109 protein-coding genes and 1 riboswitch (1 of these 110 cut by a window edge) are annotated in these 113,080 nt (G+C 68.4%); of the genes, 56 read left to right on the top strand and 53 right to left on the bottom strand.

The annotated features are described in order from the left end of the window. On the bottom strand, positions 1–30 hold the 5' portion of the coding sequence (locus ABZ345_RS21120; protein ID WP_359851102.1) for a DUF5753 domain-containing protein. 825 nt of this gene lie to the left of the window's left edge; the window shows 30 of its 855 coding nt (coding positions 1–30); it begins with the start codon at positions 28–30; its stop codon lies beyond the left edge, outside the window. Positions 31–98: 68 nt separating this feature from the next. On the opposite strand from ABZ345_RS21120, the gene ABZ345_RS21115 reads away from it, so the two are divergent. After that, on the top strand, positions 99–488 hold the full coding sequence (locus tag ABZ345_RS21115; RefSeq protein WP_359851099.1) for a hypothetical protein: 390 nt from the start codon (positions 99–101) through the stop codon (positions 486–488). A gap of 21 nt (positions 489–509) precedes the next feature. Then, a complete protein-coding gene (locus ABZ345_RS21110; protein WP_359851096.1) occupies positions 510–2,540 on the top strand; it encodes a hypothetical protein in 2,031 nt (676 codons plus the stop codon). A 191-nt stretch (positions 2,541–2,731) separates the two neighbouring features. On the opposite strand, the gene ABZ345_RS21105 is transcribed toward ABZ345_RS21110, so the two are convergent. Beyond that, positions 2,732–3,700 (bottom strand): hypothetical protein, encoded by a 969-nt coding sequence (locus tag ABZ345_RS21105; RefSeq protein ID WP_359851093.1) that lies wholly within the window; start codon positions 3,698–3,700, stop codon positions 2,732–2,734. 145 nt (positions 3,701–3,845) lie between these two features. On the opposite strand from ABZ345_RS21105, the gene ABZ345_RS21100 reads away from it, so the two are divergent. The 5 genes from ABZ345_RS21100 to ABZ345_RS21080 all read left to right on the top strand — a co-directional run bounded on the left by ABZ345_RS21100 (position 3,846) and on the right by ABZ345_RS21080 (position 9,764). Then, positions 3,846–4,490 carry a dTMP kinase gene (locus tag ABZ345_RS21100; protein WP_359851090.1) on the top strand — a complete coding sequence of 215 codons (645 nt, stop codon included), beginning with the start codon at positions 3,846–3,848 and terminating at the stop codon, positions 4,488–4,490. Between the two features lie 76 nt (positions 4,491–4,566). Beyond that, positions 4,567–5,397 (top strand): SAM-dependent methyltransferase, encoded by an 831-nt coding sequence (locus ABZ345_RS21095; RefSeq protein WP_359851087.1) that lies wholly within the window; start codon positions 4,567–4,569, stop codon positions 5,395–5,397. A gap of 197 nt (positions 5,398–5,594) precedes the next feature. After that, positions 5,595–6,272, top strand: a complete 678-nt coding sequence (gene mtrA, locus ABZ345_RS21090; protein ID WP_030471262.1) for an MtrAB system response regulator MtrA — start codon at positions 5,595–5,597, stop codon at positions 6,270–6,272. 10 nt (positions 6,273–6,282) lie between these two features. Beyond that, entirely contained in the window at positions 6,283–8,031 is a 1,749-nt protein-coding gene (gene mtrB, locus ABZ345_RS21085) for an MtrAB system histidine kinase MtrB (protein ID WP_359851083.1), read from the top strand. Further along, positions 8,028–9,764 carry an LpqB family beta-propeller domain-containing protein gene (locus ABZ345_RS21080; RefSeq protein ID WP_359851080.1) on the top strand — a complete coding sequence of 579 codons (1,737 nt, stop codon included), beginning with the start codon at positions 8,028–8,030 and terminating at the stop codon, positions 9,762–9,764. The genes mtrB and ABZ345_RS21080 overlap by 4 nt, the downstream gene beginning before the upstream one ends. 429 nt (positions 9,765–10,193) lie before the next feature. Here the strand turns inward: ABZ345_RS21080 and ABZ345_RS21075 are convergent, their stop codons facing one another. Next, entirely contained in the window at positions 10,194–10,808 is a 615-nt protein-coding gene (locus tag ABZ345_RS21075; protein ID WP_359851077.1) for a phosphoribosyltransferase, read from the bottom strand. A 966-nt stretch (positions 10,809–11,774) separates the two neighbouring features. Here ABZ345_RS21075 and raiA point away from each other — a divergent pair. Both raiA and secA read left to right on the top strand, forming a co-directional pair. Then, positions 11,775–12,443: a ribosome-associated translation inhibitor RaiA gene (raiA, locus tag ABZ345_RS21070; RefSeq protein WP_359851074.1), complete on the top strand. Its 669-nt coding sequence runs from the start codon at positions 11,775–11,777 to the stop codon at positions 12,441–12,443. 355 nt (positions 12,444–12,798) lie between these two features. Further along, positions 12,799–15,741, top strand: a complete 2,943-nt coding sequence (gene secA, locus ABZ345_RS21065) for a preprotein translocase subunit SecA (RefSeq protein ID WP_359851071.1) — start codon at positions 12,799–12,801, stop codon at positions 15,739–15,741. A 67-nt stretch (positions 15,742–15,808) separates the two neighbouring features. Here secA and ABZ345_RS21060 read toward each other — a convergent pair whose 3' ends face one another. After that, complete coding sequence (locus ABZ345_RS21060; protein ID WP_359851068.1) at positions 15,809–16,081, bottom strand: Rv3235 family protein; 273 nt, start codon at positions 16,079–16,081, stop codon at positions 15,809–15,811. A gap of 207 nt (positions 16,082–16,288) precedes the next feature. Here ABZ345_RS21060 and ABZ345_RS21055 point away from each other — a divergent pair, with 207 nt between their 5' ends. Together ABZ345_RS21055 and ABZ345_RS21050 are read left to right on the top strand one after the other, a co-directional pair. Further along, positions 16,289–16,699, top strand: coding sequence for an HAD-IA family hydrolase (locus ABZ345_RS21055; RefSeq protein WP_359851065.1), 411 nt, complete (start codon positions 16,289–16,291; stop codon positions 16,697–16,699). Between the two features lie 84 nt (positions 16,700–16,783). After that, positions 16,784–17,089 (top strand): hypothetical protein, encoded by a 306-nt coding sequence (locus tag ABZ345_RS21050; protein ID WP_359851062.1) that lies wholly within the window; start codon positions 16,784–16,786, stop codon positions 17,087–17,089. Here the strand turns inward: ABZ345_RS21050 and ABZ345_RS21045 are convergent. Continuing rightward, positions 17,071–17,841, bottom strand: a complete 771-nt coding sequence (locus ABZ345_RS21045) for an RNA methyltransferase (protein WP_359851060.1) — start codon at positions 17,839–17,841, stop codon at positions 17,071–17,073. The genes ABZ345_RS21050 and ABZ345_RS21045 overlap by 19 nt on opposite strands. Positions 17,842–17,947: 106 nt before the next feature. Between ABZ345_RS21045 and ABZ345_RS21040 the strand changes: the two genes are divergently transcribed. From ABZ345_RS21040 to ABZ345_RS21025, 4 genes are read left to right on the top strand one after another with little or no spacing between them, the layout of a single operon-like run. Then, complete coding sequence (locus ABZ345_RS21040; RefSeq protein ID WP_359851057.1) at positions 17,948–18,613, top strand: phosphotransferase; 666 nt, start codon at positions 17,948–17,950, stop codon at positions 18,611–18,613. 10 nt (positions 18,614–18,623) lie between these two features. Next, positions 18,624–20,015 (top strand): wax ester/triacylglycerol synthase family O-acyltransferase, encoded by a 1,392-nt coding sequence (locus ABZ345_RS21035; RefSeq protein WP_359851055.1) that lies wholly within the window; start codon positions 18,624–18,626, stop codon positions 20,013–20,015. Then, entirely contained in the window at positions 20,015–20,506 is a 492-nt protein-coding gene (locus tag ABZ345_RS21030) for a hypothetical protein (RefSeq protein ID WP_359851053.1), read from the top strand. The genes ABZ345_RS21035 and ABZ345_RS21030 overlap by 1 nt, the downstream gene beginning before the upstream one ends. Beyond that, the gene (locus ABZ345_RS21025; protein WP_359851050.1) at positions 20,503–20,922 is read left to right on the top strand and encodes a nitroreductase family deazaflavin-dependent oxidoreductase; all 420 of its coding nucleotides are present in this window, start codon (positions 20,503–20,505) and stop codon (positions 20,920–20,922) included. The genes ABZ345_RS21030 and ABZ345_RS21025 overlap by 4 nt, the downstream gene beginning before the upstream one ends. Before the next feature lie 85 nt (positions 20,923–21,007). Here ABZ345_RS21025 and ABZ345_RS21020 read toward each other — a convergent pair whose 3' ends face one another. Both ABZ345_RS21020 and ABZ345_RS21015 read right to left on the bottom strand, forming a co-directional pair. After that, positions 21,008–21,835 (bottom strand): GNAT family N-acetyltransferase, encoded by an 828-nt coding sequence (locus ABZ345_RS21020; RefSeq protein WP_359851049.1) that lies wholly within the window; start codon positions 21,833–21,835, stop codon positions 21,008–21,010. Positions 21,836–21,837: 2 nt separating this feature from the next. Next, positions 21,838–22,224 carry a VOC family protein gene (locus tag ABZ345_RS21015; protein ID WP_359851046.1) on the bottom strand — a complete coding sequence of 129 codons (387 nt, stop codon included), beginning with the start codon at positions 22,222–22,224 and terminating at the stop codon, positions 21,838–21,840. A 36-nt stretch (positions 22,225–22,260) separates the two neighbouring features. Here ABZ345_RS21015 and pruA point away from each other — a divergent pair, with 36 nt between their 5' ends. Continuing rightward, a complete protein-coding gene (gene pruA / locus ABZ345_RS21010; RefSeq protein WP_359851043.1) occupies positions 22,261–23,889 on the top strand; it encodes an L-glutamate gamma-semialdehyde dehydrogenase in 1,629 nt (542 codons plus the stop codon). On the opposite strand, the gene ABZ345_RS21005 is transcribed toward pruA, so the two are convergent. The 6 genes from ABZ345_RS21005 to aroA are packed head-to-tail and all read right to left on the bottom strand — an operon-like array spanning position 23,886 to position 28,357. Further along, positions 23,886–24,608, bottom strand: a complete 723-nt coding sequence (locus ABZ345_RS21005) for an NAD(P)-dependent oxidoreductase (RefSeq protein ID WP_359851040.1) — start codon at positions 24,606–24,608, stop codon at positions 23,886–23,888. The genes pruA and ABZ345_RS21005 overlap by 4 nt on opposite strands. 22 nt (positions 24,609–24,630) lie before the next feature. Continuing rightward, the gene (locus ABZ345_RS21000) at positions 24,631–25,137 is read right to left on the bottom strand and encodes a hypothetical protein (RefSeq protein ID WP_359851037.1); all 507 of its coding nucleotides are present in this window, start codon (positions 25,135–25,137) and stop codon (positions 24,631–24,633) included. Continuing rightward, entirely contained in the window at positions 25,134–25,571 is a 438-nt protein-coding gene (locus ABZ345_RS20995; RefSeq protein ID WP_359851035.1) for a hypothetical protein, read from the bottom strand. Before ABZ345_RS20995 ends, ABZ345_RS21000 begins: the two co-directional genes overlap by 4 nt. Then, the gene (locus ABZ345_RS20990; RefSeq protein WP_359851032.1) at positions 25,568–26,062 is read right to left on the bottom strand and encodes a hypothetical protein; all 495 of its coding nucleotides are present in this window, start codon (positions 26,060–26,062) and stop codon (positions 25,568–25,570) included. Before ABZ345_RS20990 ends, ABZ345_RS20995 begins: the two co-directional genes overlap by 4 nt. 28 nt (positions 26,063–26,090) lie before the next feature. Beyond that, the gene (gene rsgA, locus ABZ345_RS20985; RefSeq protein WP_359851029.1) at positions 26,091–27,089 is read right to left on the bottom strand and encodes a ribosome small subunit-dependent GTPase A; all 999 of its coding nucleotides are present in this window, start codon (positions 27,087–27,089) and stop codon (positions 26,091–26,093) included. 2 nt (positions 27,090–27,091) lie between these two features. Continuing rightward, positions 27,092–28,357 carry a 3-phosphoshikimate 1-carboxyvinyltransferase gene (gene aroA / locus ABZ345_RS20980; RefSeq protein WP_359851026.1) on the bottom strand — a complete coding sequence of 422 codons (1,266 nt, stop codon included), beginning with the start codon at positions 28,355–28,357 and terminating at the stop codon, positions 27,092–27,094. A gap of 85 nt (positions 28,358–28,442) precedes the next feature. Between aroA and ABZ345_RS20975 the strand changes: the two genes are divergently transcribed. Next, positions 28,443–29,183 carry an SOS response-associated peptidase gene (locus ABZ345_RS20975; RefSeq protein ID WP_359851024.1) on the top strand — a complete coding sequence of 247 codons (741 nt, stop codon included), beginning with the start codon at positions 28,443–28,445 and terminating at the stop codon, positions 29,181–29,183. Then, the gene (locus tag ABZ345_RS20970; protein WP_359851021.1) at positions 29,180–29,791 is read left to right on the top strand and encodes an alpha/beta family hydrolase; all 612 of its coding nucleotides are present in this window, start codon (positions 29,180–29,182) and stop codon (positions 29,789–29,791) included. Before ABZ345_RS20975 ends, ABZ345_RS20970 begins: the two co-directional genes overlap by 4 nt. On the opposite strand, the gene ABZ345_RS20965 is transcribed toward ABZ345_RS20970, so the two are convergent. Further along, on the bottom strand, positions 29,788–30,645 hold the full coding sequence (locus ABZ345_RS20965) for a hypothetical protein (protein ID WP_359851018.1): 858 nt from the start codon (positions 30,643–30,645) through the stop codon (positions 29,788–29,790). The genes ABZ345_RS20970 and ABZ345_RS20965 overlap by 4 nt on opposite strands. Positions 30,646–30,710: 65 nt before the next feature. On the opposite strand from ABZ345_RS20965, the gene ABZ345_RS20960 reads away from it, so the two are divergent. After that, complete coding sequence (locus tag ABZ345_RS20960) at positions 30,711–31,253, top strand: DinB family protein (protein WP_359851016.1); 543 nt, start codon at positions 30,711–30,713, stop codon at positions 31,251–31,253. Positions 31,254–31,351: 98 nt separating this feature from the next. Then, complete coding sequence (locus ABZ345_RS20955; RefSeq protein ID WP_359851013.1) at positions 31,352–31,840, top strand: hypothetical protein; 489 nt, start codon at positions 31,352–31,354, stop codon at positions 31,838–31,840. On the opposite strand, the gene ybaK is transcribed toward ABZ345_RS20955, so the two are convergent. After that, a complete protein-coding gene (ybaK, locus tag ABZ345_RS20950) occupies positions 31,837–32,313 on the bottom strand; it encodes a Cys-tRNA(Pro) deacylase (RefSeq protein ID WP_359851011.1) in 477 nt (158 codons plus the stop codon). The two genes, ABZ345_RS20955 and ybaK, sit on opposite strands and share 4 nt — an antisense overlap. A gap of 50 nt (positions 32,314–32,363) precedes the next feature. Here ybaK and ABZ345_RS20945 point away from each other — a divergent pair, with 50 nt between their 5' ends. The 3 genes from ABZ345_RS20945 (at position 32,364) to ABZ345_RS20935 (ending at position 34,958) form a co-directional block, all read left to right on the top strand. Further along, on the top strand, positions 32,364–33,029 hold the full coding sequence (locus ABZ345_RS20945; protein WP_359851008.1) for a sigma-70 family RNA polymerase sigma factor: 666 nt from the start codon (positions 32,364–32,366) through the stop codon (positions 33,027–33,029). Beyond that, a complete protein-coding gene (gene rsrA / locus ABZ345_RS20940; RefSeq protein WP_359851005.1) occupies positions 33,026–33,286 on the top strand; it encodes a mycothiol system anti-sigma-R factor in 261 nt (86 codons plus the stop codon). The genes ABZ345_RS20945 and rsrA overlap by 4 nt, the downstream gene beginning before the upstream one ends. A gap of 193 nt (positions 33,287–33,479) precedes the next feature. Beyond that, the gene (locus ABZ345_RS20935) at positions 33,480–34,958 is read left to right on the top strand and encodes a PAS domain-containing sensor histidine kinase (protein WP_359851406.1); all 1,479 of its coding nucleotides are present in this window, start codon (positions 33,480–33,482) and stop codon (positions 34,956–34,958) included. Between the two features lie 141 nt (positions 34,959–35,099). Here the strand turns inward: ABZ345_RS20935 and ABZ345_RS20930 are convergent, their stop codons facing one another. Both ABZ345_RS20930 and ABZ345_RS20925 read right to left on the bottom strand, forming a co-directional pair. Further along, positions 35,100–35,354 carry a WhiB family transcriptional regulator gene (locus ABZ345_RS20930; RefSeq protein WP_015104912.1) on the bottom strand — a complete coding sequence of 85 codons (255 nt, stop codon included), beginning with the start codon at positions 35,352–35,354 and terminating at the stop codon, positions 35,100–35,102. Between the two features lie 244 nt (positions 35,355–35,598). After that, the gene (locus tag ABZ345_RS20925) at positions 35,599–36,534 is read right to left on the bottom strand and encodes a diacylglycerol kinase family protein (RefSeq protein WP_359851001.1); all 936 of its coding nucleotides are present in this window, start codon (positions 36,532–36,534) and stop codon (positions 35,599–35,601) included. A 251-nt stretch (positions 36,535–36,785) separates the two neighbouring features. On the opposite strand from ABZ345_RS20925, the gene ABZ345_RS20920 reads away from it, so the two are divergent. The 3 genes from ABZ345_RS20920 to ABZ345_RS20910 all read left to right on the top strand — a co-directional run bounded on the left by ABZ345_RS20920 (position 36,786) and on the right by ABZ345_RS20910 (position 38,964). Further along, a complete protein-coding gene (locus ABZ345_RS20920; RefSeq protein WP_359850998.1) occupies positions 36,786–37,205 on the top strand; it encodes a hypothetical protein in 420 nt (139 codons plus the stop codon). A gap of 82 nt (positions 37,206–37,287) precedes the next feature. Then, entirely contained in the window at positions 37,288–37,998 is a 711-nt protein-coding gene (locus ABZ345_RS20915) for a trypsin-like serine protease (protein WP_359850995.1), read from the top strand. 147 nt (positions 37,999–38,145) lie between these two features. Continuing rightward, entirely contained in the window at positions 38,146–38,964 is an 819-nt protein-coding gene (locus tag ABZ345_RS20910) for an SAM-dependent methyltransferase (RefSeq protein ID WP_359850992.1), read from the top strand. Between the two features lie 354 nt (positions 38,965–39,318). Here the strand turns inward: ABZ345_RS20910 and ABZ345_RS20905 are convergent, their stop codons facing one another. From ABZ345_RS20905 to ABZ345_RS20890, 4 genes are all read right to left on the bottom strand, one after another. Beyond that, the gene (locus ABZ345_RS20905) at positions 39,319–40,791 is read right to left on the bottom strand and encodes a glycosyl hydrolase family 28 protein (RefSeq protein ID WP_359850989.1); all 1,473 of its coding nucleotides are present in this window, start codon (positions 40,789–40,791) and stop codon (positions 39,319–39,321) included. Positions 40,792–40,942: 151 nt separating this feature from the next. After that, a complete protein-coding gene (locus tag ABZ345_RS20900) occupies positions 40,943–41,347 on the bottom strand; it encodes a DUF5684 domain-containing protein (protein ID WP_359850986.1) in 405 nt (134 codons plus the stop codon). A gap of 129 nt (positions 41,348–41,476) precedes the next feature. After that, positions 41,477–41,950, bottom strand: a complete 474-nt coding sequence (locus ABZ345_RS20895) for a GNAT family N-acetyltransferase (RefSeq protein ID WP_359850983.1) — start codon at positions 41,948–41,950, stop codon at positions 41,477–41,479. After that, on the bottom strand, positions 41,950–42,546 hold the full coding sequence (locus tag ABZ345_RS20890) for a histidine phosphatase family protein (RefSeq protein ID WP_359850980.1): 597 nt from the start codon (positions 42,544–42,546) through the stop codon (positions 41,950–41,952). The genes ABZ345_RS20895 and ABZ345_RS20890 overlap by 1 nt, the downstream gene beginning before the upstream one ends. Before the next feature lie 68 nt (positions 42,547–42,614). Between ABZ345_RS20890 and ABZ345_RS20885 the strand changes: the two genes are divergently transcribed. Both ABZ345_RS20885 and ABZ345_RS20880 read left to right on the top strand, forming a co-directional pair. Beyond that, positions 42,615–42,776: a hypothetical protein gene (locus ABZ345_RS20885; RefSeq protein WP_359850977.1), complete on the top strand. Its 162-nt coding sequence runs from the start codon at positions 42,615–42,617 to the stop codon at positions 42,774–42,776. A gap of 212 nt (positions 42,777–42,988) precedes the next feature. Beyond that, positions 42,989–45,616, top strand: a complete 2,628-nt coding sequence (locus tag ABZ345_RS20880; protein WP_359850975.1) for a hypothetical protein — start codon at positions 42,989–42,991, stop codon at positions 45,614–45,616. Positions 45,617–45,654: 38 nt separating this feature from the next. Here ABZ345_RS20880 and ABZ345_RS20875 read toward each other — a convergent pair whose 3' ends face one another. The 3 genes from ABZ345_RS20875 to ABZ345_RS20865 are packed head-to-tail and all read right to left on the bottom strand — an operon-like array spanning position 45,655 to position 47,104. After that, complete coding sequence (locus ABZ345_RS20875; RefSeq protein ID WP_359851403.1) at positions 45,655–46,008, bottom strand: arsenate reductase ArsC; 354 nt, start codon at positions 46,006–46,008, stop codon at positions 45,655–45,657. Between the two features lie 50 nt (positions 46,009–46,058). Beyond that, a complete protein-coding gene (locus ABZ345_RS20870) occupies positions 46,059–46,751 on the bottom strand; it encodes an aquaporin (protein WP_359850973.1) in 693 nt (230 codons plus the stop codon). Continuing rightward, positions 46,748–47,104, bottom strand: a complete 357-nt coding sequence (locus ABZ345_RS20865; protein ID WP_359850970.1) for a metalloregulator ArsR/SmtB family transcription factor — start codon at positions 47,102–47,104, stop codon at positions 46,748–46,750. Before ABZ345_RS20865 ends, ABZ345_RS20870 begins: the two co-directional genes overlap by 4 nt. A gap of 78 nt (positions 47,105–47,182) precedes the next feature. Here ABZ345_RS20865 and arsM point away from each other — a divergent pair, with 78 nt between their 5' ends. After that, positions 47,183–47,929 (top strand): arsenite methyltransferase, encoded by a 747-nt coding sequence (arsM, locus tag ABZ345_RS20860; protein ID WP_359850967.1) that lies wholly within the window; start codon positions 47,183–47,185, stop codon positions 47,927–47,929. A gap of 63 nt (positions 47,930–47,992) precedes the next feature. Here arsM and sodN read toward each other — a convergent pair whose 3' ends face one another. Beyond that, positions 47,993–48,400: a superoxide dismutase, Ni gene (gene sodN, locus ABZ345_RS20855; protein WP_359850964.1), complete on the bottom strand. Its 408-nt coding sequence runs from the start codon at positions 48,398–48,400 to the stop codon at positions 47,993–47,995. A 76-nt stretch (positions 48,401–48,476) separates the two neighbouring features. On the opposite strand from sodN, the gene ABZ345_RS20850 reads away from it, so the two are divergent. Next, positions 48,477–48,779: a S24/S26 family peptidase gene (locus ABZ345_RS20850; RefSeq protein ID WP_359850961.1), complete on the top strand. Its 303-nt coding sequence runs from the start codon at positions 48,477–48,479 to the stop codon at positions 48,777–48,779. Here the strand turns inward: ABZ345_RS20850 and rfbC are convergent. Next, positions 48,769–49,368: a dTDP-4-dehydrorhamnose 3,5-epimerase gene (rfbC, locus tag ABZ345_RS20845; protein ID WP_359850958.1), complete on the bottom strand. Its 600-nt coding sequence runs from the start codon at positions 49,366–49,368 to the stop codon at positions 48,769–48,771. The genes ABZ345_RS20850 and rfbC overlap by 11 nt on opposite strands. A gap of 380 nt (positions 49,369–49,748) precedes the next feature. Between rfbC and ABZ345_RS20840 the strand changes: the two genes are divergently transcribed. The 3 genes from ABZ345_RS20840 (at position 49,749) to ABZ345_RS20830 (ending at position 55,467) form a co-directional block, all read left to right on the top strand. Beyond that, complete coding sequence (locus tag ABZ345_RS20840; protein ID WP_359851400.1) at positions 49,749–50,897, top strand: malic enzyme-like NAD(P)-binding protein; 1,149 nt, start codon at positions 49,749–49,751, stop codon at positions 50,895–50,897. Positions 50,898–51,122: 225 nt separating this feature from the next. After that, on the top strand, positions 51,123–54,299 hold the full coding sequence (locus tag ABZ345_RS20835; RefSeq protein WP_359850956.1) for an EAL domain-containing protein: 3,177 nt from the start codon (positions 51,123–51,125) through the stop codon (positions 54,297–54,299). Next, the gene (locus ABZ345_RS20830; RefSeq protein WP_359850953.1) at positions 54,190–55,467 is read left to right on the top strand and encodes a pentapeptide repeat-containing protein; all 1,278 of its coding nucleotides are present in this window, start codon (positions 54,190–54,192) and stop codon (positions 55,465–55,467) included. The genes ABZ345_RS20835 and ABZ345_RS20830 overlap by 110 nt, the downstream gene beginning before the upstream one ends. Here the strand turns inward: ABZ345_RS20830 and ABZ345_RS20825 are convergent. Beyond that, positions 55,464–57,011 carry a bis-aminopropyl spermidine synthase family protein gene (locus tag ABZ345_RS20825; RefSeq protein WP_359850950.1) on the bottom strand — a complete coding sequence of 516 codons (1,548 nt, stop codon included), beginning with the start codon at positions 57,009–57,011 and terminating at the stop codon, positions 55,464–55,466. The two genes, ABZ345_RS20830 and ABZ345_RS20825, sit on opposite strands and share 4 nt — an antisense overlap. A gap of 132 nt (positions 57,012–57,143) precedes the next feature. Here ABZ345_RS20825 and ABZ345_RS20820 point away from each other — a divergent pair, with 132 nt between their 5' ends. The 4 genes from ABZ345_RS20820 to ABZ345_RS20805 are packed head-to-tail and all read left to right on the top strand — an operon-like array spanning position 57,144 to position 60,425. Next, the gene (locus ABZ345_RS20820) at positions 57,144–58,226 is read left to right on the top strand and encodes an ATP-binding cassette domain-containing protein (RefSeq protein ID WP_359850947.1); all 1,083 of its coding nucleotides are present in this window, start codon (positions 57,144–57,146) and stop codon (positions 58,224–58,226) included. Further along, a complete protein-coding gene (locus ABZ345_RS20815; protein ID WP_359850944.1) occupies positions 58,223–58,861 on the top strand; it encodes an ABC transporter permease in 639 nt (212 codons plus the stop codon). The genes ABZ345_RS20820 and ABZ345_RS20815 overlap by 4 nt, the downstream gene beginning before the upstream one ends. A gap of 5 nt (positions 58,862–58,866) precedes the next feature. Continuing rightward, positions 58,867–59,532: an ABC transporter permease gene (locus ABZ345_RS20810; RefSeq protein WP_359850941.1), complete on the top strand. Its 666-nt coding sequence runs from the start codon at positions 58,867–58,869 to the stop codon at positions 59,530–59,532. Further along, positions 59,529–60,425: an ABC transporter substrate-binding protein gene (locus ABZ345_RS20805; protein WP_359850938.1), complete on the top strand. Its 897-nt coding sequence runs from the start codon at positions 59,529–59,531 to the stop codon at positions 60,423–60,425. Before ABZ345_RS20810 ends, ABZ345_RS20805 begins: the two co-directional genes overlap by 4 nt. Before the next feature lie 54 nt (positions 60,426–60,479). Here the strand turns inward: ABZ345_RS20805 and ABZ345_RS20800 are convergent, their stop codons facing one another. Genes ABZ345_RS20800 through ABZ345_RS20785 form a run of 4 tightly spaced genes read right to left on the bottom strand, consistent with a single transcriptional unit; the run spans position 60,480 to position 63,543 of the window. Next, positions 60,480–61,451 carry a GNAT family N-acetyltransferase gene (locus ABZ345_RS20800; protein ID WP_359850935.1) on the bottom strand — a complete coding sequence of 324 codons (972 nt, stop codon included), beginning with the start codon at positions 61,449–61,451 and terminating at the stop codon, positions 60,480–60,482. Positions 61,452–61,456: 5 nt separating this feature from the next. Then, positions 61,457–62,287 carry a haloalkane dehalogenase gene (locus ABZ345_RS20795; protein ID WP_359850932.1) on the bottom strand — a complete coding sequence of 277 codons (831 nt, stop codon included), beginning with the start codon at positions 62,285–62,287 and terminating at the stop codon, positions 61,457–61,459. An 11-nt stretch (positions 62,288–62,298) separates the two neighbouring features. Then, on the bottom strand, positions 62,299–62,721 hold the full coding sequence (locus ABZ345_RS20790; RefSeq protein ID WP_359850929.1) for a MarR family transcriptional regulator: 423 nt from the start codon (positions 62,719–62,721) through the stop codon (positions 62,299–62,301). Between the two features lie 36 nt (positions 62,722–62,757). Continuing rightward, entirely contained in the window at positions 62,758–63,543 is a 786-nt protein-coding gene (locus ABZ345_RS20785; RefSeq protein ID WP_359850926.1) for an IclR family transcriptional regulator, read from the bottom strand. 113 nt (positions 63,544–63,656) lie between these two features. Here ABZ345_RS20785 and ABZ345_RS20780 point away from each other — a divergent pair, with 113 nt between their 5' ends. The 8 genes from ABZ345_RS20780 to ABZ345_RS20745 all read left to right on the top strand — a co-directional run bounded on the left by ABZ345_RS20780 (position 63,657) and on the right by ABZ345_RS20745 (position 72,865). Continuing rightward, entirely contained in the window at positions 63,657–64,184 is a 528-nt protein-coding gene (locus ABZ345_RS20780) for a SigE family RNA polymerase sigma factor (protein WP_359850923.1), read from the top strand. Further along, the gene (locus ABZ345_RS20775; RefSeq protein ID WP_359850920.1) at positions 64,181–65,122 is read left to right on the top strand and encodes a hypothetical protein; all 942 of its coding nucleotides are present in this window, start codon (positions 64,181–64,183) and stop codon (positions 65,120–65,122) included. The genes ABZ345_RS20780 and ABZ345_RS20775 overlap by 4 nt, the downstream gene beginning before the upstream one ends. A 78-nt stretch (positions 65,123–65,200) precedes the next feature. Next, on the top strand, positions 65,201–66,706 hold the full coding sequence (gene hutH, locus ABZ345_RS20770) for a histidine ammonia-lyase (RefSeq protein ID WP_359850917.1): 1,506 nt from the start codon (positions 65,201–65,203) through the stop codon (positions 66,704–66,706). After that, complete coding sequence (hutU, locus tag ABZ345_RS20765) at positions 66,706–68,346, top strand: urocanate hydratase (RefSeq protein ID WP_359850914.1); 1,641 nt, start codon at positions 66,706–66,708, stop codon at positions 68,344–68,346. The genes hutH and hutU overlap by 1 nt, the downstream gene beginning before the upstream one ends. Then, a complete protein-coding gene (locus ABZ345_RS20760; protein ID WP_359850911.1) occupies positions 68,346–69,515 on the top strand; it encodes an allantoate amidohydrolase in 1,170 nt (389 codons plus the stop codon). The genes hutU and ABZ345_RS20760 overlap by 1 nt, the downstream gene beginning before the upstream one ends. Then, entirely contained in the window at positions 69,512–70,786 is a 1,275-nt protein-coding gene (locus ABZ345_RS20755; protein WP_359850908.1) for a formimidoylglutamate deiminase, read from the top strand. Before ABZ345_RS20760 ends, ABZ345_RS20755 begins: the two co-directional genes overlap by 4 nt. Beyond that, complete coding sequence (gene hutI, locus ABZ345_RS20750; RefSeq protein WP_359850905.1) at positions 70,783–71,916, top strand: imidazolonepropionase; 1,134 nt, start codon at positions 70,783–70,785, stop codon at positions 71,914–71,916. Before ABZ345_RS20755 ends, hutI begins: the two co-directional genes overlap by 4 nt. Before the next feature lie 67 nt (positions 71,917–71,983). Next, complete coding sequence (locus ABZ345_RS20745) at positions 71,984–72,865, top strand: hypothetical protein (RefSeq protein WP_359850902.1); 882 nt, start codon at positions 71,984–71,986, stop codon at positions 72,863–72,865. 122 nt (positions 72,866–72,987) lie between these two features. Here ABZ345_RS20745 and ABZ345_RS20740 read toward each other — a convergent pair whose 3' ends face one another. Then, a complete protein-coding gene (locus ABZ345_RS20740; RefSeq protein WP_359850900.1) occupies positions 72,988–74,163 on the bottom strand; it encodes a S8 family peptidase in 1,176 nt (391 codons plus the stop codon). Between the two features lie 294 nt (positions 74,164–74,457). Continuing rightward, positions 74,458–74,898 carry a hypothetical protein gene (locus ABZ345_RS20735; RefSeq protein WP_359850897.1) on the bottom strand — a complete coding sequence of 147 codons (441 nt, stop codon included), beginning with the start codon at positions 74,896–74,898 and terminating at the stop codon, positions 74,458–74,460. Here ABZ345_RS20735 and ABZ345_RS20730 point away from each other — a divergent pair. After that, on the top strand, positions 74,878–75,225 hold the full coding sequence (locus ABZ345_RS20730; RefSeq protein ID WP_359850894.1) for a hypothetical protein: 348 nt from the start codon (positions 74,878–74,880) through the stop codon (positions 75,223–75,225). The genes ABZ345_RS20735 and ABZ345_RS20730 overlap by 21 nt on opposite strands. Positions 75,226–75,268: 43 nt before the next feature. Here the strand turns inward: ABZ345_RS20730 and ABZ345_RS20725 are convergent, their stop codons facing one another. Beyond that, positions 75,269–76,435 carry a S8 family peptidase gene (locus ABZ345_RS20725; RefSeq protein WP_359850891.1) on the bottom strand — a complete coding sequence of 389 codons (1,167 nt, stop codon included), beginning with the start codon at positions 76,433–76,435 and terminating at the stop codon, positions 75,269–75,271. 157 nt (positions 76,436–76,592) lie between these two features. On the opposite strand from ABZ345_RS20725, the gene ABZ345_RS20720 reads away from it, so the two are divergent. After that, positions 76,593–77,585 (top strand): aldo/keto reductase, encoded by a 993-nt coding sequence (locus ABZ345_RS20720; protein ID WP_359850889.1) that lies wholly within the window; start codon positions 76,593–76,595, stop codon positions 77,583–77,585. Positions 77,586–77,809: 224 nt separating this feature from the next. Further along, positions 77,810–78,898, top strand: a complete 1,089-nt coding sequence (locus tag ABZ345_RS20715; RefSeq protein WP_359850887.1) for an RICIN domain-containing protein — start codon at positions 77,810–77,812, stop codon at positions 78,896–78,898. A gap of 25 nt (positions 78,899–78,923) precedes the next feature. Here ABZ345_RS20715 and ABZ345_RS20710 read toward each other — a convergent pair whose 3' ends face one another. The 9 genes from ABZ345_RS20710 to ABZ345_RS20670 form a co-directional block, all read right to left on the bottom strand. Next, positions 78,924–79,106, bottom strand: coding sequence for a DUF6104 family protein (locus tag ABZ345_RS20710; RefSeq protein WP_086668397.1), 183 nt, complete (start codon positions 79,104–79,106; stop codon positions 78,924–78,926). Between the two features lie 81 nt (positions 79,107–79,187). Next, on the bottom strand, positions 79,188–82,871 hold the full coding sequence (locus ABZ345_RS20705; RefSeq protein WP_359850884.1) for a multifunctional oxoglutarate decarboxylase/oxoglutarate dehydrogenase thiamine pyrophosphate-binding subunit/dihydrolipoyllysine-residue succinyltransferase subunit: 3,684 nt from the start codon (positions 82,869–82,871) through the stop codon (positions 79,188–79,190). Between the two features lie 294 nt (positions 82,872–83,165). Further along, positions 83,166–83,993, bottom strand: coding sequence for a hypothetical protein (locus ABZ345_RS20700; protein WP_359850881.1), 828 nt, complete (start codon positions 83,991–83,993; stop codon positions 83,166–83,168). Between the two features lie 175 nt (positions 83,994–84,168). Then, a complete protein-coding gene (locus tag ABZ345_RS20695; protein ID WP_359850878.1) occupies positions 84,169–85,086 on the bottom strand; it encodes a hypothetical protein in 918 nt (305 codons plus the stop codon). Positions 85,087–85,097: 11 nt separating this feature from the next. Beyond that, complete coding sequence (locus ABZ345_RS20690; protein WP_359850875.1) at positions 85,098–88,802, bottom strand: ABC transporter ATP-binding protein; 3,705 nt, start codon at positions 88,800–88,802, stop codon at positions 85,098–85,100. A 56-nt stretch (positions 88,803–88,858) separates the two neighbouring features. Beyond that, the gene (locus ABZ345_RS20685) at positions 88,859–89,731 is read right to left on the bottom strand and encodes a hypothetical protein (protein ID WP_359850872.1); all 873 of its coding nucleotides are present in this window, start codon (positions 89,729–89,731) and stop codon (positions 88,859–88,861) included. Next, positions 89,731–90,687 carry an ABC transporter ATP-binding protein gene (locus ABZ345_RS20680; protein ID WP_359850870.1) on the bottom strand — a complete coding sequence of 319 codons (957 nt, stop codon included), beginning with the start codon at positions 90,685–90,687 and terminating at the stop codon, positions 89,731–89,733. Before ABZ345_RS20680 ends, ABZ345_RS20685 begins: the two co-directional genes overlap by 1 nt. Positions 90,688–90,709: 22 nt before the next feature. Further along, positions 90,710–91,156: a hypothetical protein gene (locus ABZ345_RS20675; protein WP_359850867.1), complete on the bottom strand. Its 447-nt coding sequence runs from the start codon at positions 91,154–91,156 to the stop codon at positions 90,710–90,712. Beyond that, positions 91,156–91,281, bottom strand: a complete 126-nt coding sequence (locus ABZ345_RS20670) for a hypothetical protein (protein ID WP_281248831.1) — start codon at positions 91,279–91,281, stop codon at positions 91,156–91,158. The genes ABZ345_RS20675 and ABZ345_RS20670 overlap by 1 nt, the downstream gene beginning before the upstream one ends. 496 nt (positions 91,282–91,777) lie before the next feature. On the opposite strand from ABZ345_RS20670, the gene ABZ345_RS20665 reads away from it, so the two are divergent. Both ABZ345_RS20665 and ABZ345_RS20660 read left to right on the top strand, forming a co-directional pair. Further along, positions 91,778–93,226, top strand: coding sequence for an MFS transporter (locus ABZ345_RS20665; protein ID WP_359850864.1), 1,449 nt, complete (start codon positions 91,778–91,780; stop codon positions 93,224–93,226). 10 nt (positions 93,227–93,236) lie between these two features. Continuing rightward, complete coding sequence (locus ABZ345_RS20660) at positions 93,237–93,917, top strand: TetR/AcrR family transcriptional regulator C-terminal domain-containing protein (protein WP_359850861.1); 681 nt, start codon at positions 93,237–93,239, stop codon at positions 93,915–93,917. A gap of 54 nt (positions 93,918–93,971) precedes the next feature. On the opposite strand, the gene ald is transcribed toward ABZ345_RS20660, so the two are convergent. Continuing rightward, positions 93,972–95,084 (bottom strand): alanine dehydrogenase, encoded by a 1,113-nt coding sequence (gene ald / locus ABZ345_RS20655; RefSeq protein ID WP_359850858.1) that lies wholly within the window; start codon positions 95,082–95,084, stop codon positions 93,972–93,974. A 104-nt stretch (positions 95,085–95,188) separates the two neighbouring features. After that, the gene (locus ABZ345_RS20650) at positions 95,189–97,432 is read right to left on the bottom strand and encodes an alpha-L-fucosidase (RefSeq protein WP_359850856.1); all 2,244 of its coding nucleotides are present in this window, start codon (positions 97,430–97,432) and stop codon (positions 95,189–95,191) included. A gap of 164 nt (positions 97,433–97,596) precedes the next feature. After that, positions 97,597–97,689, top strand: a riboswitch (glycine riboswitch). Positions 97,690–97,751: 62 nt separating this feature from the next. On the opposite strand from ABZ345_RS20650, the gene gcvH reads away from it, so the two are divergent. From gcvH to ABZ345_RS20635, 3 genes are all read left to right on the top strand, one after another. Further along, positions 97,752–98,132 (top strand): glycine cleavage system protein GcvH, encoded by a 381-nt coding sequence (gene gcvH, locus ABZ345_RS20645; protein ID WP_359850853.1) that lies wholly within the window; start codon positions 97,752–97,754, stop codon positions 98,130–98,132. Positions 98,133–98,163: 31 nt separating this feature from the next. After that, on the top strand, positions 98,164–99,528 hold the full coding sequence (locus tag ABZ345_RS20640; RefSeq protein WP_359850852.1) for an L-serine ammonia-lyase: 1,365 nt from the start codon (positions 98,164–98,166) through the stop codon (positions 99,526–99,528). A gap of 73 nt (positions 99,529–99,601) precedes the next feature. Then, positions 99,602–100,492, top strand: coding sequence for a cytochrome P450 (locus ABZ345_RS20635; RefSeq protein ID WP_359850850.1), 891 nt, complete (start codon positions 99,602–99,604; stop codon positions 100,490–100,492). A 3-nt stretch (positions 100,493–100,495) separates the two neighbouring features. Here ABZ345_RS20635 and ABZ345_RS20630 read toward each other — a convergent pair whose 3' ends face one another. From ABZ345_RS20630 to ABZ345_RS20620, 3 genes are all read right to left on the bottom strand, one after another. Beyond that, entirely contained in the window at positions 100,496–100,852 is a 357-nt protein-coding gene (locus tag ABZ345_RS20630) for a helix-turn-helix domain-containing protein (RefSeq protein WP_359850847.1), read from the bottom strand. Between the two features lie 87 nt (positions 100,853–100,939). After that, a complete protein-coding gene (locus ABZ345_RS20625; protein WP_359850845.1) occupies positions 100,940–102,529 on the bottom strand; it encodes a TROVE domain-containing protein in 1,590 nt (529 codons plus the stop codon). A 502-nt stretch (positions 102,530–103,031) separates the two neighbouring features. Further along, positions 103,032–103,682: a VTT domain-containing protein gene (locus tag ABZ345_RS20620; protein ID WP_359850842.1), complete on the bottom strand. Its 651-nt coding sequence runs from the start codon at positions 103,680–103,682 to the stop codon at positions 103,032–103,034. A 71-nt stretch (positions 103,683–103,753) separates the two neighbouring features. On the opposite strand from ABZ345_RS20620, the gene ABZ345_RS20615 reads away from it, so the two are divergent. After that, positions 103,754–104,158, top strand: coding sequence for a hypothetical protein (locus ABZ345_RS20615; protein ID WP_359850839.1), 405 nt, complete (start codon positions 103,754–103,756; stop codon positions 104,156–104,158). A gap of 48 nt (positions 104,159–104,206) precedes the next feature. Here ABZ345_RS20615 and ABZ345_RS20610 read toward each other — a convergent pair whose 3' ends face one another. Further along, positions 104,207–106,084 carry an AarF/UbiB family protein gene (locus ABZ345_RS20610; protein ID WP_359850836.1) on the bottom strand — a complete coding sequence of 626 codons (1,878 nt, stop codon included), beginning with the start codon at positions 106,082–106,084 and terminating at the stop codon, positions 104,207–104,209. A gap of 107 nt (positions 106,085–106,191) precedes the next feature. On the opposite strand from ABZ345_RS20610, the gene ABZ345_RS20605 reads away from it, so the two are divergent. Next, a complete protein-coding gene (locus ABZ345_RS20605; protein WP_359850833.1) occupies positions 106,192–108,459 on the top strand; it encodes a Tat pathway signal sequence domain protein in 2,268 nt (755 codons plus the stop codon). A gap of 59 nt (positions 108,460–108,518) precedes the next feature. Here ABZ345_RS20605 and ABZ345_RS20600 read toward each other — a convergent pair whose 3' ends face one another. Continuing rightward, complete coding sequence (locus ABZ345_RS20600) at positions 108,519–108,902, bottom strand: SSI family serine proteinase inhibitor (protein WP_359850831.1); 384 nt, start codon at positions 108,900–108,902, stop codon at positions 108,519–108,521. A gap of 88 nt (positions 108,903–108,990) precedes the next feature. Continuing rightward, complete coding sequence (locus tag ABZ345_RS20595) at positions 108,991–109,860, bottom strand: SGNH/GDSL hydrolase family protein (protein ID WP_359850828.1); 870 nt, start codon at positions 109,858–109,860, stop codon at positions 108,991–108,993. Positions 109,861–109,947: 87 nt separating this feature from the next. On the opposite strand from ABZ345_RS20595, the gene ABZ345_RS20590 reads away from it, so the two are divergent. Further along, positions 109,948–111,225 carry an MFS transporter gene (locus tag ABZ345_RS20590; RefSeq protein ID WP_359850825.1) on the top strand — a complete coding sequence of 426 codons (1,278 nt, stop codon included), beginning with the start codon at positions 109,948–109,950 and terminating at the stop codon, positions 111,223–111,225. Here ABZ345_RS20590 and ABZ345_RS20585 read toward each other — a convergent pair. Then, entirely contained in the window at positions 111,157–112,008 is an 852-nt protein-coding gene (locus ABZ345_RS20585; protein ID WP_359850823.1) for a hypothetical protein, read from the bottom strand. The two genes, ABZ345_RS20590 and ABZ345_RS20585, sit on opposite strands and share 69 nt — an antisense overlap. Continuing rightward, positions 112,005–112,952: an SPFH domain-containing protein gene (locus tag ABZ345_RS20580; RefSeq protein ID WP_359850820.1), complete on the bottom strand. Its 948-nt coding sequence runs from the start codon at positions 112,950–112,952 to the stop codon at positions 112,005–112,007. The genes ABZ345_RS20585 and ABZ345_RS20580 overlap by 4 nt, the downstream gene beginning before the upstream one ends. Between the last annotated feature and the right edge of the window lie 128 nt (positions 112,953–113,080).

Here is a 113,080-nt window from a genome sequence, read left to right as displayed (position 1 = left end):
GCTGTACGGAGTGGACGGATCGCCGTTCATGGAACTCGACGTTAGGTGATGGAGGAAAAACAACACCGTGCCCAAACGGGTGGACTTACGCTGCCACCGTGAACGAGTTCGGCTTCACGACGGAAAGGCACGAGGTCTGGGGTGAGGACGCGGTCGTGCCGCTGATCGACGGCACGCCCCTCGTCGAGTGGGTCGACATCTTCGAGACGCTCGAGGACATGCGGCCCGCCGGTGAGATGTACGGCGGTTTCCTCAAGTCCGAGCTGGGGGACAAGCCGTTCCGGCCCGGCGGGGACGTCCTGGTGCTCGGCTGTTCGTGCGGCCACGCGGACTGCTGGCCGCTCTACGCGCGCATCACCGCCGACGAGCACACGGTCGTCTGGGACGAGTTCCGCCATCCACGCCGCAAAGATCGCGATTACAGCGGCTTCGGGCCGTATCGGTTCGACCGCGCGCAGTACGGGAAAGTGGTCGCGGAACTCGGTTGACGTGCGGGTTTTACTGGCAAGGTGCGGACGACCATCATCAAGAAGACCCTGCGCGTGCCTCTGTCGGACGGCGCGCGGGGTGATGGCGGCACGACCGCCAGACAGCTCGACGCCGCGCTGATCAAGGTCGGCTTCAAGGCCTCGCGCGAGCTGATCGAACACATCTCCGGCGTCACCAACGCCGAGGAGTACGCGCAGGACGTCATCCGCGCGGTCAAGGAACTGGTCGGCGCGCAGGCCCAGCACAACCCGTACTTCAAGGACTTCCCGCACAACGTGCCGGACACGTTCGAGTTCTGGGCGGCGTGCATCGAGGACGTCGCCGAGTTCAACGGCAACCTGCTCGACCTGCCCAAGTACGGCCGCGTCCAGCACACGTACGAGGAAATGCTCGCCCGGCACGACGAGCTGATCCCGTCGCTCAAGGACCGCATGACGGTCCTGCACCTCGGCGGCACCCTCGACGAGGAGATCACCCGCCTGTACCTGGAGCTCGCGGCGAGTCCGATCCCGCTCGGCGAGGACGACCGCACGCTGCTCGGCGAACTGGCGACGCAGCGCCTCGACGTCGTGCCGGAAGCCGTTCCCACGAGGGAGAACCGCGCGATCCTCAACGCCGCCCGCCTCGTCGCGCAGCGGCCGCTGACCGGCATCGACACGGTCACCGACGTCCTGCGCCTGGCCGCGGAGGCGTCCGGTGGCGACGTCACGCTGCGCGAAGCCGCCCGCTTCCGTTCGTTCCGCAGGCCTGAACGCCGCGCGCTGCTCGCCGCGCTGGACGAGGTGGAGCCGAGCAAGTTCGGCGACGTCAACCAGCACCGCGAGGCCTGGAAGCGGCTCGGCGAGCGCCTGCACCCGCACGAGCACCCGTTCGAGCGCGCTCAGGACGTGTTCGCGGTGGCGCGCAGGGAGAAGACCGCCCGATCGTTCGCGGGCCAGGTCGAGATGGCGTTCGCGGACAACGACCCGGACCTGGCGCTGCGCATCCTCTCGAAAGCGCCAGGCATGCTCCTGCGCAGCGTCGACCGGCTGGTCAGGAGCGGTGCGTCGAACGTCGCCGAAGCAGTGGCGACCGCGGTGCCCGACGTGTCCGGACGGGTGCTGGTGTCGGTGCTGGAACACCTCTCGAACCGTGAAAAGCCCGACACCGCAAGGGTGTTCGCGAACCGCAGCCGCAAGGTGTGGATCGCCGACGACGCTCGTCCTGCGATCGATGCCGCGGCGATCGTCGAGGTCGTCGAGGCCGAGCTCGTGCGCAGGCTGCCGGACTACTCGTCGCTGACCGTCGACCCGGAGGTGCTCGACGTCGTCGTGCCGATGTCCGGCACGGCCACCGAGGACGGCTTCGGCGTGCTGCCGCGCGGCTCGAAGCTGTGGCTCGAAGGTGATGCGCTGCGGTTCTTCGTGCACTGGCGCCAGAAGTCCAAGCGCACCGACTACGACCTGTCCGCGGTGCTGCTCAACGAGAAGTTCGAGTTCAAGGGGCAGGTGTCGTGGACGAACCTCAAGGAGGAAGGGGCCTTTCACTCCGGTGACCTCACCGATGCGACGCACGGTGCGACGGAGTTCCTCGACCTGCACCGGGACGCGTTCGGCGCGAAGTACGTCGTGCCGCAGGTGAACGTCTACGCGGGTGAGGGATTCGACGATGTCGCCGAGTCGACGTTCGGGTTCATGAGCCGTGACCTCGACCAGATGGGTCAGCCGTTCGAGCCGAGCACGGTTCGCGCGCGGTCGTCCATGCGCGGCAAGGGAAAGGTCGCGCTGCCGGTGATGTTCGAACGGCAGGGCGACCTCTGGTTCGGCACCTGGCTGCACCTCTACCTGCGCGGCAACCCGTGGGGCAACCGGGTCGAGCAGAACCGCGACCTGGTCAAGCTGATCGCTTCGGCGGCGTTGCACCGCAGGTACTTCACCGTACGCAGGATCGAAGAACTGTTCGAGCGCAAGGGTTCCACTTCGGACAGTACAGCGATCCACATTGGACTCGCGCGCTCGGAGTCCGGCGGCGTGACCACCGTGGCCGATCTCGGAAACATGCTGTCGGACTGAGGGCCCCGCTGCTACCGTGGCACAAGCGAGGCCATGAGGGGGCTTCCTTCTAACTCCGGAACCGGAAGGGTCTTCGGACCGCCGGTCTTTAGCCCTCTCGCTTTCCTCGCCTCACTCAGGGGACGTGTGTCCGCAGAACGCGCGGACCCCGTCGTTCGAAGTGTCTTCTGGGGACACCCCAGACCCCGGGCCTAACTCCACTCGACGGCGATGCCCGCGATACCGGGGCCAACGTCGCCGAAGTACGCGCTGACGACGCCGCCGAGCCCGCACACCAGCTCCTCGACGTCGACCGGCGTGGCGTCGGCCGAGGCCCGGAACTGCTTGAGGCAGCGCGCGGGCATCGCGCGCCGGTGGAACGACAGCTGCACCAGGTACGAACCGCTGGTCTCGCGGAACGTCCGGTGGTGCCCAGGAGACGCGCCGCCGGTGTCGTCGACGATCGTGAAGCTGAACACGTGCTCCTCGCCGGCCGAGAGCCGCCGGTCGAACAGCATCTCCACGGCCAGGTGGCGAGAAGCGCTCTCCCTGCGCAGACGGCCCTGACGGCAGCCTTCACCGGCTCTCACCATGGCGTTCTCGATCAGCGAACCGTCGTCGCCGAGGTGCAGCGCCAGGTATCTGTCGGGGCCTTGCCGCACCGCCCGCACGACCAGCCGCGTCGTGATCGAGCGCTGTTCGCGGTGCATGCCCAGCTGCACGGTGTCGTGCACGGACAGCACCTCGAGATCGGCGTTGCCCCGCGCCGCTTCCGGCACCGAGTCGAACGTCGCGAGCAGCGGCGCGGGCTCCGGCCAGGTCGCGACAGGTCGCGGCAGGTAGGTGTTCGCGTTGCGCGGGCCGATCAGGTCGAGGAGCGACGACGGCGGTAGACGAAGCACGGACTCCAGCGCGCGCACCGTGCTGATGGCGCGGGGGACCTCGGGGTGGCGCAGGCCGCGTTGCCAGTACGAGAGCGTCGACTGGCCTACCTGGACGCCGAGTTGTTCGAGGTGGGCGCGCAGCCGGGCGAGCGAGAGGCCTCGGTGGGCGATCGCCTCGCGCAGGGCGCGGTGGAACGGCCCGTAGCGCAGCGTCTCGGCGAGCGGGGTCGGCAGACTCCCGGTCGGGTGACCGATCGGTTCGTTGACCGACTCGGCGTGCCCGGATTCCGCGGCCACCGCGGCACCTACCCTTCACCACACGCGCCGTGTGACTGTTCACCGTAGTCACTCGTTCTGGTGATCGAAAGATCGGATTTCGCCCGTGTGGGGGATGTGCTGCGGCCGTGTGAGTGGCGGGGTGCGATCCCGTTAGGGTTCGGCCGTGGGAAAGCTCGTAGTGATCGAAGGTCTTGACGGTGCCGGCAAGCGGACTCTCGCCAGCGGTTTGACCGAGGCGCTGCACGCCCAGGGCAGGACCGTGACCAGCCACGCGTTCCCGCGCTACGGCCAGAGCGTGCACGCTGACCTGGTCCGCGACGCCCTCTACGGCACCATCGGCGACCTCAGCGACTCCGTCTACGGCATGGCCGTGCTGTACGCGCTGGACCGGCGCGGCGCGGCCGACCAGATCCGCGCGGACCTGGAGAAGTACGACGTCGTGCTGCTCGACCGCTACGTGGCGTCCAGTGCCGCGTACAGCGCCGCGCGCCTGCACCAGGACGAGCACGGCGAGTTCGTCCGGTGGGTCCACGCGCTGGAGATCGAGCGCTTCGGGCTGCCCGTTCCCGATCTTCAGCTGCTGCTCCGCGTGCCCGTCGAGGTCGCGGCCGAACGTGCCGCCCAGCGCGAGCAGGACGACGACACCCGTGCCCGGGACCTCTACGAGTCCGACGGCGGGCTGCAGGCCAGGTGCGGTGTCGTCTACGACGGATTGGCGAACATCAACTGGCTGTCCCCGTGGCAAGTGGTCGACGGGCGGTCAAACGTGAAGTTTTCTTCGCTTTTGGAACCACTCTTCACTCCTTGAGTGGTCGCTCACGTGCGTACCGGTTGACACGATCGTGAATCCGGCACGTTACTGTGAGTGAATAGGAGATTACAATTTGAAGCGTGTTCTGCAGCGCCCCCCGGTCGGAGTCGCCCGTACGGCTGTTCTGATCGCTGCCGCCCGCGCCAATGAGCAACGTCATCTCCGCCGCCTCTTCGAAGATCCACTGGCCGCAGGACTCGTGGAGGCCGCCGGCTCCGCGAACGACCTGAACGGCGTCCGAACCCTCGCGGGAGAGCACTTCGTCCTGCGCACCCGGTACTTCGACGACCAGCTCCTCAGCTCGGCCCAGCCCCAGGTCGTGATCATGGCGGCGGGCCTCGACACCAGAGCGTTCCGGCTGCCGTGGCCGCCCGGCACAACACTCTTCGAGCTCGACCTGCCCGAGATGGTCGAGTTCAAGGAGGACGCTCTGGACGATCTCGGCGCCCACCCCGTCTGCGAACGAGTCGTCGTCCCCTGCGACTTGCGCGAGGACTGGGCCACAGCGCTCATCCACGCCGGACTCGACCCGAACAGGCCCACAGCGTGGTTGCTGGAGGGCCTGTTCATGTTCCTGCCGCCGGACGCCGGCGAGCAGATCATGTACTGGGTGAGCGCGCTGTCCGCCCGTGGCAGCACGCTCGCGCTCGAACACGTCAACCGCGAGTTCCGCGAGTTGCCGCAGATGAGACCCGTGCAGGAGCGGTTCGACGCGCTGGACGCCCGCTGGCAGTCCGACGTGGACGACCCGATCGAGTGGTTGGGCGGGTACGGCTGGCACGCCGCCGTGACGCACCAGGTCGACCTCGCCGCGCGGCACCACCGCCCGGTGCCGGCGATCACCGACCCGCGGAAGGTGGGTGATGCGCGCATCTGGCTGGCCTCGGCCATCCGCACGGTCTGACAACACCAGGTAACGAAAGGTGAGCGTCGCGCGGATACTCCGGCAACGGCAGGCGCGGCGAGCAGGCCAAATCGGGTTAGGTGGGGTACGTGGAGCGACAGTTCCGGCCGGTTACCGAACGAACGCACATCGCCACCAGCGGCAACGGAACGTGGGTGGTGCGCGAACGCGCAACCGGGAGTGCGACGATGTTGAGTATGAAGGCACGCGTGCTCGTCGTCGATGACGACCCCGCCCTGGCGGAGATGCTGACGATCGTGTTGCGCGGGGAGGGCTTCGACACCGCGGTGGTCGCCGACGGTGCTCGTGCCCTGCCCGCGCTGCGCGAGCTCAAGCCCGACCTGGTGCTGCTCGACCTGATGCTGCCGGGAATGAACGGCATCGACGTCTGCAAGGCGATCAGGTCCGAGTCGGGCGTGCCGATCGTGATGCTCACCGCGAAGAGCGACACGGTCGACGTGGTGCTGGGCCTCGAGTCCGGCGCGGACGACTACGTGGTCAAGCCGTTCAAGCCCAAGGAGCTGGTGGCCCGCATCCGGGCGCGCCTGCGCCGCACGGAGGCCGAGCCGTCCGAGGTGCTGCAGATCGGCGACCTCACGATCGACGTCCCCGGCCACGAGGTGCTGCGCGAGGGCAGGCCGATCCAGCTCACGCCGCTGGAGTTCGACCTCCTCGTCGCGCTGGCCCGCAAGCCGCGCCAGGTGTTCACCCGCGAGGTGCTGCTCGAGCAGGTGTGGGGCTACCGCCACGCCGCAGACACGCGCCTGGTGAACGTCCACGTGCAGCGGCTGCGTTCCAAGGTCGAACGGGACCCGGAGCACCCTGAGGTGGTGTTGACTGTTCGCGGTGTCGGGTACAAGGCCGGCCCTCCGTGACAGGTGGCGTATGAAGTTCGTTCGGCCGGTCGTCGCGAAGGCGCAGTTCCTCGTCGAGGAAGCGCGTAAGCGATGGGCCGCGTTTGGGGATCTGTGGCGTCGTTCGCTGCAGCTGCGCGTTGTGGTGTCCACGCTCGCGTTGTCGTCGGCCGTGGTGTTCGTGCTGGGCATGGTCCTGCAGATGCAGATCACCAACCAGCTGCTGAACACCAAGGACGAGGCCGCGGTGCGCCAGGCGATGGCCTCGCGCAACCTGATCCAGGCCGACCTGGTCGGTCTGAACCCCGGCCCGGACAGCGTGCAGACGCGGTTCACCAGCGCCATCAACAAGCTCGCCGTCGGTGGCGCCGGCACGGACGCCACGACGGCGGGTGCCGGCGCGTTCGAGCCCGTGCTGGCCGACGGGCAGGGTGCGAACAGCGCGGGGCGTGTGCCGTCCGTCGGGCCTCTCGAGGACGTTCCGCGCGGTCTGCGCGACATGGTCGAGCTCGGTGGCGAGGCCACGCAGATCCACACTGTGCAGCGCGGTGGCAAGGCGACCACGCTCTTCGTCGTGGGTCTGCCGATGAGCACGTCCGCGCGCTCGATGCAGCTGTACCTGATCTTCCCGCTGACCGCCGAGCAGCGGACCGCCGAGGTCGTCCAGTCCACTTTGGCCGTCGGTGGCATCGTGCTGCTGATCCTGCTGGCTCTCATCGCGAACCTGGTGACGCGCCAGGTGGTCCGGCCGGTGCGGCAGGCCGCCGAGGTCGCGGAACGGTTCGCGGATGGCGTTCTGCACGAACGCATGCACGTCGTCGGCGAGGACGACGTGGCGCGTCTCGCCGAGTCGTTCAACGAGATGGCCGAGTCGATCCAGGCCCAGTTCAAGCAGCTGGAGGAGTTCGGCCAGCTGCAGCGCCGCTTCACCTCGGACGTCTCGCACGAGCTGCGCACGCCGTTGACGACGGTCCGCATGGCCGCGGACGTCCTGCACGCCTCTCGTGAACAGTTCCCCGCCGGACTCGCCCGCTCGACCGAGCTGCTGGTCGACGAGCTGGACCGGTTCGAGTCGCTTTTGGGTGATCTGCTGGAGATTTCCCGCTTGGACGCCGGTGTCGAGGAACTCACCGCCGAACAGGTCGACATCCGCGTGCTGGCCCGCCGTGCGCACGACTCGGTGCGCGCGATCTCGACCAGCGCCGGTTCGCCGGTGGTGCTGGACCTGCCGGACTTCGAGCTCATCGCCGAGCTCGACTCCCGGCGCGTGGAGCGGATCCTGCGCAACCTGCTCGCCAACGCCATCGACCACGGCGAGGGTCAGCCGGTCGAGCTCACCATGCGCGGCAACGACGACGCCGTCGCGATCACCGTGCGGGACCACGGGGTCGGTCTGCGCCAGGGTGAGGCAGAGCTGGTGTTCAGTCGCTTCTGGCGCGCCGACCCGTCGCGCAACCGCCGCACCGGCGGCACGGGCCTGGGCCTGTCGATCTCGCTGGAGGACGCGCGGTTGCACGGCGGCTGGCTGGAGGCGTGGGGCGAACCCGGCCACGGCGCCGTGTTCCGGCTGACGCTGCCGCGCAGGCACGGCGAGGAAGTGCGCCAGAGCCCACTGCCCCTCGCACCCGCGATCGCGCTCGCACCCGTTGCGCTGGTGGAGGAACCGGCCGTGGCGGAGACCCCGGAAGAGGTCGAGCTGACCGAGGCGGAGATCACCTGGCAGCCCGCGGAGCCGGTGGACGGCGTTCCCGCGTCTGAGGTTTCGGAGGAAGTGCGGTGAAAAGGCTGGCGTTGCTCGTGCTCGTCCTCGTGACTCTCGCGGGGTGCGCGGCGATCCCGACGAACACCCAGCCGAAGCCGATCGGGCCGAAGGACAACAAGGCCAGCAACACCGCCACCGCGCCCGAACCGCGGCAGGGCATCGACCCGTACACGCTCGTGCGCGAATTCATCGACGCGGCCTCGAACCCGGACGGCGACTACGGGGCGGCCCGCGCGTACATGACGCCGGAAGCCAGCAAGAACTGGAACGCCAAGAGCCCGGTCATCATCGAGTCGGCCTTCTCGACGGTGCCGACCTCGCCGGCGCCGCAGGACAAGACGCAGATCGTGCTGCTGCAGGGAAAGCGAGTCGGCCGGCTGGGCGGCGACAACGCGTTCGTGCCGGAGATCGGCGACCTCCGCGAGCCGGTGAAGGTGGAGCGCAACAGCGAGAACCAGTGGCGCATCTCGGAAGCGCCGTCGGCCGTCTACCTGCCGCTGAACATCTTCAACAACAACTACCGCAGGGTGACGCTGTACTTCTACAACCCGGAGTTCAGCGTGCTGGCGCCGGATCCGCGGTACGTCGTGATCCCGCCGGCCCTGAGCATCCCCACGCGCGTCACGGAGCTGCTGATCAAGGGCCCCGGCGACACCGTGCGGGACACGCTGAAGAGCGCGATCAGCCCGGACGCCAGCACGGTCTCGGACACGAGAGAAGCCGACGACGGCGCGCTCGAGGTAAACCTCACCAAGGTGGGCAAGGACCTCACGCCGGAGAAGAGCAAGCAGATCGTCGCGCAGGTCGTGAAGTCGCTGTCCGGCGTCACGACCTCGCGGGTGCGCGTGCTCGTGGACGGCCAGCAGATCCTGCCGGACCAGCGCGACTACCGGCCGTCCGACGTCTCGGCGATCGCGGGCGAATCCTTGCTGGCGCTGAACGCGAACCTCCAGGGCATGCTCGTGGTGGACGGCGCGATCAAGTCGCTGACCGACGGCAACCCGATCAAGGGCCCCGCGGGCAACGGCTCGTACAGCGCGGTCTCGGCTGCGCAGTCACTCGACGGTTCTCGCCTGGCCGTGGTCTCCCGAGCCGGCGGCGGGATGCGGCTGCGCGTGGGGGAGCTGGAGCAGGAACTGTCCGAAGTGGACTTCCGCGCGAACACCCTGAGCCGCCCCACATGGCTCTTGTCGAGCGGCCCCAAGGAACCGGGCAGCGAACTCTGGACCGTGGTGGACGGCACCTCGGTCGCCCGCGTGACCCGAGCCGACAACGGCGGCTGGACGGCCAAGGGCGTCAACATCACCGAACTGCAGCAGTTCGGCCCGATCAGCGACCTGCGCCTGTCCCGCGACGGCACCCGCGCGGCCCTGGTGATCAGCGGCAAGCTCTACCTCGCATCCGTGGTGCGCAACGACCAGGACGTGGCGCTGCGCACGCCCCGCCAGATCCAGCAGTCCACGCTGGGCTCGGCCGTGCAGTCCATCGACTGGCTCTCCCAGGACGTGCTGGTCGTCTCCTCCTCCCTGCCCTCGTTGCCGGTGACGAAGGTCTACACCGACGGCTTCAAGCTCGACCGCTACAGCCAGTCCAACCTCAACGTGCCGGTGGGCTCGGTGGCGGCGGCCCCTGCGCGCCAGGTGCAGGTGATCGACCCGTCGGGGTTGTGGTCGGCGTCGGACATCACCGATGTGTGGAAGTCGAGCTCGATCCGGGTGTCGGCGGGCGCGATGGTGTTCTACCCAGGCTGAGCGCGCCGGGCAGTGGTTGGGCGCGGAGTGGGTGCGGCGCCCCAAGTCCGCGGGCGGTGTTGTTGGCGCCCCAAGCCTGCGGGCGGCGTCGTTGGTGTGGCGCGTCGAGCCTGTGGGCGGCGTGGGCGCGTCGGCTCGAGTCCGCGCATGGTGGGGTGCGGCGGATTGAGCCCGCGCATGGTGCGGGTGCGGCGTACGTGCGAACTCCTGCCCGACACAACGCACCGAAGCAGGCTGAGGCGGTCGCACTCGCGAGGGTCACATCCCACGACCCCGCAATGCGTCACATCCCGCGGCCCCGCAGTGGACTCATCCCACGGACCCGCGGCGGGTCACATCCCGCAGCCTCGCCGCGGTCCCGTCCCGCACGCCCCGCCGTGGCCCCATCCCGCGAACGAATGCCCACCGAGCGATCGTCGCGCCGACCCCCTACCCCGGCGGAGCGGGCCGCGCCGACGTCAGCACAAGCACCGCATCCGTGCGCACCCCCACACCCCGCAACGCCCGAACGCAAGCCGCAGCCGTAGCCCCCGTGGTGATCACATCGTCCAGCACCACCGTGGTCCCCGGCGGCGGTCTGCCGTGGACCAGAACCCGGCCCTCCAGGTTCCGCCTCCGCTCCCCAACTCCAAGCCCGACCGAGTCGCGCACACCATCCGCAAGCCTCAGCACCGGCCCCACCCGAGCGATCTCAACGGCCCGAGCGATGCGGAGCATGTGATCGCCACCCCTCTCGCGCGCCGCACTTCGCCGTGACGGTGCGGGGATGAGCGTCCACGGTCGAGGCCCCACGCCGACCAGTGCCGCCGCCACCATGGCGCCGAACCAGGCCACGAGCGCCCGTGCGCCGCGTTCCTTGAAGGCGAGCACCAGTTCCCTTGCGGCGCCGTGATAGGCGGCCAGCGCCCACACTGGAGGCCCGACACCGGACACCTGGATTCGGCGTGGTGGCCCGAAGTCGTCGAGACACGTGGCGCAGCAGGCGGTGCCGGGGCGGTCGCAGCCGGCGCAGGAGGGCGGCAGGAGCAGGTCGAGTGCGGTCATGGGGACAAGGATGGTGACGGGGTCTGACAAAAAACGGGTGGGGACTTTCGGCACCGCCCACAAGGGTGAAGTTCCTGTTTCGTTGTCGATCTCCCTTGGGTCCAGGTTGGACGCATAAGCCCAGCTCGGTACGACTGCTGTGACGAAGCCCCAAGATCCGGAAACTCGTTTCGACCCGTTCGTCCCAACGACAACGAGCCAATGTTTCAGAACTGAGGCGTCCGCAGGTTCGACGTCTCAGCACGCCTCGAACACACCCCGGCCACACACCACGCGCGGGCCACGCGAGACCGAGATCAACCGCCGCGCCACGACCCCCCGAGTTAACGATTATTCACATGTGGAGCTGACCAGCGGTTATTACTGGAAATACCGGGTATGCCCGACGTCGGCGGTGATCAACGCCTTGTCCGTGATTGGGCGAAATCCCCCGTTCAGCCGGGCGTGACTGGCTCGTGATCGGTCATCGGCACCGATCAGTTCAGTTGCAAGAAGTGCCGTCAGCCGCCGCTAAGCGCTTCGGAATCGATCTCTTCGAGGTTTCGGGAACATGACGCGGGGGTCACCCGTTGGCTGGGTATGAGGCCGCGACTGGACCCGTTCGACGCAGCGAGACTGCCGTCGAGTGCCGGGTCGGGTCTGCGCCGGACGGGTGAGCGAGATGCCGGTGAGCAGGGTTCGTGGCACGCTCGGGACACGACTGGCAACGCGCTGTCGTCGCGCTGCGTAGTCAACAAAAAATCTCGTCGTTCCCCCGGCAAGGGGGCTTACGCGACGGTGAATCCCAAGCTAACGTGCACCGCTATCAGCGTTCCCGGCCCGCGGGGAGGAGGCGAACAGCCCATGACCCTGGCGCCGTGAGACCTGCGGAGGACGACCCTCTGCGACACAACGCGATCTGAAGATCGCCACGGCGCTCTGAATGCAGTCCAGCCAAAGCTCGCAGCAAAGCGAGGGAGGTCGTGTATGGACATCGTCGTTAAGGGCCGCAACGTCGAGGTGCCCGATCACTACAGGGTGCACGTCGCCGAAAAGCTGGCTCGGCTTGAGCGCTACGACCGCAAGGTCATCCGCTTCGACGTGGAGCTTTTCCACGAGCCGAACCGCCGACAGTCGAAGAACTGCCAGCGAGTCGAAATCACCGGCAAGGGACGTGGACCCGTGGTCCGTTCCGAAGCCTGTGCGGGTGACTTCTACGCCGCGCTCGATTCTGCGGTCGCGAAGCTCGAGAACCGCCTGCGTCGGTCGCACGACCGCAGGCGAGTCCACCACGGGGCCAGGGCCCCGATCTCGGTGGCGGAAGCGACAAGCGGGCTGGTCGATGGCCCGTCTGCCGGCGAAAGCATGACGTCACGCCGCGCGAAGACCGCGGTGCTCGACGCACCCGAGGCCGACTACGAGGGCATGGCGGAAGTGCCCGCGCAGCGTTGGGACGACGGCCTCGATGACAAGTTGCCCGGACGCGTCGTACGCGAAAAGGAGCACGCCGCCAAACCGATGACCGTCGACCAGGCCCTCTACGAGATGGAACTGGTCGGACACGACTTCTACCTGTTCGCAGACACCGAATGCGGGCGCCCGAGCGTCGTCTACCGCCGGAAGGGATTCGACTACGGCGTGATCAGGCTGGCCTGACCCGGTAACCACACACCCTTCGACCGCCGCCGCCCCGCACCCCTCGTGTGCGGGGCGGCGGCGCGCGTCTGCGCAGGCTCGAACGACCTGCGGCGTTCACCGTGAAGGTGAATCTGAGCCGACCAGGAACCTTTACGCGGCCCTCATGCGTTCACCACACCAGTAGCCGAGCTCGGGGGCACGGCGGCAGGCGGGCCGGGAAAGATCGAAGAAATGGCTCGTGACCTGGGCATACCACGTCACGGGGACCAATCCGCCTGTGTCTGTGCGCACATCTTGGCGACTTGCCTACGATGGGCAGGGGAAAGGCGTCCGACGTGGGCGCGCCGCGATACAGGTGATGAGGTCTATCCAGATGGTGCTGTCCCGACTGCTCCGCTCCGGCGAGGGCAAGATGCTCAAGCGCCTCCGCAACATCGCACACGCCATCAACGGCCTCGAAGATGACGTGGTCGACCTCAGCGACGCCGAGTTGCGCGCCAAAACCGAGGAGTTCCGCAAGCGCTACGCCGAGGGCGAGTCGCTGGACGAGTTGCTGCCCGAGGCGTTCGCCGTGGCCCGCGAGGCCGCGAAGCGCACGCTGGGTCAACGCCCCTACGACGTCCAGCTCATGGGTGGCGCGGCGCTGCACCTCGGGCAGATCGCCGAGATGCGCACCGGTGAGGGCAAGACCCTGACCTCGGTCATGCCGGTCTACCTCAACGCCATCGCGGGCAAGGGCGTCCACGTCATCACGACGAACGACTACCTCGCCAAGCGCGACGCGGACTGGATGGGCCGCGTTCACCGCTTCCTCGGCATGACCGTCGGCGCGATCCTGTCCGAGATGACGCCGGACCAGCGTCGCGTCGCGTACAACTCGGACATCACCTACGGCACGAACAACGAGTTCGGCTTCGACTACCTGCGCGACAACATGGCGTGGAGCCTGGACGAGTGCGTGCAGCGCGGCCACCACTACGCGATCGTCGACGAGGTCGACTCGATCCTCATCGACGAGGCCCGCACGCCACTGATCATCTCCGGCCCCGCCGAGCAGTCGGCGCGCTGGTACACGGAGTTCGCGCGGCTGGCCCCTCGCATGCGCGGCATCGATGTCACGCAGCTCTCCCAGAAGGACCGCATCGAGGTCATCGAGGAGAAGTCGAAGTCGTTCCACTACCAGTACGACGAGAAGAAGCGCACGGTCGCCGTCACCGAGCTCGGTGTGGAGTTCATCGAGGACCAGCTCGGCATCGACAACCTGTACGAGGCGGCGAACACGCCGTTGGTGGGCTACCTGAACAACGCCCTCAAGGCGAAGGAGCTCTACAACCGCGACAAGGACTACATCCTCCGCAACGGTGAAGTCATGATCGTCGACGAGTTCACCGGTCGTGTGCTCTCCGGTCGCCGCTACAACGAGGGCATGCACCAGGCGATCGAGGCCAAGGAGGGCGTGGAGATCAAGGCGGAGAACCAGACTCTCGCCACGATCACGCTGCAGAACTACTTCCGCCTCTACGAGAAGCTCGGCGGCATGACCGGTACCGCCGAGACCGAGGCGGCCGAGTTCCACCAGACCTACAAGCTGGGCGTCGTCCCGATCCCGACGAACCGCCCGCCGCAGCGCACCGACCAGCCCGACCTCGTCTACAAGAGCGAGGAGGCGAAGTTCGACGCCGTCGCGGACGACATCGCCGAGAAGCACGAGAAGGGCCAGCCGGTCCTGATCGGCACCACGAGCGTCGAGCGCTCCGAGTACCTGTCGAAGCTGTTGGTGCGCAGGGGAATCCCGCACGAGGTCCTGAACGCGAAGCACCACGACCGCGAGGCGCTGATCATCGCGAAGGCGGGCCGCAAGGGCGCCGTCACCGTCGCGACGAACATGGCCGGCCGCGGTACCGACATCGTGCTGGGCGGCAACCCGGACATCATCGCCGACCACGAGCTGCGCGAGCGCGGCCTCGACCCGGTGGAGACGCCGGAGGAGTACGAGGCCGAGTGGGCCAAGGTCGTCGAGGAGCTCACGACCCTGGGCAAGGCCGAGGCCGACGAGGTCCGCGAGGCCGGCGGCCTCTACGTCCTGGGCACCGAGCGCCACGAGTCGCGCCGCATCGACAACCAGCTCCGCGGCCGCACCGGCCGTCAGGGCGACCCCGGTGAGTCGCGCTTCTACCTGTCCCTGCAGGACGAGCTGATGCGCCGCTTCAACGCGTCCATGGTCGAGATGGTCATGACGCGCCTGAACGTGCCGGACGACGTGCCGATCGAGCACAAGATGGTCACCCGCGCCATCCGCAGCGCGCAGACCCAGGTCGAGCAGCAGAACTTCGAGATCCGCAAGAACGTCCTCAAGTACGACGAGGTCATGAACCGCCAGCGCACGGTGATCTACGCCGAGCGCCACCGCGTTCTCGCGGGCGAGGACCTGAAGGAACAGGTCCAGCACATGATCATCAGCGTCGTCGAGGAGTACGTCAACGGCGCCACCGCCGACGGCTACGCCGAGGACTGGGACTTCGAGAAGCTGTGGACTGCGCTCAAGACCCTGTACCCGGTCAAGCTGGACGCCAAGGAACTGCTCGAGTCCGATGAGGACATCACCCGCGAGTACCTGCGCGAGCTCCTCGTCACCGACGCCCTCGACGCCTACCAGGCCCGCGAGGACGACATCGACAGCCGCGTCGGCGAAGGCGCCACCCGCGAACTGGAGCGCCGCGTCCTGCTGTCCGTCCTGGACCGCAAGTGGCGCGAGCACCTGTACGAAATGGACTACTTGAAGGAGGGCATCGGCCTGCGCGCCATGGCGCAGCGCGACCCCCTCATCGAGTACCAGCGCGAGGGCTTCGAGATGTTCAACGCGATGCTCGACGCCCTGAAGGAGGAGACCGTCGGCTTCCTCTTCAACCTCCAGGTCGAAGCGGCCGAGCCGGAACCGGCGGCAGAGCCCGAGGTCCCCGTGACCCTGGGCGCGGCCCCGCAGACCCTCCCGCAGGTCTCCGGCAACGGTGGTGGTGGCGGTGCCCGAGCTCGTGCCCGCGCCGCGGCGGCCGCCCAGCAGCAGGCCCAGCAGCAGGCCCAGGCCCCCGCGGGCCCGGCCATGGCCCAGCTGTCCAGCGGCAACGCCATCCCGCCCGCCCTGCGCGGCAAGGGCCTCGGCGGCCCCGGCCAGCAGCACCTGAGCTACAGCGGCCCGGCGGAGGACGGCGGCGTGGAGCAGCACGCCGACTCGAACGACGCCGGTCAGCAGGGCGCCACCCGCAGGGAGCGCCGTGAGGCCGCTCGCCAGGAGGCGAAGAACCGCAAGCGCCGCTGACGCTTGGATCCGCACCACCACGTGGGCCGCGTTCCTCCGGGAGCGCGGCCCACGCGGCGTTTCGGCCTCACTCGAGCACCGCGAACGTGGTCAACCACCACCGCCCGCCCTGGTGCTCAGCCCGAGCGGCAACAGCCAGCACCCGTCCCTCCCTCCGCACGGTCACCGAGATCTCGGCAGCCAACCGCGACGGATGACAGACCCGAGGCGCCCGAACCATTCGGGTGGTCCGCACCCGGACCAGCGCTGCCAACCGAGCCGCCACCCCGGGCACCGCGACCTCGCGCAACACCCGAGCAGGCCGCCGCCCGTCCAGCACCTCCAGCACCACCCAGATCAACCGGGCAGCATCCAGATCCGGCGGTGGAACCTCCGGCGGAGCAACCCAGACGGGCCGAGGCCGCGGTCGTGGGATGGAGTCCAGCGCCGAGGAACCGACCGGAGGCTCGTACGCGGGCAATCGGCGAACGACTGGGGGCATGCCGAACCAGGCGACGCGCCGCCGGCGTCAGGACGCGAACCACACGAAAGTGGGTACCGTCCCAAGGTGCTCAAAGCCCTGGTCCTCGATTATGGCGGCGTCCTCACCGACCCAGGCGAGGACAACGCGAAGGAACCGCCGCTCCTCACGGCCCTGCGCAAGGCCAAGCAGTCCGGCCTCAAAACCGCCCTGCTGTCCAACGCGGACGGCTGGTGGCACCCGCCGAGCCAGTGGAATGGCCTGTTCGACGCCACGATCATCTCCGGTGAGGTCGGCCTGGCGAAGCCGCAACACGAGATCTATCTGCTGACGGCCGAGCAGCTGGACCTCCAGCCGAGCGAGTGCGTCTTCGTCGACGACCTCGCGATCAACGTCAGAGGCGCGGCCGAAGCAGGGATGGTCGGCGTCCACCATCGGTCGACCGAGTCCACCCTCGAGGAGCTGGAGATCCTGCTAGCGATCGCACTCCGCGATTAGAGGTTCACCCCGCAGCGTAATTGCCCGCCATTCAGCCCCGCACTACTGTCGATTAGGAAAGCAGTCGATTGCATAGGGGCGAAAATGCGAAGAATTGTCGCTTGTGTTGCAGGAGCGATTGCAGCCACGGCAATTGCATCACCCGCGCAGGCGCAGGGGCCGCGCGATTGTTACGACGAGTACCAGCGCAACGGGCGCAGCGTCGAGGTCTTCTGCGACTACGGCGGTCCCGGCAGGTTCCAGGCCGTCGCGCACTGCTCCAACGGGCTGGGGTTCTACTGGGACCAGTACGGCACGGTCGGCCGGGTCAGGGGCTCGTCGTCGTTCGCCGAGTGCACGTCACTGCTCGGAAACCCTCAGATCAACGACTATCACGTCCGCTGGCTCTGAGTCCGGCTCTGGTCGCGGCGCACGAGCTCGAAGCAGAGCACGGCCGCCGCTGAGGCGACGTTGAGGGATTCCACGCCCGCCGCCATCGGAATCGAGATCCACGACGTGATGTGCGGACGCACGTCGTCGGTGATTCCGGAGGTTTCACTGCCCAGCACAAAAGCAGCGCGCCCGCCAAATGACGCGGAATAAAGCGTGTCGGAGGCGTGGGAGTCCAGCGCGTAAAGCGGGAAACTGGACGCGCGCAACAAAGCGGAGGCCTCCGCCGCGGTGCCGCAGCGCAAAACCGGCGCTCGGAAAGCCACCCCGGCGGAGGCCTTCACCACCAGAGGATCAATCGACGCGACACCTCGGCGCGGCACCACGATGCCGTCGATTCCGGCGGCGGTCGCGGTGCGCAGGATCATGCCGACGTTCGCGGGCGTGGTGATGCCGTCCAGCACCAGCACCGACCGCAGCGAGCCCTCCTCCAACGCCAGCGCCAGGGGCTTCATGCGGGGCGCCACCACGTCGGCGAGCACGCCCTGGTCCTGCTTTCCGTTGCCCGCCAGCACCTTCACGCGCTGGGCGGTCGCGCGCTGCACCGCGACGCCACGGGAGCGGGCCGCGTCCAGGATCTCGCGCGCCGCCGGGCCGCGGGCCGTGTCGGCGAGCACCACCTTGTCCACCGACAGCGCCGGGTCGTCCAGCGCTTCCAGCACTGGCTTGCGGCCGTAAACGGTGACAAAGCGGTCCTTGGGCGAGATCTCCACGGAGAAGAGGGTGACAGAGGCGGGCACAGCAGGCTCAAACGGGTGATGAGCTCGACTAGAGCCGTTCGGCCCTTGTGCTTTGGATCATATGCATGATGATCGTCACATGACGGCAGGTATGCGCAGCGTCGCGCAACGTCAACATCTCGCGAGCGGCCAGGACTCGGACGTGTTCATCCGGTCCGACGGCTTGCTCGTCAAACGCACGCGCACCGGCCGTGACCTGCGGTGCGAGGCCGAGATGATGGTGTATCTGAGCGGCCACGGCATCCCCGTCCCGCGCGTGTACGAGGCCACGGCGGACGAGCTCGTCATGCAGTACGTGCCCGGCCCGCGGATGTCCGAGGAGATCGGCCGCAAGCCCTGGCTCGCCGGCAGTCTCGGCAAGGACCTCGCGGACCTGCACCACCGCCTCGACGTCATCCAGGCCCCCGATTTCCTCACCGGTGAGGGCGACCTCCTGCACCTAGACCTGCACCCCGGCAACGTGGTCCTCGGTCCGGAAGGCCCGGTGGTCCTGGACTGGGCGAGTGCCACGAAGGGCGACCGCAGGCTCGACGTCGCGCTCAGCTGGGTCTCGCTCGCCGTCGCCCGCCTCGCGCCGGTCAGGAAGCTCACGCGGTGGCGGTTCCTCAGGTCGTTCATGGCCAACGTGGACCCCAAGGCGATCGAGGCGATCCCGGAGGCCGCGCGCATCCGTCTCGAGCGTCACGACCGCGATCCGCAAGAACGCGCGGCACTTCAGAAACTGATGGACCGCAAACGCCACTAGGCTGGCGGGCATGCCGGACCGTCTGTCAGCGCTGGACGCCTCGTTCCTGTACCTGGAGGACTCCACGACGCCGATGCACGTCGGCGGAGTGGCCGTGTTCCGACGGCCCAAGGCGGGCTTCGACTACGACAAGCTCGTCGACCTCATCGAGCAACGCCTGAGCCTCGTGCCGCGCTACCGGCAGAAGGTCGTGCACGTCCCGGGCCGCATCGCGCGCCCGGTCTGGGTCGACGACCCGGACTTCGACGTGACCTACCACGTGCGCCGGTCCGCCCTGCCCAAACCGGGCAACGACACCCAGCTGCACGACCTGGTCGCGCGCCTGATGTCGCGGCCGTTGGACCACTCCCGCCCGTTGTGGGAGATCTACCTGGTCGAAGGCCTCGCGAAGAACCAGACCGCGGTCATCACCAAGACCCACCAGGCCATGATCGACGGCATCGCGTCGCTGGAGATCGGCCAGGTCATGCTGGACGTGTCGCCGTCGCCGCGCACGAACGTCGAGAACCTCTGGATGCCGCAGCCCGAGCCCAGCTCGTTGCAGCTCGTGGCCGACGCCGTCACCGACATCGTGCAGCGCCCCGGCGAGCTCGTGGAGAACGTCCGCAGCGCCGCTCTGGACACCGTCGCCACCGTCGAGAAGGTCTTCAACGCCTTCGGTGCCGTGGCCGCCGCCATCCACACCGCCGCGACCCCGGCGCCCGGCACCCCGCTGAACGTCCGCATCACGTCGCCGCAGCGCCGTTTCGCCGTCGCGCGCGCCCAGCTCGACGACCTGCGCGCCATCCGCAAGACCCACGGCGGCACCGTCAACGACGTGGTGCTCGCGGCGTTGTCCGGTGCCCTGCGCAACTGGCTGCTCAGCCGCGGCGAGAACGTGACGGGCAGCACCACGATCCGTGCGATGGCGCCTCTCTCGGTGCGCGAGGCAGACCCGGACTCGGGCAACAACGTGTCTGCCTACCTCGTCGATCTGCCGGTCGGCGAGCCGAACCCGGTCGTCCGCCTGCACCACGTCTCGCACGCTATGCGCGCGCACAAGGAGTCCGGCCAGTCCGTCGCCGCCGACGCGCTCGTGAAGGTCTCCGGCTTCGCACCGCCGACGTTGCACGCACTGGGCGCGCGGGCGGCTTCGTCGTTCTCGCGCCGGCTGTTCAACGTGATCGTCACGAACGTTCCCGGCCCGCAGGTGCCGCTGTACGCGGCGGGCGCGAGAATGACCGAGATCTTCCCGGTCGTCCCGCTGGCCAAGAACCAGGCGCTGGCCATCGGGGTGACGTCGTACGACGGCGGTGTTTACTTCGGCTTGAACGGCGACCGCGACGCCATGTCCGATGTGGACGTTCTCGCGACCATGGTCGAGGAGTCGGTGGAGGAACTGATGGGAACGGCGAGCGCCTGATGAGGGTTTACATCCCGGCCACGGTGTCGATGCTGCGCACGTTCGTCGACAGCGGCGAGCTGACTCCGATCGGCGGCACGGCTTTCGCGCTGACGCCCGCACTGCGCGAGTCCTACGCGGCGGGCGACACCGAGGAGCTCGAGTACGCCGCGATGCTGGACGCCGCCCGCGCCTCTCTGCGCCTGCTGGCAGGTGACGAGAAGGCCGAGCCGCGCCGCGCGGTGATCGCAGTCGACATGGAGGACGTGACCCTGCGCCCGGACCTCGACTACTCGGTGGTGAAGGTCGCCGGCTCGGCCACGATGAAGGACGTCGCGTCCGTGCACCTGGACACCTCCGAAGCCGAAGAGGACGTGCGCGCGGCCGCGGAAGTCGTGGACGCCGCCGACATGGGCGACCCGGACGCCGAATTCACGCTCGGAAGCGCCGAGGACCACGAGCTGGCCTGGTACGCGCCGCAGGAACTTCCCTTCGTACTGGAGCTGATGTGAGCGACTTCAACACCAACGTGATCGAGGAATTCCGGACGAACGAAGGCCGCGTCGGCGGCCCCTTCGCCGGAGCGCCGATCGTGCTGGTCCACCACCGCGGCCGCAAGACGGGCAAGGAAAGCGTCGCCCCGATGATGTACCTGCCGCACGAGAGCGACTCCGATGTCGTCTACGTCTTCGCTTCGAAGGGCGGTGCGCCGGAGAACCCGGCCTGGTACCACAACCTCGTCGCGGCTGGTCATGCCACTGTTGAGCGCGGTACCGAGACCTACGACGTCAACGTTCGTGAGCTCACCGGTGCGGAACGCGATCAGCGCTACGCCGAGCAAGCCGGGTTGTACCCCGGGTTCGCTGACTACGCGGTGAAGACCGCTGGTATCCGGACCATCCCGGTTCTGGAGCTCACCCGTAGCTAGCCGGATGGGCGTGCACCACACACACGGGGCCAGCCGGGTTCCCCCAATTTCAAGACTAGTGGGCGCCACCGACAGTGCTGCGGCACTAGTCGCGGCGCTGGTCGTAGACCTCGGGCAGCTGCGCGAAACCAGCTGCCCGATAGGTCGCGACGGCCCCGACGTTCGAACTCGGGGTGCAGACGAGGGCGCTCGACGAGCCGAGTTCCCGCAAGACACGAGCCGCGGCGAGCGTGATCGCCTTGCCGTACCCACGACCCCGGTGGTCCCGGTGCACACCCATCGGCTCGAGCAGCCCAGGCTTGCCGGGACCCGCTGACCACACCGTCACCGCGGCAGCCGCAGCGTCCCCGTCATACGCGACCAGGCAACGAGCGTCGGCGTACGGGATGCCGCTCGCCATCGCGTGCCAGCGCTCGTCGGTGAACGTGGACCTCTCGAACGAAGCCCGGATCACCGCCGCGTGCTCATGCGCGAGCGATGGCCCGACCACCTCGATCCGCACACCGGGGTCCGGCACCGGCCCAGTGAGATCGCGGCGCAGCGGCGTCCACGGTTCATCGAGCTGCCAGCCGCTCTCGAACATCAGCTCCTTGAACCGCGTGCCCACAGGAGATTCGACGTACACCTTCCCGGCAGGCAGCACGCCGCGCGCAGGGTCTGCGATGTCCTCGACCAGCTGACGTGCCAGCGATTCGTCCTGCCTGGCGTCCGGCGCGATCGTCAACCGCAGCAGGTCGGCACAGTCGAGCAGCCCGACAGCGACAACGCGCCCGTCACGGCGCCAGACACGCAGGGCCGCGGCCAGAGCTTCGTCGCCGAATCGCCAGAACCAGCCCACATCGCCGGGATGGAGCTGGAACGGCTCACCGTCGCGTTGCCACTCCCGCAACGCACCAACTGCCTCGGACGGCACGGTCACATCCCCTCGGCGGGCTCCCAGAGCTCGATCCGGTTCCCCTCCGGATCCACGCACCACCCGAACCGCCCGAACTCCGAGTCCTCGGTGTCCGGCAGCACCTCGACCCCGCGTGCCTTGAGCTTCGCCATCAGCGACGGCAGGTCGTCCACGCGCAGGTTCAGCATCGCGCGCTGGTGTGGTTCGCCGATGTACTCGGTGTCCTGCGCGAACAACGCCACCGTCGTCGTGCCGGGATGATCGGACGTGGCCGTGTCGAGCCAGTGGAACGTGACGGTGCCCTTTTCGCTCATCGGCACGCCGAGGTTGTCGCGGTACCAGGCGGCCAAGCGCACGGGGTCTCGTGAACGCAGGAAAACCCCGCCGATGCCAGTCACCCGCGCCACCCGACGGACCCTACTACCGCGTGCCACGATGGGGGAATGGACGCCGTAACGTCTGCACCCGAACCGGTCAACGAGCCCGTGCACACCTACGCTCCTGGTAGTGCCGAACGCGCGAGTCTCGAACAACGCATCGCGCAACTCGAGGGCACCACCCATGATCTGACCATGACCATCGGCGGTCGGCAGCGCATGGGCGGTGGCGAGAGCATCGACGTGGTGCAGCCCCACGATCACAGGCACGTTCTCGGCGTCACCAACCAGGCGACCAACGCCGACGTCGCGGAAGCCATGCGAGCCGCCCAGCACGCCGCGCCCGGCTGGCAGGAGCTGCCGTTCGACGAACGCGCCGCGGTCCTGCTCAGGGCCGCCGACCTGCTCGCGGGGCCGTGGCGCGACACCCTCAACGCCGCCACGATCCTCGGGCAGTCGAAGTCCGTGCAGCAGGCCGAGATCGACGCGGCGTGCGAGCTGATCGACTTCCTCCGGTTCAACGTCCACTTCGGCCGCCGGATCCTCGAGGAGCAGCCGGTCAGCAGCCCCGGCGTGTGGAACCGGATGGACCACCGGCCGCTCGACGGGTTCGTCGTGGCGATCACGCCGTTCAACTTCACCGCGATCGCCGGCAACCTGCCGCTCGCGCCCGCGCTGATGGGCAACACCGTGGTGTGGAAGCCGTCGCCGACGCAGCAGCTCGCCGCGCACTTCACCATGCGGCTGCTGGAAGAAGCAGGTCTGCCGCCGGGCGTGATCAACCTCGTCACCGGCGACGGCCGGGCCGTGAGCGAAGTGGCCCTGAGGGACAGGTTCTTCGCCGGGCTGCACTTCACCGGGTCCACGAAGACGTTCAAGGCGCTGTGGCAGACCATGGCGAGCAACCTCGACAACTACCGCGCCTACCCGCGGATCGTCGGCGAAACGGGCGGCAAGGACTTCGTGATCGCCCACGCGTCCGCCGACCCGAAGACACTCGTCACGGGGCTGGTGAGAGGCGCTTTCGAGTACCAGGGCCAGAAGTGCAGTGCTGCCTCACGTGCCTACGTCGCGCGGTCGTTGTGGGAAAGCGAAGTGGGAGAACGCCTGCTCGACGTCACGAAGTCGTTGTCCTACGGCGATGTCACGGACCTGTCGGCGTTCGGCGGCGCGGTGATCGACCACCGCGCGTTCGCCAAGCACAAGGACGCGCTGCTGATGGCCTCCGCGTCCACATCGGTCGAGGTGCTGGCCGGTGGCACGTGCGACGACTCGGTGGGCTACTTCGTCGACCCGACAGTGCTGCTGGGCACCGACCCGCACCACGACATCTTCACGACCGAGTACTTCGGCCCGATCCTCGCCGTGCACGTCTACGAGGACGCGGACTTCCCGAACATCATGGAGACCATCGACAACTCCACGCCGTACGCGCTGACCGGTGCCGTCTTCGCGCGCGACCGCACGGCCGTCGCCCAGGCGCACAAGGCTTTGCGGTTCGCGGCAGGCAACTTCTACGTCAACGACAAGCCGACCGGCGCGGTCGTCGGGCAGCAGCCGTTCGGTGGTTCGCGCGGCTCCGGCACCAACGACAAGGCGGGCTCGATCTACAACCTGCAGCGCTGGACGAGCCCGCGCGCCATCAAGGAAACCCTCGTGCCGCCGACGGATCACACCTACCCGCACATGGGTTAGCGCGGTGTCCAGCCGGTCGCCTCGGTCAGCTTCGTGCTCACGACCCGCTGCGACCGGCCGAACACCTCGAACGACGCCGCGAGCCTGCCCATGACCTTGGGCAGCCGCGTGATCCCCAGCTCCCGCTTCAACACGGGCGACCCGACGTTGTAGATGCCAGGAGGCGCGTCCAGCACCGCCACGGCGGCCGCGGCCGCGTCACCGGGGTGCACCACGGACATCCACCCGTCGCCCACGAGCACCGGCGGCGACATCGCCTCGCCGCCCATCAGCATCCCGATGCGCAGGAACACACCGCCGGGGTGCCTGAGCGCGTTCTCCTGCGCCACCACCGAGCTGGCGATGTGCCCGACAGGCTTCAACGGCGCGCTCTCGTCGAGCTCGCGGTCACCGCCGTCCGCGTAGACGAACGAGATGCCCTCCTGCACGACCCGCTCGACACCGGCCCGCAGAGCTGCCTCGACGACAGCGGCGCTGCCCTCGGTGCGGATGCGGTTGTTCTCCGCCCAGGCGCTGGCCAGCACGGCCTTCGCGCTGAGCGGGATGCGGGTGGCGAGGTTGATGACGGCGTCGTAGCCCGTCATCGCCTCGGCGAGCTGCGAGGCGTCGAACATCGAGGTCTGGTGCCGGTCCAGGACCCCGACCTCGTGTCCCGCCCGCAGCAGCGGCAGCGCTTCCCGTCCCAGCACACCCGACGCACCGATCACGAATACCTTCATGACCGGTGGACGAGACAGCGCGTCAGGACGTGACAGGCGGCTCGTTCAGCAGCCTCCGCGCGATCTCCACCGTGACCTGGCCCAGCGCCTCCGACGAGTCGGGAGACCTCTTCACCACCAGGGTCAGGGTCTTCTCGTCCCCGATCTCGACGAACCCCTCGCAGCGCACGGATCCGGACGTGTCGGCGCAGGTGTGCATGATGGACAGGCCCTTGAAATCCGTGAACCGGGTGCCGATCGCGCAACCGTCGCCGATCACGCAGTACGCCCGCGCCGCAGTCTGGAACGGCTGCGGCGACAGCGTCACCTCGACCGTCAACGACCCCTTGTCCTTGCCGTACGCGAACCGGCACCCTCGCTCGCCCGTCGCCGTGGCGCTGGTGAGCTTTTGCCATTCCACGTCGCCGTCCTTCATCAGCGTGCACACGTCGACGTCGGCGAACGTCGGCTTCCGGGGCTCCTCGGCCACGACAACAGTCGGAGCGCACGCCGTCAGCGCGAGAAGCAACAGGGGTGACCAGAGCTTCACTTCGGCAACCTCTCCAGGGCCCTGGCCGCGAGCCCCTGCGTGACCTGACCGACCAGATTGACGTCGTGGTTGCGCTGAACCACCTTCAGCCCGACCAGCTGACCGTCCCGCACCTCCACCACGGCGTCGCACGTCACAACCCCGGACGCGTCGGTGCACCGGCGGGTCATCGGGTGGGTCTCCACCACCGCGCCGTAGCTGTCGGGCCCCAACGAGGCTGCCGCGTCCGCGTACTTCTCGGTCCGCAGCGTCAGGCGAGCCGTCAGCGAGTCGAAGGTGTAGTCGCACGTCGCGGAACTCTTCGTGGGCATACCGGACAGGTTTCCCGCGTCACCGGACTGCAACAGGGCACAGGCGTCGGCGTCGGTGAACTGCGGAGGTTGCGGGGCCGAGCACGCGGCCAGGACTACGACGGGCCAGAGATACCTGATCACGACACCAACTTTTGCAGAATCGCGACGGTCCTGGTGCGCGCGACCGAGCCGATGTCGTACCGGGGCGGGGTTCGCTCGGCACTCACCACCAGCACCTTGCCGGCCTCCAGTTCGGTCACCACGACCCCCGTGCTCGTCTGCGGCTCGGCCTGGTAGTCGGACGTGACGCCCCACCAGGCCTTGCGGCCCTCGACCGGCAGTTCGGAGCCGTCGTTCACGCGCGACTTCGCTTCCTCCAGCGACTCGTTCTCGATGCTCATCCAGACGGAGTTGTCCTCGGTCGTCCACCGGCAGGACAACGGGCTGTTGAGCGGCTCGGGTGCCTTCGTGAACGGCTTGGCGAAGTCCGACTGGACCAGCAGCGTGCAGGCGTCCACCTTGGCCAGGTCACGCAGCTTCGGCGTGATCGTCGCCGGGGCCGGCGCGGGAGCGGGGCCGCTGCACGCGGCCAGCGCGGCCATCAGTGTCAGAACCCCCAGGTGTCTGTTCACGCCGGAAGTGTGCCCGATGGCCGCGAGATCAATCCGCGTGTTCGTCCAACCCGGCCTTCGACGCCAGCAACCTGCGCAACGAGGTGAGCCGGCCGGGCGCGTCCGGCACCAGTTCGTCCAGCATGCAGCCGGGGTCCTCGGGCGCTCCGAGGTGGCCGCAGCCGGGCGGGCACTCCTCGGCGGCCTCGGCGAAGTCCGGGAACGCCTTCACGATGTCGTCCGGCGTGATGTGCGCGAGGCCGAACGAGCGGATGCCCGGCGTGTCCACGACCCAGCCGCCCTCGGGCAGCCGCAGCGCCACGGCCTGGGTCGAGGTGTGGCGGCCCTTGCCGACGCCGGACACCACGCCCACCGCGCGGTTCGCGTCCGGCACGAGCCGGTTGACCAAAGTGGACTTGCCGACGCCGGAGTGCCCGATCAGGCACGACACCGTGTCCTTCAAACGTTCGCGCAGCACCGCCGGTTCCTCGTCGAACCGCGTCACGATCACCGGCACGTCGAGCTCGGTGTACAGCGCCAGCAACGAGTCCGCGGACGCGAGGTCCGACTTCGTCAGGCACAGCACCGGTTCCAGACCGCCGGCGTACGCGGCGACCAGGCAGCGGTCGATGAAACCCGTGCGCGGCGGCGGATCGGCCAGCGCCACGACCATGATGAGCTGGGAGGCGTTCGCGACGACGACTCGTTCGAACGGGTCGGTGTCGTCCGCGGTCCGGCGCAGCACCGACGTCCGCTCCTCGACGCGCACGATGCGGGCCAGCGTGTCCGGCTGGCCCGACGTGTCACCGACGATGCCGACCTGGTCGCCCACCACCACGGGCGTGCGGCCCAGTTCACGCGCGCGCATCGCGGTGACGACCGCACCGGACTCCATCGCGCACGTCCAGCGGCCCCGGTCGACGCCGATCACCATCGCGGTCTCGGCGTCGGCGTGTTCGGGCCGCCTCTTGCTGCGCGGCCGCGTCCCCTTGCCGGGGCGCACGCGCACGTCGGACTCGTCGAGCTTGCGCCAGTCCTGCTTGCTCACTTCTACGCGCCCCCGCCGAGCATGGCGTCCCACATCCCCGGGAAGTCGGGGATCGTCTTGGTGGTGCTGCCGATGTCGTCGACCTCGACCCCCGGCACCACCAGCCCGATGATCGCGCCCGCGGTCGCCATCCGGTGGTCCGCGTAGGCCTTCCACACGCCACCGTGCAGCGGCGCGGGGGTGATGACCAGGCCGTCCTCGGTCTCGGTCGCGTTGCCGCCCAGCGCGTTGATTTCGTTGACCAGTGCCGCGATCCGGTCCGTCTCGTGGCCGCGGATGTGCGCGACACCGCGGATGATCGTCTGCCCCTCGGCCAGCGACGCCAGCGCGGCCACCGTCGGCGTCAGTTCGCTCTCGTCGTGCAGGTCGATGTCCAAACCGGACAGTTTCGCCGGCCCGCGCACGGTCAGGCCCCGGTCCGACACCTCGACCGCACAGCCCATGCGCTCGAGGATGCCGCGCACCGCGTCGCCGGGCTGGGTGGTCTTCGCGGGCCAGTGCGGAATCGTCACCTCGCCACCGGTCACCGCGGCCGCAGCCAGGAACACCGTCGCGTTCGACAGGTCCGGCTCCACGTGCCACGTGCGGGCCGCGATCTGACCGGGCTCGACGTGCCACACGTTCGCGTCGGTCTCCACCCGGACACCGACCGACCGCAGCGTCTCGACCGTCATGTCGATGTGCGGCAACGAAGGCACGGGCTTGCCGTCGTGCCGGATCGTCACACCCTTGTCGTAACGCGCGGCGGACAGCAGCAGCCCCGACACGAACTGCGACGAGCCGGACGCGTCGATCGTCACCTCACCACCGGGCACCGATCCGGTGCCGCGCAACGTGAACGGCAGCGAGTCGCCCTCGACCTCGGCACCCAGCGAACGCAGGGCACCCAGCACGGTCGCCATCGGCCGCGTGCGGGCGTGCGGGTCGCCGTCGAACCGGATCTCGCCCTCGGCCAGCGCGGCGGCCGGCGGGAGGAAGCGCATGACCGTGCCCGCGAGACCGCAGTCGACGTCGGCCGGGCCGCGCAGCAGACCGGGCATCACGTCCCAGCCGCTGTCCTCGCGATCGGTGAAGCCGACACCGAGAGAGGAGAGCGCGGCAGCCATCAACACGGTGTCCCGGCTGCGCAACGGCGCGTGCACGGTGGAGGGCCCGTCGGCCAGTGCCGCGAGCACCAGAACGCGGTTGGTGATCGACTTCGAGCCGGGCACCGGCACCGTCGAGTGGACTGGGCCGGGCGCGCTGGGGGCTGACCAGTGCTGAGTCATGCCGCAATGATCCCGCACCCGCACTGGGGCGGCTCGCACAGGTGTTCCCGACGTGCGACGATGACGACTTCGGAGGTGATCGGTTTTGTGTGGTAGGTACGCCTCCACCAAGGACCCGGCGCTGCTGGCGGCCGAGTTCGACGCGGTGGACGGGACCGGCGACGAGGCGCCGGGCGCGGACTACAACATCGCTCCCACCAAGCACGTGATGGCGGTGGTCGAGCGCAAACCCGCAGAAGACGCCGACGGCGAGGAGCTGGAACGCAGCATCCGCGTGATGCGCTGGGGCCTGGTCCCGCACTGGGCGAAGGACCTCTCCGGCGCGGCCAAGATGATCAACGCGCGAGCTGAGAGCGTGCTGACCAAGCCCGCCTACAAGCAGTCCGCGATCAAGCGCCGCTGCATCATCCCCGCCGCGGGTTGGTACGAATGGCAGCCGGCCGAGGGGCGCAAACAGCCGTACTTCATGACGCTCGGAGATGACACTTCTCTGGCGATGGCGGGCATCTGGTCCGTGTGGTGGAAGGACGACGTCCCGACCGTCACGTGCGCGGTGCTCACCACGGACGCCATCGGCGCGATGACCGAGGTGCACCACCGCATGCCGTTGCTGCTGCCCAAGGACCGCTGGTCGGCGTGGCTCGACCCGACGTCGCTGGACCCGTCCGAGCTGCTGACCCCGGACCCCTCGATCGTCGACGCACTCGAACTGCGCCCGGTGTCCACGGCGGTGAACAGCGTGAAGAACAACAACCCCTCGTTGATGGACCGCGTCTCGTTGGACGAAGACGAGAAGCCTGCACCCACGTTGTTCGAGCAGTCGTGACGACGCTGTTGGTGGACACGCCGCACGGCCCCGCGAGGGCCTCACTGCACTGTGCCCACGAACCGCGCGCAGCTCTTCTGCTGGGCCACGGCGCCGGTGGTGGCGTCGAGGCCCCGGATCTGGTGGCCGCGTGCCACGCCGCGAACTCCGTCGGCGTGCACGTGGCTCTGATCGAACAGCCCTACCGGGTCGCGGGCCGTCGTGCGCCCGCACCGGCCAAGCAGCTCGACACGGCCTGGTTGTCCGTGGTCGAGGACCTCGGCGAACGCTGGTTCGACGGCCTGCCCCTGGTGTTCGGGGGCCGGTCGTCGGGCGCGCGCGTGGCCTGCCGCACGTCGGTCGAGGGCCAGGCGGTCGCGGTGCTGTGCCTGGCGTTCCCGGTGCACCCGCCGGGCAAGCCGGAGAAGTCCCGCATGGCCGAGCTGGACGGCGTCGAGGTCGCCACGCTGGTCGTGCAGGGGGAGAACGACCCGTTCGGCCAGCCCGAGCTCGCCCACCACCGTGAAGTGGTGCTGCTGAAGGGCGACCACTCGCTGAAGGCGTCCGTCGCGGATGTCGGCCGATCCGTCGGCGAATGGCTCGACCGCGTGCTCAGGCCGTTGGACTAGCGCGCCATCCGGGTCCACGTGTGCCGGCGGCCCCGGACCGCCACCGAGTAGGCGTAGAGCAGTTCGGGATCGCCCATGCCCGGCAGGAAGCAGTCGCCGATGTGGTGCGCGTCCACCCCGATCTCCTTGGCCGTGAGGGCCAGTTGGGGCACCACGTTGGTGTGCGCGCCCTCTTGTGACGTACCGATCGCGCCCATGACTACGGCACCCCTCTCGTGGACGGCGGCGACGGCTTCGGCCGCGGCTTCCCGAGTGATACCGGGCAACGTGCCGGGGATCGGCAGGATCACTCCGTCCGCGCCCGCGTCGACGAGGTTCACGAGCTTCCGCGCGGTGATCGGCTCGGGGTGCCCGGCGTGGTGCATCTTTCCGACCCACAACGCGGCCTCGGTCTTGATCTGCTCGGTCGCGCGAGCCATGCCGTCGAGCGATCCGTCCGTGCTGGGGTTGGCGGTCAGCACGATCAGCGCGGCGCCGGAGTCCGCGAGCCTCGCGGCGTTGTCCCGCGTCGCCTTGCGCAGCTCCGGAACGGTGCCGGGCTCCAGGTTGACGCCGATCGGGCGGCCGATCTTCTCGGCCAGCGCGGACAGGCTCGGCAGCTCGCCGAGGCCGGGGAAGCGGAACGTGGTGCCGTCCCAGACCCGGTCGATCATGTTCAGCACGATGACGTCGGCGCCGAACGCGGCCATCAGCTCGGCGTTGTGCACGCCGGTCAGGCCGTCGAACGACAGCGCCGCGCGGTCGGCGAACACCTCGGCGACCATCGTGCGGCCCTCTGAGGCCGCGACCGCGCGAGAGAGTTCGGGCCCGCGCAGTGCCGCCAGCCCGGTGCGGTCGAGATCGAGGATGCGCATGCCTGCCTCCGCGTGTGGTCTAGACCATGTGGTGGCACTCTACGCAATGAGCTGTGATCACGCTCATGAGCGACTTCAACAGGCGCGACAGGCCGGAACCGCCCATGGACGGCGACGAGCTCGCCACCCTCACCGGCTTCCTGGAGTTCCACCGCGCCACCCTCGCGTGGAAGACCGACGGCCTCACCGCCGAGCAGCTCGACCAGACCACGGCGAAGTCACCGATGACCCTCGGTGGCCTGCTCAAGCACCTCGCGTACGTCGAGCAGCAGTGGTTCCACACCGTGCTGCTCGACCGCGAGCCGCTGGAGCCGTGGGCGAGCGTCGACTGGAAGGCCGACAACGACTGGGACTGGCACTCGGCCGCCCAGGACACCCCTGAGCAGCTCAAGGCTCTCTGGCAGGGCGAGGTCGACCGGGCGCGCGAGGCCGTCGCGGAGGCACTCGAGACCGGTGACCTCGGTCAGCTCGCCCGGCGCGCACCGTGGCCGGACGGCAAGAAGGTGAGCCTGCGCTGGATCCTGACCCACATGGTCGAGGAGTACGCACGCCACAACGGCCACGCCGATCTGCTCCGCGAGGCGATCGACGGCCAGGTCGGCGAATAGTTAAAACGTTCCAACGTTTCGGTGCAACCGAGTGCGGATCATGGGCGTCACCTCGAGGTGTAGGGGATTGCCGATCGAGACGTACTTGGGGAGAACACGTGAACACCTTTGGCAAGACCGCGGTCGCCGTGGCCGGAGCAGCTCTCGTGGCTGCGACGGGAACCGTTGCGGCCCAAGCGGAAACCCCGTGGTGCACCGGCAGCGACCTGGTGATCAGCGCCCACCGCATGAACAAGCCGTCGGCGAACGCCACGGCGCACTGGATGAGGCTGGCGCCCGCCGAGGGTGTCTCCTGCAAGATCGGCGGCAGCCTCAGCAACGTGCGCTTCTTCGACGCCTCGGGCCGGAAGATGAACATCCAGATCGCGGGCGGCCAGACCGGGAACTACGTCGAGGTGCCGGTCGAGGGGTACCGCGAGGCCGCTGTCTACGTGGGTTCGCAGATCACCGGTCCGACCGTGACCCCCGCGTTCATCCTGTTCAACCTGCCGGGCCAGGGCAGCCTGGGTGACGAGATGCTCGTGCCCTGGCCGTCCAGCATCGGCACGACCGTCCGGATCGGCGACGTGACGGAGCCGGTCGGCTAAGCGCTGATCGACGCCACCACCGCTGAAGTCAGGCGAACCAGTTCGGCAGGCGTGATCTCGACCTCGAGCCCACGCCTGCCGGCACTGCAGAACACCGTGTCGAACTCCAGAGCGGACGAGTCGATGACGACCGGCAGGCGCTTCTTCTGCCCCAGCGGCGAAATCCCGCCCGCCACGTAGCCCGTCGCGCGTTCGGCGTCGGCGACCACGGCCATCTTCGCCTTCTTGCCCTTCAGCGCGGCCGCCAGACCCTTCAGGTCCAGCTGCGACGTCACCGGGACGACTCCGACGGCGAGCCTGCCGTCCACCTCGGCGACCAGGGTCTTGAACACGCGGCCCGGCACCAGCCCGAGAGCCTCCGCGGCCTCCAGCCCGTAGGACTCGTGGCGGGGGTCGTGCTCGTACGAGTGCAAGGTGTGCGCCACCCGCTGCTTGTCCAGCAACGCTGTGGCGGGCGTCCCACGTCCGGCCATGCGGAATTACTACCAGCACGTCCGTTGTTAGTGAGGACGTGGTGACGAACATGCTCGAGCGGCCCCGCGTATTGTCGGTCCCGACCCAGAACCAGTGGGAAGGGAGCGCGGTGCCCGCCACCGGCACGACGGAGACGACGGCGGAGCGAGCCGCGCGGTTCGAGCGCGACGCGATGCCCATGCTCGACCAGCTGTACTCGGCGGCCCTGCGCATGACGCGCAACCCGGCCGATGCCGAGGACCTGGTGCAGGAGACGTTCCTCAAGGCCTACTCGGCGTTCGCGTCCTTCTCGGAGGGCACGAACCTCAAGGCGTGGCTGTACCGGATCCTGACGAACACCTACATCAACGGCTACCGCAAGAAGCAGCGCCAGCCGATTCAGCAGCCGACCGACGAGATCACGGACTGGCAGCTGGCGCAGGCGGAGAGCCACACCTCGTCCGGGCTGCGCAGCGCCGAGGTCGAGGCACTCGACAACCTGCCCGACAGCGACGTCAAGGAAGCATTGCAGCGGTTGCCGGAGGAGTTCCGGATCGCGGTCTACCTCGCCGATGTCGAAGGCTTCGCGTACAAGGAGATCGCAGACATCATGGGCACCCCGATCGGCACGGTGATGTCCCGGTTGCACCGGGGCCGTCGCCAGCTCCGCGACATGCTGGCGGACGTCGCCCGCGAGCGCGGTTTCCTCCGAGGCAACAACGGAGACGCGTCATGAACTGCGGCGAACCTCACGACACCGACTGCTCGGAGGTCCTCTCCGAGGTCTGGCTGTTCCTGGACCAGGAGTGCGACCAGTCACGCCGCGCGGCGCTGCAGACGCACCTCGACGAGTGCCATCCGTGCCTGGAGCAGTTCGGGCTGGAGGAGCACCTCAAGGCGCTGCTCGCCCGCAAGTGTGGCGGAGACTACGCACCCGCTGATCTGAAGGCGCGCATCCGAGCGACGATCGTGGAGATCCGCACCGAGGACTGAGATCCTCCCCTGAACGACAAAAAGGCCTGGTCACCGCGTCGGTGTCCAGGCCTTTTCGCAGCACTCAGGCGTTGGGGCGCTTGCCTCGGTTGGCGCCGCCCTTTTTGCGGTCGCGGCGCTTGCGAGCACGCTTCGACATGGGAGTCTCCTAGGATCAGAACTGCTTCACCTACCAGTTTCTCATGGAGGAGTTCTGTCTACGCTCACGGACCTGCTGGCCGAGCACACCAAGCTCTCCGGCGCCGCCGCAGACCACCTGCAGCTGGTCGTCGCGGAGTGGCAACTCCTCTCCGACCTCTCGTTCGCGGACTTCAACATGTGGGTGCCGCTGGACGACAACAAGTTCCTCTGCGTCGCCCAGGCCCGCCCCACGACGGCGCCCACCGCGCACCCCGAGGACGTGGTCGGCAGCGAGGTCGACAACGAGGAACATCCGCAGCTGCGCAGGGCGATCGACGAGTCGCGGATCTGCCGCGAGGAGGACCCGCGCTGGCACCTGGGCGTGCCGGTGCGACGCGAAACCATCCCGGTGCGGCTGGGCACCCAGGTCATCGCGGTGCTGAGCCGCAGCACGAACCTGGCCGTGCCGCGCGTGCCGTCGCCGTTGGAGATCTCGTACCTCGGCAGTGCCGCCGACCTGTGCCAGATGATCGCGGACGGCACGTTCCCGGCGCCCGAACCGTCGCCGGACGTGCACACCAGCCCGCGTGTCGGCGACGGCCTGATCAGGCTCGACCCGTCCGGCGCGGTGGTGTTCGCGTCGCCGAACGCGTTGTCGGCCTATCACCGCATGGGGCACGCGTCCGACCTGGTGGGTGTGCACCTGGCGCCGTTGACCCGCAGCCTCATCGGCGACCCGTTCGACGCCACCGAGGTCGCCCAGCGCATGAGGCTGGCGCTCGACGGCAAGCCGTCGATGCGCATGGAGGCCGAGTCGCGCCGCGGCGCCGCGGTGCTGTTCCGCGCGCTGCCGCTGAGGCCGCGCGGGCAGGCGGCGGGGGCGATCGTGCTGTGCCGGGACGTCACCGAGGTGCGCCGGCGTGACCGTGCGTTGATGTCGAAGGACGCCACGATCCGCGAGATCCACCATCGGGTGAAGAACAACCTGCAGACCGTCGCGGCGCTGCTGAGGCTGCAAAGCCGCAGGTTGACCAACCCGGAGGCCAAGGAGGCGCTGGCCGAGTCGGTTCGCCGTGTGACTTCCATCGCACTGGTTCACGAGACGTTGTCGATGTCCGTGGACGAGCGAGTCGATCTCGACGACGTCGTCGACAAGGTGATCCCGATGATGAGCGATGTCGCGGTCACCGAGACCCAGGTGAGCGTGCGCCGCGAGGGTGGGTTCGGCATCGTGCCGGCCGAGATCGCGACCCCGTTGGTGATGGTGCTGACCGAGCTCGTGCAGAACGCTTTCGAGCACGCTTACGCCCCTGGCCAGCGCGGAGAGGTCGTCGTGCACTCCGAGCGGTCCGCCAAATGGCTCGACGTGACGATCTCCGACGACGGTAAGGGGCTTCCGCCCGGTTTCTCCCTGGAGCGGACGGATCGTCTCGGTCTGCAGATCGTTCGGACCCTTGTCGATTCCGAATTGAGAGGCTCGTTGAGCTTGCGGCGGCGGCCCCGAGGCGGTACAGAGGCGGTCCTGCGCGTGCCCCTCAGAGGGCGGCGCTAAACTAACGCCGTGCACACGTGACGACCAGCCTCAGCGGTCTCACGTGGTCATGCGGGAGGGTGTGCAAACAAAGAAAAAGCCCGACACCTGGCACGGTGTCGGGCTTCTTCTTATGTGTAGTGTTCGCGGCTAACTGCCTGGTCAGGCGTTGCTGCGGGCCCGCGTGCGGGCGTTGCGGCGCTTGAGTGCGCGGCGCTCGTCTTCGCTCATCCCGCCCCAGACGCCGGCGTCCTGGCCGCTCTCCAGTGCCCACGCGAGGCAGTCGGAGACGACGGGGCAGCGGCGACAGACGGTCTTCGCCTCGGCGATCTGAAGCAGCGCGGGACCACTGTTCCCAACGGGGAAGAACAGCTCGGGGTCCTCGTCGCGGCAGATCGCGCGGTGGCGCCAGTCCATTGGAACTACTCCTCAGCTAGGCGCGCACAAGGGCACGCCGGTTGTCAGCGGTCGTTTTGGGGTGCTTGTGAATGCTTTCACGAACAGCTGGGATGTCAAGGGGTTAGCACTGACCCGGTGAGTGAACTCACCCAAAAGATCGACAGCGTTCACCTGGGGTTTCACGCTCTGCTGTCACTCGACTGCAGTACATCCCGGGTGGGTACCGAGACGGTCACGAACCGATCACGGACTGTCAAGTTGCTTATACGGCAACAGTCAACGCATCGGGAACTGCTCGGAACTCCACTGCAGTCGTCCTGCCGAGGAAATCACCGTCGACCTGGAGGTTGGCGGGCTCCTCGCACTTCACTCTGACATAACCCACGTCATCACGCCGAACGAGATTCCCGCTCTTCGGATTGCCCGTCGCGAGGATCTGGGCGACATAGCGCCCGACGGTGGGCACGCGGAGGGTCTTGAGCGCGCTGAGGCCGAGACCACCGTCGAACGACGTGCTCGGGTTGAGCTGGATCGCCCTGTCACCGAAGTACGTCCACGGGTCGGTGTTGGACACGAACACCATGCCGACGTCGCTGAACGGGGCCTCGTCCGGAACTTCGACGGTGAAGTGCTGCGGCTTTCGGACGTTCTGCGCGTAAGCCCCGAGCGCGACCGCCAAATAAAGAGCAGGACTCGCGTTGCGGCCCCTGGCGCGCTTCTTCTCCACACCCGCGACAACGTCGGCGTCGAGGCCCATGCCCGCGTTGAAGGTGAACCAGCGGCCGCCTTCGATGACGTCCGCGAAGACCTGGCCGAGCCCGATCCGGCGCTTGGTGCCGTTCTCGATCGACTGAAGCAGGACGTGCGTGGCCTCGACCGGATCGCGCGGGATGCCGAGCGCGCCCGCGAAGACGTTGGCCGACCCGCCGGGCACGACGCCGAGCATCGGCTTGTCGGGGCGCGGGGCGTTTCGCAGGATGCCGTTGACCACCTCGTTGACCGTGCCGTCGCCGCCGTGGGCGATGACCAGGTCGAACCCGTCTCCGGCGGCCTTGCTCGCTGCGTCCGCGGCATGCCCTCGGTAGGAGGTCTCGATGACCTCCAGCTTCACGTCGCTGGCGAGCGCGTGCGCCAGTACGTCACGGCCCGCGGGCGTCGTTGTAGTCGCCTGCGGGTTCACCACGAGAAGAGCGCGCACTACTTGAGAGTAAGACAGTGCGTGACCGTAGGCGGCGCGCATGTCCTCCCTAAGGGTGGCTCCAGCCTCACGAAAGTGGCCCAAATCTCCCTTCCGTCAGCACTGCGTGCGCCTCGCAGTCGAGTGCACCCCGGACGACCGCCGGCTCGCTGAAGGCCCCTTGATCTTCCCGCGCCGGGCGTGCTCGCAGAGCCCTCCAACCGGGTGGCCTACGATCCGTGACCAGTACAGAACGTGAGGAAAGGTGTCCCGTGACCACTCAGGCCCCGGCGCCGCCGCGCTCGGTTCGCGTCGCCGCCGCGCTCACCTTCCTGCAGGGCCTGGGCGGCATCGCGCTGGCAGTGGCGCTCGTCGTCCGTGTGATTCAGGGCGCTCCTTCCGGCGGTCCGATCCTCGGCGCGGCCGGTGTGCTCGTGCTCTGGTTCGGCGGCGTGATCTTCGCGTCCGTCATGTTGTTCCGCGGCCACCACGGCGCGCGCACGCCCGTGATCGTCACGCAGCTGCTGCTCCTGGGCTGTGCCTGGTACGCGTACGGGCCGTCGGAACAGCAGTTGCTGGGTTCGCTGGGCGGCATCTACTGCGTCGTCGTGCTCGTGCTGCTGTTCACCAACGACGGCCGCCGGTGGGCGATGGGCCTGTCGGATGTGAACGAAGGTGACAAAGCCGACTAACGGAGGGTGGTCACCGTCACACGTCCGAGTGAAGCTGTGCGTGGTTGCTTAACCACTCCCTGCACTCACGAGGTGACCAACCATGCGTGTTCTGACCGCGATCGCGGGCGCCCTCCTGGCGGCGCTCTCCCTCGCCCCCGTCGCAACGGCTGCTCCGGAGGACCCTGAGATGTCGCCGATGATCATCGGTGGCAGCTATGCGTCGAACTTCCCCTACGCGGCGCGTTTGTTCGTGAACGGCCGCGAGAACTGTTCCGCCACGAAGATCGCACCTCAGTGGATCCTGACCGCTGAGCACTGCGTGGCCTCGTCCGGCACGTACACGTTCCGTGCGGGCAGCTTGGACCAGACGTCCGGCGGCCAGCTGGTCACCGGTACGCAGATCATCAAGCACCCGTCGGTCGACCTGGCGCTCGTGAAGGTCGGCACGTCGATGACCGCGCCGTTCTCGCCTCTGGGCACGACGTCGGACGTGGCGGTCAACCAGACCGTCAAGCTCTACGGCTGGGGCGCCACCTGCACCAACCAGCCGGAGATCAACTGCCAGTCCCGGTACCTGAAGGTCGCGAACACCCGCGTCACGTCCGTCAACGGCCAGGACTACCGCGGCGGCCGCGCCGTCTCGGTGACCCGTGTCGACGGCATCGCGGCGGGCGGTGACTCCGGCGGCCCGATGTTCAGCTCGAACGGCAAGCAGGTCGGCGTCGCCTCCACCTCGGACCGCTCGACGCGGTCCAACTACACCCACGTCGGCGCTTACCGAACCTGGATCCGCCAGTACGCGGGCGTCTGACAACCCTGCTTGACCTGCGGTAACCCTGCGATGGCCCTCGGCTCCGGCCGGGGGCCATCACCCTGCGTGTTCACTAATGGTGGATGGACACGAACGGAGTAGCCAGTTACCGTGCTGCCAGCGTTCGCGCCGCTCGGGAGCAGCAGGGTGAGGTGCGCAGTGCAGGACGGCCCGAAGCGGGTGACCACAAACGGCGATTCCGAACGCCCAAATGTGGCCCGCCTGTTCGACTACTACCTCGGTGGCGCCCACAACTTCGCGGTCGACCGCGCCCTCGCCGAGGAGAGCATCAAGCGCTTTCCGGTAGCCGAGATGGCCCGCACGATCCGCTCCTTCTCCCGCCGAGTGGTGCGCATGTGCGTCGAGGAGATGGGCATCCGCCAGTTCCTCGACCTCGGCAGCGGCATCCCGACCGCCGGCAACGTGCACGAGGTCGCCCAGTCCATCGACCCGTCGTGCAACGTCGTTTACGTCGACCACGACGCGGTGGCCGTGGCCCACGCCCGCACCATGCTGCGCGACAACTTGAGCGCCGCCATCGTGCAAGCCGACGTGTGCGACGTCGGCGCCGTGCTGCGCCACCCGGAAACGCGCCGCCTGATCGACTTCACCAAGCCGACCGCCGTGCTGATGGTCGGCATCCTCCCGTACATCCTGGACGAGCCCGCCGGAGTCGTCGCGCGCTACCGAGCCGCGTTGTGCGAGGGCAGCGTGCTGGCGTTGACGCACCTGACCAAGGACGTCGAGCCGGACATGGTGAGCCGGCTCGTCGACATGGTGGACGGGATGGAGTCCGAGCTCGTGCCGCGGTCCAAACAGGACGTGGAGGAGTTCGTGGGCGGGCTGAAGCTGCTGGAGCCCGGGCTGGTGCTCGCCGCCCACTGGAGGGCGGACGGCGAGCTGCCCGGTACGTCGGCCGCCGCTGATGCCTCTACCTATGGCGCGGTCGGCGTCATCCGAGGCTGACGAGCAGGTAGCGCTCGTCGCAGATCCTGGCGGCCGAGGCGGTTGATCGACTTCGCGCTCGGCGTTCAGACCCCGCCCTCCACGGGGGACTAACCGCCACTCGGTCAAGTCCAAATTTAGCGGCGAGATCGCGCTGTCAAGACGTCGTTGGCCGATCTGTGGACAACTCGCCGCAACAGGTGCGTCGCAGCCGAGTTGTCCACAGATCGCCGAGTGGTGGCTTGACAGGGGATTTTCGCAGCTGGAGTCCTTATTGGCCGGTCTGCCCACGAGGAAGGCGGGGCCTCTGATCGCACGTCGTTTCCGACGGTCGCGGCAAGGTCCTCCCGCGAAAGGCATCTCCGGCCATCGGGCCTAGCTGGCTTTCGCCCTCAATGCCTGCCCCGACGTCGTCGTGCTGTTCGTGACGCTCGTGCCGCTGCTCTTGCGCCACTGCAGGTCGTTCGCCCCGGTGCTGCGCTCGACCTTCACACCGTTCAGCGAGATCCCGGAAACGTCGTCGGTGGTGATCGCCGGACGACCGTCGTTCTTGTCGAACTCGAGGGTGCTGTCGACGAACTTCACGTCTGTCGCGTGCCGGATCCAGAACCCGAACGTGGGCCGCACGCCGAAGATCCGCGGCGGGTACTCACCGGACACCTCCGGCGGGTTCTTCGAGGAGTCGCCCTCGCCGTGGCCGCCGGGCACCGTCAGCTTCACGTTGTCGAACGTCACGCCGGTGATCTTCGAGTCGGTGCGGCCGGAGATGGTCGACGCGTACTCGGGGTCGCCGGGGATGTCGCGCGGTGCGGTCAGGTTCGTGCCGGTGATGTTGCGGTAGGTGATGTTGCGGATCTTGCCGGTGGGCGGGCCGCCGGGGCAGCGGCCGCGCTTGCCGATGTGGATGAAGATCGGCGAGGCGGTCTTGGTGAGCTGGATGTTGTCGTACAGCACGTCCTCGATCGTCGCGCCGTCCATGGACACCATGCCGAGGCCCGCCTTCGAGGCACCGGTGACCTTGAGGTTGCGGAACTGGATGTTCTTGAAGCTGCCGCAGGTCTCCGAGCCGAACTGGATGGCGTTGTTCTCCGTCGACTGGATGGTCGAGTCGCGGACGACGTTGTTCTCCGAGAGGAACGTCTTGCCCGTGGCGTAGTCGGACTTGAACGCCACCGCGTCGTCGCTGGCGATGACGGTCGAGTTCGACAGCTCGACGTTGGCGCTGTTGATGAAGTTGATGCCGTCGCGGTCGTCGGGGGAGTCGACGGTGATGCGGTCGAGCTTCATCCCGTTGCAGCCGTTGGTGATGATGGCGAAGTGGCCGGCCTCGCGGAACGTCACGTCGGTGATGTTGACGTTCTTGCAGAACTTGAGCGACAGCATCTTGTCGCCCTTGCCCGCCGGGATGTTCTCGCCGGTCTCGAGCTTGTTGGCGCCGTCGATCACGCCCTTGCCGGTGAAGCTGACGTTCTCGACGTTCTCGCCCCACAGCAGCGCGTTGCGGAAGTGGCTGTGGCCGAAGTCCTGGTACTTGGAGTTCGAGTTGGACTCCGGCGCGTCGATGCCGCTGCCGGACGCCACGATGCGCGCGCCCTGCTGGATGTTGATGGTGACGTTGCTCTTGAGGTGGATCGAGCGCGACAGGTACGTGCCGGGCGGGATTTCGACGACCCCGCCGACAGCCGACGACGCGGCCGCGATGGCCTTGTCGATGGCGGTCGAGTCGATCGCCTTGCCGTCGCCCTTCGCGCCGTAGTCCTTGACGTTGAAGCTGGCCGCGTTCGCCACGCCCACCGGTGCCACGACCACCGCTAGCGCGAGGAACGCGCCGGTCAGTCGACGCCTCATCGTTGAGAGGTCCTTCCTCGTCGTGCGTCGAGGGCGGCGGCAACTCGGCGTCTGAAACGTTCTGAAAACGATTTCATTTCTGACCATAGTGAAGGCCGGGCCTGAAGTACAGGGGTGACTTCTGGCCCGGCCTTGTACTAGCTCAGGGGGTTCAGCCCCGGTATGCGCCCTGCTGGCCCGCCATGGCGGCCGAGCCCTGGTACTGCGCGCTGCCGAAGCCCAGCATCGGGTAGCCGATGAAGCCGAGGATGAACAGCATGAAGAACCCGAAAGCCCCGCCCTTGCCGAACGCCTTCGCGAAGTCGATCGACACGATGATCGCCATGATGAAGTTGACGAACGGGATCAGCATCAGGATCAGCCACCAGCCCGGACGGCCGGCGACCTTCAGCCAGACGTAGATGTTGTAGAACGGGATGATGGCGGCCCAACCGGGCTGGCCGGCCTTCGAGAACGCCGCCCACATGCCGGCGATCACCAGCACGGCGAAGATGATGCTGGGAATGAAGGAACCGGCGCTGAGGCCGGTGTCCATGGTGGTGGTGTCAGTGGGCATGGTCGTTCAAGTCCTTCCAGACTCTCTGGTTTTGCCGGGGGATCGGCGAGCGGGGACGCTGCCAGGACCGGGGACCTGTCCTGTGTGGAATACCCGTTTCGTGAGCCTTTCGAGACCTTCCGTCAACCTTCAGAGTGCAGATCCGAGCTTTTGGAGCGCTTCTTCGGCCACTCGCATCACTGTCCACTCGTCCATTGGGATGGCACCCAACGACTTGTAGAAACCGATGCTCGGCTCGTTCCAGTTGAGGACCCACCACTGCAGCCGCGTGTAGCCCTGGGCGACGCACTCCTGGGCGAGTGTCTCCAGGAGCATCTTGCCCAGGCCGTTGCCGCGCTGGTCCGGCGTGACGTAGAGGTCTTCGAGGTAGATGCCGTGCACGCCGTCCCACGTCGAGAAGTTGAGGAACCACAAAGCGATCCCGACGACCTGACCGTCCACTTCGGCCACGTGGCCGAACAGCGCGGGGGTCGGGTTGAACAGTGCCGTGTGCAGTTGTTGCGCGGTGAGGTGGCATTGCTCGGGCGCTCGTTCGTACAGCGCCAGCTCGTGCACCAGTCGCACGACCGCGTCGACGTCGCGCGGTTCCACTCGCCGGATCATCACACCTCCCACGCGGGCACGTTCAGCCTGCGCACCTGCGGGTCGCCCCGCTCGTCGCCCAGCTGGCAGATGCCGGCCGGGTCCAGTCCGAAGTGGACGCCCTGGTCGGGCGCGAGGCCCAGCCACGCCGCGATCAGCACGCGGCTGAAGTGCCCGTGGCCCACCAGCACCACGTCGCCGCCGGGCAGGATCTTGCGCACCTCGCCGAGCACCTTGCGGGCCCTGTCCTGCACCTCGGCGTGCGTCTCGCCGTTCGGCATCGGGTGCGTCCACACCGTCCACCCCGGCACGCGCTCGCGGATCTGCGGCGTGGTGATGCCCTCGTAGTCGCCGTAGTCCCACTCGGCGAGGTCCTCGGTGGTCCCGCTGATCTCCAGCCCGGCGAGCTTCGCCGTTCTGGTGGCGCGTTGCCGCGGGCTCGTCAGCACGAGCGCGGGCGCCTGGTCCGTGCCCCTCAGCCGTGCGAGCGTGGCGCCCGCGCGGCGTGCCTGCTGCTCGCCCTCGGGCGTCAGCTCGATGTCAGTGCGTCCCGTGTGCCTGCCGCTCTCGGACCACTCGGTCTGGCCGTGGCGCAGCAGGTAGAGGTGGGTGCTCACCTGTTCGATCCTAGGGAGTGACGGGGAGCACGTTTGGGGGACTCCACCTTGGAGGTACCCCGCTCGCCATGACCGCCGAGCACCCCGACAACGGCGCCCCTGACGAGGTGGACGCCCAGGAGATCCGCGAGGCCTTCGGGGTCCGCGTCGCTCGCATTCGGGCCGAGCTGACCTCGACGTGGAACAAACTGCGTCAGAACGAGCGCGACACCGACACCAGGGAGCAGTGATATTTCGCTGTTTCTCGAAGAATTGAGTGAGTGAGGGAAATCCCCCGTCATTGGGCTGAACGGCGTAATACCGACGTCTGGTCATCGTATTGTTTGGCAAGTCAACCGCAGAATGACGTGCCGTGTGCTGTGCGGCGTCGCTAGAACTGAGTGGTATTCCTTTTTGAGGGGACCCACTTATGCGCCGAATAGTCGCACTTTTGATACCTGCTGTGCTGGCCGCGGTCGTACCCGCGCTGCCGGCCGCAGCCGCACCGGAACCACCGTCGACGCCGGGGTGGGCGGTCGCCGGTGACGTGATCCGGTGGACCGCTCCCACGCCGATGCCGTTGTCGGACGCGGGCGTCGAGTTCTGGGAGGGAGACCGGCTTCTCGGCACGGCCCAGGAGTCGTCCAACCTTCGTACGTTCTCGCTCAAGGCCAACCTGCGGAACCCCGGTGCACTGCAAGTGCGGTCGGCGGGCAAGCGGCTGGACGTGGCGCCTGCCACGCCGCCGGCCGGGCTGGCCGCGCCGGAGCTGCCCGCGCTGCTGCCGGAGGCGGGGGCGGACCCCGGCAAGCCCGGGAAGTACGCCACGACCAAGGGCGAGTACTCGCTCGACCCGATCAAGCTGCCCGCGTACGCGGCGCCGATCGAGATGGACGCCGTCGTCGTCGCGCCCAAGGGTGCGCCGGGCAAGCGGCCGCTGGTGCTGTTCCTGCACGGACGGCACTACACCTGCTACAGCAAGACGAACCCGAACCAGATCACCGGAAACTGGCCGTGTCCCGCCGGGCTGACCCCAGTGCCGAGCCACCGCGGCTACCTCAAGACGCAGGAACTGCTGGCGTCGCAGGGTTACGTGACGGTGTCCATCTCGGCCAACGGCATCAACGCGCAGGACGCGCTGACCGTCGACGCGGGCGCGCAGGGGCGTTCGTCGTTGGTGCGCAACCACTTGGCGAAGTGGGCGGACTGGTCTGCCGGACGTGGCAACGCTCCCGCCGTGGTGAAGTCGGCGCCGGCGGACATGTCGAAGGTGCTGCTGGTCGGCCACTCCCGCGGTGGTGAGGGCGTCAACCGCGCCGCGACCGACAGCCTCACCCCGCCGCCCGGCGACACCGGCTTCACCGGCCCGGTGCGCTGGAACATCCGCGGCGACGTGCTGATCGGCCCGACGATCTTCGGCCACAACCCGCAGCCCGACGTGCCGTCCGTGACGTTCCTGCCCGGCTGCGACGGCGACGTCTCCGACCTGCAGGGACAGATGTTCGTCGACCAGACCCGCGGCGTTTCGCGTGGCGCGGCGTTGCACAGCGCGCTGTACGTGGTCGGCGCGAACCACAACTTCTTCAACAGCGAGTGGACTCCGGGTCAGGCCGAGGCACCGGCCTCCGACGACTTCTGGCCGGGCCAGACGCCGGACCCGATCTGCGCTCCTGGTACTCCCACGCGTCTGACCGCCGACCAGCAGCAGGCCGCGGGCTCCACGTACATCGCGGCGTCGGCTCACCTGTTCCTCGCCCGTGACGAGTCGGTGCTGCCGCTGCTCGACGGCACCGGCGTCCGCGCTCCGTCGGCTGACCCGGCCCGCGTCCTCTCGCACGCCGTCGGTGGCGACCGCAAGCCGTTCGTCGTGCCGGACACCACGACGCAGGCTTCCGGCAGCGCGAGGGTGTGCGCTCAGGTGACCGCTGATCCGACTGCTTCCTGCGGTACTCGCTCGCCGCACCTCGTCCGCTTCCGCTTCGCCACGTCCCAGCCGGAACGCCAGTCCGTCGCTCTCAAGTGGACGGCCGCGGCTCAGGCGGGCGTGATCACTCCGGCCAAGCCCGTGTCGTTGCACGGTTCTCGCGAGCTCGCTTTGCGCTTGGCCGTCCCGCCGAACGCCCCGGCCACTCGGTTCGGCGTCTCGGTGATCGACCAAAGTGGACAGAAGCGCTCGCTGGGCGCGGTCTCGGTGACCGGCCTGCCGGGAAGCGACCGCCTGAGTGCGTTGTGGGCACAGGAAGTCCGCGTCCCGCTGCCCTACGGTCTGGGCCAGGTCTCCTCACTGGAACTGACGCCCGAGTCCGCGTCGGGCGAGGCACTGCTCATCGACGCCCACGGCTGGAACAAGGGCCTCGTCCCCGTCGTGCCGGCGCGTCTCGGCCGAGTCGACGCCACCGTGACGTCGGTCAAGGAGGGCGACTCCGGCACCGTGACCCAGAACGTCGCCATCACCGCCACCGGCAACGGCACCCGCACCGTCCGCGTCTTCAGCTTCGAAGGGGCGACCAGCACGCCGGTCAACAAGCTCGTGACGCTGAAGCCGGGCGAGCACCGCGTGGACGTGCCGGTCACCTACACCGCCAACACTCGCTGGAGCGCCGACACCCGGTATCCCATCGGTGTGGTGGCGATCGACAACGCCGTGGTCGGTGCCGCGTTCGGCGGACTGCTGGTGCTCAACGACGACCCGGCGCCGACGCTGACCGCGGTCCCGGTCGCCGACAGCGTCGTCGAGGGCGGCACGTTGCGCTGGAAGCTGACCCTGTCGGAGGCCGTCGACTCGGACTTCGTGCTCGTCGGCCTGCCGGTGGCGCCCGCCGGTGCCGCTGAACTGTCCACAACGGACGTCAACGCCCAGTGGTTCCTGAACAACTCCGGTGAAGAGCCGCTGCCGTCTCGGGCGCTGTCCTCGACCGGGCTGCAGCTGTGGGTGTTCATCGCGGCGGGCCAGACGACGGTCGAGGTCGGCGTGCCGACCGTGGCCGACACCGAGGCCGAGGGTGAGGAGCAGGTCCGGCTGAAGTTCGAGGGGCTCCAGCCCACGGGCTTCGGTTTCGAGGTGACCGGCAAGGTGGCGAACGCCGCGTAGTTCCCACGGTGCCGCTTCCTGACTCGGGGAGCGGCACCTCACATCGGGGTGGGCGCGATCTCGTCGACGAGGCCGCGCACACGTCGTTCGATCTCGTCACGAATGGGCCGGATCTGCTCGACCCCTTGGCCTGCCGGGTCTTCGAGCGTCCAGTCCAGGTAGCGCTTGCCGGGGAAGAACGGGCAGGTGTCGCCGCATCCCATCGTGATGACGACGTCCGAGGCCTGCACCGCGTCGGTGGTCAGCACCTTCGGCGTCTCCTGGGAGATGTCGATGCCGATTTCCTTCATGGCCTGCACGACGTGGGGGTTGACCGTGTCGGCCGGTGCCGATCCGGCGGACCGGACCTCGACGCGGTCCCCGGCGAGGTGCGCGAGGAAGGCGGCGGCCATCTGGGAACGGCCGGCGTTGTGCACGCAGACGAACAGCACGGACGGACGGCTCACGGCGTTTTCTCCTTGGACCTCAACGGAACTGGACTGCTGAAGACGACGGCGACGAGCACCAGCCCGACGACACCGCCGAGAACTTGAGCGGCGATGAACGGTGCGACCGACGAGGGCGCGATCCCGGCGAAGGTGTCCGTGAACGCCCGCCCGATCGTCACGGCCGGGTTCGCGAACGACGTCGAGGACGTGAACCAGTAGGCGGAGCCGATGAACGCCGCCACCGCCATCGGGGCCAGGTGATCCTTGCCGGACCGGAGCAGGCCGAAGATCAGCGCGACCAGTCCCGCCGTGGCCACCACCTCGCCGAGCAGCAGGTTTCCGGCGTCGCGGTGGTGCGTGGACCAGGCGACGAGCGGTTCGGCGAACATCGCGTTGGCCACGACCGCGCCGCCGATCGCACCGGCCGTCTGCGCCGCGACGTAGGCGCCGACCTCTGCGAGCGGCGGGCGGTTCACGAACCACGCGGCGAGCGTGACGACGGGGTTGAAGTGCGCCCCCGACACCGGCCCGAACAGCACGATCAGCACCCCGAGGCCGAGCACCGTGGCCAGCGAGTTGGCCAGCAGCTGCACGCCGACGTCCTGGGACAGTTCCGCGGCTTGAATCCCGGAGCCGACGACCACGGCCACGAGTGCGGCGGTGCCGAGCGCTTCCGCGGCAGCCCGGCGCTGAAGCGAGCCGGTCATGCGTTCACGGAGGTGCGCAGGAACCCGGCGAGCCGGTCGAGCGTGGCGGGCAGAGCCCAGTAGTAGACCCAGGTTCCGCGTCGTTCGCAGTCCACGAGCCCGGCCTGCCGCAGCAGTTTGAGGTGGTGCGAGATCGTTGGCTGCGCCAGCTCGAAGGCCGGTGTCAGCTCGCAGACGCAGACCTCCCCGCCTTCCCGTGACGCGATCATCGACAGCAGCCGCAGCCGCACCGGGTCGCCCAGAGCCTTGAAGACGGCGGCCAGCTCGACGGCCTGTTCGGCGTCCAGCGGCGCAGCGCTCACGGCGGCGCAGCACCCGTCCGGCTTCACGATCTCCAGCTCTTGATTCGACACTCTTCAATCTTGACGTTCTTCGAATCAAGGCGCAAGGTTGTATCGACCAACGTCGATACAACGATCTGAGGGGCAGACATGACCGAGTCCACCGACCTGCGTGAAGTCGTTCGCCAGCGCTACGCCGCAGCAGCCGTGAAGGTGACCGACGGCGGCACGGCGTGCTGTGGACCTCAGCCCATCGAGACCGACGAGAACTTCGGCTCGACCCTCTACGCCGCCGACGACCGCGACGCCCTGCCGGCCGAAGCCGTCGCCGCCTCGCTCGGATGCGGCAACCCGACCGCCGTGGCCGAACTGAACGAGGGCGAGCGCGTGCTCGACCTCGGTTCCGGCGGAGGCATCGACGTCCTGCTGTCCGCGCGTCGAGTCGGCCCCACCGGCAAGGCCTACGGCCTGGACATGACCGAGGAGATGCTGGCTCTGGCGTTGGCCAACACGGCCAAGGCGGGTGTGACCAACGTCGAGTTCCTCAAGGGCGACATCGAGGCGATCCCGTTGCCCGCCAACACCATCGACGTGGTGATCTCGAACTGCGTGATCAACCTGTCGACCGACAAGCCCGCCGTGTTCGCCGAGACCTTCCGCGTTCTCAAGCCGGGCGGCCGGATCGGTGTCTCCGACGTCGTGTCCAACGACGACCTCACGCCCGAGCAGCGAGCCGAGCGCGGCAGCTACGTCGGCTGCATCGCCGGGGCGCTCTCGTTCACCGAGTACCGGCAGGGCCTCGAGGCCGCGGGCTTCACCAGCGTGGAGATCACCTCGACCCACGAGGTCGCCGACGGGATGCACTCCGCGATCGTGCGCGCGGTCAAGCCCGCCTGAAACGCGGAACGGCGCCGCCCCCTGCCCGGGGGAGCGGCGCCGTTCACGAGACCGAAGAGGGGCTCAGCCCTGCTTGGTCTCCCAGAAGATCTTGTCGATCTGCGCGATCAGGTCCAGCAGGGCCTGACCCGACGACGGGTCCATCGACCCCTTGGTGCCGCCCGCGCCCGCGGCCTTGGTGGCGCGGTTGAAGAGGTCGTGCAGCTCGGGGTACTTCTCGAAGTGCGGCGGCTTGAAGTAGTCCGTCCACAGCACCCACAGGTGGTGCTTGACGAGCTCGCTGCGCTGCTCCTTGATCAGGATGGCGCGCTCCCGGAACTCCGGGTCCTCGTTGGCCTGGTACTTCTCCTGGACCGCCTTGATCGACTCGGCCTCGATGCGGGCCTGCGCCGGGTCGTAGACGCCACACGGCAGGTCGCAGTGCGCAGTGGCCTCGACGCGCGGGCGGAGAATGCGCGACACGAGTCGCATCGTTCCTCCCAGAAATGAAAAAACAGTGGATGCTCCGACAGGTAGGACCCTACTCCGGCTGACCGAAGGGTGATCGTTGAGATCGCGTCTCTCCACCGTGCTCGTGAAGGGCCCCTCGATGGTGCCGGCGCTCCGCAACGACGACATCGTGCTGGTCAGGTGGGGTGCGGAACCCAGGCCGAACGACGTCGTCCTGGTGCAGTGGGCCGCCCGGCCGGATCAGTTGTCGATCAAGCGGGCCTCTCACCCAGTGGACGGCGGGTGGCACGTGGTGGGAGACAACCCGTTCGCGAGCACGGACTCCGCGCACCTCGGACCTGCGGAGGTGCTCGGGGTGGTCAAAGCTCGACTATGGCCGAGGCCCAGGATCAGGCTTTGAGGGACGCGTACAGCGCCAGGCAGTCGTCGTACCGCGGCAACGTGCCGGCTTCGTAGGCCTCGGCCAGAGTCGGCGCGGCCTTGTCCTTCTCCGAGAGCAGGAACTCGAACTCGCGCGGCCAGGGCAGGTCCAGCGCCGGGTCGAGCGGCGTGAGGCCGTGCTCGCCGGACGGGTTGTAGGCCGTGGAGCACAGGTAGTTCATGGTCGTGTCGTCTTCCAGGGCGATCATCGCGTGGCCCAGGCCCTCGGCGAGGTACACCGCGTTGGCCTTCGCGGACGAGACGAGCACCGCCTCCCACTGGCCGAACGTGGGGGAGCCCACCCGGATGTCGACGATCACGTCGATGAGCGAGCCGCGCGGGCAGAAGACGTACTTCGCCTGGGACGGCGGGACGTCCGCGTAGTGGATGCCGCGGATGGTGCCCGCGCGGGAGACGCTGTGGTTCGTCTGGGCCAGGCGCAACGGGTGCCCGACGGCCTCGACGAAGGCCGCTTCTTGGTACGGAGAGGCGAACACGCCGCGGTCGTCGGGAAATGTCCTCGGAACGAACTCGAACGCGCCGTCAATTTTGAGCGAACTCGCCTGCATGCCGTCACTCTAAGGCGTCAAAGTTTCTTGACCGATCGGGTGCTTCCTGCCTGCATAAACCGACCGGTCGGTGCAGAAAACCGGACGGACGTCTTGCTACATGCCCTCTGACCTGCGGAAAAAGTGTGATCCCCGCCGCAGACAGCGAGACGCGACCCTGCCACACTTCCGTCACCCGCAGCACTCGGGCGGTTCTGCGACGCAACTCGTCGGAGGGCATCGACCGAGTTTCCAGGCCCCGTGCACCCGGCGTGACAACGCTGGGCCGGTGCGCCGTTTGGTGATGAGCCCAGTTGGGGCTACTACGCCGCCCGCACCGCAGGAGGGACGCCGTGACAGCAGTGAACGAAGCCCGTACCGAGAACTCCGATCCGACGCAGTTGACGGATGAGGAGATCTTCAACGCGCACCTGGGCGGGAAGCTCGAGGTCGGCGCGACCGCCTCGCTCGCTGACCCGAAAGCGCTGTCCATCGCGTACACCCCCGGTGTCGCGCGTGTGAGCAAGGCCATCGCGGAGGACGCCTCCCTCGCCGCGAAGTACACCTGGGCCCACCGCCTGGTCGTCGTCGTGAGCGACGGCACCGCGGTGCTCGGCCTCGGCGACATCGGCCCCAGCGCGTCGCTGCCCGTCATGGAGGGCAAGTCCGCGCTGTTCAAGACGTTCGGCGGCCTCGACTCCATCCCGCTCGTGCTGAACACGACGGACGTGGACGAGATCGTCGAGACGCTCGTCCGGCTGCGCCCGTCGTTCGGCGCGGTCAACCTCGAGGACGTCTCCGCGCCGCGCTGCTTCGAGCTGGAGCAGAAGCTGATCGAGGCGCTCGACTGCCCCGTCATGCACGACGACCAGCACGGCACGGCCGTCGTGTCGCTGGCGGCGTTGAACGGCGCGAACACGGTGCTCGGCAAGAACATCGGTGACCAGCGGGTGGTCATCTCCGGTGCGGGCGCCGCGGGTATCGCGATCGCCAAGATCCTGCTCGCCGCCGGCGTCGGCGACATCACGCTGATCGACTCGCGGGGCATCGTCCGCACGGGCCGGTCGGGCCTCAACCCGATCAAGGAAGAGATCGCGGCGGTCACGAACAAGGCCAACCTCGACGGCGGCATCGACGTGGCTCTGCGCGGCGCGGACGCCTTCATCGGCGTGTCGTCGTCGACGGTGTCCGAGGACCTCATCGCGAGCATGGCGGACGACTCGATCGTGTTCGCACTGTCCAACCCGGACCCCGAGGTGCACCCGGAGGTCGCCGCCCGGCACGCCGCGATCGTGGCGACCGGCCGCAGCGACTTCCCGAACCAGATCAACAACGTGCTCGCGTTCCCCGGCATTTTCCGCGGGGCTCTCGACGCGGGTGCGCGCCGGATCACCGAAGGCATGAAGCTCGCGGCCGCGGATGCCATTCTGGCCGTTGCGAAAGATGATTTGGGTCCAGATCGAATTGTTCCGTCCGCACTGGACCCGCGCGTCGGACCCGAGGTCGCGGCGGCTGTCGCCCTGGCCGCGAAGGCCGACGGGGTCGCCTGATCCAGCCCGGATAATCGCCCGCCTTTTGCAAGTGCACGAGTACCGGAACCACGAACGTGGTTTTTCGTTAACCCGTGCAGGGGTGGGCGATGACGCTCCGAAGCGCTACCGTCCCTCTCCTCGGGTGTTCACCCGAGGAGAGGGTTCGTGTTTGCCGCCGTTCGGGTGCCGTTGTCGTGCCCACCCGAATTGCCGCGGGCGGCGGATGCGGGAGAGGGTGGGCCGGTGCCCAAGTGGGTAGGACGCGCGACGGTGGTGAACGGCCGTGCACGGACGGCTGCGCCAACGACGGGGAAGCCTCCGGTGACGCTGGACGGGCTGACCCTGCCCGACGCGCCGTCGTTGCTCGTCGACGTCAAGGGCGTCGTCATGCAGGCGAACCCCGCCGCCGTGCAGCTGGCCGGCGCACAGGGAGCCGACGACCTCGTCGGGCACCCGCTGGGCGAGCTGCTTCTCGGCAACCAGTCTGACCTGCGGTTGTTACGAGCCGACCGCACCGAGCTGCCGGTGCGCGTGGCCAGGCACGCCGTGCCCGGAACAGGCCTGCAGGCCGTTCTGCTGATCGACGTCTCCGACCTCTCCGCCGCCGCCGACGCGTTGCGCGACGAACAGCGGCGGCTGCGCAAGGTCCAGCGGGTCGCGAACCTGGGCTCGTGGGAGTACGACCCGGAGACGGGCCTGACCGTCTGGTCCGACACCCACTACGAGCTGCTCGGCCTCGAACGCGGCGGCGTCGTGCCCGGCGCTCAGGCCGTCCTCGACGTCGTGCACCCCGACGACTACGACATGGTCGAGTCGTACTGGCAGGGCCGCGAGATCACCGGCGACCCGATAGACATCGAGTACCGGATCGTGCGCCCGGACGGCCAGCTGCGGTGGATCCGCGGTGTCGCCGAGGCGAGGCTGCTCGACGACGGCCAGCTGGACAAGATCACCGGCTACATCCGCGACATCACCGAGTCCAAGCGCGCGGCCACCGAGCTCGCGCAGGAACGGGCGCGGCTGCTCGAAGCCCAGCGCATCGCCCGCATCGGCAGCTGGGCGTACGAGACCGGCACCCGTGCGGTGCACCGCAGCGAGGTGCTGCTGGAGATGTACGCCGAGCTCGGCATGACGCCCGGCGACGACCTGCTCAGCGGCGTGCACCCGGACGACAGGGAAGTCGTCAAGAACCTGCGGCACCAGCTGCTGCACGCCCAGGACGACGACCCGGTCGAGGTCGAGGTGCGCAGCGAGACCGGCGACCGCATCTACATGTGCCGCGCCCGCGCCGAAATTTCGCCGTCGGGCCGCATAGAGCGCTTCCACGGCACCATCCAGGACGTCACGGAGGCCCGCGAGCTGGAACGCCAGATGCGCGAGGACCGCCGCAGACTGGCCGACGCTCAGCAGGCCGCGCGCCTGGGCATGTGGGAGTGGAACCCGGCGACCGGCGACGTCGTGTGGTCGGACATGCTGCGCGAGCTCTACGGCATCCCCGCCGACGTGGCGGGCAGCTACCAGCACTACCTCGACCTCGTGCACCCCGAGGACCGCGCCTGGGTCGACGACCTGTGGCGCCAGCTCGCGGTCGACGAGATCGCCGTGCAGTGCGAGCACCGCGTGGTGCGCCGCGACGGTTCCACCCGGATCTTCCGCTGCCACGGCATGATCGTTCGTGATCCGCAGGGCAAGCAGCTGGCCGTCGGCACCGCTCAGGACGTGACGGAGCAGCGTGCCGCCGAGGCTCGCATGAAGCGTTCCTCGCAGCGCTTCACGGACCTGGTGTCGGTCACGCCGGTCGGCATCGGCCTGTTCGACGAGGGCGAGCGCCTGGTCGACGCCAACGACGCACTTTGTGACTTGCTGGGCATGGAGCTGGAGCAGCTGCGCGGCATGACCGCGGAGCAGCTCACCCACCCCGAGGACACCTCGCCGGGACTGCAGTGGGCCGCCGAGCGCACGCAGAAGATCCCGCAGCGCATCCTCGTGCGTCCCGACGGCGAGAAGGTCTACTGCGAGCTGCACATCGCGTTGTCCGTGCAGGACGACGGCCGCAGGTTCTGGCTGATCGTGTTCCTGGACATCACCGAACGCCGCCGCACCGCGGAAGCCCTGCGCCACCAGGCGACGCACGACGAGCTGACCGGGCTGCCGAACCGCGCTCTGGTCAAGGAGATGCTCGGCAAGCTGCTGGACGGCCCCGGCCGGTCCAAGGTCGCCGTGTTCTTCTGCGACATCGACAACTTCAAGCGCGTCAACGACTCTCTCGGCCACGACGCGGGCGACGAGCTGCTGGTGGCCCTGGCGCGCCGGCTTGAAGGCGGGTTGCCTGATGGGTGCACCGCGGCGCGTTTGTCCGGCGACGAGTACGTGATCATCTGCGAGGACATCGACTCGGTGGGTGGCGTGGACGCTCTCGCCACTCGGGTCGCTTCCCTGTTGAGGACAGCGGTTCCGGTGCACGGGCAGCTGGTCCGGGTCTCGGCCTCGATCGGTGCGGCTGTTCCCAACGGCTCGCGAGCCAATGGCGCTGATTTGCTGAGGTTCGCTGACGCGGCCATGTTCGAGGCGAAGCGCAACGGTGCCGGGCGGGTCTCGCTGGCTTCGGCGGCGCTGATCGCTTCCGCGGACCGCCAGGTGCACCTAGAAGGCCAGCTGCGCGACGCCTTGCAGCACGACGGTCTGGCGTTGCACTTCCAGCCGGTCGTCGGTGTGGACGGTGCCGTGCTGACCGCCGAGGCCCTGGTGCGCTGGCCGCATCCGGACCGCGGCCTGCTGCCGCCGGACGTGTTCCTGCCGGTCGCCGAGCAGGGCGACCTGATGCGAGAACTCGACCGCTGGGTGCTGCGGACGGCGCTGAAGGAGGCCGCGACCTGGCCCGCGCCCGACGGCCGCCCGGTGTCGGTGGCCATCAACCTGGCGGGCCTGGTGCCGGGCGATCCGGAGTTCGTCGACATCGTGTCGACCGCGATCATGGAGTCCGGCGTCCCGTGGGAACGCGTGGTGCTGGAACTGGTCGAGACCGCGTTCGTAGACCTGCCGTCCCGCGTCCGCCAGTCGATGGACGAACTGGTGAAGCGCGGCGTGCAGTTCGCCGTCGACGACTTCGGCACCGGCTACTCGTCGCTGGCCCGCCTGAAGGACCTGCCGGCCCAGATCATCAAGGTGGACCGCCGCTTCGTTTCCGGCGTGGGCAACGACTCCTCGGACTTCGCCGTAGCCCGCGCCGTCGTGGACATGGCCCGCGCGATGGGACGCAAGTGCGTGGCCGAGGGTGTCGAGACGGCCACGCAGTTCCACGTGCTGCGCGGTGTCGGCGTGGACGCGTACCAGGGCTGGTTGTTCTCGCGTCCGGTGCCGCCGAAGGAGTTCCGGGCCATCCTGGCTCTTGGTCCGCTGCACATCCCGCGTGCCGGATAGTCGTTCGCCGCTGCCGCGCTGGACTGTTCCGGTTGTCGCGGCGGCGATTCTTCTGGTGTCGGCGGCGGCTCTTGTCGTGTTGTGGGTGTGGATCGACTCGCTGCGGTTTGCCGACGTGGATAAGCGGGCGACTGCGCACCTGGAGGCGGTGAAGGTCGCCTCGGCCATTGCGGTGGGTGGTGGCGGGCTGTTCGCGTTGTACTTGGCTGCTCGGCGGCAACGGACGCAGGAGCTTGAGCTGGAGGTTCGCCGCGAAGAACTGCACGGGCGCGACCTGGACGCGGCTGAGCGGCGAGTCACTGAGCTCTACACGAAGGCTGCGGACCAGCTGGGTTCGGACAAGGCTCCTGTCCGTCTGGCCGGCATGTACGCGCTCGACCGACTCGCGAACGACAACCCGCAACACCGCCAGGTCGTGATCGACCTGCTCTGCGCCTACCTGCGGATGCCGTATCCGGCCGCGGACTCGACGCAGGGGCAGAAGGCCGAAGAACGCGAGGTGCGGATGACAGCCCAACGACTCCTCGCGACGCGCTCTCGCCCGTTCACGGATCCTGAAAGACCCGAACAGGAGAACCCGAAGTACTGGCCCGAACTGTTCGAGTTCGACCTCACCGGCGCCACGCTGGCCGACTTCAACATGAGCGGATGCAGAGTGAGCTTGGCCAACTTCGGCAAAGCCGTGTTTGTCGGTGACGCGACTTTCGCCCGGGCTGTGTTCAGGGACGTTGCCGAGTTCAGCAGCGCAACATTCGGTGGAGTGGTCGGCTTCGAGCACGCTGTGTTCGAACATGCTGCGGAGTTCGGCGATGCCCGGTTCGAGCACCATACCGAGTTCTCCTCCGCCCAATTTCGGGCCTTCGCATACTTCGTTGATGCGAGTTTCGACGGCCGGGCCGTGTTCGCAGGCACCTTGTTCGACGGTGAGGGGGTCTTCGAGCGAGCTGAGTTCGCGAGCTACTGCACCTTCATCGGCGCGATCTTCCGCGACGGTGTTGACTTCGTAGCGGCCGGATTCGCTGGCAGCACGGAGTTCTCCGACGTGAAGTTCGGTCGCGGCAGCTCGTTCGAGAACGCGGCGTTCTCGGTGCGTCCTGACCTCGACGAGAAGATCGTGGACCTGTCCGGCCTCATGATCGGCCGCGAGTCCGTGGAGACGGCGGACTAAGCAGGCGGCTCCAGGTACTTCGCGCTGTCCGCCACCGCCCTCAACACCGCCGCGATCCGGTGCTTAGGCAGGTCGATCAGCCGCAGCTCCAAGTCGTCCTCGGCGATCGGCGCGTTGTCGACGATCTCCCGAGCCTGGTTCTTCGTCAGCAACCCGGAAGACCCGCTGATCAACGCCTCCCGCCACACGTTGCGCAGCTTCCCGTGCGCCTTCATCAGGATCTCGCGCACCACCCGGTCCGCGACCGACAGCGTGCCGGTGAGCACCTGGTCGGCGACGACGATCGTGGTCTTGCTGTCCGGGTTGTTGCGCAGGAATTTCAGCGTGAACCGGGTCCGCACCAGCTCCTGCAGCTCCGTCTGCCCCGCCGCCGACGAGACCGCGGGATGGTTGTTCGGCACCAGGCACGCCAGCCGCGCCGGCGACGAAGCCAGCAGGGTCCGCAGCAACCACGGCCCCGGATCCGCCGACAGGTCGACGGCCAGCGACGCCGCGCCCTTGCCGACGGGCTCGGCCCAGCCGGCGGCGCGGGGCTTGGGCGGCGGCGAGGACTCGGGGCGCGGCGCCAGTTCCGACAAAGCCGTGAGAGCTTCCTTCGACGGGCCCGAGGACTCCACGGACTGCGCGCCGTGCGTGTAGATCCGCGTGCCACCCGTCACCGCACGTCGCCCGGTCGGCCTGCACACGTACAGATCGGCGGCCGATCCGATGGCCTGGGCGCCGTCGAACCGGTGGAACGCGGGCAGGATCGCCTCGAACACCAACCCGAGCTTCTGCAACTCCTGCTGCACCTTCAGGCCCAGCGCGGGCGTGCGGTCGGAGAACCCGTAGGCCAGCAGCACCCGGCCGTCGGCCACGTCGGCCAGCGCCTCGACGGCACGGCCGGCGAACAGGCCCATGCCCTCCGGCGAGTAGGGCGGGTCGCTGAACACGAGGTCGACGGACTCGAGAACCGAGGCGGGCAGCCCGAAACGCATGTCGCAGTGCAACGTCCGGATGTCCAGACCGCGTGCGGAGGCGCGGGAGTCGATGAACTCCAGCAGCCGCTCGTCCAGATCCACGACCGTGATCGACACGTGGGGGTTGACCGCGGCCACGGCCAGCGAGGTCAGGTCGTGGTCGCCCAGGCACAGCAAACGCTTGCCCGCCAGGTCGTAGACGGAGTCCAGCCACACCGCGCGGTTCAGGGCCGTCTCGGCGGTGGCCTGCACGTGGTCCAACGAGGACAAAGGCGGCGGCACATCGGCGATGTCGACGAGGATCTGGCGCAGCACGTCGTTGTGGTCGCGGACGCCTGAGATGCCGAAACTGTCCCGATACGCGGCTACGGCACCGGGCGCGATGCGATAACGATCGTCTGAAGATTCGGCGTCGTCACCGAGGGCCTTGAGCAGGTCCTGGACGGTGCGGCGGGGCACGGCGGGCAGGCGCACGAGCTCGGCCAGCGGGTGCCAGTCCTCGCTGAGCAGGGACAACACTTCGCGGAGCTTGCGGGCGTGCACGCCGCGCTCCGCTACCAACTGGCGAACCTGGTCGATCGTCACAAGCCCGAAACCATACGGCCTGTCACATGGTGGAACGCTGTGCCGGGGTACGCCGAACGAGTTAAGGTCCTAGGGATCTGCATCCAGGGCGGTCCAAATCGGGTGACCGTCACGACCGGAGGGATCCGAAGGGTGATCGAGTTCCGGGCCGTCACCAAGCGGTTCGAGGACGGGACCATCGCTGTCGACGAGCTCGACCTCGCGGTCGAGGCGGGCACCATCACGGTGTTCGTCGGTCCTTCCGGCTGCGGCAAGACGACGTCGCTGCGCATGGTCAACCGCATGATCGACCCGACGTCGGGCACGATCCTGGTGGACGGCAAGGACGTCCTGTCCGTCGACCCGCCGACGCTGCGCCGCGGCATCGGCTACGTGATCCAGCAGGCGGGGCTGTTCCCGCACCGCACCGTGCTGGACAACGTCGCGACCGTGCCGCTGCTGTCCGGTTGGGACAGACGCAAGGCGCGCACCCGTGCCGCGGAGTTGCTGGAGATCGTCGGGCTCGACCCGGCGTTTGGCAAGCGCTACCCGGCTCAGCTCAGTGGCGGTCAGCAGCAACGCGTGGGCGTCGCCCGTGCGCTGGCGGCCGACCCGCCCGTGTTGTTGATGGACGAACCGTTCAGCGCGGTCGACCCCGTCGTCAGGGAAGACCTGCAGAACGAACTTCTTCGCCTGCAAGCGGAACTCGACAAGACGATCGTGTTCGTCACGCACGACATCGACGAAGCGTTGAAGCTCGGCGAGCGCGTCGCGGTGTTCCAGACGGGCGGGCACCTCGCGCAGTACGCGAAGCCGACCGAGCTGCTGGCCGCGCCCGCCAACGACTTCGTGGCGTCCTTCGTCGGCAGGGACCGCGGCTACCGCACCCTCACGTTCCTGCACGCCGACGTGCCCGTGCACCCCATCAGCACGGCCAGGCTCGGTGAGCGGATCACCGTCACGGACTGGACGCTCGTCGTCGACGACGCGAACCGGCCCAAGGGCTGGCTGTCCGGTGTGGACGGTGAGGTCGAGGTCGGTGACCACCACCTGATCTCCGGCGGCTCCCTCTACGACGGCGGCACGTTGCGCGGCGCGCTCGACGCGGCCCTCAGCTCGCCGTCCGCGCTCGGCGTGGTGGTCGACGACAAGGGCGCGGTCACCGGCGTGGTCAAGGCGGACGACGTGATCAAGGCGCTCGCGAAGGCCCGCGCGGCGGGTGAGGTCCCGAAGTGACCTGGATTTTCGAGAACTGGGAAAGGTTCTGGGAAGTCACCGAGGTGCACCTCCGGCTCTCCGTCGTGCCGGTGCTGATCGGGTTCGTGCTGTCCATCCCCCTGGGGTGGGTGGCGAGCCGGTCGTCCACGGCGCGCGCGATCCTCTTCCCGCTGGCCAACATCCTGTTCACGATCCCGTCCATCGCGCTGATCGTGATCACCCCGGTGCTGCTCGGCGTGAAGATCCTCGACGAGATCAACGTCATCGTGCCGCTGACCATCTACACGGTCGCGCTGATGGTCCGCTCGGTCGCCGACGCGCTGTCGGCGGTGCCGGGCCACGTCACCGCCGCGGCGAACGCGATGGGGTTCCGGCCGTTGCGCAGGTTCCTCACCGTCGACTTCCCGCTCGCCCTGCCGGTCACGATCGCGGGCTTGCGCGTTGCGACGGTGTCGAACATCAGCATGGTGAGCGTCGGCGCGCTCGTCGGCCTCGGCGGTTACGGCCAGCTCTTCACCGAGGGCTACCAGACCGACAACAGCGCCAAGGTCTTCGCGGGTCTCATCGGGACGGTCGTGCTCGCGGCGCTGGCGGACGGATTGCTGTTGCTGATCGGGCGAGTGCTCACGCCGTGGGCAAGGGCGGGGAGGTGAGCTGAATGGGTGGCTGGCTCTTCGACCCCGCGCACTGGTCCGGCACGACCGGGATCCCGGTGCGGCTGCTGGAACATCTCGGCTACACGTTGCTGACGCTGGTGATCGCCGCGGTGATCGCGGTCCCGCTCGGCGCGTTCGTCGGCCACACCGGCAAGGGCGGGTTCGTGATCGTCGGGCTCTCCAACGTGCTGCGCGCTCTGCCGACGACCGCGGTGCTGATCCTCGTCGTGCTGTGGGCGGGTCTCGGTGACTTCCCGGTGTACGTCGCGCTGGTGCTGCTGGCGATCCCGCCGATCATGGCGGGCACCTACGCGGGCATCCGCGCGGTCGACCCGGTGACCGTCGACGCGGCACGAGGCGTCGGCATGCGCGAGTCGGGTGTGTTGCTCCAGGTGGAGATCCCGAACGCGCTTCCGTTGATCTTCGGCGGTTTTCGCGGCGCCGCACTGCAGGTCGTCGCGACCGCCACCATCGCCGCCTACACCGGCGCCGGTGGTCTCGGCAGGTTCGTCTTCGACGGCCTCGCCCTGCAGGAGTTCGGTCAGATGCTCGCCGGCGCGGTGCTCGTGGCACTGCTCGCCGTTCTCGTCGACCTGGGGTTCGCCGGCCTGCAAAGGCTGACGGTCTCGCCAGGGCTGCGTCCAGTGGGAACCGGAGGAACGAAATGAAGCGCATCGCCACGGCTGTCGCTGCCGTGATGCTCTTGTCGGCGTGCGGCGGTGACCCGTTGCAGGGCGGCGGCAACAACCCGGCCCCGACGGACACGATCGTCGTGGGCTCCGCCAACTTCCCGGAGTCGACCGTGCTGGCCGAGATCTACGCGCAAGCGTTGGCGGCCAAGGGCGTCAAGGTCTCCAAGAAGCTGAACATCGGCAACCGCGAGCTGTACTTCAAGGGCGTGCAGGACGGCTCGATCGACCTGATCCCGGAGTACAGCGGCGTGCTTCTCAAGCACGTCAACAAGGAAGCCCAGGAGGTCAGCGCCGACGAGGTCTACACGGCGCTGAAGAAGTCGCTGCCGCAGGGCCTGACCGTGCTGGACAAGTCCTCGGCCGAGGACAAGGACGCGGTCGTCGTCACCAAGCAGATCGCCGCGCAGTACAGCCTCAAGTCGATCGACGACCTCGTGCCGTACTGCAAGGAACTGGTCTTCGGCGGCCCGGCGGAGTTCCAGAACCGCCCCGACGGCCTGCCCGGCCTGAAGGCCAAGTACGCCTGCGAGTTCAAGGAGTTCAAGGCCCTCGACGTCGGCGGACCGCTGACCGTGGCCGGCCTGAAGGACAACACGGTGCAGGCGGCCGACCTGTTCACGACCGACGCCGCCATCAAGGCCAACGAGTTCGTGGTGCTCGAGGACCCGAAGAACGTCTTCGCCGCGCAGAACGTCCTGCCGCTCGTCAACGAGAAGAAGGCGTCGCAGCAGGTCCGCGACACCCTCAACGCCATCTCGAAGAAGATCGACACGAAGACGCTGCTGGACCTGAACCAGAAGCTGTCGTCGCCGGACAAGCCGGAGCCGGAGAAGGTCGCCAAGGAGTGGCTGGCCTCCGCGGGAATCTGATCTGACGAAGGACAACGGGGCGGACACCGGCAGGTGTTCGCCCCGTTTCTCGTTTCACAGCATCAGATCGGCCACGCGGGCGCTCAGGTCGACGGTGATGAGCCGGTCGGTGAAACCGAGCGAGTGATTGATCCTGAGCATCTGCTCGTTGGTGGTGTTCGTCTCGGTCTCGATGATCTCGAAGCCGGTGAGCTGGTGCAGCAGGTGCGCCTTGACGAGCCGTCCGAGTCCCTTGCCGCGATGTGCGCGAAGCACACCGGTGTGCTGTTGATGGCCGACAGAAGGCCGCGAGAGCCTTCGGTGCAACACCGTCACCGCGGCGGCCTCGGTGCCGTGCAGCGCGAGGACGACCCACACCTCGCCACCGGCGGCGAGCAGTTCGTCCTCCGCCTGACGCACCCGTTCCCGCGTGAACGTCGCCAGCTCGTACGGGCTGTCGCCCATGGGCTGGTCGCCCGTCGTGTTGAGCGCGTCGACGTAGGCGTCGAGCAGGTCGTCCGGCGCTCGCCCGGTCCACTGCACCAACCGGTGTCCTGGCGGGACCTCGCCCACCTCCGGCAGCGGATCGGTGAGCACGAGGTCCTGCAGGGTGAGTGAGCTGACGACCGTGAAACCACGGCGGGTGGCCCACCGCGCGCCCTCGCTGTCACCAGGAATCCACGAGACTCCTGCGGTGTCGCGGTTCGCCAGGCGCAGGGCGTGCCGGAGCAGCGCGGTGCCGATGCCCCGGCGCCGCCACTGCTCGCCCACGATGGTGCTGCCCGCGACCAGGTGGGTGTTGTCCGTCGTCGGCAGGTATCCGTACGCGTATCCGACGACGTGCCCGTTCTCCCGTGCGACCAGGAACCGTGCGCGGCCCCAGTTGCCTTCGGGCGTCTGATTGCGGCGCACCCACCCGCTGAAATCCGGCAGCCGGCGTGGTGGCATCGCTTTCGTCCACCAGTCCACCTGAAGGTCGAAGAGCTCGCGCTGGTCGGCCTCGGCGGCGTTGGCGAAGTCGAGTTCCTCGATATCGATTACCCCCATGCGCGCTATGCAACCAGGCGGTGGCGCTCCGTCCACGCGGCGACCTCGGCGGCGATCTCCTTCGGCCTGTCCTCCTGCGCGTGATGTCCGGCCTCGCCAACGGAAACCACGTCCAGCGCGGCGATGTTCTGCTCGCACCAGGCGCGCAACTGCGGCCCGATCAGCAACGTCGGCGAGCCTTCGAAGGTGAGCAGCAGCTTGGGCACCTGCGACTCGGCCAGCCAGGCGTCGTAGGCCTCGACGCGCGGGATCAGTTCGGCGGGCTCGCCGTCGAACGGCATCTGCCGCGCCCACGCGAGCACCGGACGCCGGCTCGACGCGTCGGGGAACGGCGCCAGGTGCGCGGCCATGTCGGAGTCCGAGACGGGCGTGAGCACACCGCCGGTGTATGCCTGGCGCACGAACCCGTTGTCCTCCAGCACCTCGGTGGTGCGGAACCTCCGGACCCGTTCCTGCGCGGGCAACGGGAGCTCGGAGCCGGTCATCGGCTTCACGATCGTCTCGAAGAAGGCGATCCCGGCAACACGTGAGGGGTGCCGGGCCGCCCAGTCGAACGCCAGCGCGCCACCCCAGTCGTGGCCCACCAAGACCACGCGGTCCAGATCGAGGGAGTCGAACCACGCGTCGAGGTAGCGGGCGTGGTCGGCGAACGAGTAGGCGATGTCCGGCTTGCCCGAGCGGCCCATGCCGATCAGGTCGGGCGCCAGGCCACCCAACTCGGGCAGCACGTGGCGCCATGCAAAAGATGAGCCGGGGTTGCCGTGCAGGAACACGAACGGCGCGGAGCCGGACTGCTCGTAGTGCATGGTCGAGTCGAGAACGGGGACAACAGGCATGACAGAACTCCTCAGGAGAGCGGAACGGCGAGCAGGGCGACGAGCTCGCGCGAGAAGGTGTCGGCACGGTCGCCCAACGGCTCCAGCAGCCGGTCCAGCAGCGAGCTGACCAGCGCGATCGCGGGCTCCACGGTCGTGCGCCCGTGCGGAGTCAGCGACAGCCGCACGGTCCGTGTGTCGACGGCATCCCGTGTGCGCGAGATGAACCCCGACGCTTCCAAAGAGCGCGCCAGCTTCGAGACGTACAACGCTTCAAGGCCTGTGTGATAAGCCAGTTCGCGCTGCGACGGCCGGTCCAGCGCCACCAACGACGAGAGCACGACGTACTGCGCGTGCGTCAGGCCGAGAGGGTCCAACGCGCGGTCCACGGCCGTCCGCCACTTCATCGCCAGACGCCACACGAGGTGTCCAGCGGAGAACTCCGCACTGCTCATGGCAGATACGGTACATGGCTACTATGTACATGGCTACTAAGCTGGAGCCGCGTGACCACCAATGCGCGCGGTCAGTTCCTCAGCTGCCTTGCGCACCTCTTTGGCCAGCTCAGGCCACGTCTGGCCGCAGGGCGTGTCGCACACGTGCCGGAACGTCAGCGTGATGGCCGCGATCGGCCGCTCGCCGTGGTCGAACACCGGCGCCGCCACGGACGCGAACCCCACCGTCACGAACCCGTCCTCGACCGCCCAGCCCAGACGACGCTCGTTGGTCAGCAACCGGCGCAACGCGGGCAGGTTGTGCGGCCCGCGCCCGGTCCTGTCGACGAAGGAGGCGACGGACGGGAACAACGCCCTGACCTGCGCAGGAGGTACGTGCGCCAGCATCGCGCGCCCGGAGGCCGTCAGATGTGCGGGCAGCCGGACACCGACGTCGGACACGATCGTCTGCGGCTGCCGCGGCTGCTCGCGCACCAGGTACAGAGCCTCGGCACCGTGCAGAACACCCAGATGGGCGACCTTCTCCATCCGGTCGGCGAGCTTGCGCAGCAGCGGGCGGGCCAGACGTTCCAGCGGGTCGTGGCGAAGGTAGGCGGAGCCGAGTTCGAACGAGGCGACGCCCAGGCCGTACCGCTTCTCCTCGGGAAAGTGCGTCGCGAAGCCGGCCTCGGTCAGCTCCGACAGCAGGTGATAGGTCGTTGACCTGGGCAGATTCAGCTCGCGCGCCACCGACGCCGCGGAGACCGGTCCAGGTCTGCCCGCCAGCAATCGCAGCACCGCGAGTCCACGCCGCAGTGCGGGAACGTCACTGCTGCTGCCCACAACAGTGATTTTCCCACGTGATCCAGCCCACGCCGTTCCGCCATCAGTGCACACTCAACAGAACAGCCCGCACGTGCGTTGGAGTGGCGTGACGGTTTTTAAGGGGGTCGGGATTGACACCGAGTTTCGATGACTTCGTGGCAGAACAGGTGACCCCGTTGCTGCGCTACGCCACCGTGCTCACGTGTGACCCGCACCTGGCCCAGGACGTGGTCCAGGAAGTGCTGCTGCGTGCGCAGCAGAAGTGGGATCGCATCGGTTCAGTCGACCTCCCCAACGCCTACGTCAAGCGCATGGTGACCAACGAGTACCTCTCGTGGCGCCGGCGCAGGGCCGCCAAGGACGTCGCCCTCTGCATGACGACGCTGGAGTCCGTCACACCGCCCGTCGGAGACACGACGCACCACTACGACGAGCGGGAAGCAATGTTGCAGCGGATCGCCAAGCTCCCCCGCAAACAGCGGGCCGCGGTCGTGCTCCGCTACTACGAGAACTACGAGGACTCGGAGATCGCACAGATGCTCGGTTGTGCCGAGGGAACCGTGCGCAGCCACATCTCGCGTGCGCTGGCCACACTCCGCCTGGAACACACGCCGGAACCCGCTGGTGTCGGGTTGCGGCTCGGGGAGGGCCTGTCGTGAACGACACCGAACAGCTCGTCAAGGAGGCGCTCGGCAAGCTCGCCGAACGCACTCCGCATCCGGGGCCGACGCTCAACGCCCTGCGGCGCAAGCGCAAGAGGCACCGCAACGTCTTCATGATCGCCGCCGCCGGAGTCGCCGCCGTCGCCGTGCTGATCTTCGCGGGCGTCATCGCCAGCGACAGGTACGCGCCACCGAGCCCGAACGACGCGGCCGCCGCGCTCCTGCCGACCAACGGACAGGGCGTCGCGCTCAAGTACGCGCCGCACTGGCTGCCGGAGGGCTACGTCGAGAACTTCCGCATGGCGGATCGGGAGATCCACCGGGTCTGGGTGCCCTCGGGCGCCAAGGGCTACCCGTTCACCGACGGCGGCCCCCAGATCGCACTGATCGTGGGCGGCGACCAGCCGGCGGGCGGGGATTGGCAGGACACCTCGGTTCGCGGGTTGAAGGCGAAGATCGCGCTGAGACAGGGCCAGTCGCCCGGTCAGACCGCTGAGGTCGTGTGGCAGGCCCAGGACCTGCTGAAGATCAGCGTGCGCGGGTTCGCCGACGTGCGGCAGATCGCGCTGCAGGTCGCCGAGTCGGTGCGAGCCGACTCGAAGGTCGTGCACAAGAGGGTGTTCAACCTCGACGGCCGTGACGCCCAGGAGATGTGGGGCACCAGCTCTTCGGACTGGGGCGCGCTGCTGCACGTGGGATCGGTCGCGGTCGAGGTGACCACCGGTGAGCCGGCCGGCGCGGGAGTCGGCACTCCGGTCACCGTGCGCGGCAAGCAGGGCCGTGTCTTCAGCGGAGGCAGGCTCGTCGTGCAGGACGGCCCGGTGTGGATCTCCGTGCTCGACCACGACGCGAACGAGGCCAAGCTGGTCGAGCGCGCGAACGCCGTCTCGATCGCACCATCACCGGACACGTCCTGGATCGGCCAGGGCCTCTAGGCGGGCCTGTCTGGAGTCCCAGACACGCATCCGCGCTCCGGGGTCGCTGACTCGGCCCCGGAGCGCTGTGATGTCTGCATGCGACAACCGGTGGAGCTGGGTCCGAAGCCTCTGACCCTCGAGGACGTTCATGCCGTCGCCCGTGACGGCGCCCCGGTGGAGATCACCGAGGCGGCCCGTGAGGCGGTCACCACCGCCCGCGGCCACATCGAACAGCTCGCCACGGCCGAACGCCCCACCTACGGCGTCTCGACCGGGTTCGGCGCGCTGGCCGTCCGGCACATCCCGCCGGACCGCCGTGCCCAGCTGCAGCGGTCGCTGATCCGCTCGCACGCCGCCGGTTCCGGTCCCGAGGTCGAGCGGGAGGTCGTGCGGGCGCTGATGCTGCTGCGGCTGCGCACCCTCGCGACCGGCCACACCGGCGTCCGTCTGTCCACTGTGGACGCGATGGCGGGCATGCTGAACGCCGGCATCACCCCGGTGGTGCACGAGTTCGGCTCGCTGGGCTGCTCCGGCGACCTGGCGCCGCTCTCGGCGAACGCGCTGGCGTTGATGGGCGAGGGCATGGTCCGCAACTCGTGCGACGAGCTCGTCCCCGCGGCCGAGGCGCTGGCCGAAGCCGGCATCGAACCCGTGCAGCTGGCCGAGAAGGAAGGCCTCGCGCTGATCAACGGCACCGACGGCATGCTCGGCATGCTGTCGCTGGCGATCGCGGACTTCACCAGGCTGCTCGACATCGCCGACCTCACGGCCGCGATGAGCGTCGAGGCGCTGCTCGGCACCGACCGCGTCTTCGAGCCCGAACTGCACGCCCTGCGCCCGCACCCCGGCCAGAACCTCTCAGCTGCGCGGATGCTCGCGTTCCTGCGCGACTCCGAGATCGTCGCCTCGCACCGCGGCCCGGACTGCACCCGCGTGCAGGACGCGTACTCGCTGCGCTGCTCCCCGCAGGTGCACGGCGCCGCTCGCGACACCGTGGCGTACGCGGCGACGGTGGCCGACCGCGAGCTGTCGTCGGTGATCGACAACCCCGTGGTGCTGGCGGACGGCCGGGTCGAGTCGAACGGCAACTTCCACGGTGCCCCGGTCGCCTACGCGCTGGACTTCCTGGCCATCCCGCTCGCGGACGTGGCCTCCATCGCCGAGCGCCGCACCGACCGCATGCTCGACGTCTCGCGCTCGCACGGCCTGCCGCCGTTCCTCGCTGACGACCCCGGCGTCGACTCCGGCCACATGATCGCCCAGTACACCCAGGCGGCCATCGTGTCCGAGCTCAAGCGGCTCGCGGTGCCGGCGTCCGTCGACTCGATCCCGTCCTCCGCCATGCAGGAGGACCACGTGTCGATGGGCTGGTCCGCCGCACGCAAGCTGCGCAAGGCCGTGGACGGTCTCACCACCGTCCTGGCGATTGAGCTTTTGACCGCCGCGCGCGCACTGGATCTGCGCGCGCCCCTCAAGCCCGCCCCCGCGACGGCCGCCGCCGTGGCGAAGCTGCGCGAGACGGTCCAGGGACCCGGTCCCGACCGCCACCTCGCACCCGAGATCGCCGCCGCCGAGGCCCTGATTCGAAGTGGAGCTCTGTAATGGTCGTACGCGCTGACCGCGGCACCTCGCTGACCGCGAAGAACTGGTCCACCGAGGCCGCCCTGCGGATGTTCCACAACAACCTCGACCCCGACGTCGCCGAGCGCCCCGAGGACCTGGTCGTCTACGGCGGCACCGGCAAGGCCGCCCGCGACTGGCCGTCGTTCGACGCGATCTCCCGCGAGCTCAAGAACCTCGAGGCCGACGAGACGCTGCTCGTGCAGTCCGGACGTCCGGTGGGCGTCATGCGCACGAACGAGTGGGCGCCGCGCGTGCTCATCGCGAACTCGAACCTGGTGCCGGACTGGGCGAACTGGCCCGAGTTCCGCCGTCTCGAGGCCGAGGGCCTCACGATGTACGGGCAGATGACCGCCGGTTCGTGGATCTACATCGGCACCCAGGGCATCCTGCAGGGCACCTTCGAGACGTTCGCCGCCGTCGCCACCAAGCGTTTTGGTGGCACGTTGCGCGGCACTCTGACCGTGACGGCCGGTCTCGGTGGCATGGGCGGTGCGCAGCCTCTGGCCGTGACGATGAACGAGGGCGTCGCGCTCTGCATCGAGGTCGACCCGCACCGCGCGCAGCGTCGCCTGGAGACCCGCTACCTCGACGAGGTGGCTGACGACCTGGACTCGGCGATCGAGCGGGTGCTGGCCGCGAAGGCCGCCGGCGAGGCCGTTTCCGTTGGTGTGGTGGGCAACGCGGCGGAGATCCTGCCCGAGCTGCTGCGTCGCGAGGTCGCCGTCGACATCGTGACCGACCAGACCTCCGCGCACGACCCGCTGGCGTACCTGCCGGTCGGTGTCGCGCTGGAGGACTGGGCAACGTATGCCGCCGCGAAGCCGGAGGAGTTCACCGACCGGGCGCGGAAGTCGATGGCCGACCACGTCGAGGCGATGGTCGGCTTCATGGACCGCGGCGCCGAGGTGTTCGACTACGGCAACTCGATCCGCGGCGAGGCCCAGCTCGGCGGCTACGACCGCGCGTTCGCGTTCCCCGGCTTCGTGCCCGCGTACATCCGGCCGCTGTTCTGCGAGGGCAAGGGCCCGTTCCGCTGGGCCGCGCTGTCCGGCGACCCGGCCGACATCGCCAAGACCGACGCCGCCATCCTGGAGCTCTTCCCGGAGAACGAGCAGCTGCACCGGTGGATCAAGATGGCCGGTGAGCGCGTCGAGTTCCAGGGCCTGCCCGCCCGCATCTGCTGGCTGGGCTACGGCGAGCGGCACCTCGCGGGCCTCAAGTTCAACGAGATGGTGGCGTCCGGCGAGCTGTCCGCGCCGATTGTGATCGGCCGCGACCACCTCGACTGCGGCTCGGTGGCCTCCCCGTACCGCGAGACCGAGGCGATGGCCGACGGTTCCGACGCGATCGCCGACTGGCCGCTGCTCAACGCCCTGGTCAACACGGCCTCGGGTGCGACCTGGGTGTCGATCCACCACGGTGGTGGCGTGGGCATCGGGCGCTCGATCCACGCCGGTCAGGTGACGGTCGCGGACGGCACCGAGCTCGCCGCGCAGAAGATCGAGCGCGTGCTGACCAACGACCCGGGCATGGGCGTCATCCGGCACGTGGACGCCGGGTACGACGAGGCCAAGTCCGTGGCCGCGGACAAGGGCGTGCGCATCCCGATGGAGGGCTGATGCTCGACCAGATCGTGGACGTCGGGCGGGACCTCAAGCGCGGCGGCTACTCCCGCCACGGCTACGACAAGCCCGAGCTCGAGCTCCGGCACTGGTTCGTCGAGCAGGCCGTCAAACGCGGCCTGAACGTCGAGACCGACCAGAACGGCAACCTCTGGGCCTGGTGGGGCGAGCGCGGCGACAACGCGCTCGTCACCGGCAGCCACCTGGACTCCGTTCCCGGCGGCGGCGCGTTCGACGGGCCGCTCGGCGTGACCAGCTCCCTGCAGGCCGTGGATCTCCTGCAGGCCAAGGGGTTCACGCCGCACAGGCCGTTCGCCATCACCGTTTTCGCCGAGGAGGAGGGCGGCAGGTTCGGCGTCGCGTGCCTGGGCAGCAGGCTGCTCACCGGTGCCATCGACGCCGGCAAGGCGCTCAACCTCAAGGACCCGGACGGCATCACGCTCGCCGAAGCCATGAGGGCCGCGGGCTACGACCCGGACCTGGTGGGCAAGGACCGAAAAGCCCTCGGGCGCATCGGCCAGTTCGTCGAGCTGCACGTCGAGCAGGGCCGCGGCCTGACGGTCCCGGTCGGCGTCGCGAGCAGCATCCTGGCGCACGGCCGGTGGCGCTTCACGTTCAGCGGCGAAGGCAACCACGCCGGCGCCACGCTGATCGAGGACCGGAAGGACCCGATGCTCCCGGCGTCGCAACTCGTTCTGGCAGCGCGCAAAGCGGCCAGGGACGGCGGGCGCGCCACCGTGGGGAGGCTCGTCCCCAACCCCGGCGGCACCAACGTCATCGCGTCCACAGTGGACGTCTGGCTGGACGCACGCGACACCGACGACGAGCGCACCCGCGCGATGGTCGCCGAGATCTCCGAGGCGGCACACCGAGCCGCCGAGGAAGAGGGGTGTGAAGTGAGGATCACCGAGGAGTCGTACGGCGACACGGTGTACTTCGACACCGAACTGCGGGACGACATCGCGGGAGCGCTCGGCGGCGTTCCGGCACTCCCGACGGGTGCGGGCCACGACGCGGGCATCCTCGCCGCGCACGTGCCGACCGCGATGTTGTTCGTGCGCAACCCCACCGGCGTCAGCCACGCGCCGGAGGAGTTCGCCGAGCAGGCCGACGTCGACGAAGGTGTGAAGGCCCTGGCCGCGACGCTCGAACACCTCGGCTCATGAACTTCTGGTGCGAGCGGGCGTGGCTGCCCGGCGGACTCGCCGAACGCGTGCTGGTCCGGGTCGACAACGGCGTGATCAGCTCAGTGTCCGAAGTGGACACGATCCCGCTCGGCGTCAAAAGGCTGCACGGTGTCGTCGTGCCGGGCTTCGCGAACGCCCACTCGCACGCCTTCCACCGCGCCCTCCGAGGCCGCACGCACGACGGCGGCGGCACGTTCTGGACGTGGCGCGAAGGCATGTACGCGCTGGCCTCCAAACTCACCCCGCAGTCCTACTACCGCCTCGCCCGCGCGGTCTACGGCGAGATGGCGCTGGCAGGCGTCTCGACCGTCGGCGAGTTCCACTACCTCCACGACAGGTCGAACGAGTTCGGCCACTGCCTGCGCGAGGCCGCGGCCGACGCCGGCATCCGCTTGACGTTGCTGGACACCTGTTACCTCGCGGGCGGCATCGACCAGCCGCTGAACGAGGTGCAGCAACGCTTCTCCGACGGCTCTGCCGAGGCGTGGGCCAGCCGTGTCGGAGAACTCAAGTCCGATGACGTGATGCGGGTCGGTGCCGCCATCCATTCGGTGCGAGCTGTCCCGCGTGACGAACTTCCCGTTGTGACGCAAGCGTTCCCGGACGCTCCGCTGCACGTCCACCTCTCCGAGCAGCCCGCAGAGAACGAGGCCTGCCTCGCCGCGTACGGCCTCACCCCGTCCGGAATCCTCGCCGAAGCAGGTGCTCTCTCGCCGCGCACGACCGCCGTGCACGCCACGCACCTGACGCCCGAGGACATCGCGCTGCTGGGCGGGTCCGGCACCGGCGCGTGCTTCTGCCCGACTACCGAGGCCGACCTGGCCGACGGCATCGGCCCGGCCCGCGAGCTCGCCGACGCCGGCAGCCCGCTGTCGCTGGGCAGCGACCAGCACGCGGTGATCGACCCGCTGCTGGAAACCCGTGCTCTGGAACACAACGAACGTCTGCGCACGGGCCAGCGCGGCCGTTTCTCTCCGGCCGAGCTGCTTCGGGCCGCCACGCGCCACGACGCACTCGGCTGGGACGCGGGGCGAATCGAACCGGGCGCCCCCTGCGACCTCGTGGCGATCAGCTGCTCGACACCGCGCACCGCGGGTTCGTTGCCGCAGCAGGTGTTCATGTCAGCCACCGCGTCCGATGTGGACACCGTGGTGGTCGGCGGCCGGGTGGTCGCGTCCAATGGCGTGCACGAGACTCTGGGAGACGTCGGCAGGCTGCTGGCGGACGCGATCGAGGAGCTGTGGGCATGAGCGTGCTGATCACCGGCATCGGTGAGCTGACCACGAACACCGAGGCCACCGGTGACGCGCTGATCATCGACGGCGGGCAGGTCGCGTGGGTGGGCCAGTCCGGAAGCGCTCCGGCCGCCGACGAGAAAGTCGACGTCGAGGGCCGCGCTGTGCTGCCCGGCTGGGTCGACAGCCACACCCACCTGGTCTTCGCGGGCGACCGCACCGCCGAGTTCGGCGCGCGCATGGCCGGCAAGCCCTACACGGCGGGCGGCATCGCCGTGACGGTCAACGCGACGAGGCAGGCCACCGACGCCGAACTGTCGGAGGTCGTCCGCAAGCACGTCGCCGAGGCCCTCAAGCAGGGCACGACGTTCATCGAGACGAAGACCGGCTACGGCCTGAACGTCCCGGACGAGGTGCGCAGTGCCCGCATCGCCGCCGAGCACGCCGACGAGGTCACGTTCCTCGGCGCCCACCTCGTCCCGCCCGGCGAGGACGCCGACACGTACGTCGACCTGGTCCGCGGCGAGATGCTCGACGCCGTCGCACCCCTCGTGCGCTGGGCGGACGTGTTCTGCGAGAAGGGCGCGTTCGACTACGACCAGTCCAAGGCGGTGCTCGAAGCGGCGAAAGCCAAGGGCCTGGGCCTGCGCGTGCACGGCAACCAGCTCGGCGAAGGCCCCGGTGTGCGACTGGCCGTCGAGCTCGGCGCCGCGTCCGTCGACCACTGCACCTATCTGTCGCAACAGGACATCGACGCGCTGGCGTCGTCGGACACGGTCGCCACGCTGCTCCCGGCCTGCGACCTCTCGACCCGTCAGTCACTGCCCCCGGCCCGCGCCCTGCTGGACGCGGGTGCCACGGTCGCGCTGGCGAGCAACTGCAACCCCGGCTCGTCGTACACCTCGTCGATGGCGTTCTGCGTGACGACAGCGGTCCTGCAGATGCGCATGACGGTCGAGGAAGCGGTGTGGTCGGCAACGGCTGGAGGAGCGCAAGCGCTGCGAAGAGACGACGTCGGCGTCATCAGGCCTGGTGCGCGCGCTGACCTCCACGTTCTGGACGCGCCGTCGATCACGCATCTGGCGTATCGGCCAGGCGTCCCGTTGACTCATTCGGTGTGGCGTCGGGGCGAACGCGTCATCTGAGGAATCCCTCTCATAACCCTCCGTGTGGGCCTACTGGCGGAGGGTGCCGCCGCCGTACGGTGCTGGCGTGGTGGACTTCGCGGAGGCCCTGACGAAAGCCGTCGACAGCAGCGGTCTCAGCCTCGAACGCATCCAGCACCACCTCGCGGCCCGCGGCATGCAGGTGAGCCTCTCGACGCTCAGCTACTGGCGCCGCGGCCGCAGCCGGCCGGAACGGCCGGAGTCGCTGAAGGTCGTCGCCGCGCTGGAGGACCTGCTCGACCTCGGCGAGGGCTTCCTCACCGACCGGCTGGGCGACAAGCGGCCGCGCGGCAGGTGGGTCGGGCAGGCGATGTCGCTCGAGGACATGTGGGACTCGCGGGCCACCGACCTCGGTGAGGTCATGGCGCGCATCGACCGCGAGCAACCGGCGGCGTCGAGGTACCTCAGCGTGAAGGACCGGCAGGTGGTCGGGCCGGACCGGCGTGAGGTCGAGATGCGCTGCTCGGGCGTCATCGAGGCGCTGGAGGACGGTGTCGACAGGTTCCTGGCCATCCAGCTCGCGGACGCAACCGACGTCGGGGTCGCCTCGATCGAGGCGGGACCGCCGTGCCGGCTCGGGCGGGTTCGCAGCGAGGCCACCACCGGGTTCCTGGTCGCGGAGATCCTGTTCGACCGGATGCTCAGAGCGGGGGAGACGGCGCTCGTCGAGTACGTGGTCCGGATGCGTCCCGGCGCGGACAGCGAGGTCTGCGACCGGCGGTTCCTGCGGCCCGTGGGCGACTACGTCCTGCAGATCGACTTCCACCCGGACGCCGTGCCCACGCGCTGCTACACGTTCACCCGGCCCTCGTTGCAGGAACCGGAAACCACCCTGAACGAACTGTGGATCGGGAACACCGCGTCCACGCACATCCACGTGCGGAACGCGAAGCCCGGGATCTATGGAGTGCGGTGGGAGTGGGAGTAGATCCCACCCCCACCGCGAGCGCCCCCAGGTGACGATGCCCGTGCCGAGCCGCATTCGGCGTGAACATCAGAGGCGCCAGGATGGCCGTCGCCGCCGCAGGGATAGCGGCGCCGGCATGTCTTCTAGACCTTCAGCAGCAGGTTCGGCGAACCGGCCTTGGCGTCGGTCACCTTGTTCGGCGTGGCCGCGTTCACGAGCGCGTCGCGCACCTGGGCGGGCGTGGCGTTCGGGTTCGCGCTCAGGTACAGCGCCGCCGCACCCGCGACGTGCGGTGAGGCCATCGACGTGCCGCCCATCGAGCGGGTGCCGGTGTCGTTGCTGTACGAGGCCGAGATGATGTCGCTGCCCGGTGCCCAGATGTCGAGGCACTGGCCGTAGTTCGACGAGCCGGCGCTCCAGATCGAGCGCTTGTCGTTGCGGTCCGACGCGCCGACGGTGATCGCCTCCGGCGTGCGGGCCGGGGTGAAGTTGCACGCGTCCTGGCCGCTGTTGCCGCCCGCCAGCACGTACGTGATGCCCGCGCCGATGGACCGCTTGACGGCGTTCTCCAGCGAGCTGTTCGTGCCGCTGCCACCGAGGCTCATGTTGACCACAGCGGGCTTCTTGGCGTTCTGCGTGACCCAGTCGATGCCGCGGATGATGCCGTCCCACGCGCCGCTGCCGTTGCAGTCGAGCACGCGGACCGCGACGATCTTGGCCTTCTTCGCCACGCCGTACGTCTTGCCCGCGACCGTTCCGGCGACGTGCGTGCCGTGACCCTGGCAGTCTTGCGCGACGGGGTCGTTGTCGATGAAGTCGTACCCGTCGGACGCACGGCCTTCGAACTCGGTGTGCGTCTTGCGGATGCCGGTGTCGAGCACGTACGTCGTGACGTTGGAGGCGGTCGTCGGGTACGTGTACTTCTGGTTGAGCGGCAGGTTCGCCTGGTCGATCCGGTCGAGGCCCCACGTCGGGTTCGACTGGGTCTCCTGGATCGTCGCGACCGTGTTGCGCTCGACGAACTCGACATCGGGATCGGCCGCGAGCCGTCGTGCCTGGCGCTCGGACATCCCGGTGACGGAGAAACCATTCAGCGCGGTGCTGTAGGTGTGCTTGACCGAACCCTCGTAACGGGACGCGAGCGCGTTTGCAGGGGTGCGCGCGCCGTCCTTGAGCACCACGATGTAACTGCCTTCGACGGCCTGCGCACCCGCACCGGGGAGCACCGCTTCTTCAGCCATCGCGGTGGGCGTCCACATCGCCGTGGAAGCGATGCCGAATGCCGCCGCGAAGGCGACATGACGCCGTAGTCGTGCCATTGGTTCCTCCCGGCAGGGAATGAACTGGGGAACACGGCAAAACTAACGCTTCGTGTGCGAGGGATAACAGGTTCGAAACTTCAGTTCTCAATACCGTCAAAACTGTGGCGAACCGGCCTTCCTGTTCACTTGCGGTGGCGACCGAGCCGGTTTCGATCACGGGCCGTAGCATTCGGCCGTGCCGGAATTCGCAGAGGCGTTGACGCGGGCCGTCGAGGCGAGCGGCCTCAGTCTGGAGCGGGTCCAGCACCACCTGGAGCTGCGCGGCGTGCAGGTGAGTCTGTCGACGCTGAGCTACTGGCGGCGTGGCCGCAGCCGTCCGGAACGCCCCGAATCGCTCGCCGCAGTGGCCGCGCTCGAAGAGATTCTGAAGCTGGCGCCGGGAACGTTGACGGGCAGCCTCGGCGACAGGCGGCCGCGCGGGCGGTGGGTCGAGCGGGCCGCCGCGCTGGAGGGGATCTGGCAGGAGGCCGCGATCGACCTCGGCCGCGCGATCGCCCGTGTGGACAGGCTGCTGCCGTCGCTCGCGAAGTACGTCAGCGTGCGGGACGTGTCGGTGATCGGCCCGGACCGGCGTGAGATCGAGATGCGGACCAGTTCGGTGATCGAGGCGTTCGAGGACGGCGTCGACCGGATCCTCGTCGCGAAGCCGCCGACGACACCGACCTCTCGCCCGGCGAGATCTTCGCCGAGAAGTCGTGCCGCGTGGGCCGGGTGCGCAGGGACGACGAGCACAAGCTGCTCGTCGCGGAGATCATCCTCGACCGCGTGCTGCGGGCGGGGGACACCGCGCTGGTGGATCTGCGCTACACCAGCGATCCCGGCGCGGACAGCTCTTACGCGGACCGCAGCTTCGTCCGCACGTTGCGCGACTACGTGCTGGAGGTCGAGTTCCACCCCGACGCGATGCCCGTGCGGTGTCACGGGTTCAGCCGGTCCGAGCCGGGCGGGCCGGACGTCGACACGGGTGAGCTGTGGATCGGCACGACCGCCTCCGTCCATCTCGTGGTGCGCGAAGCCCAGGCGGGAGTCGTCTACGGCATCAAGTGGGAGTGGGAGTAGCGGCCCTCGCTCGCTACTCCCACGACTGCACGCCGGCGTTCCTCTACCGGCCGACGCGCAGCAGCTTGTTCGGCGAGCCCTGGAGCAGGCCGCGCAGGTTGTTCGACGTCGAGTCGTTCACCAGTGCGTTGCGCACCTGGAGGTTCGTCGCGTCCGGGTGCGTGCTCAGGTAGAGCGCCGCGGCACCGGTCACGCTGGGCGCCGCCATCGAGGTGCCGCTGTCGAGCCTGGTGCTCACGTCGTCGGCGTTCGAGGCGGAGCGGATGTCCGAGCCTGGTGCCCAGATGTCGACGCAGCGGCCCCAGTTCGACGCCTTGCCCCACTGCGGCCAGAGCGAACGGTGGTCGTTGCGGTCGGTCGCGCCGACCGTGATCACCTCGGCGAGCCGGGCCGGGGTGTAGGTGCACGCGTCGCGACCGTCGTTGCCGGCTGCGATCACGTAGGTGAAGCCGGCCCTGATCGAGCGGCTGATCGCCTGCTCCATCGGACCGTCCTGGCCGGGCTTGCCGAGGCTCATGTTGACCACGCCGGGCCGGACGCCGTTGGCGGTGACCCAGTCGATGCCCGCGACGACGCTGTCCTCGTCCGCCTTGCCGTTGCACCCGAGCACCCGGACGCCGACGAGGCGCGCCTTCTTGGCGACGCCGCTGGTGCGTCCGGCGATCGTGCCCGCCACGTGCGTGCCGTGGCCATGGCAGTCCTGCGCGACGTTGTCGTCGTCGATGAAGTCGAACCCGTTCGCCGCGCGGCCCTCGAATTCCTGGTGAGTGATTCGAATGCTGGTGTCGAGGACGTACGCGGTCACGTTCTGCGCGGTGTTCGGGTATTCGTACCTCGTGTCGAGCGGGAGTGCGGCCTGGTCGATCCGGTCGAGGTTCCAGCCGGCGTTCGGCTGGGTGTCCTGGATCGAGACGACCAGGTTGCGGTGCACCTTCGCGACCCGCGGGTCGGCGGCCAGGCGTTTGGCCTGCTGCTCGGACATGTCCCGCACGGAGAACCCGTTGAGCGCGGCCCTGTAGGTGCGCTTGAGCTTGCCGTTGTACTTGGCGAGCAAGCTCTGCGGCTCTGTTGTGACACCGTCCTTGAGCACGATGATGTAGCTGCCGGGAATGGCTTCCCCGTCGCCGCTGAGTGCCTGCTGAGCGATGGCCGTCGGCGCGCACAGAACGGTCGCGAACAATGCCGCCGCAATGCAGGTGTTGATTCTCATCGAGTTCCTCCTGGCAGGGTTGAACGCGATGAAACGTAACTTCACGCACGGGTGAAATGGCAGTGCAGAAAATTTGGTGTCGAATACTGTCAAATCTGTGGCGAGCTGGAGCAGCTCCACGTGGCACAATGCCGCCGCGCGGGGCAGGGTGGAGGGCATGGAATACACCCACCTCGGTCGCAGCGGTCTGTCCGTCTCCCGCCTGTGCCTCGGCACGATGAACTTCGGCCCAGAGACGTCCGAGGCCGACAGTCACGCGATCATGGACCGCGCGCACGACCACGGTCTGAACTTCTTCGACACGGCCAACGTCTACGGCTGGAAGCAGGGCGAGGGCGTCACCGAGCAGATCATCGGCCGGTGGTTCGCCCAGGGCGGCACCCGTCGCGAAAAGACGGTCATCGCGACCAAGCTCTACGGCAGCATGGGCGACTGGCCCAACGACAACAAGCTGTCGGCCCTGAACATCCGCCGCGCGTGCGACGCCTCGTTGAAGCGCCTGCAAACCGACTACATCGACCTCTACCAGATGCACCACGTGGACCGCGAAACGCCGTGGGACGAGATCTGGGAAGCCTTCTCCGTGCTGCGCCAGCAGGGCAAGGTCATCTACTTCGGCTCGTCGAACTTCGCGGGCTGGCACATCGCCCAGGCCGCCGAGGCCGCTCGTACGCGCGGTTTCCTCGGTCTGGTGTCCGAGCAGTCGATCTACAACCTGATGACCCGCTGGGCCGAGCTGGAGGTCCTGCCCGCCGCTCGGCACTACGGGCTCGGCGTCATCCCGTGGTCGCCGCTGCACGGCGGCCTGCTCGGCGGTGTGCTGCGCAAGCAGCGCGAGGGTGGCGTCTCCCGGTCGGCGTCCGGGCGGTCCGCGGACGCGTTGGAGAAGAACCGCGACCAGATCGAGGCCTACGAGAAGCTGTGCGCCGAGCTCGGGGAGGACCCGGCGAACGTCGGTCTCGCCTGGCTGCTGCACCAGGACGGCGTGACCGCGCCGATCATCGGGCCCCGCACCGGTGAGCAGCTCGACAACTCGTTGCGGGCGGCGGAGCTGAAGCTGGACGCTGACGTGCTCGCCAAGCTCGACGAGCTGTTCCCGGCGCCGGCGCCGAACGGGTCGAAGCCGGCCCCGGAGGCCTATGCCTGGTGATGGCACTGCTCGTAGGTCAAGGGGTCGAAGGCCGGTGGCCGGTCTTCGACCCCTTGGCTTTTGTTCGGGGCACCTGATGTTAGCGCGAACATGTGACACCTTGATTGACGCAGAGCCTGCATACCAAGGCGTCTCACGTGGCTCTATTCCTTGACACCACGTTCTTCGGCACCTCCAATGTTAACGCTAACGCAACATTGGTTACGCGGACCGAGGAGAACGTGATGCGGGCTAGGTACCGGTGGCTCAGCGCCTGCGCCGCCGCTTTGTTGACCTCTGCGCTGGTGTCCACCACGCCGGCTGGAGCGGAATCCAACGGTGGAACCCGGGTCATGCCGCTGGGCGACTCGATCACCGAGGGAACGCAGGTACCCGGCGGTTACCGCATCGGCCTGTGGGACCGGCTCGCCGGTGGGAGCTACCGCGTGGACTTCGTCGGCTCGCAGTTCAACGGTCCGGCGTCGCTGGGCGACCACGACCACGAGGGCCACCCCGGCTGGCGCATCGACCAGATCGACGCGAACATCGTCAGCTGGCTCACCAGCACCAATCCCCGGACCGTGCTCCTGCACATCGGCACCAACGACGTGCTCCAGAACCACGACGTGGCCAACGCCCCGGCCCGCCTGTCGGCACTGGTCGACAAGATCACCGCGACCGTGCCCGGCGCCGACGTCATGGTGGCGACGATCATCCCGCTGGGCAGCGCATCGCAGGAGTCCCTCGGCCGGGCGTACAACGCCACGATCCCCGCAATGGTGCAGAGCAAGGCCAACGCGGGCAAGCGCGTGCACCTGGTCGACATGCACGCCGCCCTCACCACCGCTGACCTGATCGACGGCGTCCACCCCACCGCCACCGGTTACGCCAAGATGGCCGCGACCTGGTACGACGCGCTGCGGTCCGTGCCGGGCAGCATCGGCAACCCCACGGGCAGGCAGATCGTCGGCGTCCAGTCGGGCCGTTGCGCGGACGTGCCTGGCGCGACCAGCACCAACGGCACGCAGGTCCAGCTGTGGGACTGCCACGGCGGCACCAACCAGAACTGGACCTACACCTCCGGCAAGCAGCTGGTGGTCTACAGCACGAAGTGCCTGGACGCCTCTGGAGGGGGCACCGCCAACGGCACCGCGGTGGTGATCTGGGACTGCCACGGCGGCACGAACCAGCAGTGGAACGTCAACGCCGACGGCACGATCACCAGCGCGCAGTCCAACCTGTGCCTGGACGCCTACGGCTTTGGCACCGCCAACGGCACGAAGCTGAACCTGTGGTCCTGCTCGGGGCAGGCCAACCAGCAGTGGAGGTCCTGACCTCGGATGGACAGCACCTGAGCGGTCAGTCCTCGAAGTCGTCCTCGTCGTCGCGCGCCAGGTAGGTGGCGAAGCGTTCGATGGCGGTCTCGAAGTCCGGGTTGGCGTCGACGAACGCGCGGAGCTTGTCGGCGAGCAGCGCGAAGCTGATCTCTTCCTCGCCGCGTCGCTTCTCGAGCTCCTCGATGCCGCGATCGGTGAAGTACATGGCAGAACTCCTATGCAGGCCTTGAGAAAACGAGCCGCCGGACCCCATGCAGGGCCCGGCGGCTCGTCACCTCACAACGACTTACTCGAACGCGCGGGTGATGATCTCGCGCTGCTCGACCTCGTGCACCTTGCTCGAACCGGCCGACGGGGCGGCCATCGGGCGGCGCGACACGCGGCGGACGGTGCCCAGGTGCGCGGGCAGCAGCTCCGGCAGGGCAAGACCGTAGAACGGCCAGGCACCCTGGTTCGCCGGCTCCTCCTGCACCCAGCGGACGTCCTTCGCGTTCGGGTAGCGCTCCAGGGTCTCGGTCAGCTTGCGGGCCGGGACCGGGTAGAGCTGCTCGACGCGCACGATCGCCACGTCGCCGCCGCCGCGCTTCTCACGCTCGGCGTGCAGCTCGTAGGAGATCTTGCCGCTGCACAGCAGGACCTTCGTGACCGCGTTCGTGTCCTTGATCGTCGGGTCGTCGATCACCGACTGGAAGCGGTCGTTGATGAACTCGTCCGTGCCGGACACCGCGGCCTTGAGACGCAGCATCGACTTCGGCGTGAACACCACGAGCGGCCGGTCGACGCCGTCGAGGGCGTGGCGGCGCAGCAGGTGGAAGTAGTTCGCCGGGGTCGACGGCACCGCGACGGTCATGGAGCCCTCGGCGCACAGCTGCAGCCAGCGCTCGATGCGGCCCGACGTGTGGTCGGGGCCCTGGCCCTCGTGGCCGTGCGGCAGCAGGATCACGACGTCGGAACGCTGACCCCACTTGGCCTCACCGGACGAGATGAACTCGTCGATGATCGGCTGCGCGCCGTTGACGAAGTCGCCGAACTGCGCCTCCCACAGCACCAGCGCCTGCGGGTTCGCGACCGAGTAGCCGTACTCGAAGCCGACCGCCGCGAACTCCGACAGCACCGAGTCGTAGACCATGAACTTGCCCTGGTCCGGCGACAGGTTCTGCAGCGGCGTGTACTCGTCGCCGGTCTTGCGGTCGACCAGGGTCGCGTGGCGCTGCACGAACGTGCCGCGGCGCGAGTCCTGACCGGCCAGGCGGACCTTGCGGCCCTCCAGCGAGAGCGAGCCGAGAGCGAGGAGCTCCGCGAACGCCCAGTCGATGCCGCCCTCGCGCGCCATCTTCGCGCGGCGCTCGAGCACCGGCTTGACGCGGGCGTGCGGCGTGAAGCCCTCGGGCAGGTTCACGTGCGCGTCGGCGATGTGCTCCAGGACCTCGCGCGTGATGCCGGTGGGCAGCTTCGCGGGGACCTGCTGCTCGGCCTCCACCGACGGGCTGACCGTCACCGGGTGCTTCTCGAGCTCGCGGACCTCGTTGAAGACGTGCTCCAGCTGGCTGGAGAAGTCCTGCAGCGCCTTCTCGGCCTCTTCGACCGTGATGTCGCCGCGGCCGATCAGGGACTCGGTGTAGGTCTTGCGGACCGAGCGCTTCTGGTCGATCACGTCGTACATCGCCGGCTGCGTCATCGAGGGGTCGTCGCCCTCGTTGTGGCCGCGGCGGCGGTAGCAGACCATGTCGATCACGACGTCCTTGTGGAACGCCTGGCGGTACTCGACGGCCAGCTTGGCGACCCAGTAGCAGGCCTCCGGGTCGTCGCCGTTCACGTGGAAGACCGGCGAGCCGATCATCTTCGCGACGTCGGTCGAGTACTTCGAGGACCGCGAGTGCTCCGGCGCGGTGGTGAAGCCGACCTGGTTGTTCACGACGATGTGGACCGTGCCACCGGTGCGGTAGCCGCGCACCAGCGCGAGGTTCAGCGTCTCGGCCACGACACCCTGGCCCGCGAACGCCGCGTCACCGTGCATGGCGACCGGCAGGACGGGGAAGAAGTCGCCACCGCGGTCGAGCAGGTCCTGCTTGGCGCGCACGATGCCCTCGAGCACCGGGTCGACGGCCTCCAGGTGCGACGGGTTCGCCGTCAGCGACACCTTGGTCTCGCCGTCGCCGAACATGCGGAAGTACTTGCCCTCGGCACCGAGGTGGTACTTCACGTCGCCGGAGCCGTGCGCCTGGCCGGGGTCGAGGTTGCCCTCGAACTCGCGGAAGATCTGCGAGATCGGCTTGCCGACGATGTTCGCGAGCACGTTCAGGCGGCCGCGGTGCGGCATGCCGATGACGACCTCGTCGAGCTCGTGCTCGGCGGCCTTGTCGAGCACGGCGTCGAGCAGCGGGATGACGGTCTCGCCGCCCTCGAGCGAGAAGCGCTTCTGGCCGACGTACTTGGTCTGCAGGAACGTCTCGAACGCCTCAGCCGCGTTGAGCTTGCTGAGGATGTACTTCTGCACGGTGGCCGGCGGCTTCTCGTGCGGAAGCTCGACGCGGTCCTGGATCCACCGGCGCTCCTCCGGCTCCAGGATGTGCATGTACTCGACGCCGACCGTGCGGCAGTACGAGTTGCGCAGCACGCCCAGGATGTCGCGCAGCTTCATCCGCTCCTGGCCGGCGAACCCGCCGACCGGGAACTCGCGGTCGAGGTCCCACAGCGTCAGGCCGTGGCTGAGCACGTCCAGGTCCGCGTGGCTGCGCTGGCGGTAGTTCAGCGGGTCCGTGTCGGCCATCAGGTGGCCGCGGGTGCGGAACGCGTCGATCAGCTCGATGACGCGGGCCGTCTTGTCGACAGCGCCCTCGGGGATGTCGGCGACCCAGCGGATCGGCTCGTACGGCAGCCGCAGCGACGCGAAGATGTCGTCGTAGAAGCCGTCCTCGCCGAGCAGCAGCTGGTGCACGCGCTTGAGGAACTCGCCCGACTCGGCACCCTGGATGATGCGGTGGTCGTACGTGGAGGTCAGCGTGATGATCTTGCTGACGCCCATGTCGGTGAGCGCCTGCTCGCTGGTGCCCTGGAAGTGCGCGGGGTACTCCATGGCGCCGACGCCGATGATCGCGCCCTGACCGGACTGCAGCCGCGGCACCGAGTGGTTCGTGCCGATCGTGCCGGGGTTGGTCAGCGAGATCGTGGTGCCGGAGAAGTCGTCGGCCGTCAGCGAACCACCGCGAGCCTTGCGGATCAGGTCCTCGTAGGCCTGCCAGAACTGCGTGAACGTCATGTTCTCGCAGCCCTTGACCGACGCGACGACCAGCGTGCGCTGCCCGTCCTTGCCGGGCAGGTCGATCGCCAGGCCGAAGTTCACGTGCTCCGGCGTGACGACGAACGGCTTGCCGTCGACCTCGGCGTAGTGCCGGTTCATGTTCGGGTAGGCCTGCAGCGCCCGAACCACCGCGTAGCCGATGACGTGCGTGAAGGAGACCTTCCCGCCGCGCGTCCGCTTCAGGTGGTTGTTGATGACGATGCGGTTGTCGGCCAGCAGCTTGGCGGGCACGGCGCGCACGCTGGTCGCGGTCGGAACGGTGAGCGACAGCTCCATGTTCTTCGCGATCGCGGCGGCGGCACCGCGCAGCTGCTTCTGCTCGGGCGACGCGCTCTGCGTGACCGGCTTGGCCTTCGCGGCCTGCTGCGGCGCGGGCTTGCCGGTCTGCGGCAGCGTGGCCGCGGGCTTGGGCTGCGCGGCCGGCTTGGGTGCGGCGGGCGCGGCCTTGCCGTTGTCGGCGGCCGGTGGCGTCACGGTCGTCGTCGTGGTGGCCGTGGAACCTCCCGCGCTGACGGCGGCGGTGCCGTTGCCGCCCGCACGCTTGTAGTCGGCAAAGAAGTCATGCCACGCCGGGTCTACGGATGACGGGTCGGCGAGGAACTGCTCGTACATCTCCTCGACGAGCCACTCGTTCGGCCCGAATTGTGACGCAGGACTGCTGCTGGACACGGCTGGCGCTCGCCTCTATCCATCTCGCTCTTGGTGTTGACTCATGCGGTAGTCAGGCTAGTCCCCCTGGCCCGGGCCTTCACACGCTGGAGGCACATGGCAAGGAGTGCTCTGTCACAGGATCGATCAGGACGGGCCTGGCGTCACCCGCAGTTGGGCAATTCTTGATGTGCGTCTCACTACGTTCCCTCCTTTCCGGTCAATCGCGGTTGGGCTGTTGGACGGGCATACGCACCGAGCGCGGTGATCAGTTCACGTTAGGTGCAACCGCGGCACTCCGTGGATTGATCTTGTTCAGGTGAGCGAACGCCGGATCGACGCCGTCATGGCTTTCACGAACTTCTCCCTGGTCTCGTCGGTCGTGCGGTCCAGGGAGAGATACGGGTTGAGGTCTTCGAGCTCGACCAGCAGCAGCTCACCGGTCTGGGTGCGGCAGGCGTCCACGCGTTGGACGCCGTGGTCCAGGTCGTTCCAGTCGATGAACTTCCTCGCGAATTCCAGATCTTGTGCCGTGGGGTCGTAACGGCTGAGCTCCCAGCGTTGGGACGGGTCCGGTGCGTTCAGGGCGTACTGGAAGTCGTGGTCCACGAAGTAGAACGAGACCTCGTACCGGAACTCGATCTTGGGCTGGATGAGGAGATCACGTGTGCCGCCGGTTTTGCCGGCGAGCTCGTCGCGGGTGGTGAACTCCAGGCCGTGCGAGTCGGCGCCCGCTTTGGGCTTCACGACGTACTCGGTGGTGTGCGGGAGGCGGTCCAGGTGGTCTGGCGTGTCGATCGTCGGGATGACCGGGTAGCCCTGCTCGGTCAGGTCGACCAGGTACTGCTTGCCGGCCATGTCCGCCTTGCCGGTCAGCGGGTTGTAGACGCGTTGGCCGGTGGCTGTGGCCTGGTCGCGGAAGGCCGCGTAGGCGTCCGGGTAGTCGATCACCGGTCCGCTGTTGCGGACCACGACCGCGTCGTAGCCGGACATGAGGTTCGCCGCGTCTTCGGGGTGGCTGATGGCCAGGTCGAAGGCCTTGCGCAGGTGCGAGGTCAGGTAGATGTCCTCGTCGCAGTAGCGCCTGCCCCTGGCCGGGTAGGCGAGGTCCGAGACGTAGAGGACTGAGGGGCGGGAGGGCATGGCGGGACTCCTGGTGGTGTGGCCCGGAAGGTTGCCGGGGGAATTCGCGGTCAGACGGGTGCATCGTGGTGCCGCCCCCGCGTCCTCATACCGGAGTCGTATGGGGGGCGCGGGGCGGTGCCACGAGGCGCCCTGCTGAGCGTGAATCACCTCGCCGAACTTCCGGGACGCGCCACTAGCCGACGAGGTGGCGGCGCCAGTTCAGCGGGGTGACGGTGATGGCCCGGCCGGGGTCGCGGTCCCACTCGGCGTTCAGACCGGCCGCTTCGAGGGCTGCCACGACCTCACGGCCGATGGCCGCGGTGGTCTCGGACGAGCCGTCGAAGCCGCCGTAGAGCAGCGTCAGCCCGTGGCCGGCCGCGGCGGAGTCCGTGCACTGGGAGTGGAAGTAGACGAAGCCACGGGCGTCGTGGCCGCCTTCCGCGCCCATCTCGGCCTGGCCGCAGCTGCGGCAGCAGGTGAAGTTCTCGCGGGCGGTGATGCCGGCCTCCCGCAGGGCGGTGAACGCGCGGGTGAGCCGCTGCGGGTCGGTCTCGCCCTGCCACGAGGCCTGCTCGGCGACCCGCTCCAGCCACAACCGGTCCGCCAGCGCCTGCGCCTGCTCGCGGGAGACGGGCCGGCGGTCGTCGGTGACCAGGTACTCCTCCGCGAGCTCGGCCAGTTCGGCGCGGGAGGTGTAGCCGCCGGCCAGCACCTCGCGGACGCGCGTCTCCAGTTGCTCGCGCTCGCCGGGGCCGAGGTCGAGCGGCGGCACCTCGGGGGAGGGACCCATGTCCAGCAGCGACCAGGCCAGGCCGCCGTCCCACCCGGCCTCCCGGCGCGCCCATCCGGTGAGCGCCTCGATCACGACCTCGGCACTGTCGGCCGTCGTCTCGAAGTGCCGGTCGGCCGCACCGTCGCGGTGCTCCAGCGCGTAGTCGCCACCGGCCTCGTGCCAGACCTGGGCGAACACGTCGGGCAGATCGGGCACCCGCTGGACCACCAGGAACCGGTCACCCTCGCCACCGATCCGCCGCAGCAGCGCGGCCAGCTCGCCGGCGGACACGCGGACGTGCCGCTCCCCGTTCTCCGTCTTCACCACGATCTCGAGCACTCGAACTCCTGTCAGGCCGCTGCTTCTGGGGTGCCGTGGCGCCACAGACGGGCATAGGCGCCGTTGGCCGCCAGGAGCTCGGGGTGGGTGCCCTGTTCGACGATCCGGCCGTCGGCCAGGACGACGATGCGGTCGGCTCTGGCCGCGGTGGCCAGGCGATGGGCGACCACGAAGGTGGTGCGGGCGCCTGTCAGGTGGTCGCTGGCCGCCAGGACCGCGGACTCGGTCGCCGGGTCCAGGGCTGCCGTGGCCTCGTCCAGCAGGAGGAGGTCCGGGTTGACCAGTTCGGCCCTGGCCAGGGCCAGGAGCTGGCGCTGACCTGAGGAGAGGTGGTTGCCGCGCTCGCCCACCGGTTGGTGGAAGCCGTTGGGGAGGGTGGCGACCATCGGCAGCGCGCCCACGGCCTGCACGGCGTGCTGGATTTCGGGCCGGGTGGCGGTGGGACGGCCGTAGGCGACGTTCTCGGCCACGTCGCCGCCGAAGAGGTGGGCCTCCTGGGGGACCACGCCCAGGCGTTGGCGGTAGGCCGAGAGGTCGTAGGTGCGGACGTCCACGCCGTCGATCAGGACGGTGCCTGCTGTGGCGTCGTAGAAGCGGGCGATGAGCTTGACGAGGGTGGACTTGCCCGCGCCGGTCTCGCCCACCAGGGCGACGGTTTCGCCGGGCGTCACGTGCAGGGTGACGTCGTCCAGAGCGGGGCGGTCCGCGCCCTGGTAGGTGAAGGAGACGTTGCGGAGCTCCACCTCGCCCTTCAGGCGGGTGGGCACCGGGACGGGGTGCTCGGGTGGTTCGACCGTGCTCGGGGTGCGGAGCAGGTCGCCGATCCGGCGCAGGCCCACGCGGGCCTGCTGGTAGCCGTCGAAGACACCGGAGAGCTGCTGGATCGGGCTGAAGAACAGGTTCAGGTAGAGCAGGAACGCCAGGAGGATGCCCGGCGTCAGCGTGCCGGTGGCCACCCGGTCGGCGCCGACGGCCAGGACCACGGCTTGGGCCACGCCCGAAAGCAAGGACACGAAGGGGAAGTAGGTCGCGATGTAGCGCTGGGCCCGCAGGCGGGAGCGGCGGTAGGCGTCGCTGCGTTCGGCGAAGGCCTCCGCCGAGTGGCGTTCGCGGGTGTAGGCCTGGGAGACGCGCAGGCCCGAGACGTTCTCCTGGAGGTCGGCGTTGACGGCGCTGACGCGTTCGCGAGCTTCCGCGTAGGCGGTGGAGGACAGACGCTGGAAGATCACCGTGGCGATCGCCAGCAGCGGGAGCACGGACAGGGCGATCAGGGCCAGGGACGCGTCGGTGAGCACCAGGGCCGCGGTGATGCCCACGACGGTCAGCAGGCTGATCACGGCGGTGACCAGGCCGGTCTGCAGGAACGTCGAGAGGGCGTCGACGTCCGTCGTCATCCTCGTCATGATGCGCCCGGCCATCTCGCGCTCGTAGTAGTCGAGGCCGAGGCGTTGCAGGTGGGCGTAGCTGCGGACGCGCAGCAGGTACAGCAGGCGCTCACCCAGGCGGGCGGCGAAGATCGTGCTGCCCGTGGTGGTCAGCCAGCCGATCACGACCAGGCCCACGCCCAGCGCGACCGCCTGCCACAGCGCGGACTCGGCGCCCGTCACGACGCCGCCGTCCACGCCGAAGCGGACCAGGGCCGGCAGGCCCATGCCCACCAACGCGTCCAGCACGACCAGCACGCCCACCGCGGCCAGCGCCCAGCGGACCGGGCGCAACAGACTTGCCAGGCGGAAGCCGGGATCGGGGGCACGCGGGTCTTCGCCGTGCAGGGCGGGAACTTCGGTGGCGGGTGGCAACGACCTGACCTGGGCCAGCAACTCGGGCGTGGGAGGACCGCCTGCCAGAGCGGACATGCCGCCGGCGCCACCACCGCCGCCTCCCCTTCGGCCGGCCGCGGCGGGGGCCGTGGTTCTGGCTTCGTCGATCAGGCGCTGGTCGAGCTCCTCCTGTGAGAGGACCGGCCACAGCTCGCCCGTCGGCGCCGGGGCGGCGGACTCGATCGCCTCGTCCGGGCCTGCCAGGAGGTCGCGGTAGAGAGCGCAGCGGGCCGTCAGTTCCTCGTGGGTGCCGATGTCGATCACACGGCCCGCGTCGAGGACGGCGATCCTGTCGGCCAGAGACAGCGTGGAACGTCTGTGCGCCACCAGGAGCGTGGTGCGGTGTGCCGTCACCGAGGCCAGGGTGGCGTGGATCGCGGCTTCGGTGGCGGTGTCCACCGCGGACGTCGCGTCGTCCATGACCAGGATGCGCGGGTCGGAGAGCAAAGCGCGGGCCAGGGCCACGCGCTGACGCTGGCCGCCGGAGAGGGTCAGGCCGCGTTCGCCCACCACCGTGTCGTAGCCGAGCGGCAGAGCCTCGATGAAGTCGTGCGCCTCGGCGGCCTTGGCGGCACGTTCGACCTCCGCGCGGGAGGCGTCGGGACGGCCGTACGCGATGTTCGAGAAGACCGTGTCGGAGAAGAGGAAAGCCTCTTCGAAGACGACGCCCACGGTGCCGCGCAACGACTCCAGGCGCAGGGTGCGGACGTCCGCACCGCCCACCCGGACGGCACCGGAGTGCACGTCGTAGAAACGGGGCAGCAGCAGGGAAACCGTCGACTTGCCGGACCCGGCGGTGCCGACCAGGGCAAGGGTCTCGCCCGGCTCCACGGAGATCGAGAAGTCCTGCAGCACCGGCTCGCTGCGGGTGTAGCCGAACGTCACGTCCGAGAACGAGATGGCGAGCGGGCCGTCGGGCACCTCGCCGGGGCCGTCGGTCACGTCCGGCTGCGAGTCGATCAGCTCGTAGACCCGCTCGACGCCGGCGCGGGCGAGCTGCGCGGTCACCACCAGACCGGACAGGATCCTGGTCGGGCCCACCAGGTTCGCCACGTACGCCGTGAACGCGAGGAACGTGCCCAGCGTGACCTGCCCGTGCAGCGCCAGCCAGCCGCCCAGGGCCAGCACGCCGACCTGGCCGAGCAACGGCAGCGCGGTGACGGTCGCGAGGGGCCGCGACGACAGGCGAGCGGCGCGCATCCGTTCCGCGAAAAGAGCTTTGGCGTGCTTCTCCAGGCGCGCCACCTCGCGCGCCTCCTGCCCGAAGCCCTTCACCACGCGCACGCCCGTGACGGTCTCCTCGACGTGCTGGGCGAGATCGGCGGCCCGCTGCTGCGCCGACCACGTGGCCGGGAACAACGTCAGCCGGGTGCGGCCGGCGAGCCACGCCACCAGCGGCAGCACGATGATCGCGATGATCGTCAGCGGCACCGACAGGTAGAGCATCGCGGCCAGCGCGGCCAGGGCGAACACCACCGTGCCGACCGCCAGCGGCGCCATCATCAGCAACGACTGCACCAGCTGCAGGTCTGTGATCGACCGCGACACGATCTGCCCGGTCCGCATCTCGTCCTGCTTCGCGCCGTCCAGCCGTTGCACCGCCGAGAAGACGCCGAGCCGCAGGTCGTGCTGCACGCCCAGCGCCAGCCGCCCGCCCAGGTATCGACGTAAGAACGCCGACCCGAACGTGAGCAGCTCGAGCACGACCAACGCCACCATCAGCGGCCACAACCTGTCGGTCCGGCCCACCGTCGAGTCGTCGATCGCGGTCTTGAGCAGCAACGGGCCTGCCGCCTGCAGCCCGACACCGACGATCGCGGCCAGCACCGACAGCACCACCAGTCGGGGGTGCTGCCAGCAGGCGGCGGTCAGTCGGCGGATCCAGCCCTTGGTCACGCAGCCAAGACTACGTTCGGGGTCTGACAGCTATGTGGATCTTGAAGAGTCGCAGGTCAGGTGATGTCCTTGGACTGCGTGACCGCCCAGCCGCCCGCGAACACGATCCCGGACCACGCCAGGAACACCAGCCCCGACCACCACCAGTCGAGCGCCCCACCGGCACCGGCGATCGCGCGCAGCACGTCCTCGACCTCCGGCGGCACGACCCCGGCTGTGGACAGGAAGAGATCGACCGCGACCGACCCGGTGAGCCCGTTGATCGACCCGTTCGGCAGGAATCCGATGATCGCCGGCACCTCGAGGTACGCGAGCACGAGGTGCAGCACGTTCTCGATCACCAGGAAGTACAGCAGCAGCAACACGATCGTCCCGGCGACGTTCGGGATCAGCGCACCCACTCCGACGCCGAACATCGTCATCAGGATCGACGACAGCACGCACGCCAGCGCGAGCATCACCCAGCCACCGGCGTCCGGCAGTTGCCCGGGTTCGCTCGTGATCACCACACCGATGCCGAGGAACAGCATGATCGCGAGGCCGTAGATCGCGCCCCACAGCACGTAGACCAGCATCTTCGCCAGCATCGAATGCATGCGCGAGGGCGCGGTCAGGAACGTCGTGGTGATCGTCCGCCGGTTGATCTCACCGGAGATCGCCATCGCGCCGAAGATCATCGGGAAGATCGTCGAGATGTTGATCGCCCGTGCCATGCCGAACAGCGAGACCTTCCACTGGTCCGGCGAGACGCCGAGGAAGCTCGACACGTCCTCGACGTCGCTCGACGACGCGAAGTCCACGAAGAACTTGCCGAGCAGGCCGGTCGCGAGCCCCCACCCGAGCGCCAGCACCGCGGTCGGGATCAGCAGTCCCCACCACAGCCCGGTCGTCGTCGTCTTGCGGAGCTCCGCCTGTACGAGGTTGCCCATCAGGCCCAACCACCCTGCTGTTGCTGCTGATACGGCGCCGGCGCGTACCCGGCGTACTGGCCACTGGTGAGCTGGAAGAACAGCCGCTCGAGGTCGACCTGCTCCTCCTGGATGCCGTAGATCGACACGCCCGCCCTCAACGCGCTGTCGGCCACGTGCTTCGAGTCCACACCGGACACCGCGAGCCTGCCGTCGGGCAGCTGCTCGATCGTCTGCACGCCCTCGCTGCGCAGTGCCGTCGCCAACGCGTTGATGTCCGACGGCTGCACGATGACGCGCCGCTGCTGCGACTGCCGCAACTGCTCCAACGGCCCGTAGAACATCGTCTGCCCGCGCGAGATGATCACGACCTGGTCGACGGTCTGCTCGACCTCGGCCAGCAGGTGGCTGGAGATCAGCACCGTGCGTCCCATGCGCGCGTACGACTGCAAGAACGTGCGCAGCCACGCGATGCCCTCGGGGTCGAGGCCGTTCGCCGGTTCGTCGAGCACGAGCACCTGCGGGTCGCCGAGCAGCGCGGTGGCCAGCGCCAGTCTCTGCTTCATGCCCAGCGAGAACCCGCCCACCTTGCGATCGGCCGCGGTGCCCAGGCCGACCAGGCCGAGGACCTGGTCGGCCTGCGCGTCCGGCACGCCGATGGCCGACGCGTACACGCGCAGGTGGTTGCGGGCGGAGCGAGCGGGGTGGAACCCCTGCGCCTCCAGCACCGCACCCACCACGCGGCCGGGCTGGCCGAGCTGGTGGAACGGTCGTCCGTTGATCGTGGCCGTGCCGCCCGTCGGCTTCACGAGACCCAGCAGCATTCGCAGGGTCGTCGTTTTGCCGGCGCCGTTCGGGCCGAGGAAGCCCGTCACGCTGCCGGGTGACACGGTGAAGCTCAGGTTCTGCACGGCCGTGACAGAACCGAACTGCTTCGTCAGGTTCTGGACCGCGATGAGGCCGCTGCCGTCATGCATGCGGCCCATCCTGCCTGAATTGTCAGTCCGGCAAGGCGTGCTTGGGCCGGGACACGACAGGAGCCCGGTGCACCAGCGGCGGCACGTCGGACAAGATCGGCGGCAACTCGGCGGTCAGCTCGACCGGTGTCTCCTCGGGAATCTCGATCGTGCCCGATCGGGTGAAAGGGTTGCGCAACGGCCTGCCGCGCTCCCGATGCGGCAGACCCTCGCCGATCAGGTGCTGGTGCGCCATGTTCCAGACCTGGCAAGGCCATCGCCGTCGCCGTCGCCGCAACCAGCCAGGACACGCCTTGCAGCGGCTGTCCTCGTCGGGCTGGTGCACCGTCAGCAGCAGGCGCCAGCCGTCTGCCAGGCGGTGGATCTCCGCGCGGGCCAGCGGAACCAGCGCCTCGGCCTCGCCGTGCTCGGCCACCTTGTCCAGCAGCGCCAGCCTTTGCAGGACCGCGTCTCGCAGAACCTGGTCCATCACATCTTCGCCGTGGCCTGGTCGAGCAAAGAGCCCAGCCGACGCGTCTGAGTGGCGGACATCACAGCGGTCTCGCCCGGCGGCGTGACCAGGAGAACTCGGTCGTTCTCGACCAGAACGGTCATCGATCTGTCTCGACCGAACGGGTCGTGGCAATGGATCCATCCCTGTGGTTCAGCCATGGAATCTCCCTTCGAGGGACACCCGACTCCGTCTTCATCGGCCGTTGGCCCTGCTCGCCGCACCGCGAGCGGGGGAATTCACTCGTTTGCTGGACGAGCCCAACACGGGCAGTGGTCCAGTCGGGGAAACTTTCTGGTCGCGTTTGGGCGGGGGTGCTGGGCGCGGCTGCCCGAGGCCCGCTATATTTGGTCACGGCGGCCCCGCTCCCAGTGACCCCCAGGCTGGTTGAGCGCGGCCGCCCTTTACGTGGCGGGCTCTGGCGCTCATCGACCTTCGGCCGATTTCGCCAGAGCCCGCAGTGTTTGTCGGGGGACACCCCCGAACCCCGGGTCCTCCCCCTTCGCCTGTCGCGGGCACTCCCTCATCCCTGAGCGAAATCCTCTTGCGCCCTGCGGTCTCGTACGCTGTAAGTTACTCGTACACCGTAAGGGGGACGAGATGACTTCGACGACCGAGAAGGTCGGGGTGCACCCGCATCCGCAGCGCTGGGCCGTGCTCGGCGTGCTCTGCCTGTCCGTGATGGTCGTGGTGCTGGACAACACCGTGCTCAACGTGGCGATCCCGTCGATCTCCACGGGTCTTCACGCCAGCACGGCGGACATCCAGTGGATGATCAACGCCTATTCGCTCGCGCTGGCGGGCCTGTTGCTCACCACCGGCAGCCTCAGCGACCGGTTCGGCCGCAAGAAGGCGTTGCTGGCCGGTCTGCTGCTCTTCGGCGCCGGTAGCGCGGTGGCGGCCTATGCGGGCTCGGCCGAGGCGTTGATCGCGGCTCGCGGGTTCATGGGCGTCGGCGCGGCGATGCTGATGCCGGGCACGCTGGCCGTGCTGATGCAGTTGTTCGACGAGAAGGAACGCCCGAAGGCCATCGGCATCTGGGCGGCGGTCACGAGCCTCGGGTTCGCGGCTGGTCCGGTGATCGGTGGCGCGCTCATCAAGAACTTCTGGTGGGGCTCGGTGTTCCTGATCAACGTCCCGGTGGCGGTCCTCGCGATCGTGGCCGTGGCGGCGCTGGTGCCGGAGTCCAAGGACCCGGCCGTGCGCAAGCCCGACGTCGTCGGCTCGGTCCTGTCGATCATCGGCATGGTCTCGCTGGTGTACGCGGTGATCTCGGTGCCGGAGCACGGTTTCGGCTCGCTGGAGTTCAGCGTGCCGGTGGCGATCGGCGTGGTCACCATGACGGCGTTCGCGTTGTGGGAACGGCACACCGCGGAGCCGATGCTGGACCTCGGGTTCTTCAAGGACCGCCGGTTCACCGGTGCGGTGGCGTCGGGTGTGCTGGCGGCGTTCGGCATGGCGGGCTCGCTCTTCCTGCTGACGCAACACCTTCAGGGCGTGCTCGGCTACAGCCCGTTGGAGGCCGGTGTCCGCGTGGCACCGATGGCGATCGCGTTGCTCATCACCAGCAACACCCTGGGCCAGCTCGTGCTGAAACTGGGCTCCAGCAAGGCGATGCTGCTCGGCATGACGATCGTGGCGGGCGGTGTGGTGCTGTTGTCGATCGGCAACACCTACCCGCCGACGCTCGCCGGGCTGATCCTCATCGGCGTCGGAGTCGGTGTGGCGCAACCGGTTGCGGTCAACGCGCTGATGGGTTCCATCCCGCCGGAGCGTGCCGGGATCGCGTCCGGGTTGTCAGGAACGCTGTCCGAGCTGGGTTCCTCGTTCGGCATCGCCGTGCTAGGCGCGCTGCTGTCCGCCCGGTTCGCCGCCGCACTGCCGGACGACGTGCCGAGCAGGTCGCTGAGCGAGGCGTTGCACAGCGGAGCGGACATCACGGTCGTGCGCGACGCGTTCTCGTCGGGCATGAGCGTGAGCCTCGTGATCGGGGCTGCTGCCGTTTTCCTGGGAGGTGTTGTGGCCGCCGTCCTGCTGCGGCGTGCTTAGGATCGCTGTCGTGGACAGCGTGTGGTTCAGCAAACCCAGGCCCAGCAGCGGCCAGCCCCTCGGCCTGAGCCGGGAGGCGATCGTCCGCAAGGCCCTGGAGATGCTGGACGAGCACGGCCTGGCCAAGCTCTCCATGCGCAAGCTCGCCGCGGAACTGGGCGCGGCCCCGATGTCGCTGTACTGGCACGTGCCGACCAAGGACGCGTTGCTGGAGCTGTGCCTCGACGAGGTCTACGGCGACTTCGCACTGCCCGAGCCCGGTGCCGACTGGGAGACGGCGTTGCGCGGGATGATGCACTCGTTGCGTCATCTCGCGCTCAAGCACCCGTGGTGGGTGCGCAACATCGGCGAGTTCGCGACGATCGGCCCGAACGCGGTGGCGATGGCGGACGCGATGCTCGCATCCATGCGGGTGGCCGGGCTGTCACTGGTCGAGGCGTCGCGGTCGGTGTCGACGGTGTCGAGCTACGTCGTCGGGTTCGCGATCGCCGAGGTGAACTACAGCGGCAGCGGCAAGATGGACGTCGCGCCGCCGGACATGTCGAAGATCGCGGAGCTCTACCGCGACAAGCATCCGCACTACGTCGAGATGCTGAACGAGCCCTCGCTGTGGTCGGTCGAGGGACTGTTCGAGTTCGGGCTGGACTCCGTGATCGACGGCATCAGGGCGAGGGTCGCGGCCCTGCGATAGGCGAAACCCCCGCAGCGTTGATCGCGTGCGGGGGCCTCATTCATTCAGTTGGTCTTAGATGACGGTCTCCAGCGGCGTGTGCGCGAGGCCGGTCGCCTCGGCCACCGGGCCGTTGGTCAGCTGGCCGGCGTGGACGTTGAGGCCCAGGGCCAACGAACGGTCGTCCTTCAGCGCCTGCGTCCAGCCCTTGTCGGCCAGCGCGACCGCGTAGGGCAGCGTCACGTTGGTGAGCGCGTAGGTCGAGGTGCGCGGGACGGCGCCCGGCATGTTCGCCACGCAGTAGAAGACCGAGTTGTGGACGTCGTAGGTCGGCTCGGCGTGCGTGGTGGGACGCGAGTCCTCGAAGCAGCCGCCCTGGTCGATGGCGATGTCGACGAGCACGGAGCCCGGCTTCATGTCGGCGACCAGCGCGTTGGAGACCAGCTTCGGGGCCGCGGCACCAGGGACCAGCACGGCGCCGATGACCAGGTCGGCCTCGCGGACGGCCTGCTCGATCGCGAACGAGTTGGACGCCAGCGTGCGCAGCCGGCCCTGGAACTGGGCGTCGATCTGGCGCAGGCGGTCGACGTTGGTGTCGAGGATCTGCACGTCCGCGCCCATGCCGACGGCGATGGTGGCGGCGTTGATGCCCGCCACGCCGCCGCCGATCACGACCACGCGGGCCGGGGCGACACCGGGGACGCCGCCGGGCAGCACGCCGCGGCCGCCGGAGGGCTTCATCAGGGAGAACGCGCCGACCTGCGGGGCCAGGCGGCCCGCGACCTCGGACATCGGGGCCAGCAGCGGCAGCGAACGGTTCGGGAGCTGCACGGTCTCGTAGGCGATGGCCGTGGTGCCGGACGCCAGCAGGGCCTCGGTCAGCGGCTTGTCGGCGGCGAGGTGCAGGTACGTGAAGAGGGTCTGACCGGAGCGCAGACGCGGGTACTCGACCGCGATCGGCTCCTTGACCTTGAGGACCAGGTCGCCCTCGGCCCACACGTCGTCGGCGGACGCGAGGATCTTGGCGCCGGCCGCGAGGTACTCCTCGTCGGTGATGGCCGAGCCCAGTCCGGCGCCCTGCTCGACGAAGACGTCGTGGCCGCGGCTGGTCAGTTCGTGCGCACCGGCAGGGGTGAGAGCGACGCGGTACTCGTGGTTCTTGATCTCGCGGGGAACTGCGATCCGCACGATGACTCCTCCGTTCGGGCTGGCCTCTGTCTCACAATGTGAGGCAGTCGGAAGGTCATGTCACCGTGCGGATCGCACTATCCGGTCACTGTCCGGTTGTTCTGCTAGGACAAAGCGGCCTTGAACACCCATGCGTGCCGGCCAACGCCCTGTGGCACGTCGACCACCAGTTTTCCACCCGATCGGGTCCATTTCAGGGGCCTGTCATGACCCAGCAACGTGATCTTGTCGCCGTCCTTGAGCGGCACTGGAGCGTCGACCACGAGCTGTGACCCCGGCTGGACCAACGAGGTGATGTAGAACGCTTCGTTCGGCTTCACCGTGAACCGCAGGTCACCTTGCTGAGCCATCCGCGACCAGTACGTCGTGCCGTAGATCGACTCGCCGTTGGTGCGCAGCCACGCCCCCGTCTCACGCAGTCGCTGCTGCATGATCTCGGGGATCGAGCCGTCCGCGCGCGGGCCGATGTCCAGCAGGAAGTTGCCGTTCTTGGACGTCGTGTCGACGAGCGTGTGGATCACCTCGTCCGCGGTCATGTACATCGAGTCCGGCGTCGCCCGGTTCCACCCGTACGAACGCGGGTCCAGGCCGCGCGAGGCCTCCCACTTCTTCACCACGGTGTTCGGGTACGTCGCGTACTCCGGCGTCGTGTAGTCGTGGGTCGGGATGCCGCACCGGTCGTCGACCGTCACGTCCTTGGGCACGGCCCGGTTCTTGGCCTTGTTGAAGTAGTCCGCCATCACGCGCCGCGAGTCGTTCGCACCACCGATGTCGCACCAGATGACGTCGGGGTCGTACCCGTCGACCAGTTCGGTCATCTGCGGCCCCTGGTAGTCCTTCACGAAGTCGCGCCCGGCCTGATAGCCGGTGTAGGGCTCGGCAGCGCCCGTGTACGGGTTCCGCGGAGCGTGACCGGTCCACGGGCTGTCCGGGTTGAACCACTCCGGCATCGAGAAGTAGAGCCCGTTCTTCAGGCCAGGCGTGTACTTCCGCGACGCGTCGAACAGTTCCTTCACCAGGTCGCGACGAGGACCGAGATCAACGGAGTCGCGGCCGGACACCTTCGAGTCCCACAACGCGAAACCCTCGTGGTGCTTGGAGGTCAGCACGTAGTACTTCGCGCCGGCCTCTTCGAAGAGCTTCACCCACTCGCGAGGGTCGAACTTCGAGGCCGTGAACTGCTGGATGAACTGGTCGTACGAGAAGTCCTTCCCGTACGTCGCCGCGTGGTAGGCGTTCACCGCGTTGTTCGGGTCCTGCATCCACTGCCAGTACCACTCCGCGTACTGCTCACCGGGCGGCGACCAGGCGGGCACCGAGTAGAGCCCCCAGTGGATGAAGATCCCGAACTTGGCGTCGTCGAACCAGTACGGCGACTCGTGGGCGGCCAGCGAGGCGTCGTTCGCCTGGTAGTCCGCGACACCCAGCGTGAACCTGGCGTTCTGCGACGCCGAGGCCTTCGCGGAGGAAGCGACGACCTTCCCGTCGAACGTGCCGGTCCGGTACGCGTGGATGCCGATCCGCACGCGAGCTTCCTCACCGGGCGCGAGCCGCTTCACCAGCGCCGGCTGCAGCGTCACCAGACCCAGCCCCTCGGCGCGCACCCAGATGTTCGAGACCCACTGGTCGCCGAGGTTCACGACGGTGGCCTCGACGGTCTGCCCGCCCAGCCGGGGCAGCTTGGTCGTGCTGCGCGCGGCACGGACCGCGAGCACCGAGCCCTTGGCCACCGGCTGCAACGACAGCGCGAACACGTGCAGCGAGGACTTGCCCTCCACCGCCGGGTTCGTGACCGGCAGCGTGACCCCGACCGCCTCCTTCTGAGGATCCGCCCAGACCTGGGAGGTCCCGATCGACACGGGGTGCTGGTCGGTGCCACCGGGCGAGTAGCGGAACGGCGCGGAGATCGGACCACTGCCCGCGTACCAGTCCGGTCCGCTCACGGCACCTGTCGTGGTCGATCCGTCCGCGTAGTGCACGGTGGCGGTCCCGCCGGCCGCCCCGTACGAGGACGCCACGAGGAAGTGCAGAGTCAGGTAGCGCCCGTGCGGCAGGTCGATCCGCTGCCCCAGCGCGACCGCGTTGTTGTTCTTGGCCTGTGAATTTCCCGGGAAGAGGTACGGCACTCCATCGGCGTTGACCTGCCCGGACGGCAGCCCCTCCGCAGGGAACGCGTAGCCGGAACCGTCGAAGTTGCCGGTCCGGTCCGACGCGGTGTCGATGCCGTCGTTGTCGAAGTACTGGGTGAGGGGAACTGTGATCGGAGCTGGTGCCTCCGCAGCCGATGCAGCGGGGACAGGGGTAAGGACCAGCGAGGCGAGCAGCGCGGCGATGAACGCTTTCCTCATGAGACCTCCGATGTCTGCCTCACCACACCATGGCAGCGCTCTCGCCGATGTCAACCATCTCGCGTTGACACTTGGCGGGGGACGCACATAGCGTTCGCCTGGTCTCGAAGGACTCAAAACTGAACATCGGCCGTGGTGTCCTCTGGTCCAACCAGGGCGGCACCGAAACCCGAGCGGGAGAGACCTCGACGAAGCAGTCGAGGCGCCGAAGGGGCAAGCTCCCGCACACTCTCAGGCAGCAAGACCGCTCGGGGTAGGCAACTCTGCACGGCGGAGGGGGTAGTCACCTGACCGAGCCGTCCCAGCCAGAGGAGTCGCCGTGGAGTTCCCCGAGAACCTGCTCTACACCGTCGAGCACGAGTGGGTCGACTGGACGCCGGGTACCCAGGACCCGCTGACCTGCGGAATCACCTCCTACGCCGCGGACGCCCTCGGTGACATCGTCTTCGTCCAGCTTCCCGAGGTCGGCGCCAAGGTCGTCTCGAACGCCGTCTGCGGCGAGCTCGAGTCCACCAAGTCGGTCAGCGACCTGTTCTCCCCGGTGACCGGCGAGGTGATCGAGGTCAACGGCGCGGTCGTGGACGACCCGGCCGTCATCAACAACGACCCGTACGGCGCCGGCTGGCTGTTCAGGGTGCGGGTCGAGTCCGCGGAGAACCTGCTCACGGCGGCCAAGTACGCCGAGCTCACCACAGACTGACGTGCCGAACCCCACCGCGAAGGACTGATCAGTGGCGATCAGCGTTTTCGACCTCTTCTCCGTCGGCATCGGACCGTCCAGCTCCCACACGGTCGGTCCGATGCGCGCCGCTGCGATGTTCGTCGAGAAGCTCGGGGCACGGGTGTCCGAAGTGGACCGCGTGCACGTCGAGCTCTTCGGCTCGCTCGGTGCGACCGGGCACGGCCACGGCAGCCCCAAGGCCGTGTTCCTGGGCCTCGAAGGCAACCTCCCCGAGGAAGTCGACCCAACGATCGCGGCCGCCCGTGTCGAGGAGATCGTCACCGGCCGACGCCTGAAGCTCGGCGGTGCGCACGAGATCGACTTCGTGCACGACCGCGACCTCGTCATGCACCGCCGCAAGTCGCTTCCGTTGCACCCCAACGGGATGAGCTTCGAGGCGTACAAGGGTGACGAGTCCGTCGAGCACGCCGTCTACTACTCGATCGGCGGCGGCTTCGTCGTCGACGAGAACGCTTCGGGCACGGACCGGATCAAGCCGGACACCACCCCGCTGCCGCACCCGTTCCTGACCGGCGACCAGCTGCTCGCGCGGTGCCGGGAGACGGGCATGTCGATCAGCGAGATCATGATGGCCAACGAGCTGTCGTGGCGGACCGAAGACGAGATCCGCCAAGGACTTCTGCACATCTGGCACGTGATGCAGGAGTGCGTCGAGCGCGGCTGCACCGAGCACGGCGTCCTGCCCGGCGGCCTCAAGGTCCGCCGTCGCGCCGCCGAGATGCGCAAGCGTCTGGAGGGCGAGCACTTCGTCACGGACCCGTTGCGGGTCATGGACTGGGTGACGCTCTTCGCGTTGGCGGTCAACGAGGAGAACGCGGCGGGCGGCCGTGTCGTCACCGCACCGACCAACGGCGCGGCCGGCATCGTGCCCGCGGTCCTGCACTACTACACGAGGTTCGTGCCGGGAGCCAACGACGACGGCGTCGTCAGGTTCCTGCTCACGGCGGCCGCGATCGGCGTGCTGTTCAAGGAGAACGCCTCGATCTCCGGTGCCGAGGTCGGCTGCCAGGGCGAGGTCGGCTCGGCGTGTTCGATGGCCGCCGGCGGTCTCGCCGAGGTCCTCGGCGGCACCCCGGAACAGGTCGAGAACGCGGCCGAGATCGCCATGGAGCACAACCTGGGCCTCACCTGCGACCCGATCGGCGGCCTGGTGCAGATCCCGTGCATCGAACGCAACGCCGTCGCGTCGATCAAGGCGATCACCGCGGTGCGCATGGCGTTGCGCGGCGACGGCTCGCACTTCGTGTCGCTGGACAAGGTCATCAAGACCATGCGCGACACCGGCAAGGACATGTCGGTGAAGTACAAGGAGACCGCGCGCGGCGGCCTTGCCGTGAACGTCATCGAGTGTTAGTCGAACCGGGCGTACGTCTCAATTGCCCCATGGGTACTTTCGAGACGTCCGCCCGGTGTCACACTCGGACTTTGTGGCCATCGCCTACGATCCGCTGAACTCGCTGCACCTCGCGAACCCGTACCCGCTCTTCGTGCACCTGAGAGCGTCCGAACCGGTGTTCTTCAGCGAGGAGAACGGCTACTGGGTCGTCAGCCGGTACGAGAACGTCGTGGAAGTGCTGAGAGATCCGAGCTTCGTCGCGCGGTCCCACAACCTCGATCCCCAGGTGCGCAAAGCACTTCAGGCCACCTTCTCGCCCCGCCGCATGACCGAGCTGGAACCGCTGGTCCGCGACTACGCCGACCGGCTCATCGACGGCTTCCCCGGCCTCGGCTACGGCGACTTCGTGCAGCTGTTCGCCGACCCGTTCCCCGCGATGGTGATGCGCCTCGCGATCGGAACCCTGTCACCGGAAGAGCAGAAACCGCTGGCGGACTTCGACATGACGGTCAACGTGCTGGCGCTCGGCATGCGCTCGCTGCTCGCCGGCCGTCGCGAGCCCTGGATCGGCATCGTCGACGATCCCGCCACGATCCCGTCCGTCATCGAGGAGCTGCTGCGCTACGAAGGCCCGATCGTGAGCCTTTTCCGTTACGCCACCGAGAACGCGGAGATCGGGGGACATCCGGTACCGGCGGGGGCTCAGGTGCAGTTGCTGCTGGCGGCGGCGAACCGCGACGAGGCCGTCTACCACTGCCCGGAGTCGTTCGACCCGTCCCGGCAGATGCCGACGGTCCACCTGTCGCTGGGGGCCGGTGCGCACTTCTGCGTCGGCGCGCCCCTCGCCCGGATGCAAACCCGCGTGGCCCTGGAGCAACTGTCGTCCCGGTTGCCGGGACTGCGGCTCGCGCCGGGCCAGGAGGTCACGTTCCGGCCGGACCTGCGCACCCGCGTGCCGGCCGGTTTGATCGTGGAGTGGTGAGCCCTAGTTGCGGGCGTCGTACGCGCGCTGCGCCTCGAGCACGTCCGGCATGCGCGCCTCGAGCAGGAGGATCAGCGACAGCAACCGCTCCGCCGTCTCGCGGCCGAGCGGCGTGAGGCTGTAGTCGACGCGCGGCGGGTTCGTCGGCTGCGCGTCGCGGTGCACCAGCCCGTCCCGCTCCAGCGCGTGCAGCGTCTGGGACAGCATCTTCTCGCTGACCCCGTCGACCCGGCGGCGCAGCTCGTTGAACCGCAGCGGACCGTTGAGGAGCGCGCTCATCGTGAGGCTGCCCCACTTGCCGGTCACGTGCTCCAGCGTCGGACGTGACGGGCACGCCTTGGCGAACACGTTGTACTCCATGCGGCCCAGGATACCTGGTAGCAGCGCTTACGAAAAGAAAGTGTGAGGTTTTGAGGGCCCGCACACGGGATGTGTGCGGGCCCTCACTCAGAACGGCCAGTCGGCGTTCTGACCTGCTTCGAGCAGCGGAACCATCCGGAAGGTCGCGTCCGTCAGGCCGCCGAACTCGTGCCTGTTGGCCTTGCCGGTCGCGTACGCCGCGTTCTGGTACCCGCCCAGGTTGAAGCCGTAGATCGGTACGTGCCGCGGCACGGCCTCCGAGACGCCCTGGCCCCAGTGGCCGCCCATCGTCTGCATGTCCGAGACGATGAACACGCGATCGTGACCCCGGTAGCTGCGCTGCAGCGACCCGGCGATGTCGGTGCCGTGCCCGACCTCGCCGATCCGCTTCAGGAACTGGTCGACCGTGCGGATCACGGACGCCCCGCACGCGATGTCGTGCCGGAACGTGCCGTCCGCGAAGCCGACCACGTCGACCTGCTCACCCTTGGCTCCCAGTGCGACGCCGAACACCGCCGCGGCCTTGGCCGGGGTGACCTTCGACTTCGCCGAGATCGTGCCGTGGGTCATCGACGCCGAGGTGTCGACGAGGATCAGCGACCGGCCCGGCAGTGCGGGCAGGTTGCGCAGCGACGCCTGCAACGCCTGGTCCAGGGCGTGGCCCCAGCGCAGGCTCGGCGCCGCCTCGTACGCCGACAGGAACCGGAACGGGAACTGCCGCGAGCGTGCGACCTGGCCGGGGTCGGCCAGCCGTGCCGCGACAGCCGCCGCGACGTCGTCGGACATCCCGGCCTCGTCGAAGTTCCTGAGGTTGCGGAGAAGCGCCATGTACCCCATCGACGGCGCGAGCGCCTCCCACACCTCGCGAGTCAGCGGACCCTGCAGCCACCCGGCCACGGCCTCCCACGTCATCCCGGCGCGCCGGAGCACGTCCACCGCGTCCGGACGCTCGAAGAGCGCCCGCCGCTGCTCGACCGGCCACGCCATGAGCTCACGACGTGCCGCGACCACGCGCAGCTGCTCCGGAACCGCGACGTCACCGTCACGGCGCCGGTCCAGCAAGTACCCGAACAGCGCGCCCTGCCAGTCGGCGGCGGGCGAGGGGTGCACGAGGTTCAGCACGTCGGCCATGCGGAAGCCGCGGGCGTCGCTGTCCCACTTGAGGACGGCGCGCTCGTCGTAGAGCCGCTTGACGGCGTCGGCGATACCGCGCTTGACCGGCTTCGGCACGCGCCGGCCGTTCGTGCCGGTCCAGTAGGCGAGCAGTTCGCCCGGCTCGTCGGCGCGCAGCAGCACGGAGTCGATCACGGCACGGTTGGTCACGCCCGCGTCCGAGGGGTCGAGGAGCCGCGCGAGCACGAACTCGGCCGCGCCGACGAGTGACGCGGTGCGCATGTTCGCCTCGCCGCGCAGCCACTTCAGCAGGCGCGCGGTCCACTCGGGATCCGTGAGTGCGGCCTTGTGGACGAGGCTCGCGAACCGGGTGTCGCGCTGACCGCCGGACTCGTAGAAGGTGTGCTCGCCGCCCATGTTCGACACGGCGAGCAGGAACAGCTCGGACTTGGTGTCGCGGGCGTAACCGTCGCCGCCCTCGTAGGTGAGAGCGGTCGGTGCCGGCGCCGTGGCGACCGGGCTGGTGCCCGCCGGACGTGCGCGGAAAATGTTGAACTTCGCCATCGGCTCTTCCCCCTCAGGACAAAAGAAAGGGGAGCCCACAAGCCTCACACGTGTCCGAGATCAAGGTCGCGGAAGGTACACAGCTGCTCTGCCAGACTGAGCTACAGCCGCAATGGCTGGCAGGATTCGAACCTGCGACCCGCCCATTTCAGATGGAAGTAACCCTCTGCTTCGCACCGGACACATGTGAAGTTGTGCGCTCCCGAGATCAATCCGCAGAAGGTTTTGATGCCTTGTCAGGGCATTTCCGTGAAAGGGAAGTAACCCTCTGCTTCGCACCGGGTGCGATATCTATGCAACCACACCGCGCCAGCGATTTAGTTCCGGCTGATGTGGAGTTGTGGGGCGCCCGAGATCAAGTCGCGGAAGGTGACGTGCTCACCGAAGTGAGCGAGACCGGCCGAGGCCGGCCTCAGGAGTTGAACCTGAGTGATCACCGGAAGTAACCCTCCGCTACGCACCGGGCGCACACTCATACAACCACACCGCGCCAGCGATTTTCCTAGGGCGCCGCCTTCACAAGACGGCGCAGCAGGTAGAACAGCCCGACGGTCAACAGGAAACCGACCGCGCTGATCATCACGATCTGCTCGACGGTGTCCGCCTGTGAGCCCGCGAACACGTAGGCGGCACAAATCGGGACGGTGCCGACGAGCGTGTACAACATGAAGGTCCGGAACGACACCCGTGACACCCCGGCGGACACGGACACGGTTTCGGCCATCATCGGAATGCCGCGTGCCACCCCGAAGAACCAGGGCCCGAACTGGCGGCCCCAGCGGCGCATTTCCGTTAGTTCCTCAATGGTTACAACGCGGCGAACCAACCACGGACCGGCAAAGCGTCCGAGCGCGTATCCTGCGGCAGAGGAACCCAGGGACCCGACGATCGCGAGTGCCAGCCCGAAGGGCAGGCCGAGTGCCGTTCCCGCCAGCACGATGAGCGGAGTGGACGGCACGGGCAGCAGCACGTCCACGACCAGCAGGGCGAAGATCGCCACCGCCGCCCACAGCGGGTCGATGCCGCGTACCCACGTCACGACTCCTTCGAAGTCGATGAGGTCGAGTGCCTCGAACACGATCCAGCTCAGCAGCACGAAGCCGAGCACGACGAACGGTATCCACTTCCACCGCACGCCCGTCTCATAACTCATCGGGTGATGGTCGCCCACCTCGATGCGCCGGACAATCCGCCAGTGGCGCAGGTTCCGTGAAGGAGACACACATGAGTGACGACCTCGTGCCGTTTCTCGGCCACTGGGTGCTCGATCCGGCGCGTTCCGCGTACACCGGCGGCACCCCGCCCAGAAGCGGCCACTACGACCTGCGCCTGGACGGCGACAGGCTGGTCGTCAGCATCGAGGGCGTGCTGGGGTCGGGTGATCCCATCCGCACCGGGTACACATTGGACCTGTGGCAGGACACGCCGATGAGCGTCGGTCACGTGGACCGCGTGCGCACGGTCGTCGAGCCGCGAATGTTCTGCACCATCGCCTACGCGGGCTCGCAAGCGGTTGCGCGGGCGTGGCGGATCCTCGGCAACCTCAACGAGATGACGATCGTCCAGTCCGCACCGGACGCGTTCGGCGTGTGGCGCGACGACGTGTCCGTGTACCGCAGGCAGTTCTAGGTGCTGTCGTGTCGTTCCAGCAGCGCCACGTCTTGAGCAGGCAGTTCGTCAAGGACGTGGCCGGAACACCGTCACCACGACACGCAGCCCCAGCAGCACGCTGATGATCAGCAGGTTGTAGCCGAACACCTGGTACAGCCCGATGTCCGGAATGACCTGCGGCCCACCGGACGAACCGAGCAGCAGCACCGCCATCACACCGGCGGTCGCGCCCAGGGCCGTCAGCATCACCTGGTGCAGCAGCCCCGTCAGGAACGATCGGTCGCGCTCGTCGGCGAACAGGCGCATCGACATGCTGAGCCGGCCCTGCTCCATCGCCCCGGTGATCCGGTCGATCCGCCGCGGCAGGCGGCGCAGCATCGGCAGCACGGACTGGAGTTCCTCAGCCAGCGTGCGCTGCACCGACTCGGGGGAGAGCCGCTCGGAGATCTGCTCGGCCGCGAACGTCCGCGACTCCACCACGATGTTGAAGCCCGGCGAGAGCACCGCCAGCGTGCCTTCCAGCGTCGCCAGGGCGCGGAAGACAGCCGCGATCTCCGGCGGGACGCGCAGCCCGAACCGCGACACGATCAGGAACAGGTCGCCGAACATCTCGACGTCCGGCCGCATGCCCGCGCCCAGGTGCCGGGCCATGAACTGGCCGAGCGCGCGCTCCAGCCGTTGCTCGTCGATGTCCTCGGGCCGTGAGGTCAGCTCCAGCAACGCGTCCGTGAGGCTCGCGGGATCGCTGCGGTCGATCGCGAGCAGGAGCCGTTGCAACGCCGAGCGCAACGCCGAGTCGATCCGCCCGACCGAGCCGAAGTCCAGCAGGCCCAGCCGTCCGTCGTCGAGCAGCAGCACGTTGCCGGGATGCGGGTCCGCGTGGAAGACGCCGTCGAGCATCACCTGCCGCAGCACGAACCGCAGCAACGTGCGCGCCAGACCCTCGTTCTCGGCGGTACCCCTGAGCGGTACACCGTCGAGCCGGTCCATCACCAGCACGCGCGAGGTCGACAGGTGGACGTGGGGCAAGGTCACCGAGGAGTCGGAAGCTGCCGCCACAGCCGCGATGTTGCGCGCCTCGACCTTGAAGTCGAGCTCCTCCCGCAACGCCGCCGCGAACCCCGCCGCCAGGTCTCGCACGCCCAGCGCCGAGCCCCACCGCGTGCGCTGCAACGTCTCCGCGAGCCTGGAAACGATGTCCAGATCGCCCTCGGCCACCGCCCGCACGCCCGGCCGTTGCACCTTCACCACGACCTCGGCGCCCGACTTCAGCACGGCCTTGTGCACCTGCGCGATCGACGCGGCGGCCAGCGGTGTCTCGTCGACCGACGTGAACGCGTCGAGCCCGATCTCGTCGTCGAGCACCGCGCGGACGTCCACCCATTTCGCCGGTGGAACCTTGTCCTGCAACAGGCTGAGCTCCTCGACGAACTCCTCGGACAGCAGGTCTGCGCGTGTCGACAACACCTGCCCGAGCTTCACGAACGTCACCCCGCCGTCCTGCAACGCGAGCCGCAACGACCTCGCGAGCCCGGCCGACGATCGCTCACGGCCGCGCAGGTAGGGCCCGAGACCGTGCCGGAACGCGATCGCGGTGATCCGCGAGTAGCGGCGCGTGCGGGCGATGCGGCGGCGCAGCATGCCCCACCACTCCGTCGGCGGCGGGATCGAGCCGGTCGGCACGATGATCTCCGCGAACGCCAGCAGGCCGATCACCGCGAGGATCGACAGCCCGAGCTGGAGCGTGACCAGGCCCGCCGTCGGCTCGACGGACGTCTCGCCGAACGCGCTCGACGCGACCGCCATGGCCAGCAGGCACGCCAGCGCCGTGCGGATCAGCCCGATGCGCAGGCCGAGGATTCGGCGCGCGGCCAAGGCCATGCCCATGACCAGCAGCAGGAACGTGATCGGGAAGCCGATCGCGGTGACCAGGAAGTCCCCCATGATCGAAGCCTAGGCGCGCCTCTTGACTCAGGCTGGGCCGTCACGAAAGATCCGATGAATCGCCGCCCGCGTGGACCTGACCGCACATCGAAGTGAGGTGCCCGAAAGTGGTCGAACTGAACCGGCGCACGCTGATCGGAGGCGCGTTGGCCGGGGTAGCGGGCAGTGTGCTGCTCCCCGACATCGCGTCCGCGGGAGATGACTTCAACTGGCGTGACTTCATCGGGTCATCGGATCTCCTGTGGAAGAAGATGCCGACGACCTGGTACGAGGGCCCGTACCTCGGCAACGGCTTCCTGGGTTCCGGTATCTACGCCGAACCGAACGCCAACGCCATCAGATTCAACGTCCAGCACTCCCAGGTGCAGGACCACCGGCCGGAGTTCGGGGCGCTGTTCGGCCTCGCCCGGCTGCCCATCGGCTACTTCACCCTCGAACCCGTCGGCGCGATCACCGGCGTCGACCTGCGCATGGACCTGTGGAACGCGGAGCTGACCGGCACGATCACCACCGCCGCGGGCAGCCTGAGGATCAGGGCGTTCATCCACACCAAGCGCGACCTCTACGCCATCGACGTCCAGGCCAGCGAGGACGAGCGCGCGTTCAAGTGGGTCTTCCACCCGCTCAAGGCGATCAGCCCGCGGGTCGACCCGAAGTGGAACCGCCCGGCACCCGCAGGCTTCACCGACAACCCGCCCGTGCAGCTCACCAGCTCCGGTGACGTGCAGTTGGCCGTACAACCTCTCAACGCCGGTGGCGAGCACGTGACGGCGTGGCGCGAGGTCACCCGTGGCACCCGGCGCACCCTGTTCACCAGCGTCGCGTGGTCTCATCCGGCGAAAACCGCCGTGCGCAGGGCGATCGGCAACGTCCGGTGCGGCTCGATCGAGGGCCTAGCCGTCGACCACCGCCTGTGGTGGCACGACTTCTACCGCAAGAGCTTCCTGTCCATTCCGGACAAGCGGCTGCAGGCGTTCTACTGGATCCAGCTCTACAAGTTCGCCTCCGCGGCACGGAAAGAGGCGCCCGCGATCGCGACCTGCGGGCCGTGGCTGGAGAACACGCCGTGGCCCAACACGTGGTGGAACCTCAACGTGCAGCTGGAGTACTGGCTGATCCACGGCTCCAACCACGTCGACTTCGACGCTGTCACGTACTCGGTCGACAGGTATCGCGACGTGCTCGTCGAGCAGGTGCCGGCCGAGTACCGCCATGACTCGGCAGGCATCCCGCGCACCACCGACACGGTGCTCAACAACGGCGCCGGCATCGGCAACTCCGGTTACGGCGTCGGCATTCCCGGCAAGGACGTGCCGACGCCCGAGGTCGGCAACCTGACCTGGACGCTGCACAACGTCTGGCTCACCTACCGGCACACGATGGACGACCGCGTGCTGCGCAACGTGCTGTTCCCGTTGCTGCGCAGGGCCATCAACTACTACTTCCACTTCCTGACCAAGGGCTCGGACGGCAAGTGGCACCTGCCGATCACGTTCTCGCCCGAGTACGGCGTCAACGCGCCGGACACCAACTACGACCTCGCCCTGATCCGGTGGGGCTGCAGGACGTTGATCGAGTCCGCGAAGTCGTTGCGCGTCAACGACCCGCTGATCCCGAAGTGGCAGGACACGCTCGCGAACCTCACGCCGTACCCGGTGGACGCCAACGGGTACATGATCGGCGCCGGGGTGCCGTTCGCGAAGTCGCACCGGCACTACTCGCACATGCTGCAGATCTATCCCTTGTACGAGGTCACGTGGGAGGACCCGGCGCAGCGCCAGGTCATCGAGACGTCGCTGAACCACTGGATCAGCTTCGAGGGCGCGTTGCAGGGCTACACGTTCACGGGTGCGGCGTCGATCTCCGCGCAGATGTTGCGCGGGGACAAGGCGGACTTCTACCTCGGCGAGCTGATGCGCCGCTACATCAAGCCGAACACGATGTACCAGGAGTCGGGCCCTGTCATCGAAACGCCCTTGTCGGCGGTGCAGTCCATGTACGACATGCTGTGCCAGAGCTGGGGTGGCGTGATCCGGGTGTTCCCGGCGGTGCCGTGGCCGGAGATCTCCCTGGACAACTTCCGGACCCAGGGCGCTTTCCTGCTGTCGGCTTCACGGCAGAAGGGCGCGACGCGGTGGATCAAGATTCGCAGCGAGGCCGGCGCGCCCTGTGTCGTGCGCACGGACATCAAGGACCCGGTCGTGCGGGATCGCTGGGGGCGGCCGAAGCGCTTTTCGGTGCTGCCCAACGGAGATCTGCGCATTGAACTGCGGCGGGGTGAGGAAGCGGTCATCCACCGCAGCGGCGACAAGCCGGAGTTGAAGGTCGGTCCGGTGATCGGTGCTCCCGCACCGTCATGGGGTCTACCTGGATGAGGGCGTCAGCCGGTGCCCCGCCGCGACGGCGGTGTGGCGGGACACCGGCGAACGCGGGTCTAGAAATCGAACACGCTGCCGGTGTTCACATGCAGCACGCACGGGTTGGAGTAGGTCTCTTCGTGGAAGACCTTCTTGCCACGCCACTTGCCACGCAACGTCGCCTTCGTCGTGTTCAGCTCCATGGTGCACATGGCACCGCTTGCGGCCAGCTTGGTGAAGTCGCTGTCCACGGTGGCGAGATCGGCGCAGGCCTCCTTGGCCTTCTTGTGCCGGCCCCCAGCGGGTTCGCAGGTCAACTGCGTGGTGCTGCTGTACATGCCCATCTCCGACCGCGTCGACAGCACCAGGCTGGTCGCGGGCAGAGGTGCGGCGGACGCCGTCGCGGGGACGAGCGGCGCGGCGAGCGCAAGGCAGACAAGCAAGAGTTGGGTCTTTGCCATGCCCTCACTGTGGCGCGGCAAAGACCCGAATCTCCAGTCAACTCAGCCGATGACACCAGATCGTGTGGATCGCATTTACTGCGTGCAACTAGGTGGTCGTTGATTCCGTCGTGCCCAATGCGGCGGCCACCTGCTCACCCACCGCTGCCATGCCATTGGCATTCGGGTGAACCGGGAACGCGAGACTGGTCGGAATGATTCCTTCGACCCACTTGTCCCACGGCGCCGCGCACGTGTCGCGACCGAGGCTGATGTCGTAGGGGTTCACGAAAGTGGCACCGGCGGCTTTCGCTTGGGCGCCGAGCATTCCGTTGAGCTGCTTCTGCACGTTGTCGAGGAACGGCACGTCGCCCCTCGAGATGGGCACGACCGGCCAGCACCCACCGGAGGGCGGCAGGATCCGCAGGTAGCCGACCACGACGACCTTGGCCTTCGGGGAACGCTGCTTGATGCCCTTGAGGACCTCGGCGAACTTCACGCCGGTGGCGTCGACGCGCTGGGCGAGGGTGTCGCCGTAGTTCGCCTTGCAGGGTGCGCCGTTCGGGTCGAGCAGGCTCTTGCCGGCGCACGTCAGGATGATGTCCATGAAGCCGATGTCGTTGCCGCCGATGGACACCGTGACGAGGTCCGTGTCGGGCTTGAGCGCGGCGAACTGCGGCACCGACTGACCCGGGATGCCGCTTTGGACACCCGCCATGTCCTTGGTCTGCGCGCCACCGCAGGAGATGTCGGTGAAGTGGGCGATGCCGAGCCTGCGGGCGACGACCGACGGGTAGTTCTGCGTGGATTTGAAGCAGCTGAGCGGGTCGAGCCGCTGCAGCGGGATGAACGGTCCGGAGACGAACGAATCTCCGAGTGAAACGTAGTTCCGGTACTTCGGCGCGGCCGTGGCGGAGGGGACGAAAAGGGCCGCGATCAGGGCGGTGAGCAGGGAAACAACAGTCACTCGGCGCGTCATTGCTACCTCGTTACTGAAGAGTAGGAACGTAGGACGAAGGGTGACCGGACCATTGCGCAGTGTCAATCCCTCGACCAAGCTGGAACGATGACGGGGGTACGCAAAGTAGCTGTGGCATCCGCCGTCGGTAACACGATCGAGCTCTACGACTTCCTGCTCTACGGCACCGCTTCGGCGTTGGTGTTCAACAAGATCTTCTTCCCGCAGTTCGACAGTCGCGTCGGCGTGCTGCTCGCGTTCGCCACCTTCGGAGCGGGTTTCGTGGCCCGCCCGCTCGGCGGCGCCGTGATCGGCCACTTCGGCGACCGGGTCGGGCGGCGCGCGATGCTCGTGATCACCCTTTCGGTGACGGGGCTCGCCACGGCGTTGATCGGCCTGCTGCCGTCCTACGCCTCGATCGGCATCTGGGCACCGGTGCTGCTGGTGTTGCTGCGGATCGTGCAGGGCTTCTTCATGGGCGGCGAACAGGGCGGCGCGTCGTTGATGGCCGTCGAGCACGCGCCGCCAGGACGCCTGGGCTGGTACGGCAGCTGGGTGTTCATCGGGTCGCCGATCGGTCTGGTGCTGGCGAACCTCGCGATGTACGTGTCGTCGAAGGTGTCCGGCCCCGGCTTCCTGACGTGGGGCTGGCGGCTGCCGTTCCTGTTCTCGATCGTGCTGGTCGGCATCGGTCTCTACATCAGGCTGCGGGTGCCCGAGAGCCCGCGTTTCACCCGCACCGAGAAGTCCAGGACGCCGCTCGTCGAGGTGCTGCGCACGAGGTGGCGGGTGCTGCTGCTCGGCGCGGGCGTGAACCTCGGCTTCCAGATCTTCATCTTCGTGTTGTCGGTGTTCACCATCAACTACGGCCGCACGGCGCTGCGGCTGACTCCGGACGATCTCCTGGTGGCGCAGGTGCTCGGAGGGCTCGCACAGGTGGTCTCCCTGCCGGTGTTCGCCTGGCTGTCGGACCGGGTCGGGCGGCTGCCCGTGATGTTCGGCGGTGCGGTGTTCCAGGCAGCCTTCGCGTTTCCGATGTTCTGGTTGATGGACGCGCAGTGGTTCACCGCGGCGATCGTGCTCGGCTTCATCGGCTCGGGTGCGTTGTTCGGGCCGATGGCCGCCTACTTCGCCGAGCTGTTCCTCACGCGGGTGCGGTACAGCGGGGTGGCGTTGAGCTACCAGCTCGGCGCCGTGCTCGGCGGCGGCCTGGCACCGTTCGTCGCGACCTCGTTGCTGGGTTACGGAACCTGGGCCGTCGCGGTCTACCTGATCGCGGGTGCCGTGGTCTCCGGCGTCTGTCTGCTGGCGATCGGCTCAGCACACCAGGCGGAGCCGGCGGGAGGCGAGTCCGACGCTCAGCCGCTGACCCCAGCCGAGGCGTAGCGCGTCGCTCTCGATGCCGTCGCCGAACGCCACCAGCCCATCGGACTCGACGTCGATGTCGAGCGGGCGTTCGGTGAGCTCGCCCTCGGTGTGCTCGATGCCGGTGCTCGGCGACGGCCACGCCTCCCTGACGAACCACACGAGTTTTCGTTCGGTCGGCGCGGGCAGCTGTATCCGGCTTTGCCGTTCCCGGTGGGCACTCGAGCACCAGCCCGTCGCGCCCGTGCCGCTGCCGACGAGGATGCCGGACGACGCCTGGCGTTCACCGTGGACGCGGTACCGGCTGGTCTGGTGGCTCGGGTGGCCGACGTAGATCTCGTTGAGAGCGTAGAGGGTCTGGCCGTCGTCCGTCCTGGCCTCGACCATCGTGCGGTCCTCGGTGTTTCCGGTGCTGTGCAGGAGTTCTGCCGCTTGGGCGGGGGAGTGCTTCGCGAGCACGCCCCGCTCGGGGTTGATGCCGATCACGGGCTGGCCGTCGAGGTACTTGGCGACGTTGGCGACCAGCCCGTCCTGCCCGACGATGACGACTACGTCCTCGGGCGCGAACAGGAACCGCGACAGGTCTTCCCTCTCGACAACGCCGCGGCGCCAGTCCAGCGGGATTGCGGCGCCGACCTCTCCCAACGCTTTGCGGGCCTGCTGGTCACGGTCCACCACCTCGTCCAGGGTTCTGTTGCGGGACTTCAGGAAGAACTCGACCTGGCCCCGTGTGCCATGCCGTGCCAGCAACTCTGTCAGCTCGGTGCGCCTGTGCACCAGCACAATTCGCGGGGCGAGGCTCATCGCGCCAGTCTCTGCAGGATCGGCTGGATCATGTCCGGGGTGATCGTGAGGCTGCCGATCTCGGGGAGGTTGCCCGCGAGCTCCTTGGCGGCCAGCGCGTAGAGGATCTCCTGCGGGACCTCCTTGTAGGCGTCCAGTCGTGCCTTCTCGCCTGCAGCCTCAGCTTCCGCGAGTTTGCGGATGCCTTCCGCCTTGACGTCGTCGGCGACCCGGCTGGCCCTGGCGTGGTCCTCCGCCTGCTTGAGGGCGTTGGCTCCTCGTTGCACGACAAGGAGTTCTTCGCGCTTGGCCAGCTCGATCTGGTTCTGGAGCTCGTTCTCGCTGATCGCCCGCTCCCGTTCCACGGCGATGGCTCGGCGTTCGTAGGTGGCCTTGTCGGCGTCCTGCTGGACCTTCTCGCGGACGGTGGTCTGAAGCGCCTTCTCCAGGTCGGCGTCCGGCCGGATCGCCACGACCCTGACGTCGATGATCTCCAGGCCGATGTGGCCGGCGGTCAGGTTCTCGGCGACGGCCTGCTTGACCTTCTCCACGCCGGTCTTGATCGCGGTCTCGAGGTCCAGCGTGCCGAGGATCTTGAGGGCGTGCTGCTGGGTGCTCTCCGTCAGGGTGTTCGCGATCTGGCTCAGCGGGTCCTGGCGCCAGGTGCCCGTGTCGGGGTCGATCGAGAAGTCGATCCTGGCAGTGGTCACCTCCGGGTTGGCGCAGCGGTAGGTGGTGGTCAGCTGGACCGTGACGTCCTGGTAGTCCCGGGTCCTGGCGTGGAAGAGCATGGGGAGCTCGCGGTCGTCGACCGGGACCTCGCTCAGCACGGCGGTTCTGGGGCGGAACCAGAAGCTCAGGCCTGTGCCCTCGTGGACGACCTTGCCCTTCCTGATGTGTCTGATGTGGACCGTGGGGGCTCCTCGCAGGTGCCTGAGTCCGGGGTAGCTGCTGATGTCGGCCATGGTCGTCTCCATAAGATTGTTGATGTTCAGGACGGGATGTTCTGGATGCCTGGAGCGACGAGGTGTGGCTGATGGTTGCTTGTCGTTGGGTGGCTTCCGAGGAGTGGCCGCCTCGTCGTTGTGGACGC

The sequence above is a fragment of the Lentzea sp. NPDC005914 genome, assembly GCF_040629405.1.
Taxonomy (GTDB): domain Bacteria; phylum Actinomycetota; class Actinomycetes; order Mycobacteriales; family Pseudonocardiaceae; genus Lentzea.
This window is presented reverse-complemented; position numbering and strand designations above follow the sequence as displayed.

Bases quoted from the DNA above. Each gene is read 5' to 3' on its own strand.
- mtrA (WP_030471262.1), top strand. From the start codon at position 5,595: ATGAAGGCACGCGTGCTCGTCGTCGATGACGACCCCGCCCTGGCGGAG.
- mtrB (WP_359851083.1), top strand. From the start codon at position 6,283: ATGAAGTTCGTTCGGCCGGTCGTCGCGAAGGCGCAGTTCCTCGTCGAG.
- ABZ345_RS21075 (WP_359851077.1), bottom strand. From the start codon at position 10,808: ATGACCGCACTCGACCTGCTCCTGCCGCCCTCCTGCGCCGGCTGCGAC.
- raiA (WP_359851074.1), top strand. From the start codon at position 11,775: ATGGACATCGTCGTTAAGGGCCGCAACGTCGAGGTGCCCGATCACTAC.
- secA (WP_359851071.1), top strand. From the start codon at position 12,799: ATGGTGCTGTCCCGACTGCTCCGCTCCGGCGAGGGCAAGATGCTCAAG.
- ABZ345_RS21050 (WP_359851062.1), top strand. From the start codon at position 16,784: ATGCGAAGAATTGTCGCTTGTGTTGCAGGAGCGATTGCAGCCACGGCA.
- ABZ345_RS21040 (WP_359851057.1), top strand. From the start codon at position 17,948: ATGACGGCAGGTATGCGCAGCGTCGCGCAACGTCAACATCTCGCGAGC.
- ABZ345_RS21035 (WP_359851055.1), top strand. From the start codon at position 18,624: ATGCCGGACCGTCTGTCAGCGCTGGACGCCTCGTTCCTGTACCTGGAG.
- ABZ345_RS21030 (WP_359851053.1), top strand. From the start codon at position 20,015: ATGAGGGTTTACATCCCGGCCACGGTGTCGATGCTGCGCACGTTCGTC.
- pruA (WP_359851043.1), top strand. From the start codon at position 22,261: ATGGACGCCGTAACGTCTGCACCCGAACCGGTCAACGAGCCCGTGCAC.
- ABZ345_RS21005 (WP_359851040.1), bottom strand. From the start codon at position 24,608: ATGAAGGTATTCGTGATCGGTGCGTCGGGTGTGCTGGGACGGGAAGCG.
- aroA (WP_359851026.1), bottom strand. From the start codon at position 28,357: ATGACTCAGCACTGGTCAGCCCCCAGCGCGCCCGGCCCAGTCCACTCG.
- ABZ345_RS20965 (WP_359851018.1), bottom strand. From the start codon at position 30,645: ATGCGCATCCTCGATCTCGACCGCACCGGGCTGGCGGCACTGCGCGGG.
- ABZ345_RS20960 (WP_359851016.1), top strand. From the start codon at position 30,711: ATGAGCGACTTCAACAGGCGCGACAGGCCGGAACCGCCCATGGACGGC.
- ybaK (WP_359851011.1), bottom strand. From the start codon at position 32,313: ATGGCCGGACGTGGGACGCCCGCCACAGCGTTGCTGGACAAGCAGCGG.
- ABZ345_RS20945 (WP_359851008.1), top strand. From the start codon at position 32,364: ATGCTCGAGCGGCCCCGCGTATTGTCGGTCCCGACCCAGAACCAGTGG.
- rsrA (WP_359851005.1), top strand. From the start codon at position 33,026: ATGAACTGCGGCGAACCTCACGACACCGACTGCTCGGAGGTCCTCTCC.
- ABZ345_RS20930 (WP_015104912.1), bottom strand. From the start codon at position 35,354: ATGGACTGGCGCCACCGCGCGATCTGCCGCGACGAGGACCCCGAGCTG.
- ABZ345_RS20915 (WP_359850995.1), top strand. From the start codon at position 37,288: ATGCGTGTTCTGACCGCGATCGCGGGCGCCCTCCTGGCGGCGCTCTCC.
- ABZ345_RS20905 (WP_359850989.1), bottom strand. From the start codon at position 40,791: ATGAGGCGTCGACTGACCGGCGCGTTCCTCGCGCTAGCGGTGGTCGTG.
- ABZ345_RS20900 (WP_359850986.1), bottom strand. From the start codon at position 41,347: ATGCCCACTGACACCACCACCATGGACACCGGCCTCAGCGCCGGTTCC.
- ABZ345_RS20895 (WP_359850983.1), bottom strand. From the start codon at position 41,950: ATGATCCGGCGAGTGGAACCGCGCGACGTCGACGCGGTCGTGCGACTG.
- ABZ345_RS20885 (WP_359850977.1), top strand. From the start codon at position 42,615: ATGACCGCCGAGCACCCCGACAACGGCGCCCCTGACGAGGTGGACGCC.
- ABZ345_RS20875 (WP_359851403.1), bottom strand. From the start codon at position 46,008: ATGGCCGCCGCCTTCCTCGCGCACCTCGCCGGGGACCGCGTCGAGGTC.
- ABZ345_RS20870 (WP_359850973.1), bottom strand. From the start codon at position 46,751: ATGACCGGCTCGCTTCAGCGCCGGGCTGCCGCGGAAGCGCTCGGCACC.
- arsM (WP_359850967.1), top strand. From the start codon at position 47,183: ATGACCGAGTCCACCGACCTGCGTGAAGTCGTTCGCCAGCGCTACGCC.
- sodN (WP_359850964.1), bottom strand. From the start codon at position 48,400: ATGCGACTCGTGTCGCGCATTCTCCGCCCGCGCGTCGAGGCCACTGCG.
- rfbC (WP_359850958.1), bottom strand. From the start codon at position 49,368: ATGCAGGCGAGTTCGCTCAAAATTGACGGCGCGTTCGAGTTCGTTCCG.
- ABZ345_RS20810 (WP_359850941.1), top strand. From the start codon at position 58,867: ATGGGTGGCTGGCTCTTCGACCCCGCGCACTGGTCCGGCACGACCGGG.
- ABZ345_RS20805 (WP_359850938.1), top strand. From the start codon at position 59,529: ATGAAGCGCATCGCCACGGCTGTCGCTGCCGTGATGCTCTTGTCGGCG.
- ABZ345_RS20800 (WP_359850935.1), bottom strand. From the start codon at position 61,451: ATGGGGGTAATCGATATCGAGGAACTCGACTTCGCCAACGCCGCCGAG.
- ABZ345_RS20795 (WP_359850932.1), bottom strand. From the start codon at position 62,287: ATGCCTGTTGTCCCCGTTCTCGACTCGACCATGCACTACGAGCAGTCC.
- ABZ345_RS20790 (WP_359850929.1), bottom strand. From the start codon at position 62,721: ATGAGCAGTGCGGAGTTCTCCGCTGGACACCTCGTGTGGCGTCTGGCG.
- hutH (WP_359850917.1), top strand. From the start codon at position 65,201: ATGCGACAACCGGTGGAGCTGGGTCCGAAGCCTCTGACCCTCGAGGAC.
- hutU (WP_359850914.1), top strand. From the start codon at position 66,706: ATGGTCGTACGCGCTGACCGCGGCACCTCGCTGACCGCGAAGAACTGG.
- ABZ345_RS20760 (WP_359850911.1), top strand. From the start codon at position 68,346: ATGCTCGACCAGATCGTGGACGTCGGGCGGGACCTCAAGCGCGGCGGC.
- ABZ345_RS20755 (WP_359850908.1), top strand. From the start codon at position 69,512: ATGAACTTCTGGTGCGAGCGGGCGTGGCTGCCCGGCGGACTCGCCGAA.
- hutI (WP_359850905.1), top strand. From the start codon at position 70,783: ATGAGCGTGCTGATCACCGGCATCGGTGAGCTGACCACGAACACCGAG.
- ABZ345_RS20740 (WP_359850900.1), bottom strand. From the start codon at position 74,163: ATGGCACGACTACGGCGTCATGTCGCCTTCGCGGCGGCATTCGGCATC.
- ABZ345_RS20725 (WP_359850891.1), bottom strand. From the start codon at position 76,435: ATGAGAATCAACACCTGCATTGCGGCGGCATTGTTCGCGACCGTTCTG.
- ABZ345_RS20720 (WP_359850889.1), top strand. From the start codon at position 76,593: ATGGAATACACCCACCTCGGTCGCAGCGGTCTGTCCGTCTCCCGCCTG.
- ABZ345_RS20715 (WP_359850887.1), top strand. From the start codon at position 77,810: ATGCGGGCTAGGTACCGGTGGCTCAGCGCCTGCGCCGCCGCTTTGTTG.
- ABZ345_RS20710 (WP_086668397.1), bottom strand. From the start codon at position 79,106: ATGTACTTCACCGATCGCGGCATCGAGGAGCTCGAGAAGCGACGCGGC.
- ABZ345_RS20700 (WP_359850881.1), bottom strand. From the start codon at position 83,993: ATGCCCTCCCGCCCCTCAGTCCTCTACGTCTCGGACCTCGCCTACCCG.
- ABZ345_RS20685 (WP_359850872.1), bottom strand. From the start codon at position 89,731: ATGGGCAACCTCGTACAGGCGGAGCTCCGCAAGACGACGACGACCGGG.
- ABZ345_RS20680 (WP_359850870.1), bottom strand. From the start codon at position 90,687: ATGCATGACGGCAGCGGCCTCATCGCGGTCCAGAACCTGACGAAGCAG.
- ABZ345_RS20675 (WP_359850867.1), bottom strand. From the start codon at position 91,156: ATGGACCAGGTTCTGCGAGACGCGGTCCTGCAAAGGCTGGCGCTGCTG.
- ABZ345_RS20670 (WP_281248831.1), bottom strand. From the start codon at position 91,281: ATGACCGTTCTGGTCGAGAACGACCGAGTTCTCCTGGTCACGCCGCCG.
- ABZ345_RS20665 (WP_359850864.1), top strand. From the start codon at position 91,778: ATGACTTCGACGACCGAGAAGGTCGGGGTGCACCCGCATCCGCAGCGC.
- ABZ345_RS20650 (WP_359850856.1), bottom strand. From the start codon at position 97,432: ATGAGGAAAGCGTTCATCGCCGCGCTGCTCGCCTCGCTGGTCCTTACC.
- ABZ345_RS20630 (WP_359850847.1), bottom strand. From the start codon at position 100,852: ATGGAGTACAACGTGTTCGCCAAGGCGTGCCCGTCACGTCCGACGCTG.
- ABZ345_RS20625 (WP_359850845.1), bottom strand. From the start codon at position 102,529: ATGGCGAAGTTCAACATTTTCCGCGCACGTCCGGCGGGCACCAGCCCG.
- ABZ345_RS20620 (WP_359850842.1), bottom strand. From the start codon at position 103,682: ATGAGTTATGAGACGGGCGTGCGGTGGAAGTGGATACCGTTCGTCGTG.
- ABZ345_RS20615 (WP_359850839.1), top strand. From the start codon at position 103,754: ATGAGTGACGACCTCGTGCCGTTTCTCGGCCACTGGGTGCTCGATCCG.
- ABZ345_RS20610 (WP_359850836.1), bottom strand. From the start codon at position 106,084: ATGGGGGACTTCCTGGTCACCGCGATCGGCTTCCCGATCACGTTCCTG.
- ABZ345_RS20600 (WP_359850831.1), bottom strand. From the start codon at position 108,902: ATGGCAAAGACCCAACTCTTGCTTGTCTGCCTTGCGCTCGCCGCGCCG.
- ABZ345_RS20595 (WP_359850828.1), bottom strand. From the start codon at position 109,860: ATGACGCGCCGAGTGACTGTTGTTTCCCTGCTCACCGCCCTGATCGCG.
- ABZ345_RS20590 (WP_359850825.1), top strand. From the start codon at position 109,948: ATGACGGGGGTACGCAAAGTAGCTGTGGCATCCGCCGTCGGTAACACG.
- ABZ345_RS20585 (WP_359850823.1), bottom strand. From the start codon at position 112,008: ATGAGCCTCGCCCCGCGAATTGTGCTGGTGCACAGGCGCACCGAGCTG.
- ABZ345_RS20580 (WP_359850820.1), bottom strand. From the start codon at position 112,952: ATGGCCGACATCAGCAGCTACCCCGGACTCAGGCACCTGCGAGGAGCC.